This window comes from Vibrio sp. 2132-1, assembly GCF_033344315.1.
The window spans coordinates 198,082-313,424 of sequence record NZ_JAWPON010000002.1 but is presented as its reverse complement, the minus strand read 5'-3'; the positions used below and the strand labels follow the sequence as shown (position 1 = coordinate 313,424).

103 protein-coding genes (2 of these 103 only partly in view) are annotated in these 115,343 nt (G+C 44.7%); 41 read left to right on the top strand and 62 right to left on the bottom strand.

Annotated elements, in window-relative coordinates:
- Both R8N47_RS03100 and R8N47_RS03095 read right to left on the bottom strand, forming a co-directional pair.
- Positions 1 to 53, bottom strand: the 5' portion of a protein-coding gene (locus R8N47_RS03100; RefSeq protein ID WP_005385316.1) for a YggN family protein. 691 nt of this gene lie to the left of the window's left edge; 53 of the gene's 744 nt are visible here — the first part of the coding sequence; it begins with the start codon at positions 51 to 53; its stop codon lies off the left edge, out of view.
- A gap of 61 nt (positions 54 to 114) precedes the next feature.
- Positions 115 to 594, bottom strand: coding sequence for a GreA/GreB family elongation factor (locus R8N47_RS03095; protein ID WP_053306727.1), 480 nt, complete (start codon positions 592 to 594; stop codon positions 115 to 117).
- 76 nt (positions 595 to 670) lie between these two features.
- Here R8N47_RS03095 and R8N47_RS03090 point away from each other — a divergent pair, with 76 nt between their 5' ends.
- Positions 671 to 2,596 carry an ATP-dependent DNA helicase RecQ gene (locus R8N47_RS03090; RefSeq protein WP_064354298.1) on the top strand — a complete coding sequence of 642 codons (1,926 nt, stop codon included), beginning with the start codon at positions 671 to 673 and terminating at the stop codon, positions 2,594 to 2,596.
- On the opposite strand, the gene dinB is transcribed toward R8N47_RS03090, so the two are convergent.
- Positions 2,593 to 3,657 (bottom strand): DNA polymerase IV, encoded by a 1,065-nt coding sequence (dinB, locus tag R8N47_RS03085; RefSeq protein ID WP_025768236.1) that lies wholly within the window; start codon positions 3,655 to 3,657, stop codon positions 2,593 to 2,595. The two genes, R8N47_RS03090 and dinB, sit on opposite strands and share 4 nt — an antisense overlap.
- Positions 3,658 to 3,733: 76 nt before the next feature.
- Entirely contained in the window at positions 3,734 to 3,967 is a 234-nt protein-coding gene (locus R8N47_RS03080; RefSeq protein ID WP_005380277.1) for a DUF2789 domain-containing protein, read from the bottom strand.
- A gap of 187 nt (positions 3,968 to 4,154) precedes the next feature.
- Here R8N47_RS03080 and R8N47_RS03075 point away from each other — a divergent pair, with 187 nt between their 5' ends.
- Entirely contained in the window at positions 4,155 to 5,372 is a 1,218-nt protein-coding gene (locus R8N47_RS03075; RefSeq protein WP_005380276.1) for a response regulator, read from the top strand.
- Between the two features lie 158 nt (positions 5,373 to 5,530).
- Here the strand turns inward: R8N47_RS03075 and nqrM are convergent, their stop codons facing one another.
- The 9 genes from nqrM to bolA form a co-directional block, all read right to left on the bottom strand.
- Entirely contained in the window at positions 5,531 to 5,764 is a 234-nt protein-coding gene (gene nqrM / locus R8N47_RS03070) for a (Na+)-NQR maturation NqrM (protein ID WP_005380273.1), read from the bottom strand.
- A 22-nt stretch (positions 5,765 to 5,786) separates the two neighbouring features.
- Positions 5,787 to 6,791 (bottom strand): FAD:protein FMN transferase, encoded by a 1,005-nt coding sequence (locus R8N47_RS03065; RefSeq protein WP_005380272.1) that lies wholly within the window; start codon positions 6,789 to 6,791, stop codon positions 5,787 to 5,789.
- A 157-nt stretch (positions 6,792 to 6,948) separates the two neighbouring features.
- Positions 6,949 to 8,097, bottom strand: coding sequence for an NADH:ubiquinone reductase (Na(+)-transporting) subunit F (nqrF, locus tag R8N47_RS03060; RefSeq protein ID WP_318185845.1), 1,149 nt, complete (start codon positions 8,095 to 8,097; stop codon positions 6,949 to 6,951).
- Positions 8,098 to 8,130: 33 nt separating this feature from the next.
- Positions 8,131 to 8,727 carry an NADH:ubiquinone reductase (Na(+)-transporting) subunit E gene (gene nqrE / locus R8N47_RS03055; protein ID WP_005380270.1) on the bottom strand — a complete coding sequence of 199 codons (597 nt, stop codon included), beginning with the start codon at positions 8,725 to 8,727 and terminating at the stop codon, positions 8,131 to 8,133.
- Positions 8,728 to 8,734: 7 nt separating this feature from the next.
- Positions 8,735 to 9,367: an NADH:ubiquinone reductase (Na(+)-transporting) subunit D gene (locus tag R8N47_RS03050; RefSeq protein ID WP_005380269.1), complete on the bottom strand. Its 633-nt coding sequence runs from the start codon at positions 9,365 to 9,367 to the stop codon at positions 8,735 to 8,737.
- Positions 9,367 to 10,137, bottom strand: coding sequence for a Na(+)-translocating NADH-quinone reductase subunit C (locus R8N47_RS03045; protein ID WP_005380267.1), 771 nt, complete (start codon positions 10,135 to 10,137; stop codon positions 9,367 to 9,369). Before R8N47_RS03045 ends, R8N47_RS03050 begins: the two co-directional genes overlap by 1 nt.
- Positions 10,127 to 11,371: an NADH:ubiquinone reductase (Na(+)-transporting) subunit B gene (locus R8N47_RS03040; RefSeq protein WP_005380265.1), complete on the bottom strand. Its 1,245-nt coding sequence runs from the start codon at positions 11,369 to 11,371 to the stop codon at positions 10,127 to 10,129. Before R8N47_RS03040 ends, R8N47_RS03045 begins: the two co-directional genes overlap by 11 nt.
- Positions 11,372 to 11,376: 5 nt before the next feature.
- Positions 11,377 to 12,717, bottom strand: a complete 1,341-nt coding sequence (locus R8N47_RS03035) for a Na(+)-translocating NADH-quinone reductase subunit A (RefSeq protein ID WP_005380264.1) — start codon at positions 12,715 to 12,717, stop codon at positions 11,377 to 11,379.
- Positions 12,718 to 13,190: 473 nt separating this feature from the next.
- Positions 13,191 to 13,499, bottom strand: coding sequence for a transcriptional regulator BolA (bolA, locus tag R8N47_RS03030; RefSeq protein WP_005380262.1), 309 nt, complete (start codon positions 13,497 to 13,499; stop codon positions 13,191 to 13,193).
- Positions 13,500 to 13,742: 243 nt separating this feature from the next.
- On the opposite strand from bolA, the gene R8N47_RS03025 reads away from it, so the two are divergent.
- The 4 genes from R8N47_RS03025 to R8N47_RS03010 all read left to right on the top strand — a co-directional run bounded on the left by R8N47_RS03025 (position 13,743) and on the right by R8N47_RS03010 (position 17,468).
- Positions 13,743 to 14,897, top strand: a complete 1,155-nt coding sequence (locus tag R8N47_RS03025; RefSeq protein ID WP_005380260.1) for a methyltransferase — start codon at positions 13,743 to 13,745, stop codon at positions 14,895 to 14,897.
- Positions 14,898 to 14,929: 32 nt separating this feature from the next.
- Complete coding sequence (locus R8N47_RS03020) at positions 14,930 to 15,499, top strand: YajG family lipoprotein (RefSeq protein ID WP_005380259.1); 570 nt, start codon at positions 14,930 to 14,932, stop codon at positions 15,497 to 15,499.
- Positions 15,499 to 16,044, top strand: coding sequence for a peptidylprolyl isomerase (locus R8N47_RS03015; RefSeq protein WP_005380258.1), 546 nt, complete (start codon positions 15,499 to 15,501; stop codon positions 16,042 to 16,044). The genes R8N47_RS03020 and R8N47_RS03015 overlap by 1 nt, the downstream gene beginning before the upstream one ends.
- Before the next feature lie 71 nt (positions 16,045 to 16,115).
- Positions 16,116 to 17,468, top strand: coding sequence for an AmpG family muropeptide MFS transporter (locus R8N47_RS03010; protein WP_005380257.1), 1,353 nt, complete (start codon positions 16,116 to 16,118; stop codon positions 17,466 to 17,468).
- A 63-nt stretch (positions 17,469 to 17,531) separates the two neighbouring features.
- Here the strand turns inward: R8N47_RS03010 and R8N47_RS03005 are convergent, their stop codons facing one another.
- The 4 genes from R8N47_RS03005 to R8N47_RS02990 are packed head-to-tail and all read right to left on the bottom strand — an operon-like array spanning position 17,532 to position 20,768.
- Positions 17,532 to 18,191 carry a ChrR family anti-sigma-E factor gene (locus tag R8N47_RS03005; protein WP_005380256.1) on the bottom strand — a complete coding sequence of 220 codons (660 nt, stop codon included), beginning with the start codon at positions 18,189 to 18,191 and terminating at the stop codon, positions 17,532 to 17,534.
- Entirely contained in the window at positions 18,188 to 18,772 is a 585-nt protein-coding gene (locus R8N47_RS03000) for an RNA polymerase sigma factor (RefSeq protein WP_005380255.1), read from the bottom strand. The genes R8N47_RS03005 and R8N47_RS03000 overlap by 4 nt, the downstream gene beginning before the upstream one ends.
- 44 nt (positions 18,773 to 18,816) lie before the next feature.
- Positions 18,817 to 20,175 carry a DUF4397 domain-containing protein gene (locus R8N47_RS02995; RefSeq protein WP_064354246.1) on the bottom strand — a complete coding sequence of 453 codons (1,359 nt, stop codon included), beginning with the start codon at positions 20,173 to 20,175 and terminating at the stop codon, positions 18,817 to 18,819.
- The gene (locus R8N47_RS02990) at positions 20,172 to 20,768 is read right to left on the bottom strand and encodes an LON peptidase substrate-binding domain-containing protein (protein ID WP_064354247.1); all 597 of its coding nucleotides are present in this window, start codon (positions 20,766 to 20,768) and stop codon (positions 20,172 to 20,174) included. The genes R8N47_RS02995 and R8N47_RS02990 overlap by 4 nt, the downstream gene beginning before the upstream one ends.
- A gap of 323 nt (positions 20,769 to 21,091) precedes the next feature.
- Here R8N47_RS02990 and R8N47_RS02985 point away from each other — a divergent pair, with 323 nt between their 5' ends.
- The 4 genes from R8N47_RS02985 to csdA all read left to right on the top strand — a co-directional run bounded on the left by R8N47_RS02985 (position 21,092) and on the right by csdA (position 24,743).
- Positions 21,092 to 21,937 carry an outer membrane protein OmpK gene (locus R8N47_RS02985; RefSeq protein ID WP_005391741.1) on the top strand — a complete coding sequence of 282 codons (846 nt, stop codon included), beginning with the start codon at positions 21,092 to 21,094 and terminating at the stop codon, positions 21,935 to 21,937.
- A gap of 108 nt (positions 21,938 to 22,045) precedes the next feature.
- The gene (panE, locus tag R8N47_RS02980) at positions 22,046 to 22,936 is read left to right on the top strand and encodes a 2-dehydropantoate 2-reductase (protein WP_213913774.1); all 891 of its coding nucleotides are present in this window, start codon (positions 22,046 to 22,048) and stop codon (positions 22,934 to 22,936) included.
- Positions 22,933 to 23,532: a DJ-1 family glyoxalase III gene (locus R8N47_RS02975; RefSeq protein WP_006742560.1), complete on the top strand. Its 600-nt coding sequence runs from the start codon at positions 22,933 to 22,935 to the stop codon at positions 23,530 to 23,532. The genes panE and R8N47_RS02975 overlap by 4 nt, the downstream gene beginning before the upstream one ends.
- Positions 23,532 to 24,743, top strand: a complete 1,212-nt coding sequence (csdA, locus tag R8N47_RS02970; protein ID WP_025768229.1) for a cysteine desulfurase CsdA — start codon at positions 23,532 to 23,534, stop codon at positions 24,741 to 24,743. The genes R8N47_RS02975 and csdA overlap by 1 nt, the downstream gene beginning before the upstream one ends.
- Before the next feature lie 33 nt (positions 24,744 to 24,776).
- Here the strand turns inward: csdA and R8N47_RS02965 are convergent, their stop codons facing one another.
- The 5 genes from R8N47_RS02965 to R8N47_RS02945 all read right to left on the bottom strand — a co-directional run bounded on the left by R8N47_RS02965 (position 24,777) and on the right by R8N47_RS02945 (position 29,196).
- Entirely contained in the window at positions 24,777 to 25,697 is a 921-nt protein-coding gene (locus tag R8N47_RS02965) for a GGDEF domain-containing protein (RefSeq protein ID WP_042521375.1), read from the bottom strand.
- A gap of 309 nt (positions 25,698 to 26,006) precedes the next feature.
- Entirely contained in the window at positions 26,007 to 26,435 is a 429-nt protein-coding gene (gene csdE, locus R8N47_RS02960; RefSeq protein WP_064354248.1) for a cysteine desulfurase sulfur acceptor subunit CsdE, read from the bottom strand.
- 19 nt (positions 26,436 to 26,454) lie between these two features.
- On the bottom strand, positions 26,455 to 27,264 hold the full coding sequence (tcdA, locus tag R8N47_RS02955) for a tRNA cyclic N6-threonylcarbamoyladenosine(37) synthase TcdA (RefSeq protein WP_005380241.1): 810 nt from the start codon (positions 27,262 to 27,264) through the stop codon (positions 26,455 to 26,457).
- A 99-nt stretch (positions 27,265 to 27,363) separates the two neighbouring features.
- Positions 27,364 to 28,467: a murein transglycosylase A gene (gene mltA / locus R8N47_RS02950; RefSeq protein ID WP_005391723.1), complete on the bottom strand. Its 1,104-nt coding sequence runs from the start codon at positions 28,465 to 28,467 to the stop codon at positions 27,364 to 27,366.
- A gap of 273 nt (positions 28,468 to 28,740) precedes the next feature.
- Entirely contained in the window at positions 28,741 to 29,196 is a 456-nt protein-coding gene (locus R8N47_RS02945; RefSeq protein WP_064354249.1) for a DUF2850 domain-containing protein, read from the bottom strand.
- Positions 29,197 to 29,358: 162 nt separating this feature from the next.
- Between R8N47_RS02945 and argA the strand changes: the two genes are divergently transcribed.
- Entirely contained in the window at positions 29,359 to 30,696 is a 1,338-nt protein-coding gene (argA, locus tag R8N47_RS02940; protein WP_064354250.1) for an amino-acid N-acetyltransferase, read from the top strand.
- Positions 30,697 to 31,112: 416 nt separating this feature from the next.
- On the top strand, positions 31,113 to 31,301 hold the full coding sequence (locus tag R8N47_RS02935; RefSeq protein WP_081248196.1) for a hypothetical protein: 189 nt from the start codon (positions 31,113 to 31,115) through the stop codon (positions 31,299 to 31,301).
- A 48-nt stretch (positions 31,302 to 31,349) separates the two neighbouring features.
- On the opposite strand, the gene R8N47_RS02930 is transcribed toward R8N47_RS02935, so the two are convergent.
- The 5 genes from R8N47_RS02930 to recC form a co-directional block, all read right to left on the bottom strand.
- The gene (locus R8N47_RS02930) at positions 31,350 to 31,721 is read right to left on the bottom strand and encodes a hypothetical protein (protein WP_064354251.1); all 372 of its coding nucleotides are present in this window, start codon (positions 31,719 to 31,721) and stop codon (positions 31,350 to 31,352) included.
- A gap of 26 nt (positions 31,722 to 31,747) precedes the next feature.
- On the bottom strand, positions 31,748 to 32,122 hold the full coding sequence (locus tag R8N47_RS02925) for a hypothetical protein (RefSeq protein WP_054577573.1): 375 nt from the start codon (positions 32,120 to 32,122) through the stop codon (positions 31,748 to 31,750).
- A gap of 156 nt (positions 32,123 to 32,278) precedes the next feature.
- The gene (recD, locus tag R8N47_RS02920) at positions 32,279 to 34,426 is read right to left on the bottom strand and encodes an exodeoxyribonuclease V subunit alpha (protein ID WP_064354252.1); all 2,148 of its coding nucleotides are present in this window, start codon (positions 34,424 to 34,426) and stop codon (positions 32,279 to 32,281) included.
- A complete protein-coding gene (gene recB / locus R8N47_RS02915; protein WP_064354299.1) occupies positions 34,426 to 38,100 on the bottom strand; it encodes an exodeoxyribonuclease V subunit beta in 3,675 nt (1,224 codons plus the stop codon). The genes recD and recB overlap by 1 nt, the downstream gene beginning before the upstream one ends.
- A gap of 326 nt (positions 38,101 to 38,426) precedes the next feature.
- The gene (recC, locus tag R8N47_RS02910) at positions 38,427 to 41,918 is read right to left on the bottom strand and encodes an exodeoxyribonuclease V subunit gamma (protein WP_064354253.1); all 3,492 of its coding nucleotides are present in this window, start codon (positions 41,916 to 41,918) and stop codon (positions 38,427 to 38,429) included.
- 252 nt (positions 41,919 to 42,170) lie between these two features.
- Here recC and R8N47_RS02905 point away from each other — a divergent pair, with 252 nt between their 5' ends.
- Positions 42,171 to 43,994: a DUF3413 domain-containing protein gene (locus R8N47_RS02905; protein WP_064354254.1), complete on the top strand. Its 1,824-nt coding sequence runs from the start codon at positions 42,171 to 42,173 to the stop codon at positions 43,992 to 43,994.
- 75 nt (positions 43,995 to 44,069) lie between these two features.
- Here the strand turns inward: R8N47_RS02905 and R8N47_RS02900 are convergent, their stop codons facing one another.
- Complete coding sequence (locus R8N47_RS02900; RefSeq protein WP_017636010.1) at positions 44,070 to 45,044, bottom strand: TDT family transporter; 975 nt, start codon at positions 45,042 to 45,044, stop codon at positions 44,070 to 44,072.
- Between the two features lie 109 nt (positions 45,045 to 45,153).
- Between R8N47_RS02900 and R8N47_RS02895 the strand changes: the two genes are divergently transcribed.
- Both R8N47_RS02895 and R8N47_RS02890 read left to right on the top strand, forming a co-directional pair.
- Positions 45,154 to 46,080 carry a LysR substrate-binding domain-containing protein gene (locus R8N47_RS02895; RefSeq protein ID WP_017636009.1) on the top strand — a complete coding sequence of 309 codons (927 nt, stop codon included), beginning with the start codon at positions 45,154 to 45,156 and terminating at the stop codon, positions 46,078 to 46,080.
- Between the two features lie 128 nt (positions 46,081 to 46,208).
- Positions 46,209 to 46,508, top strand: a complete 300-nt coding sequence (locus R8N47_RS02890) for a YebG family protein (RefSeq protein ID WP_005380208.1) — start codon at positions 46,209 to 46,211, stop codon at positions 46,506 to 46,508.
- 57 nt (positions 46,509 to 46,565) lie between these two features.
- Here the strand turns inward: R8N47_RS02890 and R8N47_RS02885 are convergent, their stop codons facing one another.
- Together R8N47_RS02885 and R8N47_RS02880 are read right to left on the bottom strand one after the other, a co-directional pair.
- Positions 46,566 to 47,162 (bottom strand): hypothetical protein, encoded by a 597-nt coding sequence (locus R8N47_RS02885; RefSeq protein WP_136976869.1) that lies wholly within the window; start codon positions 47,160 to 47,162, stop codon positions 46,566 to 46,568.
- Positions 47,152 to 47,766, bottom strand: coding sequence for an AHH domain-containing protein (locus R8N47_RS02880; protein ID WP_033905557.1), 615 nt, complete (start codon positions 47,764 to 47,766; stop codon positions 47,152 to 47,154). Before R8N47_RS02880 ends, R8N47_RS02885 begins: the two co-directional genes overlap by 11 nt.
- Before the next feature lie 446 nt (positions 47,767 to 48,212).
- Between R8N47_RS02880 and dapD the strand changes: the two genes are divergently transcribed.
- Entirely contained in the window at positions 48,213 to 49,244 is a 1,032-nt protein-coding gene (dapD, locus tag R8N47_RS02875) for a 2,3,4,5-tetrahydropyridine-2,6-dicarboxylate N-succinyltransferase (RefSeq protein ID WP_025768219.1), read from the top strand.
- Between the two features lie 70 nt (positions 49,245 to 49,314).
- Here the strand turns inward: dapD and glpQ are convergent, their stop codons facing one another.
- Together glpQ and glpT are read right to left on the bottom strand one after the other, a co-directional pair.
- Positions 49,315 to 50,370: a glycerophosphodiester phosphodiesterase gene (glpQ, locus tag R8N47_RS02870; protein WP_005380201.1), complete on the bottom strand. Its 1,056-nt coding sequence runs from the start codon at positions 50,368 to 50,370 to the stop codon at positions 49,315 to 49,317.
- A gap of 56 nt (positions 50,371 to 50,426) precedes the next feature.
- Complete coding sequence (gene glpT, locus R8N47_RS02865; RefSeq protein WP_005380199.1) at positions 50,427 to 51,791, bottom strand: glycerol-3-phosphate transporter; 1,365 nt, start codon at positions 51,789 to 51,791, stop codon at positions 50,427 to 50,429.
- Between the two features lie 897 nt (positions 51,792 to 52,688).
- Here glpT and R8N47_RS02860 point away from each other — a divergent pair.
- The 5 genes from R8N47_RS02860 to R8N47_RS02840 all read left to right on the top strand — a co-directional run bounded on the left by R8N47_RS02860 (position 52,689) and on the right by R8N47_RS02840 (position 59,037).
- Positions 52,689 to 53,543, top strand: coding sequence for an MIP/aquaporin family protein (locus R8N47_RS02860; protein WP_005380195.1), 855 nt, complete (start codon positions 52,689 to 52,691; stop codon positions 53,541 to 53,543).
- A gap of 59 nt (positions 53,544 to 53,602) precedes the next feature.
- Positions 53,603 to 55,120, top strand: coding sequence for a glycerol kinase GlpK (gene glpK, locus R8N47_RS02855; RefSeq protein ID WP_005380193.1), 1,518 nt, complete (start codon positions 53,603 to 53,605; stop codon positions 55,118 to 55,120).
- 159 nt (positions 55,121 to 55,279) lie between these two features.
- Positions 55,280 to 56,071: a DeoR/GlpR family transcriptional regulator gene (locus R8N47_RS02850; RefSeq protein WP_005380192.1), complete on the top strand. Its 792-nt coding sequence runs from the start codon at positions 55,280 to 55,282 to the stop codon at positions 56,069 to 56,071.
- A 177-nt stretch (positions 56,072 to 56,248) separates the two neighbouring features.
- On the top strand, positions 56,249 to 57,808 hold the full coding sequence (gene glpD / locus R8N47_RS02845) for a glycerol-3-phosphate dehydrogenase (protein WP_064354256.1): 1,560 nt from the start codon (positions 56,249 to 56,251) through the stop codon (positions 57,806 to 57,808).
- 275 nt (positions 57,809 to 58,083) lie between these two features.
- Positions 58,084 to 59,037: a CorA family divalent cation transporter gene (locus R8N47_RS02840; RefSeq protein ID WP_005391702.1), complete on the top strand. Its 954-nt coding sequence runs from the start codon at positions 58,084 to 58,086 to the stop codon at positions 59,035 to 59,037.
- Positions 59,038 to 59,110: 73 nt separating this feature from the next.
- On the opposite strand, the gene R8N47_RS02835 is transcribed toward R8N47_RS02840, so the two are convergent.
- Complete coding sequence (locus tag R8N47_RS02835) at positions 59,111 to 60,295, bottom strand: NnrS family protein (RefSeq protein WP_005391701.1); 1,185 nt, start codon at positions 60,293 to 60,295, stop codon at positions 59,111 to 59,113.
- Positions 60,296 to 60,477: 182 nt separating this feature from the next.
- Here R8N47_RS02835 and R8N47_RS02830 point away from each other — a divergent pair, with 182 nt between their 5' ends.
- A complete protein-coding gene (locus R8N47_RS02830; RefSeq protein WP_064354257.1) occupies positions 60,478 to 61,029 on the top strand; it encodes a gamma-glutamylcyclotransferase family protein in 552 nt (183 codons plus the stop codon).
- Positions 61,030 to 61,098: 69 nt separating this feature from the next.
- Here the strand turns inward: R8N47_RS02830 and R8N47_RS02825 are convergent, their stop codons facing one another.
- Entirely contained in the window at positions 61,099 to 61,431 is a 333-nt protein-coding gene (locus R8N47_RS02825) for a tRNA-binding protein (protein ID WP_005494151.1), read from the bottom strand.
- 176 nt (positions 61,432 to 61,607) lie between these two features.
- Here R8N47_RS02825 and R8N47_RS02820 point away from each other — a divergent pair, with 176 nt between their 5' ends.
- Positions 61,608 to 62,606: a substrate-binding domain-containing protein gene (locus tag R8N47_RS02820; RefSeq protein WP_017447736.1), complete on the top strand. Its 999-nt coding sequence runs from the start codon at positions 61,608 to 61,610 to the stop codon at positions 62,604 to 62,606.
- On the opposite strand, the gene R8N47_RS02815 is transcribed toward R8N47_RS02820, so the two are convergent.
- The 7 genes from R8N47_RS02815 to galE form a co-directional block, all read right to left on the bottom strand.
- Complete coding sequence (locus tag R8N47_RS02815) at positions 62,523 to 63,326, bottom strand: 3'-5' exonuclease (RefSeq protein WP_250155874.1); 804 nt, start codon at positions 63,324 to 63,326, stop codon at positions 62,523 to 62,525. The two genes, R8N47_RS02820 and R8N47_RS02815, sit on opposite strands and share 84 nt — an antisense overlap.
- 1 nt (position 63,327) lies before the next feature.
- On the bottom strand, positions 63,328 to 65,169 hold the full coding sequence (locus R8N47_RS02810) for a DUF294 nucleotidyltransferase-like domain-containing protein (protein ID WP_064354259.1): 1,842 nt from the start codon (positions 65,167 to 65,169) through the stop codon (positions 63,328 to 63,330).
- 63 nt (positions 65,170 to 65,232) lie between these two features.
- The gene (locus tag R8N47_RS02805; RefSeq protein WP_064354260.1) at positions 65,233 to 66,864 is read right to left on the bottom strand and encodes a sodium/sugar symporter; all 1,632 of its coding nucleotides are present in this window, start codon (positions 66,862 to 66,864) and stop codon (positions 65,233 to 65,235) included.
- 399 nt (positions 66,865 to 67,263) lie between these two features.
- Positions 67,264 to 68,328, bottom strand: a complete 1,065-nt coding sequence (gene galM / locus R8N47_RS02800; protein WP_064354261.1) for a galactose-1-epimerase — start codon at positions 68,326 to 68,328, stop codon at positions 67,264 to 67,266.
- Positions 68,329 to 68,337: 9 nt separating this feature from the next.
- On the bottom strand, positions 68,338 to 69,498 hold the full coding sequence (galK, locus tag R8N47_RS02795) for a galactokinase (RefSeq protein ID WP_064354262.1): 1,161 nt from the start codon (positions 69,496 to 69,498) through the stop codon (positions 68,338 to 68,340).
- Positions 69,499 to 69,607: 109 nt separating this feature from the next.
- Entirely contained in the window at positions 69,608 to 70,660 is a 1,053-nt protein-coding gene (locus tag R8N47_RS02790) for a UDP-glucose--hexose-1-phosphate uridylyltransferase (RefSeq protein ID WP_005482347.1), read from the bottom strand.
- 1 nt (position 70,661) lies between these two features.
- The gene (gene galE, locus R8N47_RS02785; RefSeq protein ID WP_064354263.1) at positions 70,662 to 71,708 is read right to left on the bottom strand and encodes a UDP-glucose 4-epimerase GalE; all 1,047 of its coding nucleotides are present in this window, start codon (positions 71,706 to 71,708) and stop codon (positions 70,662 to 70,664) included.
- A gap of 379 nt (positions 71,709 to 72,087) precedes the next feature.
- Here galE and ebgR point away from each other — a divergent pair, with 379 nt between their 5' ends.
- The 4 genes from ebgR (at position 72,088) to R8N47_RS02765 (ending at position 78,488) form a co-directional block, all read left to right on the top strand.
- Entirely contained in the window at positions 72,088 to 73,074 is a 987-nt protein-coding gene (gene ebgR / locus R8N47_RS02780) for a transcriptional regulator EbgR (protein WP_005494135.1), read from the top strand.
- A gap of 347 nt (positions 73,075 to 73,421) precedes the next feature.
- On the top strand, positions 73,422 to 76,520 hold the full coding sequence (gene ebgA / locus R8N47_RS02775; RefSeq protein ID WP_064354264.1) for a beta-galactosidase subunit alpha: 3,099 nt from the start codon (positions 73,422 to 73,424) through the stop codon (positions 76,518 to 76,520).
- Positions 76,521 to 76,523: 3 nt separating this feature from the next.
- Positions 76,524 to 76,976 carry a beta-galactosidase subunit beta gene (locus R8N47_RS02770; RefSeq protein ID WP_064354265.1) on the top strand — a complete coding sequence of 151 codons (453 nt, stop codon included), beginning with the start codon at positions 76,524 to 76,526 and terminating at the stop codon, positions 76,974 to 76,976.
- A gap of 78 nt (positions 76,977 to 77,054) precedes the next feature.
- Entirely contained in the window at positions 77,055 to 78,488 is a 1,434-nt protein-coding gene (locus R8N47_RS02765) for an amino acid permease (protein ID WP_020841215.1), read from the top strand.
- A 48-nt stretch (positions 78,489 to 78,536) separates the two neighbouring features.
- Here the strand turns inward: R8N47_RS02765 and R8N47_RS02760 are convergent, their stop codons facing one another.
- Entirely contained in the window at positions 78,537 to 79,457 is a 921-nt protein-coding gene (locus tag R8N47_RS02760) for a LysR family transcriptional regulator (protein WP_064354300.1), read from the bottom strand.
- A gap of 112 nt (positions 79,458 to 79,569) precedes the next feature.
- Here R8N47_RS02760 and chrA point away from each other — a divergent pair, with 112 nt between their 5' ends.
- Complete coding sequence (chrA, locus tag R8N47_RS02755; RefSeq protein ID WP_064354266.1) at positions 79,570 to 80,709, top strand: chromate efflux transporter; 1,140 nt, start codon at positions 79,570 to 79,572, stop codon at positions 80,707 to 80,709.
- 128 nt (positions 80,710 to 80,837) lie between these two features.
- Here the strand turns inward: chrA and R8N47_RS02750 are convergent, their stop codons facing one another.
- Positions 80,838 to 81,482: a helix-turn-helix transcriptional regulator gene (locus R8N47_RS02750; RefSeq protein WP_005380169.1), complete on the bottom strand. Its 645-nt coding sequence runs from the start codon at positions 81,480 to 81,482 to the stop codon at positions 80,838 to 80,840.
- A gap of 568 nt (positions 81,483 to 82,050) precedes the next feature.
- Here R8N47_RS02750 and R8N47_RS02745 point away from each other — a divergent pair.
- The 4 genes from R8N47_RS02745 to R8N47_RS02730 are packed head-to-tail and all read left to right on the top strand — an operon-like array spanning position 82,051 to position 84,628.
- Complete coding sequence (locus R8N47_RS02745) at positions 82,051 to 82,980, top strand: hypothetical protein (RefSeq protein WP_005391691.1); 930 nt, start codon at positions 82,051 to 82,053, stop codon at positions 82,978 to 82,980.
- A gap of 20 nt (positions 82,981 to 83,000) precedes the next feature.
- Positions 83,001 to 83,324: a hypothetical protein gene (locus R8N47_RS02740; protein WP_005380167.1), complete on the top strand. Its 324-nt coding sequence runs from the start codon at positions 83,001 to 83,003 to the stop codon at positions 83,322 to 83,324.
- A gap of 5 nt (positions 83,325 to 83,329) precedes the next feature.
- Positions 83,330 to 84,007: a C39 family peptidase gene (locus R8N47_RS02735; protein WP_005380165.1), complete on the top strand. Its 678-nt coding sequence runs from the start codon at positions 83,330 to 83,332 to the stop codon at positions 84,005 to 84,007.
- A 54-nt stretch (positions 84,008 to 84,061) separates the two neighbouring features.
- Positions 84,062 to 84,628 (top strand): hypothetical protein, encoded by a 567-nt coding sequence (locus R8N47_RS02730; protein WP_005391689.1) that lies wholly within the window; start codon positions 84,062 to 84,064, stop codon positions 84,626 to 84,628.
- A gap of 224 nt (positions 84,629 to 84,852) precedes the next feature.
- On the opposite strand, the gene R8N47_RS02725 is transcribed toward R8N47_RS02730, so the two are convergent.
- Complete coding sequence (locus tag R8N47_RS02725; RefSeq protein WP_005380160.1) at positions 84,853 to 85,848, bottom strand: transporter; 996 nt, start codon at positions 85,846 to 85,848, stop codon at positions 84,853 to 84,855.
- Between the two features lie 476 nt (positions 85,849 to 86,324).
- On the opposite strand from R8N47_RS02725, the gene R8N47_RS02720 reads away from it, so the two are divergent.
- Positions 86,325 to 88,016 carry an AMP-binding protein gene (locus R8N47_RS02720; protein ID WP_005391687.1) on the top strand — a complete coding sequence of 564 codons (1,692 nt, stop codon included), beginning with the start codon at positions 86,325 to 86,327 and terminating at the stop codon, positions 88,014 to 88,016.
- 68 nt (positions 88,017 to 88,084) lie between these two features.
- On the opposite strand, the gene R8N47_RS02715 is transcribed toward R8N47_RS02720, so the two are convergent.
- Positions 88,085 to 88,285: a DUF1127 domain-containing protein gene (locus tag R8N47_RS02715; RefSeq protein WP_242412955.1), complete on the bottom strand. Its 201-nt coding sequence runs from the start codon at positions 88,283 to 88,285 to the stop codon at positions 88,085 to 88,087.
- A gap of 106 nt (positions 88,286 to 88,391) precedes the next feature.
- On the opposite strand from R8N47_RS02715, the gene R8N47_RS02710 reads away from it, so the two are divergent.
- A complete protein-coding gene (locus tag R8N47_RS02710) occupies positions 88,392 to 89,339 on the top strand; it encodes a LysR substrate-binding domain-containing protein (protein ID WP_017820432.1) in 948 nt (315 codons plus the stop codon).
- Positions 89,340 to 89,457: 118 nt separating this feature from the next.
- On the opposite strand, the gene fusA is transcribed toward R8N47_RS02710, so the two are convergent.
- Entirely contained in the window at positions 89,458 to 91,548 is a 2,091-nt protein-coding gene (fusA, locus tag R8N47_RS02705) for an elongation factor G (RefSeq protein WP_005386444.1), read from the bottom strand.
- Between the two features lie 215 nt (positions 91,549 to 91,763).
- Positions 91,764 to 93,143, bottom strand: a complete 1,380-nt coding sequence (radA, locus tag R8N47_RS02700; RefSeq protein WP_005386443.1) for a DNA repair protein RadA — start codon at positions 93,141 to 93,143, stop codon at positions 91,764 to 91,766.
- A 136-nt stretch (positions 93,144 to 93,279) separates the two neighbouring features.
- On the opposite strand from radA, the gene R8N47_RS02695 reads away from it, so the two are divergent.
- Positions 93,280 to 95,628 (top strand): PilZ domain-containing protein, encoded by a 2,349-nt coding sequence (locus tag R8N47_RS02695; RefSeq protein WP_005380143.1) that lies wholly within the window; start codon positions 93,280 to 93,282, stop codon positions 95,626 to 95,628.
- A 63-nt stretch (positions 95,629 to 95,691) separates the two neighbouring features.
- Here the strand turns inward: R8N47_RS02695 and serB are convergent, their stop codons facing one another.
- Entirely contained in the window at positions 95,692 to 96,672 is a 981-nt protein-coding gene (gene serB, locus R8N47_RS02690; protein ID WP_064354268.1) for a phosphoserine phosphatase, read from the bottom strand.
- Positions 96,673 to 96,763: 91 nt separating this feature from the next.
- Here serB and R8N47_RS02685 point away from each other — a divergent pair, with 91 nt between their 5' ends.
- Positions 96,764 to 97,369: a YtjB family periplasmic protein gene (locus R8N47_RS02685; RefSeq protein WP_005391677.1), complete on the top strand. Its 606-nt coding sequence runs from the start codon at positions 96,764 to 96,766 to the stop codon at positions 97,367 to 97,369.
- Between the two features lie 95 nt (positions 97,370 to 97,464).
- On the opposite strand, the gene deoD is transcribed toward R8N47_RS02685, so the two are convergent.
- The 4 genes from deoD to deoC form a co-directional block, all read right to left on the bottom strand.
- Positions 97,465 to 98,184, bottom strand: a complete 720-nt coding sequence (gene deoD / locus R8N47_RS02680) for a purine-nucleoside phosphorylase (RefSeq protein WP_005380140.1) — start codon at positions 98,182 to 98,184, stop codon at positions 97,465 to 97,467.
- A gap of 143 nt (positions 98,185 to 98,327) precedes the next feature.
- The gene (locus R8N47_RS02675) at positions 98,328 to 99,548 is read right to left on the bottom strand and encodes a phosphopentomutase (protein ID WP_017820430.1); all 1,221 of its coding nucleotides are present in this window, start codon (positions 99,546 to 99,548) and stop codon (positions 98,328 to 98,330) included.
- A 68-nt stretch (positions 99,549 to 99,616) separates the two neighbouring features.
- Positions 99,617 to 100,945, bottom strand: coding sequence for a thymidine phosphorylase (gene deoA / locus R8N47_RS02670; RefSeq protein WP_025768209.1), 1,329 nt, complete (start codon positions 100,943 to 100,945; stop codon positions 99,617 to 99,619).
- Between the two features lie 97 nt (positions 100,946 to 101,042).
- Complete coding sequence (gene deoC / locus R8N47_RS02665) at positions 101,043 to 101,819, bottom strand: deoxyribose-phosphate aldolase (protein ID WP_064354269.1); 777 nt, start codon at positions 101,817 to 101,819, stop codon at positions 101,043 to 101,045.
- 90 nt (positions 101,820 to 101,909) lie between these two features.
- Here deoC and R8N47_RS02660 point away from each other — a divergent pair, with 90 nt between their 5' ends.
- Positions 101,910 to 102,044 carry a hypothetical protein gene (locus tag R8N47_RS02660; RefSeq protein WP_005391675.1) on the top strand — a complete coding sequence of 45 codons (135 nt, stop codon included), beginning with the start codon at positions 101,910 to 101,912 and terminating at the stop codon, positions 102,042 to 102,044.
- A 358-nt stretch (positions 102,045 to 102,402) separates the two neighbouring features.
- On the opposite strand, the gene R8N47_RS02655 is transcribed toward R8N47_RS02660, so the two are convergent.
- The 6 genes from R8N47_RS02655 to R8N47_RS02630 all read right to left on the bottom strand — a co-directional run bounded on the left by R8N47_RS02655 (position 102,403) and on the right by R8N47_RS02630 (position 107,687).
- Positions 102,403 to 103,686, bottom strand: a complete 1,284-nt coding sequence (locus tag R8N47_RS02655) for a NupC/NupG family nucleoside CNT transporter (protein WP_005380131.1) — start codon at positions 103,684 to 103,686, stop codon at positions 102,403 to 102,405.
- A gap of 204 nt (positions 103,687 to 103,890) precedes the next feature.
- Positions 103,891 to 104,664 (bottom strand): TatD family hydrolase, encoded by a 774-nt coding sequence (locus tag R8N47_RS02650; RefSeq protein WP_064354270.1) that lies wholly within the window; start codon positions 104,662 to 104,664, stop codon positions 103,891 to 103,893.
- On the bottom strand, positions 104,651 to 104,848 hold the full coding sequence (locus tag R8N47_RS02645; protein ID WP_005380125.1) for a DUF5363 family protein: 198 nt from the start codon (positions 104,846 to 104,848) through the stop codon (positions 104,651 to 104,653). Before R8N47_RS02645 ends, R8N47_RS02650 begins: the two co-directional genes overlap by 14 nt.
- Positions 104,849 to 104,942: 94 nt before the next feature.
- Positions 104,943 to 106,532, bottom strand: coding sequence for a peptide chain release factor 3 (gene prfC / locus R8N47_RS02640; RefSeq protein WP_005380123.1), 1,590 nt, complete (start codon positions 106,530 to 106,532; stop codon positions 104,943 to 104,945).
- Positions 106,533 to 106,817: 285 nt separating this feature from the next.
- The gene (gene rimI, locus R8N47_RS02635; protein ID WP_005386430.1) at positions 106,818 to 107,273 is read right to left on the bottom strand and encodes a ribosomal protein S18-alanine N-acetyltransferase; all 456 of its coding nucleotides are present in this window, start codon (positions 107,271 to 107,273) and stop codon (positions 106,818 to 106,820) included.
- A gap of 12 nt (positions 107,274 to 107,285) precedes the next feature.
- Complete coding sequence (locus R8N47_RS02630; RefSeq protein ID WP_005380121.1) at positions 107,286 to 107,687, bottom strand: DNA polymerase III subunit psi; 402 nt, start codon at positions 107,685 to 107,687, stop codon at positions 107,286 to 107,288.
- Positions 107,688 to 107,846: 159 nt separating this feature from the next.
- Between R8N47_RS02630 and R8N47_RS02625 the strand changes: the two genes are divergently transcribed.
- Positions 107,847 to 108,293: a hypothetical protein gene (locus R8N47_RS02625; protein ID WP_054574829.1), complete on the top strand. Its 447-nt coding sequence runs from the start codon at positions 107,847 to 107,849 to the stop codon at positions 108,291 to 108,293.
- A gap of 62 nt (positions 108,294 to 108,355) precedes the next feature.
- On the opposite strand, the gene R8N47_RS02620 is transcribed toward R8N47_RS02625, so the two are convergent.
- Positions 108,356 to 108,859, bottom strand: a complete 504-nt coding sequence (locus R8N47_RS02620) for a GNAT family N-acetyltransferase (protein ID WP_005380119.1) — start codon at positions 108,857 to 108,859, stop codon at positions 108,356 to 108,358.
- Positions 108,843 to 109,370, bottom strand: a complete 528-nt coding sequence (gene ubiT, locus R8N47_RS02615) for a ubiquinone anaerobic biosynthesis accessory factor UbiT (RefSeq protein ID WP_054574856.1) — start codon at positions 109,368 to 109,370, stop codon at positions 108,843 to 108,845. The genes R8N47_RS02620 and ubiT overlap by 17 nt, the downstream gene beginning before the upstream one ends.
- Before the next feature lie 363 nt (positions 109,371 to 109,733).
- Here ubiT and R8N47_RS02610 point away from each other — a divergent pair, with 363 nt between their 5' ends.
- The 3 genes from R8N47_RS02610 to R8N47_RS02600 all read left to right on the top strand — a co-directional run bounded on the left by R8N47_RS02610 (position 109,734) and on the right by R8N47_RS02600 (position 113,819).
- Positions 109,734 to 111,773, top strand: a complete 2,040-nt coding sequence (locus R8N47_RS02610; RefSeq protein WP_005380112.1) for a bifunctional diguanylate cyclase/phosphodiesterase — start codon at positions 109,734 to 109,736, stop codon at positions 111,771 to 111,773.
- 133 nt (positions 111,774 to 111,906) lie between these two features.
- Positions 111,907 to 112,920 (top strand): ubiquinone anaerobic biosynthesis protein UbiU, encoded by a 1,014-nt coding sequence (gene ubiU / locus R8N47_RS02605; RefSeq protein ID WP_005380110.1) that lies wholly within the window; start codon positions 111,907 to 111,909, stop codon positions 112,918 to 112,920.
- Between the two features lie 20 nt (positions 112,921 to 112,940).
- Positions 112,941 to 113,819, top strand: a complete 879-nt coding sequence (locus R8N47_RS02600; RefSeq protein ID WP_064354271.1) for a U32 family peptidase — start codon at positions 112,941 to 112,943, stop codon at positions 113,817 to 113,819.
- A 51-nt stretch (positions 113,820 to 113,870) separates the two neighbouring features.
- Here the strand turns inward: R8N47_RS02600 and R8N47_RS02595 are convergent, their stop codons facing one another.
- Both R8N47_RS02595 and R8N47_RS02590 read right to left on the bottom strand, forming a co-directional pair.
- Entirely contained in the window at positions 113,871 to 115,217 is a 1,347-nt protein-coding gene (locus R8N47_RS02595) for an MATE family efflux transporter (RefSeq protein ID WP_064354272.1), read from the bottom strand.
- Between the two features lie 124 nt (positions 115,218 to 115,341).
- Positions 115,342 to 115,343, bottom strand: a 2-nt sliver of a protein-coding gene (locus R8N47_RS02590; protein ID WP_005380103.1) for a MarR family winged helix-turn-helix transcriptional regulator. The gene runs 421 nt beyond the window's last position; only 2 of the gene's 423 nt are visible here; the start codon falls outside the window, past its right edge; its stop codon straddles the right edge of the window (only 2 of its three bases are visible, at positions 115,342 to 115,343).

The following is a 115,343-nucleotide window of genomic DNA, read 5'->3' as shown; positions in this document are numbered from 1 at the left end:
GCATAACCAGTAGCACTGACCATCAGCAATGAGAGTGTAAAAAGCTTTTTCATGTCATTCTCTTTTATTTAACATTACTCGTGTTAAACATAACACTGAGTGATACATGAGATGTCAGCAAATCGTCACAACTTCGTAACAAGTTGTTTTATCTCCTATTTTTACGTCAACCTCATCACCTTCTTCTTTTCCGAACAACGCTCGACCCAGAGGAGATTTAGCTGTTAAGACAAAGACTTCCTGAGCCTGATATTGAACAGTCAAACCACCAGAGCAAGGGCCTACAAAGAAGTGCTTTTCGATCAAATTCTCATCTGCGAGAACAACGTAAGCACCAACACCAACAGGCGCATTCTTAAAGTCGCGAGTCACTAAAGAACGATATTGACGCAATTCCTCTTCACTATCTTGGATTCGCATGGCTTGTCCATGAGCAAGATACGCGGCTTCAAGTGCCAATGTATCGTACTTGTGCTCGGGAACAGTTTCTTCATCTGTCGCGGCATCGATAGCTCGCTGAGCCGATGCATGGGCAACTTGAAGTTTTTCTTCCAGATGTTGGATGATAATTTGGACTAAGTCAGCTTTGTTCATACTTTTAGGACGCGCGTTTGGCACTCAGGGTGTGTTAATGTACCTAAGTTTACCATCAAAGAAAGGTTTCCCTATTATGCAAAGTGACTCGCTGCATCAAACACTTCAATCTGTATTTGGTTTTGGCTCATTACGCCAAGGTCAACAACCTGTTATTGAAGCCGTTATGAATGGTTACTCTGCTGCGGCAATCTTTCCTACAGGCTCGGGGAAGTCACTCTGTTATCAACTACCTGCAACCATATTACCCAACCTTACGTTGGTGATCTCTCCGTTGTTGGCGTTAATGAAGGATCAACTGAGCTTTTTACAAAGTAAAGGAATCGCTGCCGCTTCTATCGATAGCAATCAAAGTAGAGAAGAAGCACAAAAGGTCATGGCTGGCGTGAAGAATGGACAAATCAAAATCTTGATGATTTCTGTTGAGCGACTAAAAAATGAGCGTTTTCGTGAATTCATTCGCCAAGTACCGATTTCTTTGATGGTCATTGATGAAGCGCACTGTATTTCCGAATGGGGGCATAACTTTCGTCCAGATTATCTCAAACTACCGCAATATCAACGTGAACTGAACATCCCACAGTCTTTACTTCTCACCGCAACGGCAACGCCTGCAGTTATTGAAGACATGCAAAAAAAGTTCGATATTGCCAGTGAACATATTACCGTTACAGGCTTCTACCGCTCTAATCTGGATATCTCGGTGATCCCGTGTGAGGAAACAAAGAAACAAGAACAGCTCAGTGAGATCATCGCCTCTTCACCTAAGCTTCCGACCATCGTATACGTGACGCAGCAGCAAACAGCAGAACGAGTAGCAAAGTCATTAATCCATATTGGCATTAACGCTCACGCATACCACGCTGGCATGAAAAGCGACGTTCGTGAACAAATCCAACAGCAGTTCATGGATGGCCAAATTGACAGTATTGTTGCAACGATTGCATTTGGTATGGGAGTCGATAAATCTGATATTCGCCGCGTCATTCACTTCGACTTACCCAAATCAATCGAGAACTACGCACAAGAGATTGGACGTGCAGGCAGGGACGGGCAACGCTCTGAGTGTATTCTGCTAGGCAATACGTCCGGCTTAACGGTGTTGGAGAATTTTGTCTATGGTGACACACCAGAGTTTACGTCAATTAACTATGTAGTCGAGCAAGCGAAAGAACATGCTCCACAATGGGAGGTAGTGCCACTGCGTTTGTCGCGTGAAAGTAATATCCGCCAATTGCCACTCAAAACCTTATTGGTTTATTTGGAGCTACATAACGTCATTGAAGCAAAGTACAGTTACTTTGCAGAATATCGGTTTAAGTTTTTGCACAATCAGCAATTTATTGTGAATCAATTTCAAGGCGAGCGACGTCAATTTGTGGAGGCTATTTTCTCTTGCTCACAAAAAGCCAAAGTGTGGTGCCAAGTTGATCTAGAATCGCTATGGATGAACTATCAATCGGAACGCAGCCGAGTTGTCGCAGCGCTCGACTATTTTCACCAGAATGGTTGGATAGAACTAGAGAGCAAACAACTGACGGACGTGTACTCAGTTATGCCAACCAAACAGAGCTCGGATGTTTTAATCCAACAACTGTATGACCTGTTCCAATCCAAAGAAAGCAAAGATATCGAAAGAATCCACACCATGCTGCACTTGTTCCAGTCCGAGCACTGTTTGAGCTCACAATTGGCGAACTACTTTGCGGATCACGATGCACCAAAGCAATGTGGTCACTGCTCCGTGTGTCGTGGTCACGTCGCCACATTCACAGCACCAGAACCTGAAGATATTGAACAATCTCAAGTATCGATATGGGCGCAGGAGTTTATTCAGCTTTCCCCATCAGCCATCAGTAATGATGCCGTTGCTCGCTTCTTGTGCGGAATCAGCACTCCTTTGATTAGCCAGCTAAAAGCCTCAAAGCTAGCAGGTTATGGTGCAATGGCAAACGTAAGTTTTGAGCAGGTATTAACGCAGGTAGAAACGGTAAAGGCCTAAAAAAAGCTCAATTGACGCGCTTGGTCTTCGGGCTTGAGCATCACGTTCAAGCCTAAAAGGCGAATTTCCCGTCCATTTTGGCGTTTAAGAATATCTCTTAGCAAGATCTTGAAGTCCTCAAGCTCTAATTGCGGATGGATGTGCTCAATTGTTGTCAGTTGAAAGTCGGCAAATTTGACTTTAATACCTTGTTTAATAATCGACTTATCTGGGCTTGCACGCTCTAAACGTTTCTCGAGTTCAGGATAAAGTTTCTCCTCAATCACTTGCCAACATTCATCATAGGTTGCGATGTTCTGGCTGAATGTCCTTTCCACACCGACGGACTTTCTCTCGCGCTCAACAACGACTTCTCGATTATCAATTCCATGGCTTCGCTGCCATAAGGAGGCACCCTGACGACCAAACTGCCTCAACAACTCTCGATAGTCACTGTTTTTAATGTCCTCACATCGATAAAAACCGGCTTGGTGGAGCTTCTCAAGACTCACCTTCCCCACACCAGGAATGTTCTCTAGCGGAAGACTATCGATAACCTCTTGGACTTTCTCTGGCGGAATCACAAACTGACCGTTGGGCTTGTTCATGTCTGACGCGACCTTGGCAAGAAACTTTATCGGAGCAATGCCCGCCGATGCCGTCAACCCAAGTTCACTCCAGATATCGCGGCGAATTGACTCTGCGATCAACGTAGCGGAGCCACGGCAAGCTGTCGAGTCCGTGACATCGAGGTATGCTTCATCCAATGAGAGAGGTTCAATGATAGGCGTATAACGCTCAAAAATAGCACGAATCTGCTGAGAGACTTGCTTATATACATGCATTCTACCGGGCACAACCAACAAATGAGGACAGAGTTGCAGCGCGCGCGCCGTTGACATTGCACTGCGAACACCATATTTACGCGCATCATAATTACAGGTGCTAATCACTCCACGCTGCTTTTCATGTCCGCCAACAGCGAGTGCAATGCCACGGTAACTGGGGTTATCTCTCATCTCTACGGCAGCATAAAAACAATCCATATCGACATGAATAATTTTTCTAATTCGATCTGACATAGCCATCAAAGCACTGTTCAAAAAAACAGTATAAATCAAATCTACCTGAAGAGAAATGGGCGTGTTTAAGCGAACGTCAATCTCGAAGCATTACGTCCAATTGATCGACTAATTCGGCCCAATCTGCATCTTCTTCGATGGCTTGTTTTAGAAAGTTCGCCTGTGACATCGTCCAAAAGCTAGCTTCATGTAAAGGCGCAGAATCTCTTTTGTGTCGATGTTGATTAATAAAATCTTTCATTTCTTGAGGAGAGCTACCGAGGCCCAGTTGTTGAAATAGCTCAGCCATACCATGTTGATGCATTTCCATACTACTTTCTCCCTACGTTAGCTAAACATAATTATATAACTAAGACAGGAATAATGATGTGATGTTAACGGATGCGTGTCAAACATTTGAGTAGTTGTTCTACTTTTGGTTGACATGTGTTTTTTGATGGCGATAAGTTTAATTTTAGTTATCATTGATTTTAAACAATTAATTTTGGGGACTGCGCTTGAGTAATAAGATTCTGGTTGTTGAAGATAGTCGTGCATTTAAAAACTTTCTTTGCCAAACAATAAGCCAAGCTGGTTATGAGGTCATCGCAGCGGAAAGCTACGCGGAGGCAAAGAACTTGTTATCTTCAGCACAGGACCTCTTCTGTGCGGTTTTAGACTATTGTTTACCGGATGCTCAAGATGGCGAGATTATTGACCTCGTTTTGGAACATGGTCATCGTGTCATTGTTTTAACGGCTCGATTTCAAGAAGACACTCGCGAAAAGATGCTTGCAAAAGGTGTCCTCGACTATATTTTGAAAGACAGCATGGCGTCCGTTTCCTATCTATTACCACTCCTCAAGCGACTAACCAACAATCAACAACACAAATGTTTAGTCGTTGATGATTCACACACCGTAAGAAGACACATTGCCCAACTTTTGGAGCATCAATATATTCAGACGTTGGAAGCTGACAATGGGCAAAAAGCCCTAGAGCTTGTCGAGCAAAATCCAGATATCACTCTCGTTTTAACCGACCATGATATGCCCGTTAAAGATGGTATTACTATGGTGCGTGAATTACGTCGGAAGTGGGATAAAAATCAATTAGCCATTCTCGGCTTGTCGGGTAGTAACTCTAAGACCATGACGGCTAGGTTTCTAAAAGCAGGGGCCAATGACTTTTTATACAAGCCATTTAATCAAGAAGAATTTTTTTGCCGTATTCACCAACTGTTAGATATCAAAGACGCAACATCTGAACTGTTTAAAATGGCAAATCAAGATGCGCTAACGGGCTTATGGAACCGCCGCTTTCTGTTTGAGCAACCCCATGTAGAAAACGCTCAAAGAAACATCGCGATGCTTGATATCGATTTCTTTAAGCAAGTAAATGATACACACGGACATGAGGGCGGCGATGCAGTGTTAGTCATGATAGCGAATATTCTAAAAATCTATTTTCCAAATGATATTGTCGCTAGGCTTGGTGGCGAGGAGTTTTGTATTCAAGCCAGTGGCGACTATGACGGCTTTCTAACACGCTTAGAACAAATGAGACAGCGCATAGAAAAAACGCCAATAACTTATTTGGACAAAAACATTCTTGTGACCGCGAGTATTGGTGTAAGCAACATCGAGGGGGAGCTGGAACAACAAATAAAAGTGGCGGATGAGCGACTTTACATGGCCAAAGAGAACGGACGTAACCAAATCATTTCTTCGTCCTAATGACTATCAGTGTGGTCTTGCTCTGTAACATGAGAGAAAGAAACAACAAAACACGGTATTGGGCTCTTTCTCGGACATCTGAGCTTTGGTTAGCTGCCTAAAAATAAAGCTCAGCAGAACGCTGAGCTTTATCACTTTCTTAGTACGATTAACCAATACTAAGCAATTCTATCTTTTTCCCACGCCGCCAATTTCTCAGCACGCGCAGCCTCGCGCGCTTCACGTTTTTTACGCGCATCGCAGGGTTCTGGACAATTACACACTTTTTCGATGCCAACTGCCCCTAAGCCACCACAGCTACCTTTCACGACTTTCTTTTGGAAAATGTATCCGACAGCCATTGCAGTGATTACCGCGACAAACACAGCAAAGGTAATTAGAAATGTATTCATAAAAACATGCTCACTTCTGTTGTTATTTCTTCATGAATGGCTTGTATGCTTCCGAAGCCAACTCTTTAAAACCATCTTCCGTTTTCACAATCATGAAAACAGGAATATTATTTTCGTTCGCAATTGCCATGCCTTTGTCTTCACCTAGCACCATAAGACCAGTTGCAAGACCATCAGCAGTCATCGACGATTTATCTAATACCGTTACAGACACCACTTTATGATGAATTGGTTTGCCTGTTCGTGGATTAATAATATGAGAGTATCTCACACCATTACTCTCAAAGTAATTACGATAGTCACCACTTGTTGCAATTGCCATGTCGCCTGGTTCAATAATTTCTTGAATTGAACGTTCATCAACGGTCGGTTTTTCAATTGCGATACGCCAAGGCACACCTTCACGATTGACACCTTTGAGACGCATTTCACCGCCAACTTCGACCATAAAGTTCTGTACCCCTTCAGATTGAAGGTAGTCAGCAACCACGTCAACCCCCCAACCTTTCGCAATCGTCGATAGGTCGACGTACAAGTTAGGAAGGTCTTTGGACAGTGTATTACCATCAACAGATAGGTGGTGAATACCGGTATTTGCTTTGCGAGCAGCGAGTTCTTCATCGGTTGGAACTACATCTGGACGAGCTTCTGGACCAAACCCCCACAGGTTAACTAGAGGGCCGACCGTCACATCCAATGCACCTAAAGTAAGACCGTTAAGGCGAATTGCTTCTTTCACTACCGTTGCAGTTTGTGTCGAAACTGTAAATGGCTCGCTCGTTTGATGCTGATTAAAACGACTTAACTCTGAGTCGTCACGATAGGTCGACATTTGGTCATTAACCTCTTCCAATAAGCGATCAATTTCTGTCTGCATCGCTTTTGGCGTTGGAATACCATCTTGCTCGATATACTTGATGTTGTAAGAAGTCCCCATGGTAGGGCCACTTAAATGAATTTGATCGGCAGGCTGCTCACAGCCAGCCAAAATCAATAGAGAAGCAAATGCAACAAGCCACTTTTTCACTTGTTAACTCCCAATGTTGTTGAATTGATATGGGAAATAGGATCAATCCTTTCAATCCGATTACCTATATCAACTGTTGAGTATCAGTTTTATGTCTATAAAAAATAATGGCTAGCTCTCTTGGAGAGCTAGCCATAGATTCAATCACTTGGAGGAATTAACCACCGAAGTCATCTAGTAGGATGTTTTCATCCTCTACACCTAGATCTTTTAGCATGCCGATTACAGCAGCGTTCATCATAGGTGGACCACACATGTAGTATTCACAGTCTTCTGGCGCTTCGTGATCACGTAGGTAGTTCTCGTAAAGAACGTTGTGAATAAAGCCAGTGTAACCATCCCAGTTATCTTCTGGAAGTGGATCAGACAGTGCACAGTGCCATACGAAGTTGTCATTCTCAGCTTGTAGCATATCGAAGTCTTCTACGTAGAACATTTCACGCTTAGAACGTGCGCCGTACCAGAAAGACATCTTACGCTTAGAGTGCAGACGCTTAAGTTGGTCGAAGATGTGTGAGCGCATTGGAGCCATACCAGCACCACCACCAACGAATACCATTTCTGCATCTGTATCTTTCGCAAAGAACTCACCAAATGGACCAGAAATAGTACACTTGTCGCCTTCTTTTAGAGACCAGATGTACGAAGACATGATGCCTGGTGGTACGTCTGGGTTGTTCGGCGGCGGAGTTGCGATACGAACGTTAAGCATGATGATACCGTGCTCTTCTGGGTAGTTAGCCATAGAGTATGCACGAATGGTCTCTTCATTAACTTTAGACTCGTAACGGAAAAGGTTGAACTTCTCCCAGTCTTCACGGTATTCCTCAGGAATATCGTAGTCTGCGTATTTCACGTGGTGAGCAGGAGCTTCAATCTGGATGTAACCACCAGCACGGAAAGGTACTGATTCGCCATCTGGAATTTGCAGCTTAAGCTCTTTGATGAATGTCGCTTTGTTATCGTTAGAGATAACAGTACATTCCCACTTCTTAACGCCGAAGATTTCTTCAGGAAGCTCGATATCCATGTCAGTTTTCATTGCAACCTGACACGCTAGACGCTCACCTTCACGCGCCTCACCTTTAGTAATATGGTCAAGCTCGGTTGGTAGGATGTCGCCAGCACCTGCTAGAGCACTCAGTAGCTTACCACCTGGTTGTGTAACGATCGCCAGAGAAGGGTCATCGTTCACAGAAATTGTAATGTCACCTGTTGGTACAAGCTTAGACTTAGCGAAAAGAATCACTAGTACTAGTGCAAGTACGATCAGAGTAAACATCACTACACCAAGAATAATGTCCATTGACTATTCCTTAATTGTTGCGGTTTACCCGACTTACAGTTGAACACCAGAGAAAGACATAAAGCCTAACGCCATAAGACCTACAGTGATAAATGTGATACCAAGACCACGTAGACCTGGAGGTACGTCAGAGTACTTCATCTTCTCACGGATACCTGCAAGAGCAACGATTGCTAGCATCCAGCCCACACCAGAGCCGAAACCGTAAACGATCGATTCAGCAAAGTTGTAGTCACGTTGTACCATGAAAGATACACCACCGAAGATTGCACAGTTTACTGTGATCAGCGGTAGGAAGATGCCTAGCGCGTTGTACAAAGGTGGGAAGAAACGGTCTAGGACCATCTCTAGAATCTGTACAAGTGCTGCAATTACACCGATAAAGGTGATGAAGTTTAGGAAGCTAAGGTCCACGCCCTCAACTAACGCGTTCTCTCTCAGAACTAGGTTGTATACCAGGTTATTCACAGGAACAGCGATAGTCAGAACTACCACAACTGCAACACCTAGGCCGAAAGAGGTCTTAACCTTCTTAGATACGGCAAGGAAAGTACACATACCTAGGAAGAAAGACAGAGCCATGTTTTCGATGAAAATCGATTTAACTAACAGACTAATGTAATGTTCCATGACGTCCTTACTCCTTCGCTTCTACTTGTTCTGGTTTCAGAATACGGATTACCCAGATAAGGAAGCCGATTAGGAAGAATGCTGATGGTGCTAGTAGCATTAGGCCGTTAGGCTGGTACCAACCACCGTTGCTCACTAGAGGTAGAACTTCTAGACCAAATAGTTTGCCTGAGCCAAATAGCTCACGGAAGAAACCTACAGTGATAAGAACGAAGCCGTAACCTAGACCGTTACCAATACCGTCAATAAGAGATGGTACTGGCGCAGACTTCATTGCGAATGCTTCAGCACGACCCATTACGATACAGTTAGTGATAATCAGACCAACGAATACAGATAGCTGTTTAGAGATATCGTATAGGTAAGCTTTTAGCACTTGGTCTACCACGATTACTAACGATGCGATGATTGCCATCTGAACGATGATACGCACACTGTTAGGAATGTGGTTACGGATCAATGAAACAGAGAAGTTAGACAACGCAGTTACAAATGTTACCGCTAGTGTCATTACAAAAGCTGTTTCTAGTTTAGTTGTTACTGCAAGAGCAGAACATACACCAAGAACTTGTAGCGCGATTGGGTTGTTATCCAACACTGGCGCTAGGATGCTCTTTTTAACGTTTTGTGCACTAGACATTAGTTAAGTTCTCCGTCACGAACTTTTGCTAGGAAAGGACCAAAGCCCATATCACCTAACCAGAAGTCAAATGTGTGTTGAACACCATTACTAGTGAGCGTCGCTCCTGATAGGCCATCAACACCGTGCTCAGAACCTTGCGGTGCGCCGCCTTTCACGACCTTAATCGCTGGCTGGTGATCTTCATTGTACAATTTCTTGCCAATGAATTGATCGCGCCATGAAGGGTTCTCTACTTCACCACCAAGTCCAGGAGTTTCACCTTGCTCGTAGTAAGTAATAGCAGACACAGTGTTACCATCAGTTTCAACGGCTACAAAGGCATACATCATCGACCATAGTCCTTTACCGTGCATAGGCAGGATAACTTTTTGGACTTCATCTTGATCTTTTACAAGGTACACCACTGCTGTATTCGCGCGACGACGGATATCAGCTACGTCTTCTTCTGGTGTCAATGCGATTGAACGTTCTGCATCTTTTGATGCTTCACGTTGATCGTACGTAGATGCATTACCCTCAGTAAAGTTACCTGTTTCAAGGTCTACTAGACGAGGTTCGATGTACTCAGCAAATAGCTCTGGTACTTTCTTACCGTTTGCGTCAATGCCTGCAACTTCAACGATCTTTGATTGCTTATCTAGGACAGCGTTAGCTTTTTGCTTATCACGCAGACCTACTGCTGCTGTTGATACGATGATTGAACAAACAAGGCTCAACCCGATAACAACACCCAGCGTCTTTTTAATGCTGTCGTTATTACTTGCCATAGCGTGCTAGTCTCCGCTTGATGTTCTTCTCAATCACTACATGGTCGAACAGAGGTGCGAATAGGTTCGCGAATAGAATCGCCAGCATCATACCTTCTGGGTACGCTGGGTTAACTACACGGATCATCACACACATTGCACCAATCAGGATGCCGTACCACCATTTACCTTTGCTAGTAAATGACGCTGATACTGGGTCCGTTGCCATGAAGAACATACCGAATGCAAAACCACCTAGAACTAGGTGCCAGTGCCATGGCATATTAAACATTGGATTAGTGTCAGAACCGATCACGTTAAACAGAGTCGATACTGCGATCATACCGATCATCACACCCGCAATGATGCGCCATGAAGCGATTCGCATGTAAACGATCATCGCTGCACCGATCATTAGAGCTAGAGTCGATACTTCACCAATAGAGCCAGGGATGTTACCGATGAACGCGTCCATCCAAGTGATAGGAGCGCCAGTTACTGTGTTAACTAGAGCACCGTTACCACCTTGAGCCCATTGGCTAAGAGCAGTTGCACCAGAGAAGCCGTCAGCTGCAGTCCATACTACGTCACCCGAAATTTGTGCTGGGTAAGCGAAGAATAGAAATGCACGACCTGCAAGTGCAGGGTTAAGGAAGTTACGACCTGTACCACCGAAGATCTCTTTTGCTACAACAACACCAAATGTGATACCTAGTGCCGCTTGCCATAGAGGTAGCGTTGGTGGAACGATAAGTGCGAATAAGATAGAAGTTACAAAGAAACCTTCGTTAACTTCGTGTTTACGCACCATACAGAACAACACTTCCCAGAAGCCACCAACAATAAATACTGTTGCGTAGATTGGCAGGAAGTAAGTCGCACCTAGTAGCATCTTACTGCCAACACCCGCTTCCGCACCGATAGTGCCGCCAAGCATTTCTGTTAGCCAGTAGTGCCAGTTACCTGCGATAACTGTCGCTAGTTGGTCACCAGCGTACATGTGGTTAAGTGCTGCAATAGCTTGGCCACCTGCGTTGTACATACCCCAGAACATTGCTGGGAATACCGCAAACCAAACCATGATCATGATACGTTTTAGGTCAACGCTATCACGAACGTGCGAGCTTTTATTTGTTACGATACCTGGGGTGTAAAAAACTGTTGCTACAGCTTCGTACAGGGCAAACCATTTTTCGTGTTTGCCACCAGGCTCAAAATGATGCTCGATGTCTTCAAGAAACTTTTTAAGAGCCATGAAAATTACCCTTCCTTCTCGATAGTATCTAGGCATTCACGAAGTAACGTACCGTACTCGTACTTACCTGGACATACAAAGGTACACAATGCTAGATCTTCTTCATCCAGTTCAAGCGCACCCAGTGCTTGAGCACTGTCTGTGTCGCCGGCACATAGATCACGAAGCAGCAAAGTAGGCTCCATATCTAGAGGCATTACGCGTTCGTAGTTGCCAATTGGAACCATTGAACGATCACTACCATTGGTCGTCGTTGTCATATTGAACAACTGACCTTTGAATACGTGACCAAGGAAAGAGCGAGTTACCGAGAACTTATTCTTACCAGGCATTGCCCAGCCAAATAGTTCTTTTTCACGGCCTTCACGTAATACAGAAACCTGTTGATGGTAACGGCCAAGGTATGCGTGTGGACCAGTTGCATGTGTACCTGTTAGTACTGAACCAGAGATCACACGAACTTCGCCAGGCATCAGCTCGTTATCTGTTAGGTCATCTAAGCTTGCACCCATTACGGTACGAACTAGACGAGGGTTATTCACAACTGGGCCAGCTAGAGACACAACACGATCTGTGCATAGCTCACCAGTTAGGAACAGCTTACCGAACGCGATAACGTCTTGGTAGTTGATGCTCCATGCCACATTCTCTGCATTTACTGGGTATAGGAAATGCATGTGGGTGCCAGCAAGACCTGCTGGGTGAGGGCCATCGAAGACGTGTTCTTCTACGTTAGACTGTGAAGAGCGTGGCAAGCTAGTGCCAGATTTACATACGTAAACCTTGCCTTCTGTCAGGGCTGAAAGAATGTCTAGACCAGCAATGAATGCTTCTTGTTGCTCATTAATGATCAACTCAGGCTTAGCTGCTAGTGGATTAGTATCCATTGCAGTTACGAAAATAGCCTTAGTAGAAGACTCGATTGCAGGAACCTTGCTAAACGGACGAGTACGTAAAGCGGTCCATAAGCCAGAGTCAACCAACTGAGTCTTGATCACTTCACGATCTAGACCTGAAAGTTGAGCGGCTTCGAACTTATCAAATGTCACCTGCTCTTCACCTGCCACTTCAATCACTACAGATTGAAGGACACGTTTAGCGCCACGGTTAACTTCGATCACTTTACCGGCTGCTGGTGCAGTAAATTTCACGCCTGGGTTCTTTTTATCTTCAAAAAGAACTTGCGCTTTTTTCACTTCATCACCAACGCGGACATGCATGGTAGGTCGCATGCCAACGTACTCTTCGCCAAGCAAGGCGACTTTTTTGATGGTCTTACCATCATTAATCACCTGGGATGGAGTTCCTGCGATAGGAAGATCCAAGCCCTTCTTTATTGTAATCATACGCACTTGCACTACTTTTATCGGGAAAAAGATTCTTTTGATTGCGTAACTTTTAGACACGACATCAGTGTCCGGTTTTGATGTTGTTTTAAACATCAAAATCGCAACATCCTATTAAAAATCTCGTCACAAGGAATACGCGAGATTTATCAGGTGCCGTAGTCTAGCATTTTTTAGGAACTTGATGCCATGATCAATCATTAGAATAGAGGGGTTATTTCGGTAGAATCAGGTCTAAAAGGTCAAAGAATAGTCATAACTTTGACCCATCGCACAAATGCCATATTCCATACATATCTTATGGAAAAGTGATATTCATCGCCTGAAATATTCTGCAATTTCCATTCATTTGTTGAAACACTGTTAACACATTTTTTAACCAGAATTTGTGCCACGTTAACGTCCCTAAAGAATGTAAAACGAAAAAAGATGGCCTTAAGCCACCTTTCTCTGCACCTTTATATCTTGCGTTTTTAGTGACCACCACCCATACACATCGGGCTATCAGGGGCGCCATCTTGTTCACGCTTCCACTCTTCATCAGTATATGTATGAATAGCTAATGCATGAATGTGGTTGTCCAGTTCATCTGCCAAAATTTGATGAACTTGACGATGGCGCCCAATCAAACGCTGTCCCGCGAACGAATCACTCACAACAATCACTTTGAAATGACTCTCTGAGCCTGGTGGCACATTATGCATGTAGCTCTCATTAATGACTTTGAGATAGCTGGGTTGCAGCTCACTGTGTAGTTTCTTCTCTATGATTTCTTGGATCATATTCGTTCCTCATTGATGCGAATTCCATAAGTATATACCTAAGTAAAGCAGACATGCATCACTCAAACGTCACTCTCATTATTGACGCACTTTGTAGACATATTGTCTCAAGGCGCTTGACTCCACGAACATGTCTAAAGAGCAGCCATCACTGAACTCGTAAAATTTGACAGCTTTTTGTATCTCGACACGTCATCATTTGCGACAATAACACTTAATTTCTAAATCAACTTACATTTAGCTATGAAAACCGAACTGAACCTTCACGAGCGAAGCTTAACACTTCATCGTTTCCCAAAACGTAGTAACGAAACGCTACAAGCGTGGGATGCCGGTGATGAGTATCTTATTAATCATGTTGAAGAGCTTGCTTTGCCAGACAATCAAAACATCCTCGTGATTAATGACAGCTTTGGTGCCCTCTCCTGCTGGTTTTCGGAAAAGCACCATGTAACGCTAATGAGTGATTCATTCATCTCACATAAAGGTGCACAGCAAAATCTCGAGCAAAACCAGTGCAATAAAGTAGCGTTTGCCACCACGATGGACCTCGTTCCTGCCAATATTGATCTCGTCTTGCTGCAACTGCCCAAAAGTAACCGCCATCTAGTGTGGATACTAAGCCAATTAAGAAAGGCGCTACCGGCTTCCTGCCCCGTCATTGCAGTCAATAAAGCGAAAGACATTCATACTTCGACGCTAAAACTGTTTGAAAAATACTTAGGCGAAACAAAAACATCTTTGGCCTGGAAAAAGCACAGATTGGTGTTTTCTCAAGCAACAGTTGAGCCTACGATTGAAGTAATGCCTTTCACGACTTGGCGCGTTGATGGCGAAGATATCGAACTCAAGAACATGCCAAATGTCTATTCAGGAGAAAGTTTAGATTTAGGTGCACGCTTTATGCTGCAGCACCTGCCTCAAGACCCTTCAATAGACAATGTCATCGACCTCGGCTGCGGCAATGGTGTTCTGTCTGTTAAATTTGGTCAGTTGAATCCAAATGCTCGGCTAACATGTGTTGATGAAAGCTTTATGGCGCTTGAGTCGGCAAAACAGAACCTACGCGACAACCTTGGTGAAAATAGAGACATACAGTGCATAGCGAACAATTGCTTGGACGGTTTTAAACACAGCAGCAGCTCTATGGTTATGTGTAATCCACCGTTTCATCAACAACAGGCAATCACCGATCATATTGCTTGGCAAATGTTCTGTGATGCTAAACAAGTATTAAGTGAAAATGGCCGTTTACTGGTTATCGGAAATCGTCACCTCGGGTACGACGCAAAACTCAAACGTCTGTTTGGCGATAAAAATGTGAAACTTATCGCTTCCAACAATAAGTTTGTGATTTTACAGGCTACAAAAAATCCTGCTAAATTAAGCGCAAAATAAGCTTTAGCAAAATAGTTAAAAGGAATAATAAAATGAGAAAATTGGTACTTGCGGCTTCGGTTGCGTTGCTTGCTGCGTGTTCAGCCCCTCAACAACCTCAGCTGAACCTGATGCCAGAAAGCACATTGAGCACCAATCCAATTGTTCAAGGCAAGACTTACAGTTTGACCAGCAAAGATGTACGTGCAGCGCAGTACGTGGCGTTGGTGGATAACGGCCGTTCGAACATTCTTCCTCTTCATGCTAAACAGAATTTACGTATTGCGTTAGAAGAAGCATTAGAGAAGCAATTCTCATCTCAAGGTTTCCATGCGGATCTAAACAGCAACAACGCGATTGAATTGAGCGTTCAAGAAGCGTTGGTCAACGTGAAGCATTCGGTGATGGAAAATGAGATGGATGCTAAAGTTGTGCTGGAAATCACAGCAGAGACACCTGAGGGCAAGCTAGTCAAAACTTATACAGGTACAGCAAAGCGATCTGGCACATTGAGTGCTTCTGATGCCGATATTGAAGAGACATTGAATGATGTGGTGACATTGACGCTTAAAGAGATTGCCAATGACCCTGAGCTTCGTCAGTACATGCAGGAGCGTTTCTAATGTTACGCAAAGCGATTCTGTCCTTAGCACTACTCAGCTGCAGCGTTTGGGCTGGACCAAAAGTAGCGTTTGAAACGACACTTGGTTCATTTACGGTTGAGTTAAACGAAGAGAAAGCACCTATCACTGTCGCTAATTTTCTAAAATATGTAGAAGATGGGAGCTACGAGGGTACTATTTTTCATCGTATTATCCCAGGCTTCATGGCACAAGGTGGCGGCTTTAACCAAGATATGCAGATGGTGAAAACATACGCGCCAATCAAAAACGAAGGAAATAATGGTCTAAACAATGACCGTGCTACCATCGCCATGGCACGAACCAATGCACCAAACTCTGCAACTCGTCAGTTTTTCGTCAACTTAGTCGACAATGACTTTCTCAACTATGGCGCTCGACCACCAGGTTATGCTGTATTTGGTGAGGTTACTGAGGGGTTCGACGTTATCCAGAAAATGGCTCAGCAGCCGACCACGACGGTAGGCCGAATGCGTGATGTACCAGAGACGCAAATCGTCATCACCAAAGCTACACTACTTAAATAGCCAAAACGATAAGCCCTTTGAATAATCGAAGGGCTTTCTCTTTCAACGGCTTCATTTTATTGGATTGATTTATGTCTTCATTACCTTCCATCACTTGGTTGGAAACGGTAAAAAGTTACCTCGATAAACGACTCATGTGGGTTTTCATGCTGGGCTGCTCTAGCGGCTTTCCGTGGGTTCTTATCGGTTCAAACATGTCAGGTTGGCTAAAAGATGCCGGCTTGACCCTCTCCGCAATTGGCTATTTTGGTAGCGTTTTTGCGGTCTATGCGATCAACTTTCTGTGGGCACCTCTGGTTGACCGCGTGAAGCTGCCAGTCCTCTTTAGACTGCTGGGGCAAAGACGTAGCTGGATTTTCTTTTGTCAAAGTATCGTACTCGTCGCTACCCTATTTATTGCCGGTGTTAATCCAGCGGAAAACTTGGTGTTTGCGTCACTACTCGCCTTGTGTATTGCAACGGCTTCAGCGACACAAGACATCGCAATTGATGCTTTTCGTATTGATACTTTCCCAAAGTCAGAAGAGTCTAAACTGCCTCAAGCTTCTGCAATGGCGGTCATTGGCTGGTGGACAGGTTATTCACTACCGGGTTATTTAGCGTTTGTTAATGCTGACAGTGTCGGTTGGAATGGTGTGTATTACGGGATGGCGGTGATAGTCGGCATTCTAATGGTCTTTACGATTTTAGTCGGTGAACCTAAGACTCAACGCGAACAACTTCAGTCTGCCGCTGAACAACGCCACAAAGAAGTGGTTGGTTCGAAAGTCGTAGCTTGGTTTACCGTGACTGTTGTGGAACCTTTCCTTGATTTCTTTAATCGCAATGGTGTCCGTGTCGCGATTACTCTGTTGCTGTTCGTTTTCCTATTTAAAATTGGCGAAGCGTTTTTGGGCAGGATGTCGATCGCGTTCTACAAAGATATTGGTTTTAGCAATGAACAAATTGGCTATTACTCCAAACTGATTGGTTGGGGAGCCACCATCTTCTTTACTTTTGTCGGAAGCATGTTCAACGTTAGGTTTGGTATTGTACGTGGATTAATGATCGGTGGTATTGCTATGTCTGCCAGTAACTTGATGTTTGCTTGGATTGCTTCGGTAGGCCCAAACGAGCACTTGTACTTAGCCACGATTATTGTCGATAACTTTACGACTGCTTTCTCAACTGTCGCTTTTGTTTCATTTTTGACGATTCTAACCGGACAAGCATTTTCGGCAACTCAGTATGCGTTGCTTGCTTCTCTAGGAAACTTCGGACGGACGACTCTTGCTTCTTTCAGTGGCGAGCTAGTGGATTATCTTAATGATTGGAGCACATTCTTCGTGCTTACCGCTGTCATGGTCGTGCCAAGCTTGATTATGTTGTACTCGCTACGACATTACTTTGATGCTCTATTGGAAAAAGCACGTCACAAGCATTAACGAAACATATAAAAAACCACCGAATTCGGTGGTTTTTGTTTTGCGAGATATAAGATAAGAGGTCTATGGGTATAACCCTTTACCAAACATATTAAATATACGTGCCACGCCTTGAGTAAAGATCATCGGCTCAGTCAATACGGTTAAACACAAGCAGTCTTCTCCGGCCTTAGTGTAAGGGCTGTGCTTCACTGATGCGTCTCTAATCATCAAATCGCCCTCTTCATATTGGCCATCCTCGTCACTAAATCCGCCATGCAGGATCAATGTAGACTCCAGGCCTTTGTGCGTATGTTGAGGAATTTGCACATCTTCCCCGATGTACATTAAGCTGACACGAGCGTCTTCCCCTAGGTCAATCTGAGCACTAAAAACCTTGCCTCCGTAACTTCTCCATGACCCTACGAGGTCAGAGAAACGCGCTAGAGTTTTAGGAAGAGCGAAACTTTTTCCTGCGACATTAACAGCAGCAGAGTCGCGGATCACGATATTATCAGTCGCTGGCTCCGCATTGATGATGTCATTAAACATGTCGTCAAATTCAGAAACATACTCAGAAGGTATGTCACTTACGATGTTCGCTTGACTTGCTTCGACTTGGTTCACATAAGCTCGGCACTTGGTGCATGTTTCTAAATGGGTTGCGACCACAAGACCAGAAACCGCATCAATGCTTCCCGAAGCGTATGCTTCTAACAAGCTGTTATCTGGGTGTTTGTTCATAGTTGCTCCGTATGCATTGAATGCCTTAGCTTTTCTACTGCAAGCCTCAGCCTGGATTTTACAGTACCGAGGGGTATATCAAATAATTCCGCGACCTGTTGATGAGGTAGCTCTTCAAGATATACCGCTTGTAAAACATCTCTCTGGTTTTTCGGTAATATATCTAAAAACTTAACCACCTGTTCTTTCAACATATCTTGTTCTGGTGAATAGTGATCAACAAGATCAGGTGGATAATACTCTGACGGCCAAATGTCATCAGAATGAATGTGTAATTCCTTACCTTTCTGTTTTCTCAGCAAATCAAAACAAAGGTTTCGGATTATGGTATATATCCAAGTCGATAACGCGCTCTTTTCACCATCATAGAGGTGCGCTTTCTGCCAAACTGTCGCCATGGTCTCTTGCACCATCTCCATAGCAACTTGCTCATTACCAACATGTTTGTAAGCGAATTGCTTCAGCTTGGGTGCGTAAAAACGGAATACAAAAGCGAACGCATCTTTGTCTCGAGCCTTCACTTTATCCATGTAATCGTTCCAATCACTGCGCCCCAGTTTTTTCGGGCTATCACTCATCATAATCGGCCTTAATTTGTGGGAGGAGTCTCCTCCTCCCATTCGTCCTAATCGGTCACGTCATCGACCAACAAGTTGAAACCACCGTTGTTCCCATCATCAATGGCAACGACTTGGTACACAACACCGTTCATTACATTGACTGGTGCTGAGTCAACCGCAACAATACTTGGGTTACCAGCCACTGTTACCGTTACATAATATGTACCTTCAGCGACATATAATCCTTGTACGCTATTTTTATACGCAAAATTAGCAATAGTTGGATCACTTCCATCTATTCCTGCACTCGTAGTGAGGTAAATATCCACCATTTCCGCTATAGGATTAGCCGCAGCGTGTGTCACATTCAATGTCGCGCTAGTCGCCACAGCGCGTCTCATATCTTCAATAACCAGAGCTTCGATATCAATCGCTGGGCTAACAACACCGACTGCATAAACACTGTAATCCATTCCACCTGCAACCATTAACCCGTCAACATCTATGATCGGATTGGTTGTTGTGCCATCCACGTAAACGTCAATATCGTAAGCGCCAGCAGCAAGATCCAAATAACCACGAATCTCTTTGAACGCTAAGTCGGCAAGAGGAGCGAAGGCCGCCCCGTTAACGTTAACATCGACGACTGGCGCTCCATCGACAAGGTGTCCGACTCTTACTTCAGCTTGGCTGCCCATATCTTCAATTATAGAAGAGCCCGAACCGTCCAACACCAAGAGTTTGACAGGTGACGTGCTATTCGAATCTCCTGTGCCGATAGCGGCAATCGTCAAGTTGGAATTAGCCGCAAGAGGTACTGTGCCGGAGTCAAAAGCAACGCTGTCTCCTACGGCAAGTCGAACTTGATACTCACCAGCTGGGATGTTCAATACGTCGGTAGAAGCTTTGTAAGCAAGGTTAGTTATTGGAGTCGCGCTAGCAAGAGCAACACCTGGCTCAGTGACATAAAGATCAACAGCAGGAACGCCTGAAGCTGCATGAACAACTTGAACATCTAGACTATTGGCATCAGCCATTGAATCGGCGCTGCGAGTCACAACTAAAGGCTCAACTGGGTTTGGCGAACCATCGGCATCGCCAACAACGAACACGTTATAATTGAGGTCGGAATCAAGATCTAGTTCTGTTTTAGGTATTACGGTCGCGGTTTCATTACCTGGGAGCTGAACATCGACCTGAATCGAATTCATCCCCTCTCGCAATTTAACGTAGCCAGATCCCACACCATAATCAACATTCGTTAATGATGGTTTATCGTTGATCCACACATTTGCAAGCGGCGCGTCAGAAGACGCGTGCACTGCTTGTAAATTGGAATACTCGATAGTGTCACTGTCGGAGCCACACGCCGCCAGTCCTAATGCCGCCGCCATAGTTAGCGCAGCTCTGCCAAATCCTTTCATATCCTTGCCTCTTTGTTAGTCGGGGCTTCTATGGCTTCTGTCAGAAATTGCAACGCAGGAATGCAGTTCTCTGCGCCAACGAGCTGTTCGAACAGATTGCAGTCTAAAGGAAGTAATTCAAGCCAGCGCTGGGTCACCCAAGCTGAGTCATCGTAAAAACGATGCTGGTAGAGGTTTCCAAGTTGAGGAAACTCTTTATAAACATGGGATAACTGCTGGCTTAAATAGAAGAAATCTGGTGAGTTGTCTGGATGTTGCCAATTGTCTAACCATTCGACCTCTGCATGGCGTAAGCCGTCCGCATCTGCACGAACTCGTTTGACAACAAAGCGTTTCTCACCAGCGACTGTAATACCAAGAAGACCATCACTGAGTGTTTCAAAATCAACGATCCTGACCAAAGTTCCGATAGATGAAACATTTCCCACGTCTTTAGGGTCACCTTCACTACCTACTAGGCAAACTCCAAAACCCACATTTTGTAGGCTACATTCCTTTACCATTCGCTTATATCGTGGCTCAAAAATGCGCAGATTCATTTTACCCTCAGGGAGTACAACTGAAGTGAGTGGGAATAACATGACTTCTTTCATTCAAACGTCCTCTTTGATTCACGGATACATACGAATCCCTTATCACTCCGATCACTAACGATTTATGTTGGTTAATCGACTGGCTTAAAAAGTCATAAAATCGCTTACGAAAACGATCCAAATCACACATTTATTGCAATCAAATGCAACAAACAAAAAGTTCCGTAAATAAAGATAATTTCGTGACACAACTCACCAAAAACGTTCAGTTTTGCACCCTTTATCACTTTCATTTGGGATTTTTATCGCTATTATTCCCGCCAATTGGAAAGCGCAGCATAGATTGCGTGTTCTGAATCATTACAAACATAGAGAGTCCCCTTATGCGTAAATCACTTTTAGCTCTTAGCCTTCTAGCGGCTACTTCAGCTCCAGTTATGGCGGCAGATTACTCTGACGGCGATATCCACAAAAACGATTACAAGTGGATGCAGTTCAACTACATGTACTCAATTGATGAAATGCCACGAGTTAAAGGCGCTGACGACAACGCTCACGATTACCTAGAAATGGAATTTGGCGGTCGCTCTGGTATTTTCGACCTATACGGTTACGTAGACGTATTTAACCTAGCGACTAAAGATAACCAAGATAAGTCAATTGAGAACGGCGCTCCTGACAAGATGTTCATGAAATTTGCACCACGTATGTCTCTAGATGCCGTAACTGGTAAAGACCTATCTTTCGGTCCAGTTCAAGAGCTATACATTGCATCTCTAATGGAATGGGGCGGTAACAACGGTGGTGTAAACAACCAGAAAATCGGTTTAGGTTCTGATGTAATGGTTCCTTGGTTAGGTAAAATCGGCCTAAACCTGTACAGCACTTACGATGGCAACAACAAAGGTTGGAACGGTTTCCAAATCTCGACTAACTGGTTCAAACCATTCTACTTCTTCGACAATGGTTCATTCATTTCTTACCAAGGTTACATTGATTACCAATTCGGTATGGATGATGATGCTGGTAACAAATTTGGTACTACCGCGTCAAACGGTGGTGCAATGTTCAACGGCATTTACTGGCACTCAGATCGCTTCGCGGTTGGTTACGGCCTGAAAGCATACAAAGAAGTATATGGCGTAAAAGACGGTCTACAAGTTGCTCCAGGTGTTGAGCTAGAATCGACTGGTGTAAGCCACTACCTAGCTGTAACTTACAAGTTCTAATTGAACCACTAAGTTTGCTCAAAAATGGCGCCTTTCGGCGCCATTTTTATTTGCTTTCCTTTTTTCCCTCATTATCCTTGCAGCAAACCTTTTTAATGAGAGCGTTTGGTGAATATCCTTATCCTCGGTCCAGGTGCGGTGGGCTCACTCTGGGCAACAAAATTTAAGCTTGCCGGGCACAATGTTTCATTGTGGGGAAGAAGTTCAGAGAGACAACAACCACTTCAGTTGGATGACACACCCGCAATCGTATTCAGTAATCAAGATATTTCCTCCGTAAATCAAGCGGACCTCATTTTGATCACGGTCAAAGCTTGGCAAGTGGAAGACGCCATTCAGCCTTTGCTCCCTCATATCAATACAGACACGATTATCATGCTGATGCACAATGGTATGGGTACTGCCTCTGCCTTGGAGAAGGTTGTGCCAAACAATCCGATAGTGCTCGCAACAACGACGCACGGCGCATACAAACCAGATAACCAACACGTATTGCATACCGGTCACGGAACAACGCAAGCGGGTGGTTATAATGACAAAGGAATGCAGTGCACTTTTCTGAAAGGTGTTATGCATAATGCCCTTCCAGAGGCCATTTGGAATCCACACATCCAATCTGCGTTATGGACTAAGTTAGCGATCAACTGCGCGATTAACCCACTGACTGCGATTCTCCAGTGTAAGAATGGTGAACTTGCGAAGCCCGAGTTTAAGATACAACTCGAAAGCATCACTCAAGAACTGGTTGAAGTAATGAGTAAAGAAGGTATTGCTATCGAGTTTCGCTCTCTTTTCGATACGGTAATGCAAGTGGTGAACGCCACAGCTGAGAACTATTCTTCAATGAGGCAAGACGTATTCCATCAACGTCGAACGGAAATTGATTTTATAACCGGATACTTGTTAAAGGCTGCCGAGAAACATCGTATCAATACGCCTGAGAATTTAAAACTTTACCAACGCATCAAACAAATAGAACAAAGCTGGACAGAACAATGAGTAAGAAAATCTTAGTGCCAATAGCTCCAGGCACCGAAGAAATGGAAGCCGTCACCGTTATCGACATGATGGTTCGCGCGGGTTATGACGTTACAGTAGCGAGTGCTGCTTTTGATGGCTCATTGACGATGAAAGCTTCTCGCGGAGTCACACTAACTGCCGATTGTAAGCTAGTCGATATCGCTGATGATGAGTTTGACGCCATAGCGCTTTCTGGTGGTGTTGGTGGTGCAGAAATTTTTCGTGATAGCACGGTGATGATAGAAATCCTTAAGCAGCACATATACGAGGGAAAATTGGTCGCTGCTATCTGCGCAGCACCGGCGTTGGTATTGCAACACCATGATCTTTTCCCACAATCACTGATGACCTGTCACCCGAGCTTTCAGTCACATATCCCGGAAGAGAAGTGGCGCAGCAAACGCGTGACCTTTGATATCAACCACAACCTGATCACCAGTCAAGGTCCGGGTACAGCTTTAGAGTTCGCGATGGAAGTAATCATTCAACTCTCAGGTAAAAAACACGCATGGTCAGTTGCTGAACCAATGATCCCTCTGCCTACTCTGCACTACCACAAGCTTGGTGAAGAATAATGTTTGACGTAAATGCTGTACGCGAGCAATTTCCTGCTCTAAACCAATCCGTCAACGATACGCCCTTAGTGTATCTAGATAGCGCAGCGACAACGCAAAAACCGCAATGTGTGATTAATGTCATCAGTCATTACTACAGTGCGCAAAATGCCAATGTTCACCGTGGCAGCCATAGTTTAACGGCTAATGCCACCAGCCAATTTGAAGCGGCACGAGAACGAGTGGCAAGCTTTATTGGTGCAAACAGCTCTAAAGAGATCATTTGGACACGGGGCGCAACCGAAGCACTGAACTTAATTGCTCAAACCTACGCCCGTAGCACGTTACAACCAGGTGATGAGATCTTGATTAGCGAGATGGAGCACCACGCCAACATCGTGCCCTGGCAAATCGTGGCAGAGCAAACGGGTGCTAAAGTCATTAAAGTTCCGATGACATCAGATTGCCAGTTCGACATCAGTGCATTTGAGGCGCTTCTGTCTGACCGCTGTAAAATTGTTGCTTGCGCGCAAATAACCAACGTAACAGGCACACGCCAACCTATAGAAAAAATCACTGAACTGGCGCACAACGTTGGCGCGGTTATTGTAGTTGATGGCGCGCAAGGCATCGTACATGAGCAACTTGATTTATCGGCATCAGATATCGATTTCTACGTTTTCTCAGGTCACAAACTTTATGCACCAGCAGGCATTGGGGTTTTATACGGCAAGCTTGAACTTTTGGAAGCCATGCCACCATGGCACGGCGGCGGTAAAATGGTTGAACGCGTTTCTTTCGAAAAAACGACGTTTTCTGCACTTCCTGGAAAATTTGAAGCGGGCACACCAAACGTTGCGGGCGCGATTGCTCTAGCGAAAGCCATTGAGTGGTACCAAGGTTTTGACCATCACGAAGTAGAGACTCATCTCCATGCGCTTCAGGATAAGGCCTACCAAGCACTAAGCGCTTTGGATGACATCCATATTCTAGGCTATCAACCGAATGCCTCTGTACTGACCTTCGTAATGGACGGCGTTCATCACCAAGATATTGCGACGCTGCTCGATCAACAAGGCATTGCGGTACGAGCAGGACACCACTGCGCTCACCCATTGATGGATGCGCTAAATGTGAAAGGCACGGTACGCGTCTCTTTTGGTATTTATAACACGACGAGCGATGTGGAAAGACTCATCGCCGCCGTAGAAAAAGCCGTCGACATGCTATAACGCCAACGGTTTGATTTGGAGTAACCAACAAGGTTACTCCATCTGCCTATCCAGAGTCGCCACGCAATTTCTGCCATTTCTTTTCGCAGCATAAAGCGCTTTATCTGCATGCGCATACAAACGTTTGGTGGTTTCATTTCTGCCTATTTCCACCACGCCTACACTCACCGTGACCGGAATTTCAATCTTTTCAAATTCGAACTGACAATTTTGAATGTGGGAACGTACTTCCTCTCCTACCTCTTTCGCCGCCGACAGAGAAGTTTCTGGCAAAATAATCGCAAACTCCTCCCCTCCGACTCTTGCGAAAATTTCGTCTTTGACGAGTAAGTGAGAAACCAAATCAGCTAACGTCTCTAAGACATAATCCCCCGCATCATGACCACGTTTATCATTAATGACTTTAAAAAAGTCCAAATCAAACAATAACAACGCGGAGTGATAGTTCGGCTCTTGAGCTTTAATGACCTCTTCTGTGAGCTTTTCGAAAAAAACACGTCGGTTGTAGATATTGGTGAGAGCATCTATTTGGCTTTGATGGCGAAGAAGGGTTTCAACTCGGTGGCGATTGGAGATGTTGCGTGTAAGAATAAGGACAACGCGACGACCCCGGTATTTTATAGCGAGTGGGCAGATCTTGCCTTCGTAGTATAGGTCGCCTCTTGGCCCACTGTTAGCATCTATTCCCTGAATGCTGTCGGCGCACATCTTGTACTCGATCGTCACAATACTGTCTTGTTTCAGTGACCGATTTATCTGTTCGATAAACCAGTCGGCTTTATCTTTTTCAAGTACGCCGTGAAGTGTCTTACCTATCAAATTGCTTCCATCGTGATAGGCTTTTTTATCTGTTCCTCCAAAAACATCAATATAGATACCATCTTCACTCAGAATAAAAGTGGGGTCTGGCATTCCGGATAACACGTCTTGCGCATGTTCCAAGGTGAATTGCATATAGGGAGGTTCCTAGCATTTGTATCTAAGTAACCCAATCGCTTCCAAGTGTGTTTCCACATTGGGGAATAGGAGCGAATGGGGCATATGTCTATTATCTAATATAGACAAATTTTAAATACAATTGAGTTTATAAAAACCAAGTGGGCAATATAATGAACCAGGATCAATAGAATGGTTAATTAACGCTAAAATAGTCGACCATTTGCATGCTTTTTATCCATATGCAAAAAATATCTCAACTCAGATACAAAAAACGCCAAACAGCTAGGCTATTCGGCGTTTTTTAAGAATTGGGAAAATGACTCGTTACACGGCGGTTTGCTTAATCTGCTCTACAATAGCTTTCAAGCCATTACCACGTGACGGGCTTAAATGGGAGACAAGCCCCATCTGATCAAAATAAGCATCAATATCAAAAGCTTGAATTTGATCGGCCGTTTTTCCGTCATAAGCCGCCATCACCAAGGCAATCAATCCACGGACGATACGCGCATCGGAGTCCGCACAAAAATGCCAAACGCCATCTTGCTCTTGGCTCACTAACCACACCAAGCTTTCACAACCCGAAACGGTAACTTGTTCTGATTTCAGCTCTTCTGGCATTTTTGGCAGCTTTTTACCCCACTGAATAACCTGACGGTAACTATCTTCCCAGCCTTTAAATTGCTGCATAGTCGCTACAATGTCTTCGCTGGTGATATCTGTACCAAATGGAGAAACGGGAAAATCTGTCATGATGCGCTCTTCTTCTAGTTTACTTCTTATATTTTGAAATCAACTTCTCAACGATTCGCGATACTGCGACAAAGCCAAACGTTGCAGTTACCACAGTCGCCGCCCCAAAGCCGCTAGCACAATCCATACGTTTTGGACCTTCCGCTGTCGACTTCACACCACACACTGAACCATCTGCTTGAGGGTACTTCAGCTGCTCGGTTGAAAATACGCAATCAATACCAAACTTACGAGCCGGGTTCTTAGGGAAGTTATGATGACGACGCAGGGTGTCTTTGATTTTCTTCGCTAGAGGATCTTGGATCGTTTTCGTTAAGTCAGCGACCATGATCTGCGTTGGGTCAACCTGACCACCAGCGCCCCCCGTGGTGATCACTTTGATCTTGTTGCTGCGGCAATACGCCAACAAAGACGCCTTCGCTTTTACGCTGTCAATGGCATCTAGCACGTAATCAAACTCTTTGCTTAAGTACTCATGTTGATTGTCTGGCGTGATGAAATCATCAATCAGATTGACTTTACACTCTGGGTTGATCAGTTTGACACGCTCGGCCATCACTTCAATTTTGCTTTGGCCAACGGTGCCCGTCATCGCATGAATTTGGCGGTTAATATTCGTGACACAAACATCGTCCATATCAATCAGAGTCAACTCACCGATCCCCGTACGAGCCAGCGCTTCCACCGCCCATGAACCTACGCCACCAATACCAATCACACAAACGTGTGCAGCGCGAAGAATGTCCACTTCGCTGTTGCCATAAAGACGACGAGTGCCGCCAAAGCGTTGATTGTAGCTGTCAGATGCTGGGGTATCGAGTTCACGCATTTTGAAGTCCAGATGATCGATAGAAAAACAAAGAGTGCGATTTATACGCACTCTTTGATGAAATGTCTAGATAAGAGAGTGTTCCTCTTTCTTGGGTCGCTATTGTAGCTTTTCTGGCGGCAAAGCCCAAGGCGCTTGAGTTGGTGAGTTTTCCAGCCCAAGTTTCCAAACTCGACCAAAATGCTTGTAGTGCCCAGCTTCCGTTCCTGCTCTCGCACCAATGCCATGATACAGATCCAAATGGTTCTGTTTTACCGCACCACCAGTGTCTAAAACGATCAGCATTCGCAGTTGATGCGCACCGCTCCACGTACCATCCGCATTCAGCAATGGTACTTCCGCCAAGATTGGTGTCCCCATTGGTAAGATAGAACGGTCACCCGCGACCGCCGCCATTGGCAACAAAGGAATACCAGCCGACCCCGTTACTGGCGCTTCCGCTTTTGGCGCAAAGAAGACGTAAGAAGGGTTTTGCTCCAACAACTCGCGAACTGTCGCATCGTCGTTGTCCATCACCCACTCTTTGATTGCTTTGAGGGACATTTTTTCACGCGGCACTTCACCACGTTCAATCAAAATGCGGCCAATACTAACGTAAGCTTTATTATTTTTCCCTGCGTACGCGAAGTACTCCAACGTATCATCATCTTCAAAATGCACATAGCCACTGCCCTGCACTTCCATCATAAACGGGTCAATACGGTTAGGCGCATAACCTAGCACTAAACCTTGGCCATCTAATGCCCCGTTGTAGATCTCCGCGCGAGTCGGACAATCTGATGAGCAGTTTGGCTTGCCATAAACTGGGTACTTAAAAATGTCGTTTGGTGTATGACGCAGCTCCATCACGGGAGAAAAGTATCCGGTAAACAGCACATTACCTTTTTTATCACCACCACCTAATTGCGCGGCTTGAATGCCAAACGCACTCAACGCACTGGTATCTCCGCTCTGTTGCGCCCACTCACTTAATCGTTGATATAGCGGTTGGTATATCTTCGCCATGGATGGTGACTTTATCACCACTTGCTCAGCTTGCTTGTTAAATTCAGTAAAATCGCGTGGTTTGTTAGACTCAACCACATCCACTTGATTGAGGATCTGAGGAAACTCACCATCAAGATACTGCTGAGCACGATCATTTTGTTGAGCACAGCCAAAGAGTAGGCTCAAAGAGATAATAGGAAGGAGTTTTTTTAACACGTGTCTTTTCCGTAAAAGAGAATAGCAAAAGGATGGCAAACAAATGCATACGGTGCAATTGAAAAGCAACGACAAAATGTTTCAACGCTAAGCCAATCCGTTTACTCGTTGTGAATTCATTCAGTTAATACAACATGATAGCAGCGGAAGAATTACGGAATTGTCCGGATTATGTTTGAAAGTAAGATTTACTGATTGAGAGATGAAATTGTGATCATCCATGTGACTCACAGACGCAAGAGATCTCTGCTTAAAAGACAATGATAAAAACGACTATCTCACCGCAATCCTTGCACGCCCCTCTAAACGGAATACAGGTACATAATGTGCATTGGCATCCAGCTTCATTTCTGCATGCTGCTTACCCACAAAATTGAAGTGCCGCTCATTTGAACCCACTCGATACGAAAACGAATCCCCATCGAATTCAAAACTGGTCGCCACTGTAGAACCATTTACGGTAACACCGCGCTCACTCAACACAAATTCTTCACGAGCATAAGGCGCAACATCTTGCTCAACCCAGCGACCATAAATTGTCGATTTGGGAATGGGCGGATTAATGGTTCGAGTAATCAAATCACTATACAGCATGCACACGACAACGGTTCCAACTATCGCTATAAGTATGAGAGAACGCTCTAGCCACTTACGAAGCATTGATTTAGATGACGTTTTTGACAGATTTGAAGCAGTGATCGCAGCATTCTTATTAACAGCAGAAGACATGAGGTTCACGTATTGAGGAAAGACGCCACCATTGTAACCTTCCCTCTTAACGGGACCAAGAACCTACCTCAATATGTTTGTGCTTTATTCCAAAATTTCACCTTGCCATCAAGTGAATAAAAAGGCATTATTTTGACATAATTAAACAAAGGAATGGCTGTAGTGAAAATTCGTAGTACTGCTCTCGTAAAAGGATTCCGTCAATCAACACCTTATGTCAATGCTCACCGCGGAAAAACCATGGTGATCATGCTGGGCGGAGAAGCCGTCGCACACAAAAATTTTGGCAATATTATTAATGATATCGCACTCATGCACAGCCTCGGAATCAAAGTCGTGGTGGTGTATGGTGCACGTCCTCAAATTAATCAGCTGCTAGAAAAACAAGACCTCACTACGCCTTACCACAAAAATATCCGCATTACGGATGAATCAGCTTTATCTGTTGTTATGCAAGCTGCCGGACAACTTCAGCTTGCGATTACTGCGCGCCTATCAATGAGCCTCAACAACACTCCGATGGCAGGTACCCAGCTCAATGTTGTTAGCGGAAACTACATCATTGCTCAACCACTCGGCGTTGATGATGGTGTGGACTATTGCCATAGTGGACGTATTCGCCGCATTGACACCGACGCGATTAATCGCACGCTAGACCAAGGCTCTATTGTGCTACTTGGCCCCATTGCGAGCTCCGTGACTGGCGAGTGTTTTAATTTATTATCGGAAGAAGTCGCCACCCAACTAGCGATAAAGCTGGGTGCGGATAAGCTGATTGGTTTTTGCTCCGAACAAGGTGTCATTGATGACAACGGCAATGCTGTCGCCGAGTTACTACCAATTGAGGCGGAGCATGTCATCAAAACGCTTTCTGAAAATACGTCTCCTGACCTAGATTACAACACTGGGACACTGCGCTTTCTTAAAGGCTCTATTGCCGCTTGCCGTGCCGGAGTACCTCGTAGCCACTTGATCAGTTATAAAGTAGATGGCGCCTTAATTCAGGAGTTGTTCTCTTTCGACGGTATCGGAACCCAAGTCGTTATGGCGAGCGCTGAACAAGTGAGGCAAGCTAATATTGACGATATTGGCGGTATCTTAGACCTCATTCGTCCTTTAGAAGAACAAGGTGTACTCGTTCGTCGCTCTCGAGAGCAGCTAGAGCAAGAGATTGGAAAATTTACCATCATCGAAAAAGACGGTTTGATTATTGGCTGCGCTGCCCTTTATCCATACCCAGAAGAGCGTAAAGCTGAGATGGCTTGCGTAGCGATCCACCCTGACTATCGTGATGGAAACCGAGGTTTGTTACTGCTCAACTACATGAAACATCGTTCTAAATCCGAAACCATTGATCAAATCTTTGTCCTCACGACACACAGTCTGCATTGGTTCAGAGAGCAAGGTTTTTACGAAGTCAATGTCGACTATTTGCCTGGAGCCAAACAAGGGTTATATAACTTCCAGCGTAAGTCCAAAATCTTAGCGTTAGATTTATAGCTTAACCTTAAATCAGGGAGCGAAACTTAACGTTCCACTATACCAACTAACCTCAAAGGGCAGGATTTAGTTCATTAACGCTCAACCCTGCACATCGAGCTTGTTTAGGAACGAGTTTGTTGAGGAGTAAGGCCACACATAAACCCTACTCCGGACTAGCGGGTCATCATGTAAACCCAACTTAGAAATGCGCAAACCATTGCTTGATTTTTGTTCCAATTTTATCTTTTAAATATACATTTGGTTGGCTATACTCTGCTCGCTAGTGATTGGTTTTTAACCAATACGAATGGATCTAGGTGATGTAATTAGCCTTCACCCTAAAATACTGGGCAATTGAAAAACTAGTTAGCTCCGTATTGCACACCAAGGACAGTTGTTAATCTGACTTTAAATAAGCCGAGACGAGCACTGTTATGAGAGTAATCATTTGTAATTCGCTTCAAAGCTTCTGGGATATGGCTGACAATCAGTTTTTAGAAGGCCTAGACGTCCACTGTGTTTTCCCCGTAAATGACGCTATCCGAGATTTTATTCTTGCTTATCAACAGCAATACAAAATACGCAGCGTGTCTTTTACCAATGCGTTTGCAAAACATGCATAAAAGAAGACCGAGCCATAAGCTCGGTCTTCTTTTACGTACGTAATCAATTCAAAACAAAATCATAACCAACAAAGATGCAAAAATAGTGACTACGATAAAGATTAAAATAGTCCAGTACACTACCCCAATACTTATGAACCACTTTGGGCAAACTCTACGAATATCTGTTAGCTTTCTTTTTTTGGCCAACTTAGGAAATGCAACTGCGGCAACAAGGGCTAATCCATGTATTAAGGCCCCAAAGTGAAATCCAGAAACTAAAGCAAGCTCAATATCTGTATAGTGCTCACTAGTATACGCATAGTGCTTTACTTTTTGCGGCGTGATAACAATAAGCAAAATACCTATTATCAGGTACCAAAAAACTAACAAAGCACCTGCAAAAAAAAATGTAATAAAAGAAACTTCTAATAACTGCAAACTTCACCGACCTTCTATTCCAGCTCTCAAGTAATAGACATCCAAACCACCATTGAGCCTAAAGTGATCATAGCTAGAAGCAATAAAACGCTTATATAAATACGGCAAATTCCGATGAATAGACCGGAGCAAACTTGATGAATATCAGCAAAGCCCCTTCTCCTCGCTAAAGTTGGTAAAGCGACCGCCGCAACTAAGCCTACACCATGTACTAAAGCACCAAAGTGAAAACCCGAGACTAAAGCTAACTCTACTTCTGAATAATGTTTCGGATTAAAAGCAAACCGCTTCACCTTTAGTGGTATAAAAAATATAAAAATTGCTCCGATAATAACGAACCATAAAAACGTGCCTCCTCCGGCGATAAAGAAGGTTAGAAAAGACGAGTCGAGCAATCCCATATTCAGCTGCCTTTGATATGTGAATGAGAAAGGAGAAATATATCGCTAAGAAAGAGCCTTACTCAATAACAATCCATTTTGCATGAAAACGAAATGGCAAATATAAGACCCGCCACAAAGAATCATCTTCGAAAATGTCACAATCACAAGTAAAAATTAATTCGTAAGCCGCTTTACTAACCCACTCGCACGAGTGGTTTTCACCTTAATGCCTCGCTTCAGAACATTGAGTTCGGCGTAAAGAGCTAAGCGCTTTTTCGCGCGGGTAATGCCTGTGTAAATCAACTCACGGGTTAATATCGGGCTAAAGTCTGGTGGCAAAATCATCAAGGTGTAATCAAATTCACTGCCTTGCGATTTATGGATGGTCATAGCGTAAGCCGTTTCATGTTCAGGTACTCGGCTTGGCAAGACCGATTTCACACTGCCGTCAGGTAACTCGAAAAAGACTTTCAAACGCGGTTCTTCTTCACTGTCATCTCGCATGCAAATACCAATATCACCGTTATACAAACCTAAACCGTGATCATTACGCGTAACCATGACGGGTCTGCCGTGATACCAAATTTCATCCTGAACTTGAATGAACTTGCGCGCCGCGAGCGCTTTCTCAATGCGTTGGTTTAGCCCAGCCACACCGAAGTCACCTTCACGGATCGCGCACAGCAGTCGGCATTGGTTGAAGGTATCTAACACCGCTTTGGCTTTGTGCGTTAGCGACTCTGGCTCTCCGGTTTTAGGATCAGTTTCCTGTTGTCCAATGCGTTTGAGGTAACGACCGTATTCCTGCACCAACGTCTGCATCATTTGGTTGTAATGTTGACTACTTAGCGCGAAGTGTTCGATGTCAGAAAAGTCACGCGCCCAGACGTTATCTACGCTCGCAGCAGAACCGGAGTTAACCGCTTTTGCCAACTGACCAATGCCTGAGCGAGCATCAAATCGGTAGCTCTTTTGCAGCATACATAAACTATCAGCAATGCTAGATGCACTGTTACCCGTATGCGCTAAAGTATCGAAACCTGTCAGTTTTGCGATGGCTGACGCCTGCTCTTTGCCATAACCCAATGCATGGAACGAACAGATATCACCCAACACAGCCCCTGCTTCAACTGAAGCAAGTTGGTCTTTATCACCTAGCAAAATCAGCCGCGCATGTTTCGGTAAGGCATCGACCACTTTATACATCATTGGTAAATCAACCATCGACGCTTCGTCGATAACTAAAATATCCAAATGCAGTGGATTTTGCTTGTTGTGACGAAATTCTGCGCTATTAGGAATCGCGCCAAGCAATCGATGCAAGGTGCTTGATTCAGTCGGTATTTTGGCTTTTAGCTCCGGAGAAACTGGCAGCTCTTGCACTGCTTTACCAATGGACTCGGTTAATCGCGCCGCCGCTTTCCCCGTCGGGGCCACCAGCTTGATGGTTAGATTTTTCTCGTGCGTCGCCTGTTCAATCAAAGCAGCAAGCAATTTGGTTACTGTCGTCGTTTTACCCGTACCAGGGCCACCAGAAATCACAGCAAATCGACGAGTTAACGCAACCGCCGCCGCAACTTTTTGCCAGTTCACGCAAGCCGAGAGTGGCACGAGTTCATCCAGTGTTTGCAAATCCTGAACCTTGCGCGCATTGCTAAGCACGGAATCAATGGCGTGCCAATCCAACGATTCGCTTGCGACCACATCAAGGTGGTCACACACCAATTGCTGACGCAACACTTGATTGCTGCTTCCCGCTTCTACTGCTTTGCCCAACGCGTTAAACAGAAAATGGTATTGGCGTGCGAACAGATGGTTGAGCAACTCCGATAATCGCGCAAACTCTTGTGGTTGCAAGTTAACTGCGGCGCCCAACTGATTGAGCTTTTCCGCCAGTGTCACTTCATAATGCCAATAGCGATGCAGATACAGACGCTCACCATCGAACATTAAAGGCAAGGCTTCTCCTTGCGCGCCGACCACGCTGGAATTTTGTAATACTTGAATCCAGTCTATGCCTTGCAACTGTGTGTTAAGCGCCAATGCCGACTCACCAAACAGCCCTAGCTTACTGGCTAAATCCGTAGATTGCCCTTGTGCATCGCACAGAGACAGACAGATATGTCCTTTACCAAGCTCACTACTGACAACACCCGCGATAAACGCCAGTGCTTGGCTGTCCGACTGTTCATCATGCGTTTGAGAATCAATAAAACAGGCGAATTGGTAGTCGAGCTGACGAATAGCACCTTTGTGCGCCAAGCGTTCCAACACTACCAATAGGCTATTTTGGTCAGAATGAAGATTGTGATTTGTCGTCATTAAAGTAGCTCCATCTGTCCGGCTTGAGTTGAGCGCGTTTCAAGTACTTGACCATCAATCAAACGATCCATCTCTTGTAAGAAGTCTAAGGTTGGTTTCGCGGCAAAAATGCCGTGGTCACTCTGCCCATCCATGCCGCGCAAGAACAAGTAATACACGCCACCGAAGTGATGATCATATTGATAATTCGCCAATCGGCTGCGTAGGAAACGATGCAGTGCTAACGCATAAATCTGATACTGCAAATCGTAGCGGTGATCCGCCATGGCCGATTTCAGAGCCTCACCATGGTAGCTCGTTACATCGTCGCCAAGATGATTCGATTTCCAGTCAAGCACGTAGTATTTACCTTGATGTTCAAACACCAAGTCGATAAAACCTTTGAGCATGCCTTGCACGGTTTGGAAACCTAAATCCCCCGCTTTCGCCGACAACGGATCGTGACGTTGAATGACTCGGTTTAACGCCGGTGCAGACAAAACTTCAACCGGCAGCAAAAATTCCATCTCCACCAAACGTTGCGACGGTGCTTTTTGACTCAGCAGCAAAGACTTACCATCCAACGGCGTTGCGAGTACGGTATCAATCAATTGCTGTAAAATGGGTAACCACTCTTCATCAAGCTGTTCGCTTTCCATCAAGCCAAGGATGATTTGTGTATTCTCTTCCGTCGTGGCTAGCTGAGTAAATTCAATTTCCTCAAACAGGCTGTGCAGGAACGTACCCGGACGCGCACCGCGAGGGAAGGTAAAAATAGAGCGCTCTGGCTCCAGTAAATCCGCTTCGTCTTGCTCTTCAGATGAGTCGATATCAAAACCCGTAATCTCAATCGTGGCATCATGCTCGGCGTGATGAGAGCCTTGCTTGACCAAGCCAGAATAACTGGTGATGCGCCAGTTTCTGTCGATAGGGTTTTGCAGCTCTTTCGCGCTAAGATCGTGTATTTCTTCTTGTGGCGCTACGTATTTCTCTTCGAGTTGCTGCGGCGGATCGGCCACAACGACACAATCAAGCTCATCTTGTTGCTTTGTTAACCTTTGGTGCAAATCGTTAATGCCACCTTCTTGACCATTCTGAATCAAATAGCCAATCGCACTGCGGTGTACGCCAGTTGGCTCTTTGGTCGAACGGCCATTGCGCAAAGGCGAGGCTCCAATAAAACACGCATACACAGCACGCGTTAACGCCACGTATATCAAGCGTAAGTCTTCCGCCAAACGCTCTTTATCCGCTTGCTTCATGGACGCATCGTTGCCAGTGATATCCAGTACCGTGCGGTCATTGGCTGCATCGTAATATTTTGCTTCGCTGGCTTCTCGATAGCTGAACACAAACGGCAGAAATACGAGGTCATACTCCAAGCCTTTTGATTTGTGAATAGTTACGATCTGCACTAAGTTACGTTCCGATTCTAAACGTTGGATTTGGTCATCACTGCCACCCAAACCGTTTTCCGCATCACTGATAGACTGAGCGAGCCAACGCAGCAGACCGTGATCGCTGTCCAGTTCATTACTGGCTTGTTGAAGCAGTTCACCGATGTGCATTAAATCGGTAAGCACTCGCTCACCATTTTCACCCTGTGAACTCGCGCCTTCTTCTAGTAATCGCTCGGCAATATGGCGTTTGCTGATCACCGCGCGCAACATCGGCAGCACACCACGTTGAACCCAAAGTTTGCGATATTCTTTGAATTCGTTTACGGCGTTTTCCCACACAATTTCATCGTTATTAAGTGCATCCAAACTTGCTGCATCAAGGGCAAACAGCTCAGAGGCAAGACTTGCACGCAGCGCACGGTCATTTTCTGGCGTCAGCACCGCTTGCAGCAAACGCTGTAAATCCTGCGCCACAGAACTGGTAAACACACTGTCTCGGTTAGACAGGTACACGCTGGCAATGCCTTGGTTTGCCAGGGCTTGTTTGACCATTCGACCTTCACTACCTGTTCGAACCAACACCGCGATATCGCCCGCTTGAACCGCTTTCTGATTTTCGCCATTCACCAGACACGCTTGCCCCTGTTGAGCCTGCGTCAAAATGGTTTGGATTTGGCTTGCGGTCGCCTCTGCCATTCGAGTCAAATACTCGCCTTTTGGTAGCGGTTTATCGTCCGCTTCTTGCAACCAATAAGTCAGCGCTGGTTGCTTTTGGCCACCCATAGTCCAAATGCGTTTTTCGGCATTGGGACTGTACTTAACGGGTAAGAACGGAATATCCGAATCGTAGATAAATGGACTGTCTGGCAAAGCAAATACTTGGTTTACCGCCTGCACCATATCTGCGCTAGAACGCCAGTTGGTTCCTAACGTGTAGTGGGCACTTACTTGGTTACGCGCTTTGATATAAGTGAAAATGTCTGCGCCACGAAAGCCATAAATCGCCTGCTTTGGGTCACCGATCATAAACAAACCGCATTCCGGGTTGTTCAGATAAATACGGCTGAAAATACTGTATTGAAGCGGGTCGGTATCTTGGAACTCGTCAATCATAGCGACAGGATACAAAGTACGAATACGCGCCGCTAAAAGCTCGCTTTCGTCCGTATCGATAGAAGCAGAAAGTTGTGTCAGCAAATCATCGAAAGAGAGCCACTGTTTTTGATTTTTCGCGTTGGCCAGCATCACACGACAATGCTCAACCGCATGAGCAAGCAGTGGCGCTTTTAAGCTGATTGGATTGGCAAGAAATGTTTCAATGGCTTCAAATACCGCATGCTGCGGCGCACTGCCTTTCGGTGTTTTTTCCAACAAGACGTTTTGCGCGAATTTCTCCAGCTTGTCTGGATAATCGTAACCTGTGGTTTCCGTTGCCGCCCAAGCATTCACCGCCTCCAACCACGTCGGCAGAGACTTTTTGGTGTAGCTGCGTTTGTTAATATCTGAATCTGAAATCAGCGTGAAGAAGTCATCTTGGCTTTCTCGCCACTGTGCTTTTAATTCATCAATTTTTTTCAGATTTTCAGTATGAAGATCAGCCAAACTGCCTTTCATTGCAGGAACAGAAAGGATTAACGGCGCACCGGTTAAGTAATTGCTGATGTCAGACAACAACGCAGATGGAGAGCTCCATAGCTGGCGAATTTCCCCAGCCAAGGTAAATGGCAACGGGTAGAAATTGCGGCGCCAGTAATCGGCTACAACTTGCGCTTTTAGGTGACTTTCATCGGTCACAAACTCGTTATTAAATCGGCTGCCAGATTCAAACGCATTTTGCGTTAGCATACGTTGGCAAAAACCGTGAATGGTGTAGACCGCCGCCTCGTCCATCTGACGCTCTGCCTGCAATAAAATTTCTGCGGCTTGCTTGTGATCGTCAAACTCATTAAGCAAAGGTTGGATCACCGGGTCGGAACTCTGTCCACGCGCAAACGCGATTCGCGCATCATGGATTCTTGCCCTGATACGATCGCGCAATTCCACAGTTGCCGCTTCGGTAAAGGTTACAACCAGAATTTGGTCGACCGTAAGCGGTACGCGATGTCGAGTTTCCGCGCTGCCGTGACGAAGCAAAAGGCGCAGATATAAACCTGCAATAGTGAAGGTTTTACCTGTACCTGCTGATGCCTCGATTAACCTCGCACCATGCAGAGGAAACGTCATCGGTTCTAGTGGCGTTGGTTGAGGTTGCTCTGTGCGGTCTAATGTATGTAGAGGACACTCTGCACCTGACATTTGATCCATAACGCTGAATCTCTCCGGATTATTTACTAGGACGTATCACCTAATAAATGTGATCTATAGTTAAAAATTCTATTAATATGTTTAACAAGTTGGATAATTTAGAGCTTTGTGAGATCTTTCTCACGGTTATCCATAAGACGTACCGTTAGTATGCGCCCCACGAGATAAGCCAAACCTTTTGGCGGCACAACTCAAATGAATTAAACAAAAGTATCATGGTCCCTCTGACCTTGTGGCCGTACAGCGAACGCCCTACAAAAAATAATGATTTTCTGGCGGCCACCCTACTCTTCCTTCTCTTTATCCAACTGTCTTTATTACGCTTTTACGTCATCAGCGTCTTGAACCGCTAAGCGCGCACCTTGCAAAACTAATGCTGTCAGCAAACGAACTTCTGAGGCCAACTCATCATTCCAAGCAGGCCAAATTCGAGAGATGTACGCATTATTGCCCTCGCCCGGGCTCATGAAGCCATCATTGAATGCGTCAGCCATTTTCTTCAAAGATTTCTCTTCGTCATCTACCCACTGACCGCGACTAAAGCCCGCTTCAACACAAGCCAACGCCGTTTTCGGGAAATAAGGCAAAGGCTTAGTCATGCCTTCGAAGAATAAGCGAACTAATTCAGTCAGTAGCTGTTTGGCATACTGAGCATCGGCAATTTCTGGGTAGATCAAATGCAGCGCGCCTTCTTTACGATCGTAACCAATGATGTGGGTTTTCTTAGCATGACCCGACGCCGACATGGCAAGGTGATCGATCCACGCAGCAACGTAATCCTGCGAGCGAATCTTACCGCTTCGATAGCGAATCAAACCGGATTGGTAGCATTGAGTTAGCCAACCTGTTAGGCGAACGTTTTTCTCTTCGCCTTCATTTCGCTCAAACAAGGAATCAAACGTCAGGTCGATTTCCAAATCGTCTTGAGGCGCACCAGATAAAAACGCCAGTTTATCCACCAGCTCTTCCGCCTGAACTCGGTTGGTTTCAAATTCGATATCACCAAACGCCCCCACCGGCAGTTTGCCTTGCGCGCGCTGTTGACTCATAAAGTGTTTAAGCACCTCTGTTTTTTTCTCTGGCTGCATCAATGTCGTTTCAAGCAAGATTTCTAACAGCTCATCACGCATTTGATAGCTTTCCAAACCACCTAAAACAAAGGGTTCGTCGTCTTCCATCACCGGTAGCGGCGGTTCAAAGATTACTTTTAAACGACGATTGAAAAAATACTGCACTGGTAAACGCCAGAAACGTTGCAACTCGACTAAGTCGAGCTCAAGCGGGAACGTCGCTCCCAACAGATAGTCGTCTAATGCCCGATTAAAATCACGACGGACATAGCCTTGCGATTGACTGCTTTGAGTCAATGCCGCTGGAATCCACTCTTTCGCGTAGCTGGCGTGCATGCCTTGGAACGCACTTGGGCTAAACGGCACCATGGCGTGGGTATTCACCAACGCATTTAATAAGTTGTCGCCAGACTCATCAACAGGCAACGCTTCATCACCACTTAAACAATAGTTTTGGTGGCAGTATTCCATCAGCTCAGAAACCAGAACCGAAGGCACTCGCTCGGTATTGTCTTGGATTGAACGGCCAACATAACTGATGTAGAGCGTTTGCTGTGCAGACAACATCGCTTCGAGGAATAGATAACGGTCATCATCTCGGCGCGAACGGTCGCCCGGTTTGGTTCTTCCTGTCATCAAGTCAAAGCCTTCTGGCGGCATGGAGCGTGGGTACACGCCGTCATTCATCCCCAGTAGACAAACGGTTCTAAACGGAATAGAGCGCATCGGCATCAGGGTACAAAAGTTCACTTGACCAGCAAGGAAGCGCTGGCTGACTCGTGTGCCAGATAATTTGTTTTGAAGGTATTGGCTGATGATCGACGGCGATAACGCATCATCAAATGCGGCATCAGCTAATTGCTCTTTGAGTTGGCTGAGCGTATCGCGAATGGATTTGAGCGCCATTTCGCCTTCTAACTCAACTGAGAAGAAGTCATCCAGCAGTAAAACTAAAGTCTCTCGCCAACCATCAATAGTCTGAACATGAGAAAGTTTGCTTCGATAAGTGCTAATTTGTTGGATAAAGTGTGCCAACTTGCCCGCCAGCTCTGCGCCCATGCCTTGCACTTCGTTGTACGGAGACAAACTGCCTTGCTCGGTTTCAAACAAACCAGCGGATTCTGGCATCGCGTAGCCAAGCAACATGCGTTGAATACCAAATTGCCATGTGTTTTGACGAGTTTCCGGCAGTTCAAATTCGCGTCCGGTATTGGCATCCAACCCCCAGCGAATTCCCGATTCCTCAACCCATTGTTTGGCTTGTAAGAAATCATCTTCGCTGAGTTCAAAACGCTTTAATATCGCTGGAGTTTCCAGAAGTTCGAGTAGTTCTGATGCCAAACAGCGCGTATTGGGTAAGTTCACCAACTGCATAAATGCAGCCAGAATTGGGCTCTCTTGATCGGCGGTTCGGTCAGAAATCGAATATGGAATAAAACGCTCACCCGGCGCGTTACCAAAGACCGCCTGAATCGCAGGGCTGTAAGCGTTGATGTCCGCGACCATCACGATAATATCGCGCGGTTTTAACGTTGGGTCAGCATCGAACATCGCCAACAGTTGATCATGCAGCACTTCAACTTCGCGCATCGGGCTGTGACAAGCGTGTAGGCTCAGTGATTTATCACCCAAGCTAACCACTTGTTTGTGATGACTGTTTTCAATCTGTTGATCATCTTGATGTTCTTCAAGATTGAGAATATCCGCTTGCAATTGATGGAGCAGACTGTCGCGCTCAACATCAACAAAGGCTTCGATTTCATGAGATTCCAGCTGAGACAACAGATACATATTGTCGCGCCCGAGTTTACCCATGGATGCCAACAGACTGTTTCCGACCACATCGGTGTGCAGCTCATCGATCACATTATCTTCCAGTGATCCTTTCAGTTGCTCAGTTTCACCTTGCACTTCCGAGTGATCGTCCTGCCACACAACGTGCTGACGATGTTTCGCCGCCAAACGAGCCAGATATTTGCGATCTCGAACTTCACCCCAGTAATAACGACACGGGTTGGTGAACATCAGATGCACGTCGATGTGTTCACCAATTGCTTTTAGCGCATCCATATAGCGAGGCGGCAACGAAGAAATGCCAAAAACAAACAAACGCTTGGGTAAATGGTCAAAATTGCCGTTAAAACTCTCTAACGTGTCGATAAAGTGCTCATAAAGGTTGGCACGGTGATATGGAGACTGTCCTAATGACACAGTGTGATCATACAACGCTTGCCATAAGATCGGCTGCCACGGATGCTCATCTTCCAGCTCTGGCACACTCTGCCCTGCTTCCCAACTTGCGATCCACTCCGGACGATACACCAAGTAACCATCGAAAATATCGGCAATTTTCTCAGCCAGTTGATACAGCTTAGAGTGATCACTGTCATCTTTGAGGTACTGCGCTAACGGCGAAAACACGTCTTGGTTGAGAAGCCCCGGCAGCAGATGCATCAACTTCCAAGTCATCGCTTCTTTGTTAAACGCACTGCGTTTTGGCACGTCTGGCAACACCTGCGTAAACATTTCCCAAATGAAGGTAGCAGGAAGCGGAAAATCAATGTTCGCGGCAACACCAAACTCTTTGGCCAATTCCATTTTTAGCCACTGGGACATGCCCGGACTTTGAACCAGAATTTGTTCTTTTTCGAACGGGTTTTCCAGCGGACTGATTCGAATCAGTTCGACAAGGAGTGATTTAAGAACGTCAACTTGGTTGGAGTGATAAACAGTAAACAAATTGGGAATACCGAGCGCCGATTGAAACTGTTAGCTAGCTTAGCACAGCCCCATTTAAACCCGCAGTGATCTCGCGTTCGGAAAAAACAAAAGGTTATATATCACTCAAATAGAGTATGAATCTTCTGAATTTTCACATGTCAATCAAGTCTGACACTTCCATACAAAATGTGACATTCGTCGCAACTATTCCATAATAAAAAACACTGTTTTATACTCCCTCTACCCATAATTTATAAACAAACAAAAAGTATGTTTCGCAAACTGTCTTCCAACAGCGCTTGGCTGATTGCTTTTTTTGCTTGCTTTGCAGTGTACCTGTCGATCGCTTGTTATCCTTTTGTGTTGTCTAACAATCAGAATGAACCGCTAACCTTGTTGCAAGGTTACTATTTGGTTTCGACTCAATATGGCTGGCTGGGCTTGATCGCTCTTCCATTTATGTTGTTGAGTTTATTGCTCTCTTTTCTACCGACTCGAGTATTCAAAGGCATCGTGATCGCTATCGCGATCTGTCTATTGATTATGTTTAAAGTCGATATTCTCGTTTTTCAGCAATACAAACTTCACATCAACGCTCTATTAATCCGTATGTTTTTCGAAGGTGGTGATGATGTCTTCGATATTTCGTGGATGAGTTGGCTAATCTTCATCAGTGAAATTGCCGTTCTGGTGATCGGGCTCGCTTGTACCGTTTGGGTAAGTAATCAACTGGCACAAAGCCGAGCTAAGTTCGTTTTGATCAGCGTCTGGTTTGCTGTATTGCTTAGCACGCAGATGATTCATGCGTACAAAAACGCACTTTACGACGATGAAGTCAGTCAGTTTTCGAATAACTGGCCACTTTACTACCCGCTGACGGCTCGTAAATTTATTTACAAACACGACCTAGTGGATGAGAACATTGCATCGAAGAACCGCGTAGAGTTAACCAACATTGAACGTAGCTCACTCAACTATCCGCTTGCGCCGATTCAAGTGCAAAGCAAAGAGAAACAACCCAATGTTTTGTTTATCTTGGTTGACGCGTGGCGCTACAGTGATGCGACGCCGGAAGTCATGCCAAATGTCAGTAAGTTCGCTGAAAAGACAGTGAATTTCACACAACACATGAGCGGCGGCAACTCAACTCAAGCGGGTATTTTCAGCCTGTTTTACAGCTTGCCAGCGACCTACTGGGAAAGCTTTTACGCAAGTCAACGCTCTCCTATTTTTATGGATACGCTGCAAGCAGAAGGCTACCGCATGGGCATTTTTGGCTCGGCACCGCTCACCAGCCCGCCACTTTCTCGCACGGTATTCAAAAAAGTGTCGGACTTGACCCTGAAACAAACTGGGGAAACAGCTGTCGAGCGCGATCAGCAGATAACAGACAAGTTCATCGAGTTCCAAAAGCAGGATAGCGACAAGCCGTACTTTGGTTTTCTGTTCTACGATGCCGCCCACGGCACAGTATTTCCCGAACCTGAATTTGCGAAATTCAAACCATACTGGGAACGCGTTGACCACATTTTGCTCAACAACGATTTTGACGCTTCGCTTTACCATAATCGATACAAGAACTCGTTGTACTACATCGATAGCTTGATTGGTGATGTGCTGAAAAACGTCGACTTAGACAATACCATTGTGGTGATTTCATCAGATCATGGTGAAGAGTTTAACGACCATAAGATGAACTATTGGGGCCACACGGGTAACTACAGTGACGTTCAAGTACATGTGCCTCTTTACGTGTACATGCCAAATCGTCAGCCAGAGCAAGTTGATTACCGCACGACCCATTTTGACGTCGTGCCAACCATGATGAATACGCTGTTTGACGTTCAAGGAACAACGAGTTCATACAGCGTTGGTCATAACTTGTTTGATAGCTCTGCCTCTCGCGATTGGTATATTGCAGGCAGCTACTACAACTATGCATTGGTCGGCAAAGAACTGATGCTTGTGGTTAACCCTGGCGGGCACTCTCAGCAACTGAATCGTCAGTTAAAAGTCGAGAAAGAACAGAAAGTTCCTGTCGATATCATTCGTCATTCTCTGGATGAGATGTCGCGATTTTACAAAAAAGGCTAGCGTCCAACATCGACGCCGATTGAAATAAAAAAGCCTCTTGGTTGTAAGACCAAGAGGCTTTTTCCTATCTGTTATTTAAGCGTGATGAGCGTGCATCAAGCGTGGCTGAATCAACAAGTTGTTGATGTATTGTAAGGCCACATAAGAGACAACAAATGTTGCCACAATCAACTCAAGACCAGCTAAGCCTCGCACTTGTTGAACATAGTGCGCAGCCAATCCTTGCAACTCCATCCAATTCGCCATTTTAAACAGCGCCGTCGCACCGATCACCATCGGGAAGGTAAACGCTGCATAGCCAGGGCTGAATGGCAGTCTTAACAATTTAAAGAAGGCTAAGTAGATGATGGCTGTCATCAATACCGCGATACCAAATAGCATAGCGATGATCACTGGTGATGGTGTCGCAGTGACCGTTAAGTACCCTGCCAATGATAGACTTGCTGGCGCTGCCATGATTGCCATTGTTGGTTTCGCTGCATCCGGAATTTCATGGGTGAACATGAAACGGTAAATCATCATCGGCAACATGATCGCGTACGCCACCATACCAAACATCAATGCACCTTGTGCCACTGGTGCTAGCATCGGGTTGCCAGAGAAAGACACATCCGCAACGATGATACCCACAGGCGGTACAAACCAACTAGGAACCATGTGGTGCAATTCAAAATCTTTGGCGCGATGGTAAACAAAGCTCACCAAGAATACGATGTGCAAAACCACCGCAATCAGCCAAAGCGCATCGCCAGCTAATGGGTAAAAATGGCCGAGAGAGTTCGATACCACCATAGTGCCCATCGCAAATGTCGGAACCACGCTGCCCACAACCGGATGAGCAAGATCTTGTCTCAATAGATGATTATGTAGCAAAAACTTGGTTGCCAATATAGCCAACAATATGCTCGCGATACCCGCACTAATCCACTGTCCGTAGCCATGTAATTCGGCGAAGTTTTCCCAACTCCAGCCCAAGCTTGCAATACCAAGAGCCAAACCCGCCATTGGAGTTGGCGCTCCCATTACTTTTGCTTTTGTTCTTTGAATCATGATGACCTCAACCAGACTCACTCTTGATGAGACGTATAATACGCTTGCACTTCGTTCCGATATATCTAATTATTTAAAACAAACGTTCAGAATTACTTAACGGTGGGGTATGGCAAGTCACATTTCTCTTAAACAACTGAAAGTGTTTACGACGATCACGCAGCACAAAACGCTCACAGCGGCTTCTGATAGTCTCTTTTTATCGAAAGCCGCAGTGAGCATGGCACTCTCAGAATTAGAAAAACAGATCGGCCATCACTTATTTGATCGTGTTAATAACCGACTGATTTTGAACCAAGAAGGTCAAAAACTACTGCCACTGGCGGATGAATTACTCAACCGAGCCAAGGACATCGAGAGCATTTTCGATGGTGACCAAGCGCTATCGGGCCAACTTCGCATTGGTGCCAGCGACACCATTGGCAACCAAGTCGCGCCCTATTTGCTTAGCGAATTTCGTCAGCAAACGAACCATCGTTCTCAAAGTCTGTTCATTTCTAACTCCGCACAAATCTGCGACATGCTGACCGATTACGAGTTAGACATAGCCCTCATTGAAGGCAAAACACTTCACCCTGAATTGCAGTCTACCCAGTTTAGCGAAGATGAAATGTGCGTGATTTGCGCGCCCAATTCCCCAGCCGCGCACGAAGGGCCAGTAAACTTAACCGAGCTAGAAAACAGTGAATGGATATTGCGAGAGGCAGGCTCTGGTTCACGCGAATTTTTTATGCGCGTTGTCGCGCCGCGCTTGGAACATTGGCATGAAGCTTTTCAGCTCAATACCACCGAAGCGTTGATCAACTCAGTATCGGCAGGGTTAGGCTTGGGCTGTTTGTCACGTTTGTCTGCAGAACCTGCTATTCGTGACGGCCGCGTAAAACTGCTCGACATGCCTTTAGATATGAAACGTCGCTTCTGGTTACTGGTTCATAAAGAGAAATATCAAAGCCCATTGCTCAAAACGTTTATCGAATTTTGCCAAGATTGGGAGCGACCAACAAACCTTCCTTTGGCGGACAAATCCGCAAAGTGAAACCAAGATAGTTTAAATGCTAGTCAGTTAGTTGTACGTGTCTCTCATTCTGAGGCTTGTCGCTAGACTTGATTGGTCAAAAACTGTATAAAAAGCCAGTATCAATACACCAAATTAGGGGACCAACCATGGCTGTAATCGTCAAGTACGTGGTAGAACGCAATGGAGAAGAGAAAATGACTTTTACCTCTAAAGCGGAAGCTGACGCATACGACAAAATGCTGGATATGGCAGACGAGTTATTCTCACTGCTGGGTAAAAGTGAACTTCTAGAAGACGAAGGTAAGCAAGAAGATCTTGCAATGTTCCTTGCGCAAAACAAAGAAGAAGTGCTTTACGCTCTTGGTGCAAAACGTAAACCTGCACCAAAAAAAGCAAAGAAGCTTGAAGCTGTTGAAGAAGATAGCGAGCAAGAAGACGCTGCATAAGCCTCTCATTTGTTTAGAAAAAACGTCGCATTATGCGGCGTTTTTTTATTCCTGAAGTTAAACACTCTCTACTTCATAAAAACTAACCCCGGTAAACTCGTTTTTAGTCACTAGATTTAAAAAGCTATTGTCGGTATTTGAAGTATAGATGCTTATTGGAGAACCACTTAATTTGAAGAGCCTCGGGGTTGAAACTTTAGCACGATCAATAACAAAACGCTTATATGGTCTAGTTCTATGAACTCTGCCATTTGGCTTGTAGTTTATCTCGCACAGTTCAGTATGTAATGCATCCAATTTAGAAGTCACATTAAGTGCATACCAAATGGAGTTATCCACATTTACAGGTAGGAATTCACAACAATCTCCGAGCGTATCTTTGAACAAGCTAGCAATATCATGGCGAACTACGTACGTACAGCTACCCCAGGCAGCAATCATTGGTTTTATTAAGTCATCGGAATCATCATGCCGGAGCCAATCAAGTGTCAATGGTTGCCAAGTTGATATTTTTGAAGCTCCATCGAATATTGGTAAAACTTCATTATTCACGTCGTCTAAACCCAATAGGCTCGTGTGCTCTAGATATAAATATTTATCCACATCTGGCTGAATACCAAATACCTTAGTAAAAGTTTGTTTTTTAAACTGCAATTTCATTCGCCCTTATTTTTCTGGTTATTGGAAACATGCCCATTTTCAAGTCGTCTCCAATATCCTCTAAAACCTCAACGATATCTTCTCTATCTGCATCCTGAGCAATCGTATTTTCAAGTAAATGTTCAACGTTCAAATAGTAAAATGAAGTATGGATACAGGAGTGAGAATAAGCTTCAACCATTTGCGAATGGGGCACATGTTTATTCCATCTTGGTAAAAATACACCATTTTCCGCACTATCTATATCGATTCGAAATGCTGATAGCCTCATTCTGGACTTTGCAGCTCTAATGTCTTTCCATGATACAATATGATGAGCAGCTACATTCTTAGGACGACATTGCCCTGTTTTTTTAAGGATGTTTTTGGCCAAGCGATAACTATGGGCCTTATTATGCTCCCACCTTATATGTTGATTAAGTAAAAGATCATCTTTGGATATCACCCCTCTCTTATACTTAATAGAATCTATCACTGAACCTGCATAAAATATTTGAAATTGCGAAGCTTGCTTGGAAGCGAATAACTTATCACCAGTCACATTAAACAAATCTCTTTCCAGCTCAGACGTTGTAACCGTAACGACTTTTTTACCCATACTGATCTCATTGAAAATGCTTAAAAACGTAGATCAACCTTAATATGAATCAATATGAATATAAAGAATTATTTATCTCAAAACCGAGCCGCCTCAAGCTTGCGCCAAATTTATTTGAACTTATACGACACCTTGTTCTAAACAATTAAAAACATACCTCTGTATCTCGAAAGAACTCGCCAGAATAGGAAAACGCCCTTTCTTTCTAGAGCCGAGACAAGAAACTGCCTTCTATCGTTTCAGCAAAACTCCCCCAATAGACCACCTCGTAGCCACATTTCTCATCAGACAAACATATCTCTAAAAAGACAAAAGGTATCCATCTACGGACTTTCTCCATTTCCCCTCTTTAAACTCCCCAACACTCTCTTTATGATGACTGACAACTTAATTATTTCTTGTCAGTGAACAGACGAGACACAAGACTCAACACATGGAGATCAACTATGGCTTTCTTCTCTCTAGCCTTTGGTACGGCAACTAAAAACCGCGACGGCAAAATCATCGAAGCGTTTTTCCCAAACCCAGTTCTTAACCCAAGCGAAGCGCTTGTTAACGCACTAGCAGCAGTAGCAGGTTACGAGCAAGGCAACCAAGCTATCGAGATCTCTGCAGCACAAAGCGCAGAACTGGCAGCAGCATTTGAAGCAAACGGCGATGCGGCAAACGCATCTTTCGCAGCAAAAGCAGCAGAATCAGCACAACCACTTGTACTGGTTATCCTTGCAACTGACGAACAACCACAAAGCGTTGCTGAAGGCTTCCTAAAGCTTCAACTTATCTCTAACCGCCTAGTTCAACCACACGGCACGGTACTAGACGGCATCTTCGGTCTACTGCACAACATCGCATGGACTAACGAAGGTCCAATCGATCTACCTGAACTAGCAGAGCGTCAAATCGAAGCTCGCCTAGCGGGTCGTGCACTAAGCGTAGATTGCGTAGACAAGTTCCCTAAAATGGTGGACTACGTGGTACCAACTGGCGTTCGTATCGCTGATACTTCTCGCGTACGTCTTGGCGCACACGTTGGCGAAGGCACAACAGTAATGCACGAAGGCTTCATCAACTTCAACGCGGGTACAACAGGCGTAAGCATGGTTGAAGGTCGTATCTCTGCTGGCGTAGTGGTTGGTAACGGCTCTGACATCGGCGGCGGCGCATCTATCATGGGTACGCTATCTGGCGGCGGTAAAGTTGTGGTTTCTATCGGTGAAAACTCGCTACTAGGCGCGAACGCAGGTCTTGGTTTCCCAATGGGTGACCGTTGTACTATCGAATCAGGTCTGTACGTAACTGCTGGTTCTAAAGTACGCATGCTAGATTCTGACGGTCAAGAAGTCGAAGTGGTGAAAGCACGCGATCTTGCTGGAGTTTCTGACCTACTGTTCCGTCGTAACTCTGTAACAGGTCAAATCGAATGTCTTGCTAACAAGAGCGCGGTTGAACTGAACAGCGAACTGCATAAAAACAACTAATAAATAGTTAAGAAAAATCCCCCAGCAGGAAACTGTTGGGGGATTTTTTAGCTTAAAGAAAAATGCGTGATTACTGATTTAAAAAGCTGACCGCTTTATCTGGGAAATCAGTAAACAAACCATCCACTTTTACTTGGTTGTAGTACACATCCATCATGCCTTCAAAGCTGTCAGTGTACGCTGGAATGCGTCCTGGATCGGCGCGGAACGTGTATGGATGCACTTGCAAGCCAGCGTCTTTTGCAGCCTTCATCAACGGCTTGATGATGATATTGTCTTTGGTTGACTTATCATCCACCAGCATCGGCTTCCAAGGTCCAATTCCTTCCGCGTAACTCGCTACTTTCTTCATTCCGTCGGCTTCGAACATCCAGTCATAACTGTATGGTGTTGCCTTGTCGCCTTTGTACACCATAGTTTCGTTCCAGTCCGTGTAAGCCATAAGCTGAACGAGCTTTAAGTCCATGTCCATTGCAGGCATGAGTTCACTGTTGATGCGTTGAAGTTCATTCGCATCAAAACACTGAAGGTAGACTTTGTCGTCTTGAGAGCCGTAACCGTACTGCTTCAAGACTTTAAGTACTGCTTTAGAAATGTCCTTACCTTCATGACGATGGAACCAAGGCGCTTTAATTTCTGGGTAAATACCGATGTCATAACCCAGCGTTTTGTTTAAGCCTTGGATCAGCTCAATCTCTTCAGCAAACGTCGGCACGGTGAAGTCAGATTTCCACATAGGGAATCGGGTTGGATAGCCCGCTACTTTGTTGCCTTTCTCATCGATGTTGAACCCTTCGGTAACTCGCAAGGATTTGATTTCCGCCAGAGTGAAATCAATCGCGTAATAACGACCATCTTTACGTGCACGATCAGGAAAACGCTCCGCAACATCCGTTACGCGATCGAGATAATGGTCATGCAACACGACCAACTGGTCATCTTTCGTCATTACCACATCTTGCTCTATGTAGTCAGGTTTCATTGCGTAAGCAAGTGCTTTGGCTTCTAGCGTGTGCTCAGGCAAGTAGCCCGATGCACCACGATGCGCAATGACAAGCGGCTTCGCAATCGCACCAGCAGAAAGGCTAAGTGCTAAAAAAGTAAGACATACTGACTTTGTTTTCATTGTTATTTCCTTGATAAAGCGAAGAGGCAGTATTCCACTGCCTCTTTAAATAAATATTACGCTAGCGCTTCCTTCTCGCGCTCTTTTTGCTCGTGGTGCGCACGTTCACCTAAGAAGGCGTACATCAAACACACGATAGAAGTAATACAAGAACCCACTAAGATGATAAAGCCACCATCCCAGCCAAAGTGGTCTACGGTATAGCCCAAAATCGCGTTTGCGGCAACTGCCCCACCCAGGTATCCAAACAAACCAGTAAGACCAGCGGCAGTACCTGCCGCTTTCTTCGGAGCGAGTTCAAGTGCGTACAAACCGATCAGCATAACCGGACCATAGATTAGGAAGCCAATTGCAATAAGCGCCATCATATCTACTGTTGGGTTGCCCGCAGGGTTAAACCAATAAACCATCACTGCAACTGTCACTAGCACCATAAATAAGATACCAGCAGGTGCACGACGACCTTTGAACAATTTGTCAGAGATCCAACCACACAATAGTGTTCCTGGAATGCCAGCCCATTCGTATAAGAAATAAGCCCATGACGATTTATCTACCGAGAAATCCTTCGCTTCTTTTAGGTAAACAGGTGCCCAGTCCAGTACGCCGTAACGAATTAGGTAAACAAATGCGTTTGCAATTGCAATCGACCAAAGAAGTTTGTTGTTGAAGACGTATTTGAAGAAGATTTCCTTCGCTGTCATTTCTTGTTCATGGGACTTGTCATAGTCATCTGGGTAATCGTCTTTGTATTCTTCAATAGGAGGCAGACCACAAGACTGAGGGGTATCGCGAACCGTCATCCAAACAAACACAGCAACCAACGTGGCGAAAAATGCAGGAACATAAAATGCAGTGCGCCAATCATCGTTAAATGCCCACAGGCCAAGAATAAATAGTGGACCAATCAAGCCACCACCCACGTTGTGCGCCACGTTCCAAACCGAAACGATCTCACCACGCTCTTTACGTGACCACCAGTGCACCATGGTTCGGCCACAAGCAGGCCACCCCATCCCTTGGAACCAACCGTTTAAGAAAAGCAAAATGAACATCGCAGTGACGCTACCAGTCGCCCATGGCATAAAGCCAAAGCAAAACATCACTAATGCAGACATCAATAGGCCGCCACTAAGGAAATAGCGAGGGTTGGAGCGGTCTGAAACGCTGCCCATTAGAAACTTAGAGAGACCATATGCAATGGAAACAGCTGCCAAGGCGACACCTAAGTCTCCGCGGCTAAAGCCTTGCTCGATAAGATAAGGCATCGCCAAACTGAAGTTTTTACGAACTAGATAGTAACCGGCGTAGCCAACAAAGATACCGATAAAGAGTTGCCAACGGAGGCGAGAGTAGGTGCTATCGATGCTGCCAGGGGACAGACGATCAATGTGCGCCTTAGGTTTGAATATTCCAAACATAGGAACCTCATTATTTTGTATGCGATGGTAAAAACACAAAAGGAGCGAACGAAACAAAATAAATCTTCGTTCGAAAGTTCATGAATTGTATGGAGTTAGGATTTTATTTCTGTGACAAATGTTGCACATGGATTAAATATAAGTAAATACAGTAAATTATATGAGCATTAATTAGATCATCGTTCAACTTTACTCAAGATTCGTTAATATGAAACTGATATTCAAACCTCTCACTTGAGCATTCCAATTCGAAACCTTTGAAACAAAGGCTCGAATTAGAACATAAACTAACCGTAAAAAGGGCGATTTACGCCTGCCCTACTCGCTCCGAACCAACTAATAACTAAAAAGCTGAAAAACGATCACGTTTAGCATCAAACGAAATAAAAAAAACAATTTTTATCTGAATACAAGCCGAAGCAATGATTCACAAACACAAGACATTAACAGCGTTTATTCTCTTCTCAACTCATCCTATTGGTATCAATGGGATGACGATTTTTTCTAAAAGTCCAAACATGACAGCGTATTTTTTTATATCACTGCTAGCCCTTGATACATTTGACATTCTCCTACTCCTTTAGGGTTAACTGCTACACAAGTTCTGTGTAATAAATCTCCAAGCACGTAGCAGCTTCACAAAACTCCTCTTACCAGTTGTGCATTCTTTTTCACATCGGTAATTTGAGCGCTCTCAACACTGGCCTCGTGACAAATAAATTATTTTCGTTGTGTTCTTTTCCGGTTAAAAGATGCGCCATTTAACAAAAACGAAGACTTTGATTAACAAATTTATGCTCAAACGCTCATTTTTAACGCTCGTTTGTTTTCGCAAACGTTTATATATGCACAATAGTACCGTGCTAGACAGGCAAAAATGATCAAAGGACTTTTAACATGACAACGAACAAACACCCCTCTCTGCTCGGAGAATGTTTGGCCGAGTTTATCGGTACAGGACTACTTATTTTCTTCGGCGTAGGCTGTGTTGCAGCCTTAGTTCTAACAGGCGCATCATTTGGACAATGGGAAATCAGTATTGTATGGGGCTTCGGTGTCGCCATCGCTATTTACTGTACGGCTGGCGTCTCTGGTGCACACATCAACCCTGCCGTTACCATCGCACTTGCTATGTTCCATGGTTTTGATAAGGCGAAAGTGGTGCCATACATTATCGCTCAAATGCTTGGGGCATTCTGTTCTGCTGCATTGGTATACAGCTTATACAGCAACCTTTTCACCGACTACGAAATCGCTCATAACTTCGTTCGCAGCAGCCAAGATGCACTAGCAACTGCTGGTATCTTCTCAACCTATCCGCATGCCTCCCTCTCTTTCTTTGGTGCTTTTGCTGTGGAATTCGTTATCACTGCTGTGCTGATGTTTGCGATTCTGGCTCTGGGCGATGAAAATAACGGCGCGGCACGTGGCGCAATGAACCCTCTATTGATCGGTATTTTGATTGCCGTCATCGGTGGTTCACTTGGCCCACTAACAGGCTTTGCGATGAACCCTGCTCGTGACTTTGGACCAAAGCTGTTCGCTTACTTCGCTGGTTGGGATTACGCTCTGACAGGTGCTAAAGACATTCCTTACTTTATCGTGCCTTTACTTGCTCCGATTGCAGGTGCGTGTTTTGGTGGTTGGTTGTATCCAAAAGCGATTGCCGCTTACCTTCCACAACAAGGTCACGGTTGCACGATTCCAAACCAATGTGAGACGGAAGAAGAAACAGAAGAAGCTAGAGCTTAAAACTGACGTAACTCGAACATTTACTAAAATATAAATAACGAAACAAAAGGATTCTTACCATGACTGAGCAAAAATACATTGTTGCCCTAGACCAAGGTACAACAAGCTCTCGCGCAGTGATTCTTGATCATGATGCGAACATCGTAAGCGTCGCGCAACGCGAATTTACTCAGATTTATCCAGAAGCTGGTTGGGTTGAACATGATCCAATGGAGATCTGGGCAACACAAAGCTCTACCTTAGTAGAAGCTCTAGCTAAGTCTGGCATCCGTAGCGACCAATTAGCGGCTATCGGTATTACTAACCAGCGTGAAACGACTATCGTCTGGAACAAAGAAACAGGTAAACCCGTTTACAATGCGATTGTATGGCAATGTCGCCGTACTGCTGATATCTGTGAAGATTTAAAAGCACGCGGTCTCGAAAACTATGTACGTGACAACACTGGTTTGGTGCTTGACCCTTACTTCTCCGGTACCAAAGTTAAATGGATTCTGGACAATGTTGAAGGCGCACGAGAAGACGCAGAAGCAGGTAAGCTGTTGTTTGGTACTGTCGATACTTGGTTAGTTTGGAAGATGACTCAAGGTCGCGTTCACGTAACCGACTACACTAACGCATCGCGTACCATGCTGTTTAACATCAACGATCTATGTTGGGATCAAAAAATGTTAGATGAGCTTGGCATCCCAGCATCTATGATGCCAGAAGTGAAGCGCTCATCGGAAATTTACGGTAAAACCAACATCGGTGGTAAAGGCGGTACTCGTATTCCTATTTCTGGAATCGCAGGTGACCAACAAGCGGCGCTTTACGGCCAAATGTGTGTTGAAGCGGGTCAAGCGAAAAACACTTACGGTACGGGTTGTTTCTTGCTAATGAATACTGGCCAAGAAAAAGTCACTTCGACACATGGCCTTCTAACTACTTTGGCTTGTGGTCCTGCAGGCGAACCAGCTTATGCACTTGAAGGTGCCGTATTCATGGGTGGAGCTTCTATCCAATGGCTACGCGATGAATTGAAAATCCTAAACGGTGCAGAAGACTCTGAATACTTCGCGACAAAAGTGGATACATCAAACGGCGTTTATGTCGTGCCTGCATTTACTGGTTTAGGCGCTCCATACTGGGATGCCTACGCACGTGGCACGATTGTCGGCCTTACTCGCGGTGTGAATTCAAACCATATCATCCGTGCAACATTGGAAGGCATCGCTTATCAAACTCGTGACGTACTGGATGCGATGCAAGCTGACTCAGGCATTAAGCTTGCGAACCTTCGCGTCGATGGTGGTGCAGTAGCGAACAACTTCCTAATGCAATTCCAATCCGATGTATTGAACACAGAAGTACACCGCCCTCAAGTAACTGAGGTTACCGCTCTTGGTGCAGCCTACCTTGCCGGCCTTGCAGTTGGTTACTGGGATAGCATTGATGAGTTGCAGAATAAAGCGGTACTTGATCGCACCTTTGAGCCACACGATGATGAAGAAAAACGCAATCGTCGTTACAAGGGCTGGAAACGTGCAGTGAAATGTGCACAAACCTGGTCTGAACTTCACGACGAAGAAGATTAATCTCATCTCCATAAGAAAAGAAGAGCGCCATTTGTGCGCTCTTTTTGCGCTTTATCCCCGATTCCTGAACTCGCTTACTTCTCACAACGAGCAAATTCGAGCACAATAGAGCTTCGAATTTGAAGCATTGGCCGTTACCAATGCACAAGGGAGTGGTAAGTGAAGCAAATACCTCGACACCAGCAGATTGTTGAGCTGGTGAAAAAACAAGGCTATGTCAGCACGGATGAGTTGGTAGAAAGATTCAATGTCAGCCCACAAACCATCCGACGCGATCTCAATGAACTCGCCGATGACAACAAAATTCGTCGTTATCACGGTGGAGCCACTATTCCTCTCAGTTCTGAAAACACATCTTACAACACGCGTAAAGCGCTCAACTTCAATGAAAAAGATGTCATTGCAGACGAGGTAGTCAAACACATTCCAGATGGTGCCACACTATTCATCGATATTGGCACTACACCAGAAGCAGTTGCGCGAGCGCTCAATAAAAACCATAAACAGTTGCGTGTTGTCACCAACAACATCAATGTTGCGACCATTCTTTTCCCTAACCCTGAAATCAAAGTCATCTTAGCGGGTGGAGAAGTCCGCAGCAGAGACGGCGGTATTGTTGGCGAGGCTACCCTCGATTTCGTTAAACAGTTCCGTCTCGACTTTGGTATTCTCGGCATTAGCGGTATCGACTTCGATGGCTCGCTATTAGACTTTGATTACCACGAAGTCCGGGTCAAACAAGCGATCATTGACAATAGCCGTAGTGTATTTCTTGCCGTAGACCACACCAAGTTCGGGCGCAATGCTATGGTGAAACTAGGCAATATTGCACAGCTCAACATGATCTTTACCAATAAGCAGCCACCAGAAGAAATCTTGTCAATTTTGAAGGAAGCTTCTATCCCACTTGAAGTGGTTGAAGCTAACGAATCAAACTCCGAAAACGAGTAACGTCAATCGTATAACTCCCCCTCAAATGACCTCTGTCTTAATTAGACAGAGGTTTTTTTTGTGTCTAAATCACACAAAACGCTCACAAACGAAAATAATAGATGATCACAAACGAAACCTGAGCTAGGATTACATTATGTTCTAAAATGCTCGTTCGCTCACCAAGAGGTCAAATTTATGAGTATACAAAATAATGCTTCCACTACTAGCTCATCCACTACCTTAGACTTGATCGTAATCGGTGGCGGCATTAACGGAGCTGGTATTGCAGCAGACGCAGCTGGCCGAGGTTTGAGTGTTGGCTTATACGAAGCAAATGACTTCGCATCTGCGACTTCTTCAGCAAGTTCTAAACTGATACACGGCGGTTTACGCTACCTTGAACACTACGAGTTTCGTTTAGTTTCGGAAGCGCTCGCAGAGCGTGAGGTTATTCTTCGTAAAGCACCACACGTCGCACTACCAATGCGTTTCCGTTTACCGCATCGCCCATTCCTACGCCCAGCTTGGATGATTCGTTGTGGCCTTTTCCTTTACGATAACTTGGGTAAACGTACGACGCTGCAAGGCAGTAAAACCGTCAACCTTGCGAAATCTGGCTTGCTAAAACCAGAAATGAAAACGGGTTTCGAATACTCTGACTGTTGGGTTGATGATGCACGTTTAGTATTACTGAACGTTCTTGCGGCTCGCGAAAACCATGCTGAAGTGCGTAACTACTGCCGCGTGGAAAAAGCACACCGTGAAGGTGGTATCTGGCATGTTACTATTCACGATGTGATGACAGACCAACGTTTCGAACGTCAAGCGAAAGCGTTAGTCAATGCTGCGGGGCCTTGGGTAAAACAGTTCTTTGATGATGGATTAGAGCAAACCTCTCCTCGTAACATTCGCTTAATCAAAGGCTCGCACATCGTTGTTCCTCGTATCCACAACGAACCGCAAGCCTACATTCTTCAAAACAAAGACAATCGCATCGTATTTATGATTCCTTACTTAGATAAGTTCTCAATCATTGGTACAACAGATGTGGAATACAAAGGTGACCCACGTGAAGTGTCGATCTCAGATGACGAAGTCGATTACCTCATTGATATCGTAAACCAACACTTTGTCCACCAGTTGACTCGCGAAGATGTAGTTTGGACATACAGCGGTGTTCGTCCTTTATGTGACGATGAATCTGACTCTCCGCAAGCAATCACACGAGACTACACGCTAGAGCTCGATGCGGAATACGACCATGCACCTCTGCTTTCTGTTTTTGGTGGTAAGTTAACGACCTACCGTAAGTTAGGTGAAGCAGCAATGAAGAAACTTGCTCCGTTCCTACCTGAAATGGGTAAAGACTGGACGGCCAACCAAACCCTTCCTGGTGGTAACTTCAGCTGTAGTCGTGAACAATTAGCTAAACAAATTCACGCTAAATACACTTGGGCGCCAGAAGCATTGATTCTTCGTTATGTCACACAGTTTGGTACCCAAACCTGGAACTTAATGGAAGGCACAACAAGTGAAGCTGACTTAGGACAAACGTTCTCGGCACAAGCAGGTGGTGTTTACCAACGTGAGATCGATTACTTAATGAACCATGAAATGGCAATGACCGATGAAGACATTTTATGGCGCCGTACTAAGCTTGGTCTTTACATGAACGAGGAAGAAAAACAGGCCTTAACGGACTATTTAAAGAAAAAGCTACAACAGAAAGTGGTTAATCTTTCTCAAGTTGGCTAACAGCTCCCCTCCCTCCCCCACAATAAAGCCTGCTTAGTTGCAGGCTTTTTGTTTTGTTGTTTAAGCACAACACCTTGGTGCGCTCCACTCGATTGCAAATAAGAACAACTATTCATAGACATTTGGCGTTAAATACAATCATACTCATTTGAAAAATAATGCATCAATGACTTCAGAGTACCGTACTCAGAGCATTGCCTCTGTATGGCAATGCAATTCTCGCGAAAGAAGTATCTTGAGGTTATTTTGGTATCGGCTCAAACAAGGAAAAGAAAATGGGTTTTATGATTGAACATTGGGACTTCTCAACCCCAGAAGCAACTCAACAATCCACCACGGCAGAGCAAATTCAAGCTAAGCATTGGTACCATTGCGAACGGCTGCATCCTGATATTCGTGGTTGGCTGGAGCAAAACCAAGTACCTCGAGCTACGGTTGATCATCTATTAGCCGACGAAAGTCGACCATCTTTCCATCCTTTGGATGACGAGAACTTCATGTTGATTTTACGAGGCGTCAATATGAACGGCAATGCATCACCAGAAGATATGCTTAGTATTCGAATTCTCTACTTTCAAGGCGCACTCATTTCAACTCGTAAAATTCCATCACGCGCGATCATGGAGATTCGCCAAGCATTAGCGGAACACAAAGGCCCAAAAAGTCTTGCCAGTTTACTTCATCAGATCATTGAAGGATTAAACAGTAAAATAGACATTTACCTTGATACGATTGAAGAAACACTAAACCAGTTCGACGTGAATGATGAGTCGACGTACAAACATATGGCGACTCAAAAAGCACTGATTTCTATCAAGCGTTTTATTCGCCCTCAGCAGTACGCTATCCGTGATCTTGTGGAGTCAGAATCAGAATTGATTGCTTTGAGACCTCATCAATATCGCTTCGCACACAATAATATTACGCGCATAAATGAAACACTTGAGTTTTATCTTGGAGAAGTGGCGCTTTTCCAAGAAGAGATCAAACATCATCGTGATGAGAAAACCAATAAAAACAGTTACCTGTTTACTTTGGTAGCAACGATTTTTCTACCAACCAGCTTCTTAACAGGTTTACTCGGTATCAATGTTGGTGGAATGCCAGGCGTGGAATCCACCATGGCATTCACCTGGTTCTGCATCGCCTTAATTGTCATTTTTGGTCTAGAGTGGTGGCTATTTAAACGCTTGGGGCTCACGAATAAAGCGGACGACGAAGACGAATAAACACTAAACCTATAAAGAACAAAAACCAAAAGAGGAGCACGCGGCTCCTCTTTTCTCTACTCACATTAGAATCTTATCCGGGGTGACCATCCACACGAGGGGTCACAAGCATCACACCAAAGCGCCACACAAATAGCCCAAACGCAACAATCCATAATCCGCCGCTGATATCAATCCACAGTATCATGTTCGCTGGATCAAAGATCACGGCGAAACTGCGAACCAAAGCTGCCGCGGTAATTGCTGCAAACGCAAGGCTCATGTTTGGCCCTTTGTAGATCATGCGACCAGTATGTCCCATCGTCACCCGTGTAATCATCGCTAAAATCAAACCGCCTAACGCACCTATCGCAAACAGGTGAATGAGGTTATGGCTGGCAAATGCATCTCCCCAGACGCCTCGCAAAATTAAGCTTAGTGGTAAACACAAATACGCAGCATGCAGCGACCACACTAAAGGCTCGCTCAGGGTTAACCAAGGTTTCCAGCGAACAAAACGCACCAACTGAGCAACACCTGCAAATAGCATCAAAGGACTACCTAGTTCTGCAAACGTCACAGGGAAAAAGCTCAGCACAAATAGCATTACCAATGGCAAGTTCGCGAACCACTCTAACCAAGCCAATGGTTGCGCTTTTTCGAAATTAAATCGACGCGCAGTAAAAAATGGAATCACACGTCCGCCCATCACTGACAACAGCAAGGTAAACCACCACAGCATTGCTTGCCACACCGCTGAAGAGCTAAAGGGCGGCATACCTTTTATCGTTGCGTAGCTTGCAAAGTTCGCAAAGATGGCTAAAAGAAACAGTGGAACGAAAAACAAATTACGCCAACCTTTGGCTCGATACACACGAATGCCCACCTCATAGGCGACAAACAGTAAAAATACCGCTTCGATACTGCTGGTTAACCATAACGGTGCTGGTGTCCAAAGCAATATGCGGGGCACTAACCACAAGCCAAATAAAGCCAGAAGCATGTAATGCTTGGTACCATTAATGCCAGTCCAGTTTTGTACCGCGGTCAGTACAAAGCCAACTACAATGGCCATCGAAAAACCGAACAACATTTCATGTACGTGCCACCACAATGCAGGCACGGCTAATGCGTTTGGCTGTCCGCCTTGGAACATCCACACCCACAACGCAATCGCAACAATGGCGTAAATCGACCCAAACAGAAAAAACGGCCGAAAGCCTAATCGCAGCCATGCGGGGATTTTTTCTTCTACTTTTTTATCGGTGATATTCAGCATTATCTTGCCCTCAAGCGTCTCTCGATGCTGGTTAACTCAACTACATATTGATGCTACCATAAACATGTATAAAAAATACATGTTTATAATTAAGATTATACTTAAGAGGTAAAGTTGTGCTTCAGATGCGGGTTAGGTATAAACATGAGAGGCACAACTATCAGTTAAGGGATGCAACGACAATGTACATATTTGGCTATGGCAGTTTGATTAATTCTGCGTCACGTAAGTTAACCGGACAAACGGGAGAAGCCATTCCCGTCATAGCACATGGGTTGGTTCGCTACTGGGGGAAGATTGACGACAGCTACAGCCTCTCTCCATTAGTGGTGAACCAAGGCGATGGACAGGTTAATGGCGTTTTACTCGAAGTAAATGAAGAAGCGCTCGCAGAATTCGACCGCCGTGAGCGAGGTTATCATCGTATTCAACTTCAGCCAGATCAAATCGAAACAGATGCGAGTTTTAACCAAGAACATGACATTTGGGTTTACGTAAAAGACGAGCCACTACCACCATGCGAAAAGAGCCCAATCATGCAAAGTTATGTTGATACCGTACTGGCAGGTTGCTTGGAAGTTTCCCACGCGTTTGCAGAGCATTTTGTGCGTCACACCATTGGCTGGCAACACGCAAAAGAAAATGACCGCCACCAACCTAAATATGGCAACCTTGCAGGCGTGCAAGAGCATCATTACGAGTTGATTGATAATCTGCTTGCCCAAAATTCGTAGCTCAATCCCATCTGTAAAAACAGCTCTAAACTAAGAGCTGTTTTTACAGTAGAGCGACCAGTGAACTGATTAAACAATTCTCACCCCAGTCGGCATCGCTCTTTCTGGAGTTAGCAACACACTTTCGGATTCATCATCCGTTTCTGCGCACAACAACATACATTCTGAGGTTTCGCCGCGCATTTTGGCTTTGGCAAGATTACACAACACGACCACTTGTTTGCCCATCAACTCTTCCTCGGTGTAATAAGGTACTAAACTGGTTACGGTTTGCAGTGTTTTTTCACCAATATCAATTTGCACAATGTACAGCTTGTCTGCATTTTGATGACGAGCCACTTCAATGATTTTTCCGGTACGAATTTCCAGTTTGGCAAAATCAGAGTAAGCAATAGTTTCCATAATTAAAACCTCAGTAAAGTTTTACTAAAAAGATAACGTTTACACTATCAGTAAGCTTAATAAATACAAGTGGTAAAGATCTCATTTCCGAAAGCAAATCCCCTATCAAATTGCACTTATTACACAATGGGTGTTTAATACTTCCAGTCAAAATTTTTAGCCACTAAAGGTTCTATATGGCAACGATCAAGGATGTCGCGAAAGAAGCCGGTGTTTCGGTCGCAACGGTTTCTCGCGTGATCAACAAGTCCCCAAAAGCCAGTCAATCATCGGTAGAGTCGGTCACCAAAGCAATGAGCAAATTGGGTTACAGACCCAATGCCGCAGCTCGTGCACTGGTGAGTCAAAGCACAAATACCATGGGTGTGTTGGTGAGTGATGTGTCCGATCCTTTCTTCGGCACGCTGGTCAAATCCGTCGATAATGTCGCGCGCGAAAATGGCAAACATATCTTGATTGGCAACGGTTACCATAATCCAGAAGATGAGCGTCAAGCCCTAGAATTGCTGATCAACAGCCGTTGCGATGCAATAGTCATCCACTCGAAAGGCTTATCTGATGAGGAGCTAATTGGCTACGCCCAAGAGGTGAAAGGTATGGTGCTTATCAATCGTCATATCCCAGAGCTGGCCGAACGCTGTATTTCCCTTGATAACCGCAAAGGAGCATTCCTCGCGACAGAATATTTGATTCGTCACGGGCATCGCAAAATCGCTTGCATTGCCTCATCCCACGATATCGAAGATACCGATGAGCGCTTGCAAGGTTACCAAGCCGCATTGAAAGAACATGGTATTGAACTCTCCAAAAGCTACATCGAATACGGTGAGCCCAACAGTGATGGTGGCGAAGTTGCGATGACCAACCTGTTAACCAAATCTTTGGAGATTACTGGAGTGGTGGCCTACAACGACTACATGGCCGCTGGCGCACTGGCAGCGTTAGATCAAAATGGCATTGACGTACCAAATAAGGTATCTATGGTCGGGTTCGATGATGGCTTGATCGCCCGCTTTGTTCACCCTAGCCTGACCACTATTCGCTACCCAATCGAGATGATGGCAGAACGCGCCGCCCGTTTGGCTTTGGCGCTATCTCGTGACGAAAAAATTGAAGACGAAACCATTATTTTTAGCCCAACTTTGGTACGAAGAAATTCTGTTGAGCGTTGTTGATATATGCGTTAAATGTTGGCGCGAAGCATTAACTAAAACATGTAATGGCGCAGATGAAAGGCCAAACAAGCAATTAATCTGTGCTAGATATAGTTCGGCAGTCGCTATCGCATCATTTAGTGCGTTATGGGCTTGATATGTTGGTAGGTTGAGTTCCTTTCGAATTGAACTTAACCGCCAGTCAGACCGAGTAGGTCTCAGTTGGGTGCGATATTGCTCGATTTTTAATGTATCTAACCATATTAATGGCAACTTCAAATTCTGGTACTTCATCTTGATGTATTGCTCTAAAAACTTCTGCTCCATAATGCAGCCATGTGCAACAAGAATTTTACCAGCAATTACATCCAGCAACTGAGTGAAAGCAACTTGTTCTGAAATCCCCGATACATGCAACGTTTCAGGCCTGATATGGTGAACTTTGACTGACTCATGACAAATATCAATTGCATGATTAATGAAGATATGACGTGCACTATTTAGACGAATATTGCTGTTTCGAATTTCGACCCATCCAATACTGATTACTCTATCTACTTCAGGATTAAATCCTGTCGTTTCAAAGTCCAAGACTAACGTGTCTAACTCTCTAGCGTCCGATAAAGCTCCAGGTAGAGGCGTATTTCCTATAGAGTTAAATACATCTGGCAAGCTAGATTTTTCTAGCTCTCTGCGCACGTGTTCTAGATGTTCAATTGACTGGAATGAGTAGCCAAACATACTAAGAGCCAAATTTCATTTTTAACGTGTCTTGATAACCGCGTATTATGCGAAAAGCATCTTTGAGGTGTTGTCTTTCAAAGCTGCCAAAATGCTCAGGAAATATAGCATTCGTTACTGGCTTTCCACCTTGTAAGCATTGCAGCTGATGTGAGTAACGTAATTGCGTTACATAACGATAAGTCCCTATCAAGTCTTGATGTGAAGTGCTATTAATCAATCCTGTATCATACGCAAAATCGAATCTTTCTTCCGTAGACAACATACCTCCGCCTTTATGAAGAGCATAAATTCTAGCGATATCGACCACCAGACCAATCGCAGACTTTTTAATATTCAGCGATTTTTCGTTGTGACCATTGTTTTCTAACACTAAGTTATTGAATATCCCTAGTGGTGGACGGTGTGATATTAAATTTCTAACTAAGGCTGCGATTAAATGAGGGTTATTTTTGGTACACCGCTCGCGTTCACTATTTAGTTCATCAAATAGTGACCTATCCCCGGAAACAAAGCGCACTTCAAGAAAGACATTAAGATTTAGTAACATATTGTATTCTGGATTGTTTGCCCATTTTCTGTAGAGCTGCTTCCAGATGAATAATGGCTGATTCCACTTTGGTGTAGCCGCCATAAAACGCCCATTACACAAAGGATACCCGCATTCCGCTAATCCTTTACATATATACATAGCAAAATGTCGAAAATAAATTCGGTCACTTTCTGTTGCTGAGTCATCAAGTACTAAAGCGTTATCTTGATCAGAACCTAAGTGAACCTCTCCTCTCGCATGCGAACCCGCCGCTAACCAAGCATAATTACAAGGAGGTAAACCCACGTTTCTTTCTGCTAATTTAATCAATCGACAGGTAAAGGCATCATAAATCATCATTAAAACTTGCCCAATTACATTGGCTGGCAAATGCGATTCTATCATAGCCTCAAACACTGCCTGACGTTCGTTTACTAACAATGAAAGCGACTCTAGGCTATTACACTTACTGATTTTTTCAATCAAAAAAACAGCCTGGATGCCATGCCTCTGAACTAACTCTTGAGGGCTAATCAAACCTAAAACCTGTTTATTTTTGTCAAGAACAGGGATATTACGAATATTGTGTTTCATCATCAGATTGAGCACAGAAATCACGGGCTCATTTTGGTCAACACTCTGAGGATGAGCGTTCATAATATCCTCAACAGGTCTATAGATATTAAGCGCCTCAGCAACCACTCTACTTGTCATGTCAGTCTCGGTAACCACTCCAACCAAGGCATTGTCATTGGTAACCAAGGCACAAGTGCAGCCTTTTTTACTCATGATTTGTGCCACTTGCTGGATACTTTGGTTTGTATGCACCACCACAACATTATGATTGGCTAAATCTCTAGCCCTTTTAAAAAACAGGCTTTTTTCTGCTTGTGAATACTGTGCATTAATACTTGAAGTGAGACGTTGACTTGCACGGATTGCAAGCTGGTTAACAACATTTTTAAAATTCGAAACTTCTTTTAGTAAGAACGCATAATTAATTTTATATATTAAACAATTTTCAATGGTTTTTACTTTATATTTATCCTGTTCTAAATTAAATCCAAATACATCATTTTCGCCTAATCTAGCTCTTAATTCACCATTAGGAAATCTCTGTTCGATAACTCCAGATCGAATAATATATAAATTTTTTCCTTCAGGCATAACTAAGGAGACGCTCTCTCCCTTTCCCCAATAAACAATATCTGTGTTCGTAGCGATAGCATCAAGAACATGGTCAGGAAGTAAATGAAATGGCTCTATCGTTTTAAAAAAAGAAACGACATTTGGCAGCAAGGTTGAATCCATATGACACTCTTTTAATTAGAAAAACTCCGCTCAAAAAAGAGCGGAGTATAATAAAGAATGGTTTTACCAGAACAATGTATATAACACTGCCAAAACAATCATTATGCCGTAAGAAGCGATATTAAAGCTTCGATCTGTTACAAACATCGATGATGTAACACTAATACCTTTAGGATCATCATCATTAATTGATGTGCTCAAACTTGTAAATGCGATAACAACCATTGTAAACAATAATGTGTATAGCATTTGATCCATAAATGGCATGGAAAGTGGCATAAATTTCAAGAACAAAGCAAATGGTATTGATGCTACGACACCAATAATAGCCCCTTTACTGGTTGTTTTCTTCCAGAATAAGCCAAGTAAGAATACAGCCAAAATGCCAGGGCTAACTAAACCTGTATATTCTTGGATGTATTGGAATGCCTGGCCAATACCACCTAACATTGGGGCAATTAGGCAGGCAATAATCAATGCCGCAACAGCCGCAGTACGCCCAACGTTCACCAGCTTGTGGTCTCCGGAGTCTGGGGAGATATACTCTTTGTAAATATCCATGGTGAAGATAGTGGCAGTTGAGTTAAGCATTGATGCTAGTGAAGAAACAATTGCAGCAGCAAGAGCCGCAAAAACAACCCCTTTAACACCAACAGGCAAGAATTGAGTCAACCAAGGATATGCTTTATCCGCATGAGCAGCACTTGGAAGGTTTGTTGCTGCAATATCACCAAGACTTGCCATTAGTTTTGGGTCCGAAGTAATAACGTAAGCGGCAATACCTGGCAATACCACGAGAAACGGAACGATAAGTTTCAAAAATGCAGCAAAAACAATACCTTTCTGAGCTTCCGATACTGATTTTGCAGCAAGCGTTCTTTGAATAATGTACTGGTTAAATCCCCAATAGTATAAGTTTGCTACCCAAAGACCACCAATTAATACGGCAATACCAGGAAGGTTCATGTATTGTGGATTACTTTGATCCAAGATCATCTCAAAGTGGCCTGGAGCGGCATCGACCATTTTAGACAACCCAGCGAACCAACCGTCCGTACCACCAATAAAGCTCACTGCCATGTAGGTAGTCATAAAACCACCCAAAACTAAGAAGAACACTTGGATGACATCGGTCCATACTACTGCCGATAAACCTCCGTAAATTGAGTACACCAACGCAAATAGCGCAAGACCTAGAATTGAGTACATCAACGGAATACCCAAAATGGTTTCGAGAGCCAAACCACCCAAATACAGTACTGAAGTTAGGTTTACAAAAATGTACAAGGAAATCCAAAAAACGGCCAAAATTGTTTTTAGTTTTTTATTGAAGCGTTTTTCAACAAATTCGGGAATGGTATAGATTCCTTTTTCAATGAAAATAGGTAGAAAGTACTTACCAACAATAATCAATGTTATTGCCGACATCCATTCATAAGATGCGATAGCCAAGCCGATTGAATAGCCTGAACCAGACATTCCTATAAATTGTTCCGCAGAAATATTTGCAGCAATTAGCGAAGCACCGACAGCCCACCAAGGCAAAGATTTTCCCGCCAAGAAATAATCTTCCGTACTTTTCTGAGTGCCTTTTTTATCACGAGATACCCAAAGTCCGACCCCAATGATAATTGCGACATAAATGGCGAAGACCATTATGTCGATAAAGCTTAGACCATGTTCTATATTCGACATCAGTTTCATCCTGTAGTTTTGTTTACGCCGCAAAGTGTAAACGTTACCACTCAAATGAAATGTAACTCAAATCACACATATTGATACATATTACGCTAAAAACCTTATAACGAGCTAAAGATCACAAATATTAAGAGAAGTGTCATTTAATTAAAACTCTCTAAAATCAACAAAAATGTAAACGATAACAATAAAGGTAAAACGAAGAGTAATAAGTAGGAAATTACGGGGATCATCCACCGTACAGTATTGTGTCGAAAGTGAGGAAAGTGATTTAAACTTCCTAGTAAAAATACATATCAAAAACAAAAAAGGTGGGCATGTAGCCCACCATAACACCCAAAGTCGTTGGAGTTGCAGCATCGCTGCCGCTGCAAGTTCAAAGGGCAGAAGTGCTATCTAAAATTCAAACTGATAAGTAGTTTGATGCTGATAGCAATCCCCAGAGATCAACACCCCATTGTTGAGTCCCCATTCTGGTTTGTTTGGCCCGTCTGGAAAGTATTGCGTTTCCAATGCTAGGCCGTCATAGCGTTCGTAAGTTTTACTTGCACCGGGCGTACCGGCTAAGAAATTCCCTGAATAAAACTGGATGGCAGGCTTGGTGGTTTTCACCTTCATCACCACATCTTCTTTTGGTGCAATTAAAACCGCAGTGACAGACACGCCATCGGTCACTTCAGGCATGAATACAAAGGCGTGATCGTAGCCACCAGCAGTTTTCTGATCTTGCTCGGCAAGAAATTCTTGGCCAATCGATTTTGGTTCGGTGAAATCGAAACTGGTACCCGAAACTGGTTTTTGTTCACCGGTAGGAATTAACCCCGCATCCGTTGGCAAGTAATACCCAGCATTGAGCTGTAAAGTATGATCCAAACTTTTCGCGCGGCTCGCCTCACCAGCCAAGTTAAAGTAGGCATGATTGGTTAAATTCACTGGCGATGTTTTGTCGGTCTTAGCATCATAGGCGATAGCTAGTTCATTCTCGTCAGTGAGCGTGTACATCACCTTCACATCGAGGTTTCCCGGATAGCCTTGGTCACCGTCCGGGGAGCGAAGTGAAAAAGTGACCTGTTGATCATTTTGCTCTTCAACCTTCCAGCGGCGTTTATCAAACCCTTCTAGGCCACCGTGCAGTGAGTTTTCACCGTTATTGATACCAAGTTGATACTTCTCTCCGTCTATCTCAAACTGCCCCTTCGCAATTCGGTTAGCAAAGCGGCCAACAATGGCACCGAAGTAAGCGTCTTGCTTCATGTGTTCAGCCATATTTGGTGAGCGCAACAACACTTCACGGTTTTCACCATTTACCGGTAATGTGCAACTCAACCACGTCGCACCAATATCCATAAACGACGCTGTCATACCATTCGCGTTGGTCAAATGAATCAGAGTCGCAGTTTGGCCATCAAACGACGGCGTTTGCGCCATCGCTTGTTCTAGTTGTTGAAAATAGGCTTTCATCATCATTCCTTACAGCACTTCAACCAAACCCGCACCATTTTTGGCTTGGCAGACATAAATCGACTCTTTTAAGCCCGTAGCCGCTTGGTATTTCGCTTCAACTGCCGCTTTCACATCATCAACCAGTGCTGGCGGTACAAGTGCCACGATGCAACCACCAAAGCCACCGCCAGTCATGCGCACGCCGCCTTGATCGCCGATCACCTCTTTGACTATCTCCACCAGCGTATCGATTTCTTTTACCGTAATTTCGAAATCATCGCGCATCGAGGCATGAGACTCGGCCATCAGCTCACCCATGCGCTTCATGTCGTGTGCTCGTAGCGCTTGCGCCGCTTCTACCGTACGATCGTTTTCTGTGATGACATGACGGGCACGTTTGGCCACCATTTCATCCAGCTCAGCGACTTTCTCGTTGAACTGCTCAATCGTCACATCACGCAAAGCTTTCACACCGAAAATACGCGCCGCTTCTTCACATTGCTGACGACGAGTGTTGTATTCGCTGTCGACCAAACCACGTTTTTTATTCGAGTTGATGATCACGACTGCCATCTCTTCTGGCATGGAAACCGATTCCGTTTCTAGGCTACGGCAGTCCAATAGCATCGCGTGATTTTCACGCCCTTCCGCTGAAATCATTTGGTCCATGATGCCGCAGTTACAACCGACGAATTCGTTCTCTGCTTGCTGACCGTTTAACGCAATTTCGGCTTGGCTGATTTCAAGATTGAACAGCACTTTAAACGTTTGACCGATCACCACTTCCAATGCCGCCGATGAGCTCAAACCCGCGCCTTGAGGTACGTTGCCACTGACTGAAATATCCGCTCCAGTAAACTGGTAGCCACGCGCCAGAAGACACTTCACCACGCCGCGAATGTAGTTCGCCCACATTTTGTCTTGCTGGAAGGTAATGGCTTGCGTGATATCGAATTCGTCCACTGCGTTGCCATAATCGACCGACACCACACGCACAATATTGTCTTCACGCTTTGCCGCCGCCAAGACCGTTTGGTAGTTAATGGCACACGGTAGGACAAAACCATCGTTGTAATCGGTGTGCTCACCAATCAAGTTCACACGACCAGGCGCTTGGATAATATGGCTAGGTGCGTAGCCCAACACTTGCTCAAATGACGCTTTCACATTTTGGATAAGTTCAGACATAGGGACGTTCTCTTAAAATAGTAATTTGTGTGGGATAGCGCGTTGAGCCTAACTTTCTATCTGTAAAGTCGCGCTATCCCGTTATTCGTAATCAGTCCAATTTAAAGACTTAGCATTCTTTGTAGTGGACATCACTCACATCACGCAGACGCTGCGCGGCTTGCTCTGCGGTGAGATCGCGTTGGCTTTCTGCCAGCATTTCGTAGCCCACCATGAACTTACGAACCGTGGCACTGCGCAGTAGTGGCGGATAGAAAAGTGCATGAAGCTGCCAATGGTCGATGTCTGTACCTTGGTCAAAAAACGGCGCGTAGTGCCAGCCCATCGAGTAAGGGAAAGAGCATTGGAATAAATTGTCGTAACGGCTGGTCAGCTTCTTAATCGCTCGCGCTAAATCGTCTCGTTGCTCATCGCTGAGTTCGCTCATACGACGAATGTGCGTTTTCGGCAACAACATGGTTTCGAACGGCCAAGCAGCCCAGTAAGGCACCACCGCCAGCCAGTGTTCGGTTTCCACCACAATGCGTGAGCCGTCTTTGAGTTCCGCTTGCACGTAATCTACCAGCAAGTTGCTGCCGTGTTCTTGGTAGTACGCTTTTAGGTTGTGCTCTTTGCGCTCGATCTCATTTGGTAAGAAGCTGTTCGCCCAGATTTGACCGTGTGGATGCGGCTGAGAACAGCCCATGGTTTCACCTTTGTTTTCGAACGCCTGAACCCAAACGTACTCTTTGCCGAGCTCTTCAATTTGCTCATTCCATGTATCAATCACGCCACGAATTTTATCCACTGGCAGCTCCGGTAAGGTTTTGCTGTGATCTGGCGAGAAGCAAATCACTCGGCTCAAACCACGCACGCCTTGCGTTTTGAATAGCGGGTTGTTTGACTCCGGTGCATCTGGTGAATCCACCATCAGCGCAGCAAAATCGTTATTGAACACATAGGTGCCTTGGTAGTCTGGATTAACATCGCCAGAGATACGTTCGTTGGTTGGACAAAGGAAACATTTACCGTCATAGCTTGGTAGCTCATCCAATGCGGGCTTTTCATCTGCGCCGCTCCAAGGGCGTTTAGCACGGTGAGGTGAAACCAAAATCCATTGCCCAGTCAGAGGGTTGTAACGGCGGTGTGGATGATCCACTGGGTTAAATTCGACATTCGACATGTTACTTACTCAACTCTTTAAAATTCTTCAAACTAGGGGAATAGCCATTGGGATTTTTTGACTGCCAGTTCCACGTATCAGCGGTCATTTCAGCCACCGTGCGTGTTGCTTTCCAGCCTAGTTCACGCTCGGCTTTTTCCGTGCTTGCCCAACATTCAGCAATATCCCCAGGACGACGCGGGCATAACTCGTAAGGCACTGGTTTACCGCAAGCGGTCGCGAACGCATCCACCATCTCAAGTACGCTCGAGCCTTTACCTGTACCTAAGTTGTAAATGTGCAAACCCGATTTCTCACCCACCGATTTCAAAGCCGCAATATGGCCGTCGGCCAGATCCATCACATGGATGTAATCACGTACGCCAGTGCCGTCAGGGGTTGGATAGTCGTTACCGAATACCAAGAGTTTTTCTCGGCGACCAACAGCGACTTGGGCGATAAATGGCATCAGGTTATTAGGAATACCTTGTGGGTCTTCCCCCATGCAGCCCGATGAGTGCGCGCCAACTGGGTTGAAGTAACGCAGTAAGGTGATGCTCCAGTCGTTTTCAGCATGGAACAGATCGCTTAAGCACTGCTCCACCATATATTTGCTGCGTCCGTATGGATTGGTGGTTGCGCCTGTTGGTGAATCTTCCGTAATCGGCACTATTTCTGGGTCACCGTAAACCGTTGCCGATGAGCTGAATACGATGCTTTTCACGCCCGCTTTACGCATGCTGCGCGCCAACACCAATGAGCCATTGACGTTGTTGTCGTAGTACTCAAGTGGTTTTGCCACCGATTCGCCAACCGCTTTGAGGCCAGCAAAGTGGATCACGGCTTGGATGTCGTGCTGCGCGAACAGCGTATCCAAAAATGCTTCGTCACGGATGTCACCTTGGTGGAACGCAGGCTGTTTGCCTGTCAGCGCTTCAATACGGTTTAACACTTCCAGATTGGCGTTACACAAGTTATCAACGATGATAGGTTCCATTCCCGCTTCAATCATCTGAACGCAAGTGTGACTACCGATGTATCCCATACCGCCTGTGACAAGAACTTTCACTTTTGCTTCTCCACGTTTGCTGCTTTCTGTTCATACCTCACTCTGATGCGCTAAAAGCCAATCGCCATTGCATCGAATCGGTACGCCCATTTCTTAACTGGCTAAAAGTCTAGCAACCAATCTCGATCCAGATCCGTGATCGAATTCAAATTGTGTAAACGTTTCCACAAAATTACACAAAAGCCTTATTTTAGATGCTGACTTTAGTTAAATTAAACCAGGAGGATGATGAGCAGTGAAGATGAGTCGAGCAGATACCGCTCTCTTTCGTGGATCGCACGATTTTACTAAAAGTTTGTGCATCCCTAAGTAGCTGTTTACAATAGCCAGATTATTGAGTTCTCACTTGGACTGTGAGCAATGCCAACGGGAAATGTACATGGCAACACTAAAAGATATAGCCACTGAAGCGGGCGTCTCACTTGCAACCGTATCGCGAGTTTTGAATGACGATCCGACGTTGAGCGTTAAAGAAGAAACCAAACGCCGCATTTTAGAAATCGCAGAAAAGCTGGAGTACCGCACCAGCAGCTCGAAGAAAGCCACCAAAGAAGCCAAGCAAAAACATCACTTTTTGGCCTTGTACAATTACAAACAAGAAGCAGAAGTGAACGACCCGTACTACTTGTCGATTCGTCATGGGATTGAAACTCAGTGCGACAAACTCGGCATTACGCTAACCAATTGCTACAACAGCGAAATTGATGTTGAAACGCAAAAGATCACGGGTGTCCTTTTAGTCGGAAAAGTCGACCAAAAGGTGGTCAATAAGTTACCTAAACGCCTAGCCGATAGCATCTGTTACATCGACTTTTCAGATCCAACTAGTCCTTACGATTGCGTTGATATCGATCTTGTAAGAATCAGCAAGCAAGTGGTTGATTTCTTTGTACAACAAGGCTACGAGCGTATCGGATTTATTGGTGGACAAGACGAGCCCAACACCGCAGACATTCGTGAAAATGCGTTTGTGGACTACGGCAGTCTAAAAGGTGTGGTTTCTGAAGACGACATTTATCGTGGCGATTTCTCTAGCTTGTCCGGTTATGACTTAGCGAAAGAGATGCTGGCCAAAGGCGATTTCCCAAAAGCGATGTTCATTGCTTCGGACTCCATTGCGATTGGTGTGTTACGAGCAGTGCATGAGTTTGGTTTAAACATTCCTGATGATATTGCGCTGATCAGCGTGAACGACATTCCTACCGCGCGCTTTACCTTCCCACCTCTATCTACCGTTCGTATTCATTCTGAAATGATGGGTATTCAAGGCGTGAACTTGTTAGTAGAAAAATACCGTGACGGACGCGCACTGCCCCTTCAAGTGTACGTTCCAAGCAAGCTCAAGCTACGCGGCACAACTCGATAAAAACACCCTCAAAACTGCTCAAATAAGGCACTGAATTTTCAGTGCTTTTTTATTTCTTCTTTTACTTTCTACCGAATTTTTACTGTTTTTACTTTCCAAAACAATCTAGAACGCATTCCTTTACGCTGATCACATCTTGCTCAACATTGGTCATTTAAAACGTGACCAAGTTAAAGTAAAACGTTTTCACTAATTTATTTTAGTAAAACTTTTACTAATATCTTTCTCAGATTATTCATAAGCATTTTTCACAATACATCGGCCGTTATTTTTGCACTGATGTTGAGCCGCGATGAAACCAATCCGCACTCCAACATAAGCGCACCAAGCCGAGGGGAGATCAAAACGTGCACAATTGGGAAAACTTCCAACACTTACACGAGAATCGTATGGCACCGCGTGCGTACTTTTTCTCCTACGACTCTGTTCAGAGCGCACAAACCTTTCAACGTGAACTGAGTCGCCGCTTTATGTTGCTCAGCGGCCAATGGACATTCCGTTATTTCACCAACCCAATGTTGGTACCTGATGAGTTTTACTCACAAACAATGAACGACTGGGGACACATTACCGTCCCAAACATGTGGCAAATGGAAGGTCACGGCGATCTACAATACACCGATGAAGGCTTCCCATTCCCGATCGACGTCCCGTTTGTACCAACCGACAACCCAACGGGCGCTTATCAACGCACATTTACACTTGGTCCACAGTGGGATAACCAACAAACCATCATCAAGTTCGACGGCGTGGAAACCTACTTTGAAGTGTACATAAACGGCGAGTACGTCGGCTTTAGTAAAGGCAGCCGACTCACAGCGGAATTCGACATTTCCAAGTTCGTCCAACAAGGCGAAAACTTACTCTCTGTACGCGTGATGCAGTGGGCCGATTCCACTTACATTGAAGACCAAGACATGTGGTGGACGGCGGGGATATTCCGTGATGTTTACCTAATCGGAAAAGAGAACATTCACGTCCAAGACCTAACAATTCGCACCGATTTCGCCGACGATTACCAAAGTGCGACGCTCAGTGCTCAAATCGAATTGGAAAACCTTTCCACCGCTATCGCGTCTGGCTATACGCTGGAATACGCGCTGCATGACAAAGGCACTGTCGTAGCCAGTGGTCAATGCGATTCACTGACTATCCAAAACCACCACTCAACAAGCTTTGCGATTGATATGGTGAATCCAACGCATTGGACGGCTGAAAATCCTTACCTTTACCACTTGTTCATCACCTTAAAAGATCACCAAGGCAACGTAGTGGAAGTGATCCCACAACGAGTGGGTTTCCGTGACATCAAAGTGCGCGATGGCCTGTTTTACATCAACAATCAATACGTGATGCTGCATGGTGTAAACCGTCATGACAACGACCACCTAAAAGGTCGCGCAGTGGGCATGGACCGCGTGGAAAAAGATCTGATTTTGATGAAGCAACACAACATCAACTCGGTTCGCACCGCACACTACCCGAACGACCCACGCTTCTACGAGTTATGTGATATTTACGGCCTGTTTGTGATGGCAGAAACCGATGTGGAAACCCACGGCTTTGCCAACGTTGGCGACCTGAGCCGTATCACCAATGATCCAGCATGGGAAGCGGTGTTTGTTGATCGCGCAGTGCGCCATGTGCACGCACAGAAAAACCACCCATCGATCATCATGTGGTCACTCGGTAACGAATCGGGTTATGGCTGTAACATCCGTGCGATGTATACCGCGACCAAAGCAATTGATGACACCCGTTTGGTTCACTACGAAGAAGACCGCGATGCTGAAGTGGTGGATGTGATTTCCACTATGTACTCACGCGCTCAACTGATGAATTACTTTGGCGAACACCCACACGAGAAGCCACGCATTATCTGCGAATACGCACACGCGATGGGTAACGGGCCGGGTGGTTTAACCGAATACCAAAACGTGTTCTATGCGCACGACCACATTCAAGGTCACTACGTTTGGGAATGGTGTGATCACGGCATTCTAGCGCGTGATGAACACGGCCAAGAGTTCTACAAATATGGCGGCGATTACGGCGACTACCCAAACAACTACAACTTCTGCATGGATGGTCTGATTTACCCAGATCAAACCCCAGGCCCAGGTCTCAAAGAATACAAACAAGTCATTGCACCGGTGAAAATCCGCGCCGTTGAAGGTTGCCATGACCGCTTTATCGTTGAGAACAAATTGTGGTTCACCAGCCTCGATGATTACACCATTACTGCTGACGTGCGTGCCGAAGGTGAAACCCTGCGTAGCGTGCAATTCAAAGTCGAAGCTTTGGTCGCCAACAGCGAACGTGAAGTGACCATCGACTTGCCAGAATTGGATGAGCGCGAAGCCTTTGTTAACTTCACCGTACGCAAAGACAGTCGCACGCTTTACAGCGAAGCCAACCATGAAATTGCGGTGTATCAGTTCCAACTGAAAGAAAACACCGCGACGTTGCCTGCGCTGGTCAACCACAATATTCAACCCTTGGCGCTTGAAGAAAGCCGCCTAGAGCACGTGATCACAGGTCATAACTTCGCGCTTACTTTCTCGAAAGTAAACGGCAAGCTGACTTCTTGGCGCGTAAATGGCGAAGAGATCATTCAATCAGAGCCGAGACTGAACTTCTTCAAACCGATGATTGATAACCACAAACAAGAGTATGAAGGTTTGTGGCATCCAGCGCATCTGCAAATCATGCAGGAGCACTTCCGCACACTTGCTGTGGAAGCAACCAATGATTCCGTCTTGATTACGACCACCAGCATCATTGCGCCGCCGGTCTTTGATTTTGGCATGCGTTGTACCTATCGCTATCAAATCAATGCTCAAGGCCATTTGAACGTGGAACTGAGTGGCGAACGCTACGGCGACTACCCTCACGTGATTCCGGTCATCGGCTTGGATTTGGGCATCAACGGCAGCTTTGATCAAGTGAGTTACTACGGTCGCGGCCCAGAAGAAAACTACCAAGACAGTCGCCAAGCTAACCTCATTGATGTTTACCACACCAATGTGGCGGACATGTTCGAGAACTACCCGTTCCCGCAAAACAACGGCAACCGCCAACACGTGCGCTGGGCATCGCTCACCAACCGTCATGGCACAGGGTTATTGGTGAAACCTCAGCAAGAAATCAACTTCAGCGCGTGGTTCTACACCAACCAAAATCTGCATGAAGCGCAACATACGATCGAGCTAGAAAAGAGTGGCTACATCACCCTTAATCTTGACCATCAAGTGATGGGGTTAGGCTCGAACTCATGGGGCAGTGAAGTGCTCGACTCTTACCGCGTGTACATGGACGAGTTCCGTTACGGTTTGACGCTGATGCCACTGCAAGCAGGCGATTGCAACGCACAAGTGATGGCAAACCATGATTTCGACAACGCATTTTTCACTCAAACCAATACTCAATCAGTCAACGAGGCGTAATCCATGATCGTGTTAGACAGCTTAGAGCAATTCAAACAGGTATATCGCAACGGTCGTAAATGGAACCGCTGTGTGGAAGCCATTGGCAACATCGGCAACATCAAAGATGGCGTGATGCACTCGATTGGCGATTCACTGGTGTACATGGTTGAAGATGGCATCGCGAAACAAACCGAAATGTTCATCGGTAACCGTCGTTACTTCGATGTGCATTACTACCTCGAAGGCCGAGAAACCGTTGAGTTCGCGGATAAAACCGCGTTGACACGAGAACAAACTTATCGTGATGAAACTGACCGCGAATTTTTTTCTGGTCAGGGTGAAACACGTGAGCTTTGCGAAGGCCAAGTGGCGATTTTTGAAAACAGTGAAGCGTACCGCTTCCATGGAGACAACCGCGTAAGAAAAGTGGTGCTCAAAGTGACCATCGAAGATGGCTACTTCCTAAATAAATAAAACAAGAGAAGGGCTGTGGTCACAGCATTACAAGCCCTTCCTCCCTACAATTCCAACGTGATTAACCGGAGATAGAACATGTCTGAATCCAAACGTAATACGATAGGCAAATTCGGGTTGTTGTCCCTCACCTTTGCTGCAGTATTTAGCTTTAATAACGTAATCAATAACAACATCGAGATCGGTCTAGCGTCTGCGCCAATGTTCTTTCTGGCGACCATTTTTTATTTCATCCCTTTCTGTTTGATCATCGCAGAATTCGTATCTCTGAATAAAGATTCTGAAGCGGGGGTCTACGCATGGGTAAAAAGCTCACTTGGCGGTCGCTGGGCGTTTATCTCTGCCTACACTTACTGGTTCGTTAACCTATTCTTCTTCACGTCCTTGCTGCCGCGTGTTATCGCTTATGCGTCTTACGCGTTCTTGGGCTATGAATACATTCTGACGCCATTCACCACTACCGTGCTCAGTATGATTTTGTTTGCGTTTGCGACCTACGTATCGACAAACGGAGCGAAAATGTTGGGGCCAATTACGTCGGTGACCTCCTCCCTCATGCTGCTACTGACAATGTCGTACATTTTACTGGCTGGCGCAGCGTTGATCGGCGGTGTAGAACCGGCTGACCCAATTACTGTAGAAGCGATGATCCCTGATTTCAGCTGGGCATTTTTAGGCATTACTACATGGATCTTTATGGCGGCAGGCGGTGCGGAATCGGTCGCGGTTTACGTAAACGATGTAAAAGGCGGCTCGAAATCGTTCGTTAAAGTCATCATCATCGCAGGTATCTTTATCGGCGTGCTTTACTCAATTGCGTCTGTTTTGATTAACGTATTTGTTCCTAGCGAAACCCTAAAATACACGGGCGGATCGGTTCAAGTATTTGAAGGTTTGGCTGCGTACTTTGGTTTGCCAGAAATATTGATGAACCGCTTCGTAGGCTTGGTATCCTTCACCGCTATGTTTGGCTCTCTACTGATGTGGACAGCAACGCCAGTGAAAATCTTCTTCTCTGAGATTCCAGAAGGCATTTTTGGTAAGAAAACCGTAGAGCTGAACGAAAACGGCGTACCAGCTCGCGCAGCTTGGTATCAATTCCTTATCGTTATCCCACTGATGATCATCCCAACATTAGGTTCTAACACCGCTCAAGATCTGATGAACACCGTAATCAACATGACGGCAGCCGCTTCGATGCTGCCACCGCTGTTCATCATGTTGGCGTACCTGAATCTGCGCTTAAAACTGGATCACGTCGAGCGTGATTTCAAAATGGGCTCACGCAAAATGGGCATCGCTACCGTATCGGTACTGATCGCTATCTTTACGGTTGGTTTCTTAGCATCGACCTTCCCTACTGGGGCCGACATCATGACCATCATTTTCTACAACGTTGGCGGTATCGTGATTTTCCTTGGCTTTGCCTGGTGGAAGTACAGCCAATACGAAAAATCATTGAATCAGGAAGAGCGTATAAAAGAAGCCGCGCCAGCTTCGCAAGCGGTATAACACAGACTCTCAATGACAAACATTCTGGGCACCCTTTGGTGCCCTTTGTTATATGTGAGAGGTGATGGTCGAAGAAACCAACTCGCGTAGCCAAATGCCTTTGTCTTCATTGTTTCGGCTGGAATGCCACAGCATGGCAATATCAAAATCCGCAACGGCGATCGGCGGCTTAACAGTAATGAGATCGTCCGAAAAGCCCTCCGCCAACGCCATTTTTTCTGGCACGATGGCAATGAGATCGCGCTTTTTCAATAGATGCCGAATAGTGAGAAAGTTGCGCGACGCCACGGTGACTTTGCGGCTCAAGCCATGTTCTGCGAGCTTTTGGTCTACTTGTGTCTTTAAGCTCCCATCGGGACTTACCAGAGCTTGCTCTATGTTCGCGAACGCTTCCAGAGACAGCTGTGTTTCCCCTTGCAATACCTGTTTATCACACATGCACACGTGCTTTTCGGTGTACAAGTATAAGCTCTCAAAGTTGTCATCCAACACCGGCATGCTGCCAATAATGACATCGAGCTTTTCATGCTCAGTTAATGCCACGTAGTTGCTACGATTGACGTTAATAAAACTGATCTGCGCCTCTGGGGCGCGCTGGCGTATTTCGTCATAAAGCCGAGGAGCAAAGATAAACTCGGCATAATCCGTTAACCCGATGCGACATACACCCGCGTAATTTTCAGGTTGGAAGGCAGACTTAGTGAGCAAGTCTTTGGCGATAGAATCCAATAAGTGATGCACAGTTGGCGCGATGTGGTGAGCGTGCTCGGTGGGCTCCATCTTGTGCCCTTTTCGCTCAAAAAGCGGGTCGTCAAACAACAACCTTAAACGAGACAAACTATGACTCATCGCCGACTGGCTAACGTAACTTTTCTCTGCCGCGACGCTAACGCTTCGATAGCGATACAAGTAGGAAAACGTCACCAATAAGTTCAAGTCAATGTTGCGCCACTGAATGTCCTCTTTCACTCCAACATCCTCATCCCATTTCATTCATAGATGAAATTAAAATCATCAATTTGAGTCATTTTAGAGCATTCGATAAATTAGCAACAATGCTTTTTAGATAAACAGGTTCGACATGTTCACCATATTCAAAACTTTTTTCTGGCTGGGTTGGTTCAGCTTCGGCGGCCCTGCGGCTCATATTGGTTATTTTCGCCAAACATTTGTTGAGAAACTGAAATGGCTTGATGACAGCGAGTACGCGCAAATTGTCGCGCTCAGTCAGTTTTTGCCGGGACCGGGCTCAAGCCAAGTTGGCTTTGCTTTAGGCTATAAACGTGGCGGTTTAGGTGGCGCATGCGCAGCATTTGTCGGATTCACGCTTCCTTCAGTGGCCATCATGTTGGCGCTGGCGATGGTGAGCAGCCAAATCACCGACACCGCAGTGTTCCAAAACATCGTTCACGGCCTAAAACTGCTCGCAGTCGTCGTCGTGGCGGATGCGACTTGGGGCATGTACAAAAACTTCTGCCAAAGTAAACTGACCGCGGGTGTGTGCGTCGCGACTGCGATTGCGTTGCTGGTGGCACCAAGCATCATGACGCAAATGTTCGTGTTGATCGCAGCAGGTTTTGTCGGAATGCGATATCTAAAGAAAGACTCCGCGCCATCAGCCGAGTCGTTTAAACCGTCTATCGCGCCATTGGCTCTATTTGCGGTGCTTTTACTCGGCTTACCGTTAGTGGCTCATACGTTACCTTTGCTTGGGCTGTTTAGTGATTTTTTCCAAGCTGGTAGCTTAGTGTTTGGTGGCGGTCATGTGGTTCTGCCGCTTCTGCAAAACATTGTTGGCGACCAGCTCAGCCAAGATGCATTTTTAACAGGCTACGCCGCTGCACAAGCTGTACCGGGGCCAATGTTCACCTTTGCGACTTTTATCGGTTATGAGCTTTCGGATACGCCAATTTTAGGCGCTCTGATCGCAACGCTTGGCGTATTCCTCCCAGGGTTTCTTTTACTGCTTGGCGTTCTTAAAAACTGGCAAGCACTGGCAGGCAAACCGCTGGTCTCCGGCGCCATCAACGGTGTAAATGCCTCGGTAGTAGGGTTACTACTCGCGGCACTTTACCAGCCAGTATTTAGCAGCGCAGTTGTTGCTCCCATCGACATGGCGTTAGTGATTGCGGGTTTCTATCTACACAAAAAGCTCAACCTTTCGGTACTATGGATGATCGTGTTTTTTGTGGCAGCAGGCCTTGTCACGGGCATGATGTAGCCTGCTGATACGCCAACTATTGAATCTAGATAAACCACGGGCACTCAAATACGAGTGCCCTTGCTTAGATTAGATTAGATAGTGAAAACGGAACAGACCCCGATAAAAAGAGCATCACAAATTATGACTTAACTTCTCTCGGTTAAGCCATTGTTCATTCTTACCAACTTAACTGCATCATGACGAGAATGGACATCGAGTTTTTTGTACAACTTGTATATATGGCTTTTCACTGTACTTTCAGATAAAAAAAGTCTTGAAGCAATTTGTTGATTTGAAATGCCGTACACAAGTAGCTCTAGAATCTGTTTTTCTCTGCATGTTAACTCATCATGCTGCTGTTCTTCGGACAAATTTGCATGCCGATAATTGAGGACTAACTTCTCTAGGTACATTCTTGGTAGCCACAACCCACCTTTCAGTACGTATTCCGCGCCATCACATATATGTGTCACTGATGCACTTCGGAGCAAAATTCCTTTTAACAACTTCCAATGCAGTAAGTCCGTTTGTACTTTTTCACAAGGGACGTTGTGAAGCATAAAGGACCACCCAAATAGATCAAAATCTGGTAACTTTCCTTGTACTTCAAGCTGACGCATAAAATCGTAATCAATAAACATCAAATCGATACTGAGTGAGTGACTTCTGAACACCACTTCATCTGGTTGCATTATCTTTACATCGACATCATGAATGGAAGATAGTTGTTTTTTTATTAAGTTACTTTGTAAATTACTCTCAGCTAGCAGTATCAAGTGCTTCTTTTCCATAGTCCCACCACATTAACTTACCTGTTTCACCAACCCCCGTTAGAAAATTAATTGGGGATAGCAAAGAGAATTTATCTTCATTTTAAGTAGAAAATATAGCACTTCAGAATGATATCGCATTGCTTTTCAGCACCGAAAAAGACTTAAAAAGTATGAACCTGTTGTGTTTTTATCCATACTTTTCAACCTGTGTTAGCATAAGGATATGATTTATAATATTAAATAATAAAGATAATAATTGGATAAAATACCATTTATAAAAAATGGATGACTGCTCCGCTCAGTGCAATAGAACGAATTACTTCTTTATATTGGCTTCATTTCATACTTGATGAGTACTTAAAGTAAATACAAAAAATAACATTATGATTATGTTATTTTTTTCTTTAACACCTTAAAGAGACGCACCTAAATACTCCCTTCCAGCCTGAATCATTCTCAATAATGAGAACAGCTTTCACTGATCCTTTCTTATAATTTCATCGCTTCCCACAACATTTGAAGGAAGCAGCAAGAAGTTAAGTGCAGTCATTTTTAATCAGGAATAACAGGAAATGGAGTAATCGTTATGACTCTAAACAAAACAGGGCTTGCTTTAGCAATGTCAGCAATTTTATTTAGTGGCTCTCTAATCGCGAATGAGATCGATGATGGAGACGACAACATGCAATGGACTGACAGCGCTAATACCGATATCGGTTTATCTGGCAGCTTCAATGATAACAGTGACAATAGCGCATCTCTCGGTGTTGGTGATAGCTTCAACGACAACAGCGATAATAGTGCGTCACTAGGTATTGGTCATAGCTTCAACGACAACAGCGACACTGACAACAGTGCAACTCTTGGTGTTGATGACAGCTTTAATAACAACAGCGACAACTCAAACTCGAGCACTAACACAGCTCAAAGCCACAACGACAATAGTACGTCTAACGCTAACGACAACAGTACCAGTGCTGATCTTGATGTGAGCCTAAATAGTGATAGTAGTGATTCAAGTACTAACACAAATAGAAGCCACAACGACAACAGCGACTCTAGTACTACTGTAAGACGTAGCAACAACGACAACAGTGACTCTAGTATCAACAGTAGCTTTAACGATAACAGCGATAATCGTAATCAAAGCGACAACCGTAACCAGAGTGATAACCGTAGCTACGCTGATTCAAGCACAACAAACTCGAACAGCTTTAACGACAATAGTAACTATCAAAGTGACTCGAGCTCAACAAATGTTGATAGCTTCAATCAAGTCCATATGGATACAGATATGGTTGTTGCGAGCTCAAGCCTAATGGGTGGTGTTACAGGTGCATCAGTTATTTATGCAACTAACGCGGATGATACTCGAGTTCGAGTTGAAAACATGAACACCCTTGGTGGTCTTGGTGGTGCAGCTGGTATTACTACCGTTGGTCAGAATGCTGGTTCAAATTCACTTGTACAACAATCTGTTACAACTAATGCAAGTGTGTTTACTGGGGGTGAGTAACCGACTAGTAGGAGAAAGCGATGCGTTTGGCAATCTGTACTTTGAGTATGATAGTTGCCTGCACTGCACTCGCTGATGACATTGCATTATCTGGCGGAGAAGTTAGCTTGGATATCATGAATGAATCAAGAGGTGGACAAAATGTTGAACTCGACTTGGTTTATGCAGAATCAGATATCAATGGTATTTCGTCAGATAATGTCGCGTCAAACACCGTGAGTGGTAACAATATACTATCAAGTGGAGCGTTCGCAGACAGTTCGGGTATATCCAACGTAATTCAGAACAGCGGAAACAACGTTTTAATCCAGAACTCTACCGTCGTTAACCTGACACTCAAGTAAACAATATGAAAGTATTAAATAACTTAATTTGGCTGATGCTCGTTTATTCAGCATCAGCCATTTCACTAGAACTGCTACCTTACCGAGCACATTACTCTGTTCCTGTTAAAAGCTACAAAGAAATAGTGTTCGGTGATGTTTTTCGCCAACAGTATGACTTCAGCTGTGGCTCTGCCGCCCTGGCTTCTCTTCTCACTTTTCATTATGCAACAGAGTCATCTGAACAAGATATCTTCAAAAGCATGTTTGAAAAAGGTGATAAAGAAAAAATCAAAGAGAAAGGTTTTTCTTTGTTGGATATGAAGTTTTACTTGGATTCCATAGGGTTACGTTCTGACGGCTTTCAAGTAGGACTGGAGAAAATTAAAGAAGTCGGCGTCCCTGGGATTACTCTCGTTAATTTCGACGGGTATATGCATTTTGTTGTCATCAGAGGTATAAACAATCACTCAGTTATTCTAGGAGACCCTTCTAGAGGAACCATGATAATGAAACTGGATGAGTTTGAAAAATATTACCAAGGAATTGTGTTACTGGTCCGTAACGAAGCGGAAATGGGACGGTCTAGCTTTATAACCAATGATAATTTCACCGTATATCAAAGATCACCATTAAAAACAGGAGTGTCTAGAGATTCCTTAGGGGTATTTAGCATTACTCTCCCAGTTTCCGGTGAAAATTAATATAACATTGTTTTAAATAACTTTAAGAACTTAACAACCTGAAAGGCCTACATTATGAACTACAATAAATTTTTGTTAGTGCTTTGTATGCTAATACCTCATTTTAATGTGAATGCTAAAGATGTTGGCCTGAAAGAACTTACTCCTCTTTCAAATTTATCTTTAGAAGAATATCGAGGTGGTTTCCAAATTACGGACGAGTATATTATTAATATTGGATTAAGCATTACTACGACTATAAATGGCGATGATATTTTGAACACAAATATTGCCAACTTAGTAATTGAAAATGGTAATTTAAAAAACATTAGCGCAAATAGTGAAAATCAAAGTGGAGATGTTTTCAACCAGGGTATTGTTAACATCATACAATTTGGTGAAGGCAATATTATTGGAGATGATTCTATAGATTCACCCAAAATGCCTTCGTCTCAAAATCCTAATATAATAAGTTCAGACTTTATAAATTCAAGTATTATCAATATTATTCAAAACACGAAAGATAACAGTATTATTGGACTTAGCACGCTCGTAGACATTGATGCTCAAGTAAATGGGGTAATACGGGAAATCAAAGCAAACCAACAATTAGAAGACGCCTTATTGAACCACCTTCAATGAGCATTTCCATTTTTATCTGAAAAATTGTCACGTTAAGCTTCTTTGATATTAGAAACGACTGATATCTATGATTACATACCAAAAGAAAGTTCGATATATCAATCGGCCACCATCATTTTAAGAATATATACCTACTTTATCCAATATAATCCAATCAATTTATAATGCGAACACTAGGCGCTAACGATAAATTAGGCCCAAGACTCAAGGGCCTAATATCCATTTTACAAATTAAAAGGTACTCGTACTGTTAATTGAAAGTCGGGAGTATCTTCTGTAAGACCAGCTTGAGCACTAACATTGATAGATGAGCGTTCACTAAAGGCATAGTTTATACCAAAAGTTAATGCATCTAATTGAAGCAACTTAGCATCATCTGCCGATCTGCCATTTACTTTGCTTTTTAAAATAGTTTTATGGCTAAGTCCTAAAGAGAATGAAAGATCAGGATTCACCGCAAACCCCATTCCCCCTGAAAGAGAAATAGTGTCTCCAAGTTCAACATCAGCTTTTGTGTCGCCAACTGTAACAGTATCCTCTAAGTTATAAATATAACTTAGACTAGCGAACAAGACCGCAGGATCAACAGGGTGAATAAGAGATAAATTAGGCTCAAAACTCCAAAAACCCGAACCTGTAGGGACATCACTAAATGAGTTGCTTCCATCTTCAATAGAAACATCATAAGGCGATCGTCCTGTATCCGACTTTACTCTAAGGCCACCTACCCAGTATGGCGCAGACTCAAAGTTAAACTGGTGCCTCAATGCGAACTCTACATCACCAAGCCCTCCGCCATCCACCGTTGTGTTTACTACTTCACTGTTTGAACCATCTTGAATGGGGCGCGTAGAAACTTGGTCATTACGATACACATACGGCACTCTAACTTCTAACTCTGTGGCGTTTGTTAAACCGTACCGAGCAGTTAATCCAACGGTTACTGTAGTCCTATCCGAATCACTCACTTCAATTCGCCCAACAATCAGAGTTGGTAAGACTGTATACCCAACAACAGATACTTTGTTTGAAGAGTTTTGTGTATAGCTTAAAGACGAATCAAATGACCATTTACCTTTAGGTGTGAGAACGCCTGGGCGCTCAATAACATCACCAACCGTTTGGGCACGCTGAGGAATATCATCTCCTTCAGCACCATATGCATTCCCCGCAATGAATAAACTACAAAGATAGGTACCCAGTAAAGTCTTCCGTAACATCACATCTTTCCTTTTGCTGATGATCGTACCCAAGTAATCTCAGGCAATAGCTTGAGGTGAAGCTCCTAACTTTCCAAAGTAAGATTAGTATAGCTACTTCAAAACCACGACATACCTTTAAGTTTGGCGCTTTGAAGAAATTAGGAGACATTTATACTTATCTTCAACACTAAGCCACTAGTTAATAAATAATTAGGATAGATTCTATGTTTTCGCAATATTATTAATAAAATAAATTGCTTACCTGTGCTCTTAGTATGAAGTCGGTATGACATAACAGCTGAAAAGCCTGTTCTCTTTTGCGTAGCATCAATCACATTGCTTTTTAGATCGAGTCGCTCCGACTTCAACCATAACTAACGCTATCTTCCCCACATATTTCATCAAAATGCATTCCCGTGTCGCGATTTAACATGCTAAAGTTAACAATGCGTTAACAATTATAAATACAATGAGAAGACATGGAGTCACTTAAAATGAATCAGCCGAATCTAAATAGCGCTGCTGGTTGCGCTCTCCCACCACCAAATGAAATGATCCTCAAATGGGCTCAAGAGCGTCCAAATGAGGTCTACCTAAAACAAATTATTAACCGACAGTTTGTTGAGTACACATTCTCTGATGTTGCAGATCAAGCCTTAAAACTTGTCAGCGCACTACGCTCGCTTGGTGTAAAGCCTGGCGACAAAGTTGCGTTAGTATCTAAAAACTGTGCAGAATGGTTTATTTGCGATCTTGCTATGATGCTTGGTGACTATGTCAGTGTGCCAATCTTTCCTACCGCCGGTGCAGATACCATCGAATACTGTGTGACTCATAGTGAAAGTAAAGCGATCATTGGCGGAAAACTCGATGATCCCAAAGCAACTCAGCAAGTCATTGATGCTATGCCTGAACTCATTAGCATCGCTCTACCTTATGACACGGCACCAAAGTGTAAGCACGAATACCAAGCGCTCATTGCAGATGCAATGCCAAGTGAAGAGCGTCCGCAGCATTACGATGACAAGCTAATGTCGTTGGTGTATACCTCAGGCACATCAGGGTTACCGAAAGGCGCGATGCTAACTTACGGCGCATTCAGTTGGTCTGTTCAGCAACTGATCAATCATATTGGTATCCAAGAAAACGACCGATTGTTCTCTTATTTACCGCTCGCTCATATTACAGAGCGTGTTTATATCTTCGGTTCATCGATTATGGGTGGCGTGCCAACAGCATTTCCAGAGTCACTGGACACTTTTATCGAAGATGTGAAGATGCACCGACCAACTCTGTTTATCTCCGTCCCACGATTATGGACGCTATTCCAGCAACGTATTCAAGACAAACTTCCACAGAAGAAGCTCAATATTCTGTTGAAAATCCCATTCGTCAATTCTTTGATCAAGAAAAAGCTAGCAGATGGTCTAGGTTTAGATCAGGCTCGAGTATTAGGCTGTGGCTCTGCACCTGTCTCGCCAGCGCTGTTGGAATGGTACCACTCAGTGGGCCTTGATATCACAGAGGCTTGGGGGATGACGGAATCATTTGCCTACAGCACGCTCAACTACCCATTTAGAGCTGACAAAATTGGTAGTGTCGGTAATGCAGGGCCAGGCATTGAGTTAAAAATCGCAGCTGATGATGAAATCATGGTGCGTGGCAAAGGGCTATTTTCTGGCTACTACAAAAATGACATTGCCACCCAAGAGTCTTTTGATTCAGAGGGCTGGCTACACACAGGCGATATCGGCGCTATCGACTCAGATGGTTATCTAACGATTCAAGGCCGTAAAAAAGATAACTTCAAAACCGCCAAAGGTAAATTTGTCTCTCCGGTTCCTATCGAGAAAAAGCTTTTCGAGTACAGTCGCGTAGAGATGATGTGTCTCATCGGTTTAGGGCTACCCGCTCCGATTCTTTTGGTTGTGCCACATGACTTCCCTAACTTTGATCGAGAGCGATACGCACGTACCACACGTAAAGTTATTGCCAGGATGAATCAAGAACTCGCCTCTCATGAGCAAATCAAAGGTGTGTTAATGATTAAAGAACCTTGGAGTATAGAAAATGGCGTACTGACGCCAACGCTTAAAATTAAACGTCATGTGCTCGAACAAAAGTATCATGAGATAGGCCACAATTGGCCAAAAGATGAATTGGTCGTGTGGGAAGAAGACTTGTAATTTTGCTTGCACTCCTCAACACCATTGGGGAGTGCAACTTAACTTTGAGCTTGAATCAAACTCATAAACTACTCTCTCCAGAATGGCTTACTCACTTCACAACTAATCTCCCTTTCACCTAATCCAATATCGTCCCAAAGGTGCTTTGGTAACTCTCTCAAATGACGACGTGTCTTATAGTTCCTTCTCCAAGCCGCCAGTTTAGAATAAATTAACTGTAACCCGCTCTGATGGGCAGTAGGTATAGTACGCTCACAAGTGTATGTCATGTTTTCCATTTCAAAGATCCCTATACAATGTTGACCACTTAATAATCAGCGACTACGCTGATATCCTCAAACGATAGAATCTGCCATAGAGTTAAGGAAAACTAATGTGAAAGATCGAATGCCTCCCTTACAGGGCTTGTATTACTTTTTCGTTGCAGCAAAGGAAGGAAGCTTTAAAACGGCAGCAAAAGAACTGTTTGTTACGCCAGCGGCCATTAGTCAGCAAATTCGTCATTTAGAAGAGTTCTTAGGCACGGACCTATTTGTTCGTCAGCACAGAAAAATCGTGCTCACACCAGAGGGAGAGCTACTGTTTAGTCAGGCAGAAAGAGGGTTTGCTCATTTGCAGCAAGGGGTTAGATTAGTCAATCAAGATCCAAACCCGAACCACCTTTCGATATCAACACTCCCCTCTTTCGCTCATCATTGGTTAGTCCCGAAAATTACGGCTTTTCGCCAGCGTCACCCTGATATCGCCTTGCTATTAGAACCAACCAATGATTTGGTGTCTTTTCAAGATAGCCAGATAGATTTATGTGTTCGTTACGGTTTAGGAAAATATCCCAATTTAGAATCACAATGGCTGATGGACGAAGCTTTTTATCCTGCTTGTCATCCGGTGTACCAGAAAGAGCACGGGATCTATAACATCGAGGACTTAAGCAAAGCTGAGCTGATTGAAGATGTTTGGCCTGATCTTGATTGGAATATGTGGTTAGCAACCTTGGGTCACTGCGCTGCAAAGCCTACCTTAAAATACAGTGGATCACATCTCGTGCTTGAGGCTGCACTATCACTTCAAGGCGTGGCATTAGTAAAACACAGTTTAGCCCATCAATATTTTCGTTCTGGCAAATTGGTCCGAATTGGAGATATCGCTATCAAGCCCAACTTTGCGTATTACTTGTGTGCGCCAAAAGGCTACTTAAAAAGACCTAAAGCTCAATTGTTTGCGCAATGGTTGAAGGAAGAAATAGAAATATTTGAAAAGTCAGTGGTACCAGACTTTAAGACCATTGACCTAAAAGGCAACAGTACTAGAACGGCATCATAACAATCGTCAAAACAAACGCTAAATAGGAATAAAACAAAAACGCTCTGCGTATAAGACTGCTAAATACAAAAAGCCCCGCACTAAGCGGGGCTTTCAAGTTATAGAGTTAACTTAAGAATTACTTCTTAGCGTTACGCTCTTTAACGTCAGCAATTACTTGCTCTGCAACGTTTGTTGGACATGGTGCGTAGTGTGAGAACTCCATAGAGAACTGACCACGACCAGAAGTCATAGTACGTAGAGTACCGATGTAACCAAACATTTCTGATAGAGGTACATCACCCTTGATACGTACGCCAGTAGACGCTGCTTGTTGGTCTTTGATCATACCACGACGACGGTTAAGGTCACCGATTACGTCACCAACGTGATCTTCTGGAGTGAACACGTCAACTTTCATGATTGGCTCAAGAAGTTGCGCGCCAGCTTTAGGCATAGACTGACGGAATGCACCTTTCGCTGCGATTTCGTAAGCGATTGCTGAAGAGTCAACTGCGTGGAAACCACCGTCGAATAGTTCAACTTCAACGTCTAGAGTAGGGAAGCCAGCTAGAACACCGTGCTCCATCATTGACGCAAAGCCTTTCTCAACTGCAGGCCAGAATTCTTTAGGTACGTTACCACCAACAACTGTTGATTTGAACGTGAAGCCAGAGTTTGGCTCACCTGGTTTGATGCGGTAATCGATCTTACCGAACTGACCAGAACCACCAGACTGTTTCTTGTGCGTGTAGCTATCTTCGATTGCTTGAGTGATAGTTTCACGGTAAGCAACCTGTGGAGCACCAACTTCTAGCTCAACGCCGTAAGTACGCTTAAGGATATCTACCTTGATGTCTAGGTGAAGTTCACCCATACCTTTCAGGATAGTTTCGCCTGAATCTTCATCAGTCTCAACTTGGAATGATGGATCTTCTGCAACCATTTTACCGATCGCGATGCCCATCTTCTCAGAACCGCCTTTATCTTTAGGCTTAACTGCGATAGAGATTACTGGATCTGGGAAGATCATTGGCTCAAGAGTACATTCGTGCTTAGGATCACATAGAGTGTGACCAGTTTGAACGTTCTTCATACCAACTACAGCGATGATGTCACCAGCTTGTGCTGAATCGATCTCGTTACGCTCGTCCGCGTGCATCTCAACCATACGGCCGATACGCTCTGTTTTACCAGTTGCAGAGTTAAGGATTGTGTCACCTTTCTTCATCTTACCAGAGTAGATGCGGATAAAGGTTAGAGCACCGAAGCGGTCATCCATGATCTTAAATGCAAGAGCACGTAGTGGCTCGTCTGCAGATACAGTCGCAACTTCACCAGTTGGCTCACCAGTCTCTGAATCAGTTAGAGGCTGTGGATCAACTTCTGTTGGAGATGGTAGGTAATCAATTACCGCGTCAAGAATAAGTTGGATACCTTTGTTCTTGTACGCTGAACCACAGTAAGTTGGGAAGAATGCTAGATCACGAGTACCTTTACGGATACAACGTTTGATGTCTTCTAGAGATGGCTCTTCACCTTCTTCTAGGTAAGCCATCATTAGATCTTCGTCTTGCTCTAGAGCAGTTTCGATTAGCATTTCACGGTATTCAGCAGCTTTTTCTACCATGTCTGCTGGAATATCTTGAACTTCGTAGTTCTCTGGTTGGCCAGACTCATCCCATACGTAAGCTTGTTGGCTTAGTACGTCTACAACACCTACGAAATCTTCTTCGATACCGATAGGTAGAGTCATAACTAGAGGTGTAGCACCTAGTACGTTCTGTACTTGATCTACAACTTTGTAGAAATCTGCGCCCATACGGTCTAGTTTGTTAACGAAGATCAGACGTGATACGTGTGATTCGTCAGCGTAACGCCAGTTAGTTTCTGACTGAGGCTCAACACCACCAGAACCACAGAATACACCGATACCACCGTCAAGTACTTTTAGAGAACGGTAAACTTCGATAGTGAAGTCAACGTGTCCAGGAGTATCGATGATGTTTAGACGGTGATCGTTCCAGAAACAAGTTGTTGCTGCAGACTGGATTGTGATACCACGCTCAGCTTCCTGCTCCATGAAGTCAGTAGTAGTTGAACCGTCGTGAGTGTCACCGATCTTATGGATCTTACCAGTTAGCTTTAGGATACGCTCTGTAGAGGTAGTTTTACCCGCGTCTACGTGAGCAAAAATACCAATGTTTCTGTATTTTGATAAATCAGTCATTGTCTTACTCTGTTAATAAGGTATAAAGTGCGCGCAGAGTATATCACATTCTGTCAATACTGATACCCTTGCGTGCGGATGGAAGAAAAAAAATTTTAACGTGAAATTTCCGTCCCCAAAGCATAGTCAAACACAGCAATTTATGTACTTTATTCGCATTTTATTGAGGACGGATAGAACAGTTTGTGATTGCACAAATACCATTCTTATGAGCATTACAGCTCGTCAAAAGCCTCTATCGCTTCCGACAATTTCTTAACGCCGTGAATTTGCATGCCAGGGATGCCACCTTTCGGCATGTTGGCTGCTGGCACGATGGCTTTCTTGAAACCATGTTTGAACGCTTCATTCAAACGCTCTTGCCCACTTGGCACTGGACGGATTTCGCCCGCAAGCCCTACCTCACCAAAAATCACCACATCTTTAGGGAGTGGACGGTCACGAAAACTCGATAAAAGCGCCATAACTAAAGCAAGATCAGCGCTCGTCTCCGTCACCTTAACACCGCCAACCACATTAACAAAGACATCTTGGTCTGCCATTTGTAAGCCACCATGCTTATGCAACACAGCGAGCAAAAGTGATAGGCGGTTCTGCTCCAAGCCGACCGCAACACGACGAGGGTTGGCTAACTGCGAGTAATCCACCAGCGCTTGAATCTCTACTAGTAGAGGGCGCGTGCCTTCCCAAACCACCATGACTGAAGAGCCTGATGTTTCTTCTTCACCACGAGAAAGGAAGATCGCTGATGGGTTACTCACTTCCTTCAATCCTTGGCCTGTCATAGCAAAGACACCAAGCTCATTCACAGCACCAAAACGGTTTTTATGACTACGCAAAGTGCGGAATCGGCTATCCGTTCCACCATCGAGTAGTACCGAACAGTCGATAATGTGTTCAAGAACTTTGGGGCCCGCAAGGGTACCATCTTTTGTTACGTGACCAACAATAAATACCGCAACATTATTCTGTTTTGCGTATCGTGTCAGAGCCGTCGCAGATTCACGTACCTGAGCAACACTGCCAGGCGACGATTGAACATCAGAAACGTGCATCACCTGAATCGAGTCTATTACCATTATACGAGGCTGCTCTTTTTCGGCGATTTGGCAAATTTTGTCGACGTTCGTTTCCGATAGCATTTTTAAATGATCTTTCGGCAAGCCCAATCGGGAAGCACGCATTGCCACCTGCTGTAATGACTCTTCACCGGTTACGTAAAGCGTTGGCATTTGCGCAGATAAACTACACATGGTTTGCAACAGAAGGGTTGATTTACCTGCACCAGGGTTACCACCAATCAAAATTGCGGCACCTGGCACAACACCACCACCCAACACGCGGTCAAGCTCTTTAAACCCACTGGTGAAGCGAGGTACTTCTTGCAGATCAATTTCGGATAGCGTTTGAACCGTAGCTTCTGTTGCGGAACCAGCGTAGCCGCTTAAGCGTTCATTGCGAGCAACGGTTGGCGATGCAGCGATACGTACTTCTGTTATCGTATTCCATGCACCACATGCGTTACACTGCCCCTGCCAACGGGGAAAGTCCGCGCCACAATCATTACAAACATACGCTCGTTTTGCTTTCGCCATGATGCCTCAATTTTTTCTACAAATGTGACTAAGCACAGCCAAGTCAGACCTGAACTGAAATGAACTATTGATATACTTAAGTATTACTTCGCTTAGCCGATACAATTTAAAGTAACGACATACTCTAACAGAAATAATGCAGCAATCTGAAATTCTCTCGCTCGCAGAACGACTCATTCCCGTTTACGGTACGAATGACTTTGACTTTGTCCTTGGCCAACTGACCGAGGAAGAGCCGCCTTCGGCCAAAATTTTGGTTAAAATGGAACTTAACCGCTTAATGGCTCCATGCAAAAAAAGCATTGATTTGCGAGGTCGCGTTCAAGGCGAATGTCGCGAGTATATTTTGGATGGTATTCCACATTGGTTGGATGATGTTGCTTTCAACGCTTACCATAAAAACATCAAAAAGTTTGGCTGCTACACGGAAGGAATGTGGGAAGCATTGGTCAACACGCGAAATAACTTTCGCGTAATGAGCAAGCGCCTTACTCAGCAAAAAACGCAATCGTTAACGGATCCTAAAAGCCCGTTCTTAGCAGAACCCGTTCACCTAGGCTACGATTTAAAGCGCCAAGAAAAACGCTTGAAAGTCCAATCTCAAGTTGAAATTTGCCGTTCTAAAGGACAGCTTCTTCATGGATTAAGCATTGATTTATCTAGCTCTGGCGCAAAGTTCAAAGTCCCTAGCGCATTTAAATATAACCTTGGGGAAATTATTCAGGTCACGTTTACTGAATTTGCCAGCAAATCTAACGTTGCAGGTATAGAGAAACCGCTTGCATACCGCATACTCGCGGTTGATGACTGTTACGAAAATGACTCAGTTCGATACCTCAGAACCATACGCTTAACTGACACCAATGTCGTCACCAGAGTGATAGATGAAGCGCTCAACAGTGCTGCTAAAAGGGCTCGTCACGACAATCAAGACAAGATTATTCGAGCTCGAACTCGCGGTTATGAGCACATCGCACTAAAGCACACCAGCAGCTTGCCTCTATTCTTTGATGGTAGTGACCTAAAATTAGCAATGTTAACGCCAAACAATCAAAAGCTTTGGCAATACTGGCACGATGAGAGAAACCAGCAAATGTTTGGTTCCTTATTCAACGAGCAACGCATCGCGTCACTCATTAAGCCTGGTGTGAAAGGAACAACCAATGTCCTTTATTCATTTACTCACGAGCACGAGAATCGAACCTATTTCTATTCGATGTTTCGCCCTGAAGCAACTCGCGAACAGCGCCAGCTATTTTGGCATTTAGGTGGCAAACGAGAGAGTTGGCGCGCCTTTAGAATTTCAATCTTTGAACTATCTGAGCAAGAACAGGAAGACCTAGCAGCTTTCTCTCCAGAGTTAGCAGAAACGTCTCAATCACTGACTCATATTGGTATTTTGCAAGAAATTGCTGACGAAAAATCAGGGCAGGATTACCTGCTAACTGAAAAGCCGCGCTTACCCGCTAATACGTTAAACGCGTTTCGTCATCCGAGAAGAGTTATCGGCAATCCAAAGGGCATTTATTTTGATGCAAAGTCTCGTCGAAAAGAGCCTCGTTATCGTTTTAAAACACCTTTAGAGTTGTACTCAGGACAAACTAAAACAGGCGGCTGTACTGTTGACCTTTCCAAACGAGGACTCGGAATTAGGCTAAGTGAGCCTACGATGTTACGTTCTGGGCAAGAGGTAAGAATCAACTTTCGAGAATTACAACTCTACGATAAAAAATTGCCGTTAATGTCGGTGCCATACCGAGTAATTCGTGTAAGCCCAGACGGTTGTAGCGTGCAGCTAGTTATTGATGAAAGCAGCCAAACCATGAAGGTAATCGCTTTTTTCAACAGCATTATCGAGCACAATCAAGACAAGCTAATCCCGCAAAAAGAGACGCTACCAAGTAATGCTCTACTTGAAAGGCTGCACTGCATGTTGCTCTCGCGTACGCTGAGCACGCCCATTTTTATCAGTAAGAGTACGTCATCTTCAATCAAAACCCCCGTTATCGGGGTGAACTTGCCGCTACCTAAACACATTGAGCTTTTTGCCCGTCTTGGGCATGACCAACTGTTGTCACTTGAACCTATCTTTAAAGGCCGGACAAGCACATTAATCGCAGAGCCAATAAAACGTGTAGAAGGTGCTCAAGCCAGACATCAGGATATCTACATAAGCGCCGCAAAAGTAGGCAATAAAATTACAGGCATTGAGTCAAAGCTTCATCAAGAGTTCAACAGCGTAAAAGAGCGGATTCAATTTATAAAGAAAGCGCGAATGATGGGTGACTTTTACGTGATTCGCCTTTCTACTGCGCCAATTTTCGATCCGATGACATCATTACTGCAACAAGATTTAAGTGACTTAACCCAATTTGGCGTACATCAAGCGAGCAAGTTAGAAAAAGAGTTAACAGCGCTCGTTGGTTACAGTGAATTTGAAGACATTACTGAAGAGGTTGTAATTAGATTGGAGTTAACCGAGTAAATTCAAAGTCATACCAAATTGAAAAAAAACACCGCCTTTCTGGCGGTGTTTTTGAATGGATGGTTAAGGTTTAGCTTTCCAGCTGACCTTTTGCTGCTTCACCAATGCGCCAGATAAAATACAGAGCACACCGCCCAACCCTGCAAAGCGAATCGCTGATTGCGCTTGAGCTTCCACTTTTGGTTTTGCGTGATACGCAATCCCTAATCCTGCCACCGACATCATCACAAGATCATTAGCGCCATCACCGACAGCAACCGTGTTGTGCTGCTCAATTTCATATTCATCCGCCAGTTCCACTAGCATGTCAGACTTCATCTGCGCCGTTACCACATCGCCAAGTACTTTACCCGTGAGTTTGCCGTCAATAATTTCTAATTGATTGGAGCGAGCAAAGTCTAAGTCGACTTTATCTTTGATGTAATCAGAGAAGTAAGTAAAACCACCGGAGGCAATCGCTGTTTTCCAGCCCAAGGCTTTCAACGTCGCAATTAGCGCTTCAAAGTCCGGCATGAATGGTAACTGGGAACGAACTTGTTCAAGAATTGATTCATCGGCACCTTTGAGCTTACCAACTCGCTGACGTAAACTTTGCTCAAAATCCAGCTCACCTTGCATGGCACGTTCAGTGACTTCAGCGACCTCATCCCCTACTCCTGCCAGTTTCGCGATTTCATCAATACACTCTATCTGGATCGCCGTTGAATCCATATCAAATACAATCAACCCTTGGGTTGATAGATCGGGCACTTCATTAAGCGAGGCGTAATCTAGGTTGAGACTTTGTAAGATCGTTTCATGTTGAGGAGTCAACTCTCCGGCCATCAGGGCTACTTCATATTGGCCAACTTTCCACGTTTCTAGTATTGGGTTGTAAAAGCCGGTGAAGAAATCAATGTCTTCGAAGTGACTTGGCGAAAGGTACTCAGCAAATACGATCCAGTTTGCTTTTGCTTTATCTAATTGGGAGGCAAATCGAGTCTCGGGTAATCGTTTTAAAAGTGTCGTATGTTTTCTGATAGGCAAGCTTTTTGACGCGTCCATGTATATAATCCCTTATGACTTTGCTAAAACGTTACCTCAACAAACTAAAAAGGCAAGTCTTTGTTTTATTTTAAATGGATGAGTAAAGAGCATGAGTGAATCTTTGTTCTCAGTAAGGAATGCCCTAAGAATTCTGGCACTAATCCTACTGTGTGTGATGTTGTTTATCACAATAAAAAACAGTGTTGTGATCAGTAAGGGTAATGAGAAAATTCAAGCACAACAGCTTGAAACGCTCACCAAAGTTTTGATTTCACAGGCGTCTCTTTCTGCCAGTGAGATGATTTTAACTAAAGATCAAGAACGATTACTTCAGCTAACAAACCAGCTAGCACAAGACCGTTTAGTGTTTGATGCAACAATCTACGATGCACAGGGTGTACGTTTAGCGTCTAGTGAAGAGGCATTATCGGTACGCGAAGTTCTTGGCCTGGATACGCCTTTGGCAACAGCTTCCATTGGTCGCCAGCAGTTGGTTGAACCAGTTTTTGCAGATGGTGCGCTTATCGGCTTTGTTCGCGTGACCTTTGAGACGGGCCGGGTGACGGCTATTTCTGACCACCACTATCGCAAGAGCGATCGTTATATGTACATGATGGTCTTAATGAGCTTTGTCTGTGGTATGTTGTTCATCTTGATTTTACGTCGACAACCGATACGTCGTAAAAAAGCGCCAAACCTGCTGCTAACCAAGTAACTAGGTAGCGCTAACAACTCATATAAAAACAGCCCGCAATGTGTGGGCTGTTTTTTTAGCTCTTGAGAGCGAAAAATAGAATGACTCTTCGTCGCTTACTCTTCGTCACCAAGCAATACTGAATCTAGTGCGATTAGCATCATGTCGTTGAATGTCGTTTGACGCTCGTCAGATGTAGTCTGTTCGCCAGTCTTGATATGATCAGAAACCGTACAGATTGTCAGAGCTTTTGCACCGTATTCTGCCGCAACACCGTAAATACCAGCCGCTTCCATTTCAACACCAACAATGCCGTACTTGTCCATTACATCGAACATTTCTGGATCTGGCGTGTAGAAAAGCTCTGCTGAGAATAGGTTACCAACTTTAACGTCAATACCGCGAGCTTTTGCAGCGTCTTCTGCCGCACGAACCATGTTGTAGTCTGCGATTGCCGCGAAGTCATGACCTTTAAAGCGGATACGGTTCACTTTAGAGTCAGTACATGCACCCATGCCGATCACAACATCACGCACTTTGATGTCTTCATTCACTGCGCCACAGCTGCCAACACGGATGATTTTCTTCACGCCGAAGTCTTTGATTAGTTCAGTCGCGTAAATCGAGCATGATGGGATACCCATACCGTGGCCCATTACCGAGATCTTACGGCCTTTGTATGTGCCTGTGTAACCAAACATATTACGAACGTCACACACTTGAACGACATCTTCAAGGAAAGTCTCTGCGATGTATTTTGCACGTAGTGGATCACCAGGCATCAGTACGACGTCTGCAAATGCACCCATTTCAGCATTGATATGTGGAGTTGCCATTTTCTTTTCCTTAACCTTTCTCTAGCGCTCCGCGCTTAAGGCGATATAAGCCAGAGTATTCTCATTTCCGACAAGCAGCATTTACATACTGCAAACATAAAACTAGGAGCAATCAAGCTCCTAGTTTTCAAAAACCTAACTAATTATAGGAAGTTCTTACCGTAATCCATTGGAGAAGTACCGAAGTAACTTGCCAATGTTTGACCGATATCTGCGAATGTTTCGCGGCGGCCAAGAGAACCAGCTGGTACTTTTTGACCATAAACCAATACTGGGATGTGCTCACGAGTATGGTCAGTGCCTGGCCATGTTGGGTCACAGCCGTGGTCTGCCGTTAGGATAAGCACATCGTCTTCTTCCATAATCTCTAGCACTTCGTTGATACGACCATCGAAGTACTCAAGTGCCGCTGCGTAACCCGCTACGTCACGACGGTGACCGTAAGCTGAGTCGAAGTCTACAAAGTTAGTGAATACGATCGTGTTGTCGCCCGCTTCTTTGATTTGCTCTAGCGTTGCTTCGAACAATGCAGGGATACCTGTCGCTTTCACTTTCTTAGTGATGCCGCAGTTTGCGTAGATATCAGCAATCTTACCAATAGAAACCACGTTGCCTTGCTTCTCATCAACGAGCTTCTGAAGAACCGTTGCTGATGGTGGCTCTACAGAAAGATCACGACGATTACCTGTACGCTCAAATTGACCTTTACCAGCACCAACGAATGGGCGCGCGATAACACGACCAATGTTGTAATCTTCTAGCTCTTCACGTGCGATTTGGCAAAGCTCTAGTAGACGGTCTAGACCGAAAGTCTCTTCGTGACATGCGATTTGGAATACAGAGTCAGCAGACGTGTAGAAGATTGGTTTGCCAGTCTTCATGTGCTCTTCACCAAGATCGTCAAGAACTTGAGTACCAGATGCGTGGCAGTTACCTAGGAAACCGTCAAGACCTGCACGCTCAAGAATGCGGTCAGTCAGTTCTTTCGGGAAGCTGTTTGCTTTGTCAGTGAAGTAACCCCAGTCAAACAGAACAGGCACACCTGCGATTTCCCAGTGACCAGACGGCGTGTCTTTACCTGAAGAAAGCTCTGCTGCATGACCGTATGCACCAATGATTTCAGCGTCTGCGTCTAGTCCAGGTGCGAAGCGACCTGTCGATTCTTTATGCGCCATTGCCAAACCAAGTTTCGATAGATTTGGAAGGCGAAGTGCACCTTGGCGATTGTCGTTATCTGCTAAGCCTTTTTCACATTGGTCAGCGATGTGACCTAGTGTGTCTGAACCTACATCACCAAATTCTTTAGCATCGGCAGTTGCACCGATACCGAATGAGTCTAGTACTAAAATAAATGCTCTTTTCATTGCTCGTTCCTTAGGCCCACTCGGCTTTTTATTATGGTTGAGTAGGCCTTGTGTAATTACTTGTTCTATTAGATATCTTCTGCACGAATTTGGCGGTAAACCTCTGGAGTTGGCGTGTATTCACCACCTACTTTGATTGCACTGCGCAGTGCTTTTGCCGCTTCTTCCCATTGCTCTTCAGTGCGAGCGTGGATGACCGCAAGAGGTTTATCACTGTCTGCGACCTCACCTAGGCGGATGAACTCGTCGAAACCAACTGCGTAGTCGATTTCATCAGTAGCAACACGACGACCACCACCCATAGCAACCACAGCCATGCCGATAGCACGTGTATCCATTGCAGAGACAATGCCCGTTTCTGTTGCGTAAACTGGCTTAATGATTGCTGCTTTTTCTAAGTAGTTGTCGTAGTTTTCTACGAAGTCCGCAGGGCCGCCTAAGCCAGCAACCATCTTGCCGAAGCACTCAGCCGCTTTGCCGTTATCCAGCACTTCCATCAGTTTTGCGCGTGCGTCTTCTGTGTTCTCAGCAAGCTTGCCAAGTACTAACATTTCAGCACATGAAGCCATGGTCACTTCAAGTAGACGAGGATTACGGTATTCACCCGTTAAGAAACGAACCGCTTCACGAACTTCTACTGCGTTACCCGCTGAAGACGCCAATACTTGGTTCATGTCCGTAAGAATTGCCGTAGTCTTAGTGCCAGCACCGTTTGCTACCGCAACGATTGATTTTGCTAGCTCTTCAGACGCTTCGTAAGTTGGCATAAATGCACCTGAACCCACTTTTACGTCCATCACTAGCGATTCCAGACCCGCCGCCAGTTTCTTAGAAAGGATCGACGCCGTAATCAGGGAGATATTGTCTACCGTTGCGGTAATATCACGAGTAGCGTAAACACGCTTATCCGCAGGAGCAAGGTCACCAGTTTGACCGATGATCGCCACACCAGCGTCTTTGGTTACTTGACCAAAAACATCGTTGCTCGGCGTAATGTTGTAACCAGGGATAGATTCAAGTTTATCCAGCGTACCGCCTGTATGACCAAGACCGCGGCCAGAGATCATAGGTACGAAACCGCCACACGCTGCCACCATTGGGCCAAGCATTAAAGAAGTTACGTCACCCACACCACCGGTTGAGTGTTTGTCGACAATTGGACCACCGAAGTTCATGTGGCTCCAGTCGATAACCATGCCCGAATCACGCATTGCACACGTTAAGGCGATGCGCTCATCCATGGTCATTTCATTAAAGAAAATCGTCATAGCAAACGCCGCAATCTGACCTTCAGATACCGTGTTGTTCGCTACGCCTTGAATAAAGAAGTTGATTTCGTCTGCGGTAAGTACTTCACCGTCACGTTTTTTACGAATGATTTCTTGTGGTAAATACATTAGTGCCTCCCAAGCTCTTTTGAGCCATGGTTGTAGTAGGATAGAAGAGGTTTGGTAGCACCCGTTTAGGTGCTACCGTTCAGACGTATTATTGGAATTAGTACGCTGTTGGATCAGCGACGTCGTCCGATACTTCTAATGTATTTAGTAGGTTGGTTAGCAGGCTAGACGCACCAAAACGGTAGTGACGAGCATCAACCCAGTTGTCACCTAGGATTTCGTCAGCCATTGCTAGGTATGCTGCTGCGTCTTCAGCAGTGCGCACACCACCTGCTGGTTTGAAACCAACAGTTTCTGCAACACCCATGTCGCGAATAACTTCAAGCATCATGCGAGCGTATTCTGGTGTTGCGTTTACTGGCACTTTACCAGTTGAAGTTTTAATGAAGTCAGCACCTGCTTCAATACAGATTTGAGATGCTTTCTTGATTAGTGCTTCTTCTTTTAGTTCACCTGTTTCGATGATCACTTTAAGAAGAATGTCACCACAAGCTTCTTTACATTGCTTAACTAGTTCGAAGCCTACTTTCTCATCACCCGCCATTAGCGCGCGGTAAGGGAAAACTACGTCAACTTCGTCTGCACCGTAAGCAACCGCCGCTTTTGTTTCAGCAACTGCGATTTCAATGTCGTCGTTACCATGTGGGAAGTTCGTTACTGTTGCAATACGAACCTCTGGCGTACCTTGCTCACGAAGTGTCTTCTTAGCAATAGGAATAAAGCGAGGGTAAATACAAATTGCAGCTGTGTTGCCTACTGCTGTTTTCGCGTCATGACATAGTGAGATAACTTTTGCATCAGTGTCATCGTCATTCAACGTAGTTAGGTCCATAAGTTTAAGTGCACGTAGCGCTACTGCTTTTAAATCGCTCATTTCTATCTCCGATCAATATTCAAAAAATTCACTACTCAGCCTTACATCACGTCTTTAACTATAATCAACAAGTCGAGACAATGTGAGTAAATGGCTAAACAGTCTATTAATGAACGGACTTGGTTCCCTGAAGACTCGGCATATACAGCGAAAATTTATCATATGCCAATTGCTATCCTTGTCACCGCACAGTACCAGTTTGGCCTATGGCACAACAATCTATGATTGCGGTGTCTTTAATATCACATCACAAAGCAAAACGCCTATTAGATCTGATATTGCAGGGCAATTCATTTGCCCATCGATTATGTAATATTCATTACGTGATTAAGAATCAAGCTTAACCACTATCCTGTGATTAATACATTATAGAGTTTCACCGCAAAACTGTAGCACCAAATAGAGCGCAAACGGTTTGTATCTCAAAATTTCCTAGCCCCTATTCCATTGACTGCGTAATACCTCGACTAAGGCAAACACCCGATGAAATTTTGGAGCCCGAAAAACGAAAAATGCCCCGCAGCAATCTCTTGCTACAGGGCATTATGTAAAACGGCGTCTATATATTAAGAACCGATTCTAATTATAGTGCTGCAAGGCTTAAGCAGAAGCCTGCAATTGTCGCTGCCATAAGGTTAGACAACGTACCTGCAAGAACTGCTTTAACACCCATGCGAGCGATGTCACTACGACGGTTTGGTGCAAGGCTACCTAAACCACCAAGTAGAATCGCGATAGAAGAAAGGTTCGCGAAACCACATAGTGCGAATGAGATGATAGCTGTTGTCTTCTCAGACATTACTTCACCAGTTGCCGCGATTACTTGAGCGTTTTCACCTAGGTATGGTGTGAAGTTCAAGTAAGCAACGAATTCGTTCACTACGATTTTCTGACCGATGAATGAACCAGCTGTTACAGCTTCTGCCCATGGAACACCGATTAGGAATGCTAGTGGAGAGAACGCGTAACCTAGGATTAGCTCTAGTGTTAGTTCTGGCATGCCGAACCAACCACCGATGCCACCTAGCATACCGTTGATTAGCGCGATTAGACCAACGAATGCGATTAGCATTGCACCTACGTTAAGCGCAAGTTGTAGACCAGAAGCCGCACCGCCCGCAGCTGCGTCGATTACGTTAACTGGTTTGTCGTCACCGCCGTCCATCGCTTCTTCGATACTTTCGTGAGGCTGGTCAGTCTCAGGGTGAAGGATTTTAGCGAACAGTAGACCACCTGGTGCTGCCATGAATGATGCCGCAACTAGGTACTCTAGTGGAACACCCATAGATGCGTAACCAGCTAGTACACCACCAGCAACAGAAGCTAGACCACCACACATTACCGCGAATAGCTCTGATTGAGTCATTTTTGGAACGAATGGACGAACAACTAGAGGTGCCTCAGTTTGACCTACGAAAATGTTAGCTGCTGCTGACATTGATTCCGCACGCGAAGTGCCTAGCGCTTTTTGTAGTGCGCCACCAAGAATCTTGATAACCCATTGCATAACGCCAATGTAGTAAAGAACTGAAATCAGTGCAGAGAAGAAGATCAGTGTAGGAAGAACACGGAATGCGAAGATGAAACCGCCGCCGCCGAATACTTCGAACATCTTGTCAGAAACAAGACCACCGAACAGGAATGATGAACCATCGTTACCGTAGTTGATAACGTTAGAAACACCTGAAGAGAAACCGTTTAGTAGATCACGGCCCCAAGGTACATACAGAACAAATGCACCTAATGCGAATTGGATAGCGAATGCGCCACCCACAGTTCTAAAGTTGATAGCTTTTCGGTTGTTAGAAAATGCCACTGCAATCGCAAGAAGCACTACCATACCGATTAGGCTCATAAACAGGCTCATAGTTTATGACTTCCTTATAAGTTATTTATTGGCGTGTTACAAAATGGAGCTATAAAGCGGGGGCAATTATACTCATGCAGAATCAATTAAAGTAATGCCAGCCTCACACTTTCCTATAAGATTCATGATTGATTCAACCAGCTTTGTGAGTTAATTCACAATAAGCAGGAAAACGTTTTCGATTTCAAACCACATCTTTAGATTTTATTCACATATCGAGAAAGCAAAATTGCTATTTTTCCACAGTTGAGAGGCAATCGATTGCTTTCGGCCGTTATGCAACTCTACGAGCTCATTAAAGACGTGAATGAGTTTGGCTGGGTGATTTGACTCCCCTTGATATCCAAGTATAGGCATATCTGGTGCGTCTGTTTCGATTACTAGGTTTTCGAGTGGTAATTTTTGAATTGCGTCGCGTGTTTTCTTGGCTCTTGGGTAGGTAATCGTTCCTCCTACACCGATAAAAAAACCTAATTTGACCCACTCCATGGCTTGCTGATAACTCCCAGAAAAAGCGTGTAGCACACCACCTCTAGGGAGATTCGCCGCTTTCACCATTTGAATGAGGCGATTGTGCGCTTTTCGGCTATGTAAAATAACTGGGAGTTCGAAGCGTCTAGCCAGCTCAAATTGAACTTCAAGTATCTTTTCTTGCAACTGTGGCTCAACATCAATGGCAAAATCTAAACCACACTCTCCTATTGCCACGCACTGCTGCCCTTTTTGATTTAGATAGCCTTCTAGCTCTGTAAGGTGCTGCTCAACGTTATCTTCAAGAAAATACGGATGAAAGCCGAGCGCATAATACAAATTGGCATGTTGCTCTGCCAAAGTTTGAATACGAGCCCAGTTTTGCGGACCGACGGAAGGAATCAAAATTCTTGCGACGCCTTGCGTTTGAGCAAGCTCAAGTTGATGTGCAAAGTCATCTTGAAACACATCAAAATCAAAGTGGCAGTGCGTATCAAAGAGCTTCATCTTGACGCTTTTTATCTGTATCTGCGGGCAGAAAATCAGAGGATGGTTGGGCTTCACTCTTCTCTTCAGTTTGATGGGCTGGGTCTTTTCGATATGGGACACAACTGCGTTTCTGATCGGGAGTTAACCCCATCTCTTTACACCAGTTGTCGTAACGCTTTAGCCCACGTTTAAACCAATTCATATCTTATCCTTATATAAAAACGCCCTTGGCTAAGTTTATAGCCAAGGGCGTTTTAAAATCTAGTTTGCGTTAAGGCTTACCCTAACCGCGCAAATTAGTGCTCACGCGTCGCACGGAAATCAACGTCAGGGAAACGCTCTTTCGCCAAGTTTAAGTTAACCATTGTTGGAGCGATATACGTTAGGTTATCACCACCATCCAATGCTAAGTTCGCTTGATTCTTGCGTTGGAACTCATCCAGTTTCTTCGCATCACCACACTCAACCCAACGCGCAGTTGCAACGTTAATGCCTTCATAAATCGCTTCAACGTTATACTCAGATTTCAAACGAGCCACAACAACATCGAACTGAAGTACACCAACGGCACCAACGATCAGATCGTTGTTCTGTAGAGGACGGAATACCTGTACCGCACCTTCTTCTGATAGCTGAACCAAACCTTTGAGAAGCTGCTTCTGCTTTAATGGATCTTTCAGGCGAATACGACGGAATAGTTCCGGAGCGAAGTTCGGAATACCAGAGAACTTCAGTGATTCACCTTGAGTAAAGGTATCACCAATCTGAATAGTGCCGTGGTTGTGTAGACCAATGATGTCACCGGCGTAAGCGTGTTCCGCACGTGCACGGTCACCAGCCATAAAGGTTACTGCATCAGAGATACTCACTTGCTTGCCAAGACGAACGTGGTTCATCTTCATACCTTGCGTGTAAGTGCCCGATACAATACGCATGAATGCGATACGGTCGCGGTGTTTTGGGTCCATGTTCGCTTGGATCTTAAATACGAAACCAGAGAACTTCTCTTCAGTCGCTTCAACTTCACGTTCAACCGCTTGACGAGTTTTCGGCGCTGGAGCCCATTCAGTTAGACCGTCTAGCATATGATCCACACCAAAGTTACCTAATGCAGTACCGAAGTAAACTGGCGTAAGATCACCGGTTAAGAACATTTCCAAATCAAACTCAGGGCAAGCACCCATGACAAGCTCAAGCTCTTCTCGAACACTTTCCGCAAGGCCTGCACCAACTTTTTCATCAAGCTCTGGGTTGTCGAGACCTTTGATGATTCGAACTTCTTGAATCTCATGACCGTGACCTGATTCGTATAAAATCGTTTCATCACGGTGAATGTGGTACACACCTTTAAATTCTTTACCACAGCCGATTGGCCATGTAATTGGCGCACACATCATGCCCAACTCGTTTTCTACCTCGTCCAATACTTCCATTGGATCACGAACGTCACGGTCAAGTTTGTTCATGAAGGTTACGATTGGCGTGTCACGCAGACGCGTTACTTCCATCAGCTTACGTGTACGATCCTCGACACCTTTCGCCGCATCGATAACCATCAAACACGAGTCTACTGCCGTTAACGTACGGTATGTATCTTCCGAGAAGTCTTCGTGTCCAGGCGTATCAAGTAGGTTTACCAGACAGTCATTGTAAGGGAACTGCATTACAGAAGTGGTTACCGAGATACCACGTTCTTTTTCCATTTCCATCCAGTCTGATTTTGCATGCTGTGCGTTACCACGACCTTTAACCGTACCTGCTTTTTGGATCGCGTTTCCGAATAAAAGGACTTTTTCAGTAATGGTGGTTTTACCCGCATCCGGGTGAGAAATAATAGCGAACGTTCTGCGCTTAGACACTTCGCCTAAAAAAAGGGGATTTGACATTAGTTAATCTTCTAAATTACTTTCATGCTCACAAAATAGGCAAGCATATCTACTATTCGATATTGTGCGGTATTCTCGCTTATTATCGCTGTGCTAGCAAACTGGAAAGACATGAACTGAATTTACTCGGCTCACCAGCCTTTACCTGCAACTAACAAGGGAAAGCCAGCTCCACACAAAGAGATGTAAAAATTCAAAAAATTATTATTACATATTCAAAAGCCTCGAATCCGGATACGCATTTAAAGCATAAGTGTTGATGAGGTAATTAGTAACGGCCTAAAACTAACTCAAAAATAAGTAACTCATGATAATGGCGTCTTCCTTACCATTTCCCGATTTAGCTGGGTAATAGTTGTAACGACGGTCCACTTCATTAAAACCTGCTTGCTCATAAATATGGATAGCTGGGTGATTACTTTCACGCACTTCTAACCAAGCACTCTCTGCTTTGGCTTGTTCACAGTGTTCAATAAACGCGTCCAGCAATTTTTGCCCTAGCCCTCTGCCCTGTTGAGAAGGCGCTACTGCAATATTTAATAGTGTCACTTCTCCAACAATATTCTGTCCATAGAAGTAACCAACCACTTGAGAGCCTTCCAGCATCACATGATGGCAAGCACCGCGACTGGATAAGTCACGAACCAAAGATTCGGCCCAAGGGTGAGAATGTGCTTGCTGCTCGATTTGCCAAACTTGGTCGAGGTGCTCTGCACGCATCGGCGTAATTTCAATTGTCACGCATTAGCTCCGTTAAGAAGAGTACGAACAGATTTGTTGCCACAATGCGCGGCGCTGTTCGTTATTACCATCAATATCTTGTAATAGTGGCGAGGTCAGGTGCTTTGCCTTGATGCTTTGATCAGCCTCACAGCCTGCAAACCACACCCACTCTAGCTGATGTTCACCCAGCATGGATAAGCGCTCAGGCTCTAGGTGTAGCGCATCATCAAGCGTGAGCTTAATGCTTTTTAATACGCGCTCAAACATCAATGCCGTCTCGTTTTCTGGACATATTGGCGATACCAATAGGAGTTTACATGAACTTTGCAAATCCAATAATGGCGATTGATAGCCTTCCAGTCTTTCAGGGTGTACCAGCTCCCATGTGCTGATCCCCATTTCACGTAAATACTGTTTCTCGTTAATTGACATTTTCCGTCACCTATTTGAACGAGGGCAATCCTATCAAATTATCGCGATTATACCTAAAGGACTTCAAGGAACACCTGAACACAATGAGATGATTTGGATATTCCTGAACATAGCGTTTTGCCAACGGCCACACATTGGGTATGACATATGAGGTACATTATGAAATTCTTAAATACGCTACTACTTTGCACACTGGTAGCCGCCACCAGCGTGAGTGTTTTTGCTAATAACAGCGATGAGTGGGAGCTGATTGCAACGAAAACCGTTAACTTTCATACAGAAACAGATACCGTGACACCAAATAGCCTATTCCGAAACCGAAGCTTCAGTAAAATAAAACTAAAATGTGTGCAAGGAACGGTAGACATGAATGGTTTAAAAGTCGTCATGACAGATGGTAGTGAGAAAAAGCTTTCCTCTATGGGCGTACTAACAAGCGGATTGTCGACTCGTGCCTGGAGCCTTCCAGGTACAAAAGAAGCCAAGCTAAAACAGATTGAAATGACTTACAGTAGCTGGGGAAGCACAAAACTCAGCCTGCTAGGGGTAAGTAAAAAAGCGAAAATAGAGGTCTGGGGCAAAAAGAAAAGTAACCAGTCATCCTAACCTCCCTATCTCAGTTTTCAGTGAATAAGAAAGAAGCCCACTTAGTCGTGGGCTTCTTTCATTTACAGTTCAGAGAACTCTGGCGCATAGTCTATGCGTCCGGAGCGTCCAGCACATTGACCTTCGACCAACTCTGCGACTCGAAATGCACCTTTAGGGACATCCCAAGCACATTCAAAGCCCATCTCGTCGCATGATTGAAAACCCTGGCGCGCGTAATAATCAGGATCGCCCAACACCACACACACTGGGTAGCCAAAATCACGCAGTGAATCGAAACCTTCTTTGATCAACTCTGCAGCGATGCCTTGGCGACGGTAATCTTCATGAACAGCTAATGGCGCTAGCCCTTGCCATGACAAATCTTCACCATTTAAGGTCACAGGGCTAAATAAAGCATGGCCTATCACCTCTCCCTCATCTGTACACGCGACTAAGGAAAGTGTGAATTTGCTGTTTTCGCGCAAACGCATCACAAGCTCAGCTTCAGCTTCCGTTGGGAAGGCGTGTTTCAATAAGCGGTCAATGGTAAGAATGTCCGCAGGGGCTTCAGTTCGAATAAGCATTCGCTACTCCGGTTGGTTGTGCAGGCGCTTGAACTCCTTTCTGAACAAAATCAGCCAATTGATTCAAAGCGACTTGCATTGCTTTCGGTAACTGCTCTAAGTCGACACTGTCCATTAAGTTTTTCACTTCTAAGCCAAGCTCAGTATCACCTTCAATTGAAAGGCGACGTTGGAAGAACAGTGTGTCAGGGTCTTCTTTACGACCAGCAATCAGTACTAGGTCGTTTAGATTACCACTAAAACTCACATCTTCCTGAACTGGTTTTTCAGCTACCACCAATTTTTCGTCTTGATAGCTGATGTACCATGCTAAGTTCAAGTCTTTAATCGCAACTTTTAACCACTTGTCTTCAAGGAACTCAAAGTCACCATCTTCCAAGGCTTCTTTAAACACCATTTTTAGCCCTTCCAGCAACGCTTTTTGCTGAATTGGCTGTGGAAATAACTGGACTGGAGAACGCAAAATATTAGCTGCGTTCTTTACTAGTTGACTGCGAATCTTGTTTAACACGTTCATTATCCGTTACTTTGTCATTAGGTTGCTTATATTAAGCAATCGTGGCGATGAGATTACTGTTATGTATCAATAAAGTGCTTATTTTAGATTGGTGGTTTATTGCTCACTAACGCTTCTTTTTTTGAACTTACGTGTATTATTGATGCGAACAGGTGGATAAACACTTTTACAACCGTATTTTCAAAGTTATAGTTATCTGAGCGTATCCATGTGATTGTCGACTGCACAGCTAAAACCGCGAGCCCTTTAATGGCAAGTAACACTTTAGCTTGGTGGTAGACCGCCGCAGGCTTATCAGGGTGTCGCTTTTTATACACGGACGAATAATCTGGCTCATTGGAGATCGGTAATACCCTAATGCCTTCCCAGCAATTAAAACATTGGTTTGCCACGCTAACCTCAAATAGCCCTTTCTTCTTTGCCATTCTTGATAAAAAACACAATTATCGAATGGTAAGTGACCGTTACTGCGATATCGCAGGTTTAAGTCATGAGGAAATCGTCGGCTTAAACGATTGCCAAGTGCTGGGTGAGCAGTTTTATAAGAAGCTTGCACCATACTATCAGCGCGCGTTCAAAGGGGCACATGTCGAAGCCGAAATCACGCTCGATGAAACCGACCTTGAAACCAGCCTTCACTTTAGTCTTTCGCCAGTTTTTGAAGGTAACGACATTCGCTTTGTTGTTTTTCACGCTGTCGATACTTCAGAAAAGCAGATACTCGTTCGCTCCTTAGAAGAGTCCGAAAGTAAGTTTGCGAAGTTAACACAACTGCTACCAGACGGCTTACTGCTTATCGAGGATGATATTGTCATCTCTGCGAACCCCGCATCAGCGCGCCTTCTCGGACTTAACTCTCCTCATGAATTGTTGGGTGAAGAGCTAAGTCGTTTATTCATCGATGAAAACAGTAAAAAGGTATTTAGTCATCGATTGAGTACATTAATTTCTGACAAACCTTTTGTCTGCTTAACCAGCGCAAGATGCGGCTTTGAACGGAAAGTTCAGCTACACGCGGATTCCACGGCGATATTAGGTAGCGAATCTCAAATTATCCTAATCCAAGATGCTGATGATGCGCCCAAAAACCTGTCTTCTGCATCGAATGAAGACATACACATTGACTCGCTCACCAAACTCTACAACCGCTTTGGCTTCACCAAACGTTTGGAACAGCTGATCAAAAAGCAAACACCGCTTCTGGTATTCTATTTGGATATCGATAACTTCAAAAACATTAATGACTCACTTGGTCACCATATTGGCGATAAAGTGATTCAAGAGGTATCGGCCCGTCTTAAACGGTTACTGCCAAACCAAGCGATTATTGGTCATTTGGGTGGCGATGAGTTTGGCGTCATTCTGCCGGAGCCAGAAAACACCCGCATGGCTGAAATTTTGTCCGATCGCATTATCTCGTTGATCAACCAACCTTTCGACTTGCACCACTTCAGTAAACGCCTTGCGTGTTCAATTGGTAGCGTTCGATACCCTGAAGACGGACAAGATGCGCGAATCCTACTACAAAATGCCGATACTGCGATGTATGAAGCCAAAGATCGTGGTAGAAATCGTCTGATCAAATTTAACGATCAAATGAACAAAGAAGCGCGTATGCGTTTGTGGCTTGAAATCGAACTGCAAAAAGCATTGCAGCAGAACGGTTTGGAAGTGTGGTATCAACCTAAGGTTAACGCGCGAGACTTCAGTATCAACGGCGCAGAAGCGCTCGTTCGTTGGAAGCATCCAGTCGAAGGGTACATTAGTCCTGGCTCATTCATTCCTGTCGCCGAGCGCGCTGGGTTAATAGAACACCTTGGACGTGTCGTGATGCGTGATGTTTTCAATACGGTAAAACGTTGGAAGCAACAAGGCATACTGCCAGGCCGTGTCGCCATCAACCTCTCTCCCGAGCAATTTGGCAACCCACAGCTGATCGACTTTATGGAAAAGCTGCTTCGCACTACCGAGCTTGATCCAAGCTGCATTACCTTCGAGCTAACCGAAAGTGCCGTGATGAGTGATAGCGAACATACACTGCAAATGTTGAATGCGATTAAAAAGCTTGGCTTCGCTCTCTCTATCGATGACTTTGGTACCGGCTACTCTTCTCTTTCTTACTTAGCGCGTTTCCCTATTGACGAGCTAAAAATCGACCGCGCTTTTATTAATGATATCGACACACTACCGAAACAAGTCACTGTGATTGAAAACATCATTAATCTGGGTAAGTCGCTCGACTTAACTGTCGTTGCCGAGGGGGTGGAAACCCATCAGCAAGCGACCCTGCTCTCTAACCTTCAATGTAATGCGATTCAAGGATTCCATTTTTATCGCCCACAGCCAAAACACGAAATTGAAGAGCTGTTTGTACAGAATCGTCGTCACAAGAACTAACCCCGACCCGATACCCTTACTCGCAAGGGGTAAATATCGACTTTATTGAGCTAAACCTAACTTAGGTCAATTTCGCTATTCATAATTCTTCATAAAATGCGGACACCTTTTTATTCTCAATGATTGTGAGCATATGGAACTCTTGTGTCCCGCGGGTAACCTGCCTGCGTTAAAAACTGCGATTGATTGCGGTGCCGATGCCGTCTACATTGGTTTCAAAGATGATACCAACGCCCGTCACTTTGCTGGCCTCAACTTTAACGGCAAAAAGTTAGAAAAAGCGGTGCAATACGTTCATGACCGCAATAAAAAAATTCATGTCGCGTTGAATACCTTCGCTCATCCCAATGGCTTCGAGCGCTGGACGAACGCAGTAGACAATGCAGCGGCACTGGGTGTAGACGCGCTGATTGTTGCAGACATTGCAGTGCTGGAGTACGCGGCTCGCAAATATCCCGATCTGGAACTACACCTTTCAGTGCAAGCATCAGCGACCAACGTCGCAGCCATTGATTTTTACAAACAAAACTTCAACGTAAAACGGGTAGTGCTACCCCGCGTTTTATCGATTCATCAGGTCAAACAGCTCTCACGCAACATCACTAGCGATGTCGAGTTAGAAGTCTTTGCTTTTGGTAGCCTTTGCATCATGTCTGAAGGTCGCTGCTACCTATCGTCATACATGACAGGCGAGTCTCCAAACACTGTGGGAGCATGCTCTCCAGCTAAGTACGTTCGCTGGCAAGAAACAGAAAATGGTCTGGAATCCCGCCTTAACGACATTTTGATCGATCGCTACAGCACCGGTGAAAATGCGGGCTACCCTACCTTGTGTAAAGGTCGTTTCGAAGCAGAAATCGAAGGCGAGAAAAAACGCTACCACGCACTGGAAGAACCAACCAGTTTGAACACCCTCTCTATGCTGCCAGAACTATTTGCTGCAAATGTGGCTTCTGTAAAAATTGAAGGTCGCCAACGTAGCCCTGCTTACGTAGAACAAGTCACTCGAACATGGCGAGCCGCGATTGACCGTTACCAAGCAAACCCAGAAGCTTACCAAGTCGAAGCGGCTTGGGATGCCGCATTGGCAAACGTGTCTGAAGGTACGCAGACCACACTTGGTGCTTATCACCGCAAATGGCAGTAGAGGTTAAGATGGATAATTCAATGAAATACGCGCTTGGCCCGCTGTTGTACTTCTGGCCAAAACAAGACATCGAAGCGTTTTATGAACAAGCGAAATCAAGCTCCGCGGACATCATCTATCTTGGGGAAACCGTATGTTCAAAACGTCGAGAAATGAAGCCTTCGCATTGGCTTGAAATCGCAAAAGAGCTGTCTGCATCTGGCAAGCAAGTGGTGCTATCAACAATGGCACTACTAGAAGCTCCGAGTGAAGTAAACATAATGAGGAAGTACATCGACAACGGTGACTTCGCGATTGAAGCAAATGACGTATCTGCTGTTCAATTGGCATCAGAGCATAAAGTGCCTTTCGTCGTTGGCCCTGCAATCAATACTTATAACGCACACACGCTCAACTTATTTTTGAAGCAAGGTATGATGCGTTGGTGCATGCCTGTCGAACTCTCTCGCGAATGGTTAAACGATACTTTAGTTCAGTGTGACGAGCTTGGTATTCGTAACAAGTTTGAAGTTGAGGTATTTAGCCACGGTTATTTGCCTTTAGCGTATTCCGCTCGCTGTTTCACAGCCCGAGCTGAAAACCGAGCGAAAGACGATTGCGAAACCTGCTGTATCAAATACCCTACGGGTATCCAGGTCAGCAGCCAAGAAGGGCAAGAAGTCTTTAACCTTAACGGCATTCAAACACAGTCAGGGTATTGCTACAACCTCATCAATGACTTACCAAGTATGAAAGGGCTGGTTGATGTGGTCCGGTTAAGCCCTCTTGGTATCGACACTTTTTCAGAGTTAGAGCGTTTTCGCTCAAACGAATACGGCGATAATCCTGAAAAGCTCGAAAGCCGCCAATGCAATGGCTATTGGCATCAACTAGCGGGCTTAGAAGTAAAAACCATTTAATCCTTAAAGATAAAAGCGAGGCCTAGCCTCGCTTTTATCTGTTAGCTTTTGTTAGCAGGCTTGCACCCTTAGTTCGACAGAACTCTCATTAAGCAGCTTTTTCACATCTCGCCACAACATACTGATCACGACCAAACTCAATGCAATGTTAGACAATGGGAAAGCTAACCAAATACCTGTCACGCCGAAAAGTTTCGGCATAATGAATAAGAATGGCAACTGGACCAGCATGTTGCCTAGTGTTACAAACATAGCTTTGCTGCCTTTGTTTACTGATTGATAGTACGCGGCCGCCACAACTAAAAAACCATCTAAGAACAACGCAAACATGTGTAAACGAATCCCGATTACGGTGCTATCAATCAACTGTTGGTCTGCATTATTAAACACCGCAACCAGTTCGTACGGGAAAAGGTTCATCAAAACAACGAACGCCACCCCGCCAAGCACAGATGTCCCCATCGCGACCTTTAATAACTTTCTAATGTTCTCCTGATTACGCGCACCGTGGTTGAAGCTCACTAAAGGCTGCATACCATTCGCAATTCCTTCTGCTATCAGATAGTAAACCGTCACGATGTACCCCAAAATGGCGTACGCTCCGATCAACATTGCACTTCCGTATTGAGAAAATAACGCGTTGTGCAGTGCCACCATCACAGAGCCGTAGGCGTACATAAAGAAACTTGATGTACCTATCATGATAATCTTTGGTGCAGCATCAACCTGAACTTTGAAGTCGCGGATACTAAGGCGTAATGTTGCTTTTGAAGTAAAGAAGTAACCAATACCTAGCACAGTGACCACTAATTGTGCAAGTGCAGTGGCAATAGCGGCTCCGGTTAACTCCCACTCCAACCAAGCAATAAATACGTAGTCTAATACAATGTTAATAACGGCACCGATGACCATCAAAATCGTTGCTAAGTTCGGGCTGTCGTCATTGCGTAATAAAAACGGAACTGCGATAGAACCCAACGTGAATACGCACGCGACAATCAGAATATGCAAATATTGCAGCGCAAGTTCAAACACTCGCCCTTCCGCACCTTGCCAGCGAATAAATTCATCCGAAAACAAGAACAATATTGTAGCAACGATCGGCATCAATGCCGCTAACAACGTCAATCCGGTCGTTAGGATTCGCTTAGCGCCTTCATGATCGTTCTCTCCTTGCTTGATCGAAGTCAGCGCGCCAGTCCCCACCCCAATCATCATTCCTATACCGAGGATCGAACCGATAATAGGCCACGCAACATTGATCCCAGCTAATCCGTCAGCGCCAACATAACGGCCAATAAAAATGCCATCAACTATTTGATACAAACCGTTTACGAGCATTGCTGCGACGGTTGGAATCGTATATTTCCAAAACTGTCTATAAATTGAGTTTTGCATGACTGTCACCAGTAGTTAGCAAAGCTAACCATTTAATTAGCAAGGCTAACTAAATGGTTAAATTAAATAAAAGAAAGATGAAACAACAAAAACTAAACCATACAGCTGAGGCCTTTGCTTCAGTTT

Coding starts and splice junctions, on each gene's coding strand:
- R8N47_RS02600 (WP_064354271.1), top strand. CDS start 112,941: ATGAAATACGCGCTTGGCCCGCTGTTGTACTTCTGGCCAAAACAAGAC.
- csdE (WP_064354248.1), bottom strand. CDS start 26,435: ATGACAGATTTTCCCGTTTCTCCATTTGGTACAGATATCACCAGCGAA.
- R8N47_RS03010 (WP_005380257.1), top strand. CDS start 16,116: ATGTCTTCATTACCTTCCATCACTTGGTTGGAAACGGTAAAAAGTTAC.
- R8N47_RS02770 (WP_064354265.1), top strand. CDS start 76,524: ATGATCGTGTTAGACAGCTTAGAGCAATTCAAACAGGTATATCGCAAC.
- R8N47_RS02985 (WP_005391741.1), top strand. CDS start 21,092: ATGCGTAAATCACTTTTAGCTCTTAGCCTTCTAGCGGCTACTTCAGCT.
- chrA (WP_064354266.1), top strand. CDS start 79,570: ATGTTCACCATATTCAAAACTTTTTTCTGGCTGGGTTGGTTCAGCTTC.
- R8N47_RS02765 (WP_020841215.1), top strand. CDS start 77,055: ATGTCTGAATCCAAACGTAATACGATAGGCAAATTCGGGTTGTTGTCC.
- dapD (WP_025768219.1), top strand. CDS start 48,213: ATGGCTTTCTTCTCTCTAGCCTTTGGTACGGCAACTAAAAACCGCGAC.
- R8N47_RS03025 (WP_005380260.1), top strand. CDS start 13,743: ATGAAAACCGAACTGAACCTTCACGAGCGAAGCTTAACACTTCATCGT.
- R8N47_RS02650 (WP_064354270.1), bottom strand. CDS start 104,664: ATGAAGCTCTTTGATACGCACTGCCACTTTGATTTTGATGTGTTTCAA.
- ebgR (WP_005494135.1), top strand. CDS start 72,088: ATGGCAACACTAAAAGATATAGCCACTGAAGCGGGCGTCTCACTTGCA.
- R8N47_RS03015 (WP_005380258.1), top strand. CDS start 15,499: ATGTTACGCAAAGCGATTCTGTCCTTAGCACTACTCAGCTGCAGCGTT.
- serB (WP_064354268.1), bottom strand. CDS start 96,672: ATGGACGCGTCAAAAAGCTTGCCTATCAGAAAACATACGACACTTTTA.
- deoC (WP_064354269.1), bottom strand. CDS start 101,819: ATGAGCGATTTAAAAGCAGTAGCGCTACGTGCACTTAAACTTATGGAC.
- R8N47_RS02685 (WP_005391677.1), top strand. CDS start 96,764: ATGAGTGAATCTTTGTTCTCAGTAAGGAATGCCCTAAGAATTCTGGCA.
- R8N47_RS02735 (WP_005380165.1), top strand. CDS start 83,330: ATGAAAGTATTAAATAACTTAATTTGGCTGATGCTCGTTTATTCAGCA.
- R8N47_RS02660 (WP_005391675.1), top strand. CDS start 101,910: ATGGCTAAACAGTCTATTAATGAACGGACTTGGTTCCCTGAAGACTCG.
- R8N47_RS02725 (WP_005380160.1), bottom strand. CDS start 85,848: ATGTTACGGAAGACTTTACTGGGTACCTATCTTTGTAGTTTATTCATT.
- R8N47_RS03095 (WP_053306727.1), bottom strand. CDS start 594: ATGAACAAAGCTGACTTAGTCCAAATTATCATCCAACATCTGGAAGAA.
- R8N47_RS02720 (WP_005391687.1), top strand. CDS start 86,325: ATGAATCAGCCGAATCTAAATAGCGCTGCTGGTTGCGCTCTCCCACCA.
- bolA (WP_005380262.1), bottom strand. CDS start 13,499: ATGATCCAAGAAATCATAGAGAAGAAACTACACAGTGAGCTGCAACCC.
- radA (WP_005386443.1), bottom strand. CDS start 93,143: ATGGCGAAAGCAAAACGAGCGTATGTTTGTAATGATTGTGGCGCGGAC.
- glpD (WP_064354256.1), top strand. CDS start 56,249: ATGAGTATACAAAATAATGCTTCCACTACTAGCTCATCCACTACCTTA.
- R8N47_RS03005 (WP_005380256.1), bottom strand. CDS start 18,191: ATGAACAAACACCCAGATAACAGCTTGTTAGAAGCATACGCTTCGGGA.
- R8N47_RS03045 (WP_005380267.1), bottom strand. CDS start 10,137: ATGGCAAGTAATAACGACAGCATTAAAAAGACGCTGGGTGTTGTTATC.
- R8N47_RS02630 (WP_005380121.1), bottom strand. CDS start 107,687: ATGTCAATTAACGAGAAACAGTATTTACGTGAAATGGGGATCAGCACA.
- R8N47_RS03035 (WP_005380264.1), bottom strand. CDS start 12,717: ATGATTACAATAAAGAAGGGCTTGGATCTTCCTATCGCAGGAACTCCA.
- R8N47_RS02790 (WP_005482347.1), bottom strand. CDS start 70,660: ATGTCGAATGTCGAATTTAACCCAGTGGATCATCCACACCGCCGTTAC.
- R8N47_RS02830 (WP_064354257.1), top strand. CDS start 60,478: ATGTACATATTTGGCTATGGCAGTTTGATTAATTCTGCGTCACGTAAG.
- R8N47_RS02835 (WP_005391701.1), bottom strand. CDS start 60,295: ATGCTGAATATCACCGATAAAAAAGTAGAAGAAAAAATCCCCGCATGG.
- nqrM (WP_005380273.1), bottom strand. CDS start 5,764: ATGAATACATTTCTAATTACCTTTGCTGTGTTTGTCGCGGTAATCACT.
- recB (WP_064354299.1), bottom strand. CDS start 38,100: ATGTCAGGTGCAGAGTGTCCTCTACATACATTAGACCGCACAGAGCAA.
- R8N47_RS02810 (WP_064354259.1), bottom strand. CDS start 65,169: ATGGATTCAACCTTGCTGCCAAATGTCGTTTCTTTTTTTAAAACGATA.
- R8N47_RS02935 (WP_081248196.1), top strand. CDS start 31,113: ATGAGAGTAATCATTTGTAATTCGCTTCAAAGCTTCTGGGATATGGCT.
- R8N47_RS02610 (WP_005380112.1), top strand. CDS start 109,734: ATGCCTTCCCAGCAATTAAAACATTGGTTTGCCACGCTAACCTCAAAT.
- R8N47_RS03000 (WP_005380255.1), bottom strand. CDS start 18,772: ATGATGAGTGATAGCCCGAAAAAACTGGGGCGCAGTGATTGGAACGAT.
- galM (WP_064354261.1), bottom strand. CDS start 68,328: ATGAAAGCCTATTTTCAACAACTAGAACAAGCGATGGCGCAAACGCCG.
- R8N47_RS02995 (WP_064354246.1), bottom strand. CDS start 20,175: ATGAAAGGATTTGGCAGAGCTGCGCTAACTATGGCGGCGGCATTAGGA.
- R8N47_RS02815 (WP_250155874.1), bottom strand. CDS start 63,326: ATGTTTGGCTACTCATTCCAGTCAATTGAACATCTAGAACACGTGCGC.
- R8N47_RS03040 (WP_005380265.1), bottom strand. CDS start 11,371: ATGGCTCTTAAAAAGTTTCTTGAAGACATCGAGCATCATTTTGAGCCT.
- R8N47_RS02595 (WP_064354272.1), bottom strand. CDS start 115,217: ATGCAAAACTCAATTTATAGACAGTTTTGGAAATATACGATTCCAACC.
- R8N47_RS02730 (WP_005391689.1), top strand. CDS start 84,062: ATGAACTACAATAAATTTTTGTTAGTGCTTTGTATGCTAATACCTCAT.
- dinB (WP_025768236.1), bottom strand. CDS start 3,657: ATGTCAGATCGAATTAGAAAAATTATTCATGTCGATATGGATTGTTTT.
- R8N47_RS03020 (WP_005380259.1), top strand. CDS start 14,930: ATGAGAAAATTGGTACTTGCGGCTTCGGTTGCGTTGCTTGCTGCGTGT.
- fusA (WP_005386444.1), bottom strand. CDS start 91,548: ATGACTGATTTATCAAAATACAGAAACATTGGTATTTTTGCTCACGTA.
- prfC (WP_005380123.1), bottom strand. CDS start 106,532: ATGTCAAATCCCCTTTTTTTAGGCGAAGTGTCTAAGCGCAGAACGTTC.
- R8N47_RS02620 (WP_005380119.1), bottom strand. CDS start 108,859: ATGCTTATTCGAACTGAAGCCCCTGCGGACATTCTTACCATTGACCGC.
- csdA (WP_025768229.1), top strand. CDS start 23,532: ATGTTTGACGTAAATGCTGTACGCGAGCAATTTCCTGCTCTAAACCAA.
- R8N47_RS02645 (WP_005380125.1), bottom strand. CDS start 104,848: ATGAATTGGTTTAAACGTGGGCTAAAGCGTTACGACAACTGGTGTAAA.
- R8N47_RS02895 (WP_017636009.1), top strand. CDS start 45,154: ATGGCAAGTCACATTTCTCTTAAACAACTGAAAGTGTTTACGACGATC.
- R8N47_RS02825 (WP_005494151.1), bottom strand. CDS start 61,431: ATGGAAACTATTGCTTACTCTGATTTTGCCAAACTGGAAATTCGTACC.
- R8N47_RS02750 (WP_005380169.1), bottom strand. CDS start 81,482: ATGGAAAAGAAGCACTTGATACTGCTAGCTGAGAGTAATTTACAAAGT.
- R8N47_RS03050 (WP_005380269.1), bottom strand. CDS start 9,367: ATGTCTAGTGCACAAAACGTTAAAAAGAGCATCCTAGCGCCAGTGTTG.
- R8N47_RS03080 (WP_005380277.1), bottom strand. CDS start 3,967: ATGGAAATGCATCAACATGGTATGGCTGAGCTATTTCAACAACTGGGC.
- nqrE (WP_005380270.1), bottom strand. CDS start 8,727: ATGGAACATTACATTAGTCTGTTAGTTAAATCGATTTTCATCGAAAAC.
- R8N47_RS02745 (WP_005391691.1), top strand. CDS start 82,051: ATGACTCTAAACAAAACAGGGCTTGCTTTAGCAATGTCAGCAATTTTA.
- R8N47_RS02740 (WP_005380167.1), top strand. CDS start 83,001: ATGCGTTTGGCAATCTGTACTTTGAGTATGATAGTTGCCTGCACTGCA.
- R8N47_RS02695 (WP_005380143.1), top strand. CDS start 93,280: ATGCAGCAATCTGAAATTCTCTCGCTCGCAGAACGACTCATTCCCGTT.
- glpK (WP_005380193.1), top strand. CDS start 53,603: ATGACTGAGCAAAAATACATTGTTGCCCTAGACCAAGGTACAACAAGC.
- R8N47_RS02715 (WP_242412955.1), bottom strand. CDS start 88,285: ATGACATACACTTGTGAGCGTACTATACCTACTGCCCATCAGAGCGGG.
- R8N47_RS02965 (WP_042521375.1), bottom strand. CDS start 25,697: ATGCAATTCACCTTGGAACATGCGCAAGACGTGTTATCCGGAATGCCA.
- R8N47_RS02890 (WP_005380208.1), top strand. CDS start 46,209: ATGGCTGTAATCGTCAAGTACGTGGTAGAACGCAATGGAGAAGAGAAA.
- R8N47_RS02900 (WP_017636010.1), bottom strand. CDS start 45,044: ATGATTCAAAGAACAAAAGCAAAAGTAATGGGAGCGCCAACTCCAATG.
- deoA (WP_025768209.1), bottom strand. CDS start 100,945: ATGTATTTACCACAAGAAATCATTCGTAAAAAACGTGACGGTGAAGTA.
- ubiU (WP_005380110.1), top strand. CDS start 111,907: ATGGAACTCTTGTGTCCCGCGGGTAACCTGCCTGCGTTAAAAACTGCG.
- glpQ (WP_005380201.1), bottom strand. CDS start 50,370: ATGAAAACAAAGTCAGTATGTCTTACTTTTTTAGCACTTAGCCTTTCT.
- galK (WP_064354262.1), bottom strand. CDS start 69,498: ATGTCTGAACTTATCCAAAATGTGAAAGCGTCATTTGAGCAAGTGTTG.
- recD (WP_064354252.1), bottom strand. CDS start 34,426: ATGACGACAAATCACAATCTTCATTCTGACCAAAATAGCCTATTGGTA.
- R8N47_RS02840 (WP_005391702.1), top strand. CDS start 58,084: ATGGGTTTTATGATTGAACATTGGGACTTCTCAACCCCAGAAGCAACT.
- glpT (WP_005380199.1), bottom strand. CDS start 51,791: ATGTTTGGAATATTCAAACCTAAGGCGCACATTGATCGTCTGTCCCCT.
- R8N47_RS02975 (WP_006742560.1), top strand. CDS start 22,933: ATGAGTAAGAAAATCTTAGTGCCAATAGCTCCAGGCACCGAAGAAATG.
- deoD (WP_005380140.1), bottom strand. CDS start 98,184: ATGGCAACTCCACATATCAATGCTGAAATGGGTGCATTTGCAGACGTC.
- R8N47_RS02675 (WP_017820430.1), bottom strand. CDS start 99,548: ATGAAAAGAGCATTTATTTTAGTACTAGACTCATTCGGTATCGGTGCA.
- R8N47_RS02820 (WP_017447736.1), top strand. CDS start 61,608: ATGGCAACGATCAAGGATGTCGCGAAAGAAGCCGGTGTTTCGGTCGCA.
- R8N47_RS02945 (WP_064354249.1), bottom strand. CDS start 29,196: ATGTCTTCTGCTGTTAATAAGAATGCTGCGATCACTGCTTCAAATCTG.
- tcdA (WP_005380241.1), bottom strand. CDS start 27,264: ATGCGTGAACTCGATACCCCAGCATCTGACAGCTACAATCAACGCTTT.
- R8N47_RS02990 (WP_064354247.1), bottom strand. CDS start 20,768: ATGAAAGAAGTCATGTTATTCCCACTCACTTCAGTTGTACTCCCTGAG.
- R8N47_RS02655 (WP_005380131.1), bottom strand. CDS start 103,686: ATGAGCCTGTTTATGAGCCTAATCGGTATGGTAGTGCTTCTTGCGATT.
- R8N47_RS02880 (WP_033905557.1), bottom strand. CDS start 47,766: ATGGGTAAAAAAGTCGTTACGGTTACAACGTCTGAGCTGGAAAGAGAT.
- R8N47_RS02625 (WP_054574829.1), top strand. CDS start 107,847: ATGAAATTCTTAAATACGCTACTACTTTGCACACTGGTAGCCGCCACC.
- R8N47_RS02805 (WP_064354260.1), bottom strand. CDS start 66,864: ATGTCGAATATAGAACATGGTCTAAGCTTTATCGACATAATGGTCTTC.
- R8N47_RS02860 (WP_005380195.1), top strand. CDS start 52,689: ATGACAACGAACAAACACCCCTCTCTGCTCGGAGAATGTTTGGCCGAG.
- R8N47_RS02925 (WP_054577573.1), bottom strand. CDS start 32,122: ATGGGATTGCTCGACTCGTCTTTTCTAACCTTCTTTATCGCCGGAGGA.
- nqrF (WP_318185845.1), bottom strand. CDS start 8,097: ATGGACATTATTCTTGGTGTAGTGATGTTTACTCTGATCGTACTTGCA.
- R8N47_RS02905 (WP_064354254.1), top strand. CDS start 42,171: ATGTTTCGCAAACTGTCTTCCAACAGCGCTTGGCTGATTGCTTTTTTT.
- R8N47_RS03090 (WP_064354298.1), top strand. CDS start 671: ATGCAAAGTGACTCGCTGCATCAAACACTTCAATCTGTATTTGGTTTT.